Origin of the sequence: Frigidibacter sp. MR17.14 (assembly GCF_037095735.1) — a bacterium.
In the GTDB taxonomy this organism is placed as follows: Bacteria; Pseudomonadota; Alphaproteobacteria; order Rhodobacterales; family Rhodobacteraceae; genus Frigidibacter.
Genome location: NZ_JBAWKD010000011.1, coordinates 1 through 92,633, shown reverse-complemented (window position 1 = coordinate 92,633; position 92,633 = coordinate 1). Strand labels below are relative to the sequence as shown.

Genomic DNA, 92,633 nt, shown 5'->3' with positions numbered 1-92,633 from the left:
CCACAGTGGTAATCTCCGACATGACCGCCTCCCCAAATGGATTGTTGCGATCCCACCTTGGCACGTCGATGCCGTCGGGGGGCGGTTACATCATCAACGCCCGCGAATAGAAGGCTCTCTGAGCCGCAGGGACCGGGGCGAGCTGACAGGATGGCAGCGACAGGATCAGCCCAGACCTTCAGGATCCGAATGCGTGGACGGCGGTCAGCCGGCCCAGCCGCCGTCCTGAAGCCGGCCCGCCAGTGACAGCAGGCCCCGGCGCAGGTCCTCGCGGCCGATGGCACCACCAAGGCAGACACGCATCCGCTCTTCGGGCGCGCCCTCGACTGTGAATGCGTCAGAGGGCATCAGCCCGACATGCCGCCCCGCCATCCGCCCCATCAGCTCGGCCCGGCCCGCGCCCTCGGGCAACTTCAGCCAGATATTGAAGGCATGGCGATCGGCGGCGAAGTCAAACCCCTGCAGCACCTCAGCCGCGATCTCCTGCCGCGCCGCGGCCTCTGCCCGCACGAAGCGGCGGATGCTGTCGGCGGTGCCGTCCTCGATCCAGCGGGTGGCCAGCGCCATCGAAAGCGGTGCAGGCATCACCGCAATCGCACGCAGGGCCTGACCGAGCGCCAGCGCGGCGCGGGCGTCGGGGGCGACCGTGTAGGCCAGCCGCAGCCCCGCCCCGATGCATTTCGCGAGGCCGCCGATGTGCCAGGTCAGCTCGGGCGCGAGCGTGGCGAAGGGCGTGGGCGCGTTCGGCGGGATGAAGCCATAGGCGTCATCCTCGACCAGCGGCAGGCGATGGGCGATCACGACGTCGGCGATCGCCATGCGCCGCTCCTGCGGAATGGTCAGCGTCGTCGGATTGTGCAGCGTCGGGTTGAGATAGAGCGCCTTCGGCTTGTGCCGGGCGATGGCCTCGTCCAACGCCCCGGGCAGAATCCCCGCGCCATCCGAGGGCAGCCCGACCAGCACCAGCCCCAGCCCCGCCGCGATCCCGCGCAGACCCGCATAGGTCACCGCCTCGCACAGCACCCGGTCGCCGGGCTTCGCCAGTGTTGAGAAGATCGCCGTCATCGTCACATGCGCGCCCGGCGTCACCGCCACCCGGTCGAGCCGGGGCACCATGCCGCGCATCGACAGCCAGGACGAGGCCGCCTCGCGGTCCTGCTCGCCGCCCGTGGCCGACTGGTAGCGCAAGAGCGCCACGAGGTTCGACGACACCGCCTGCAACCCCTCGCGCATGCGCGCGATCAGTTCGGGATCCTCTGGCTCGGGCGGCATGTTCATCGACAGGTCTTCCTCGCGGGCGCGGCGCGGGTCGGGCGCGTCCTGCGGCATGGCGGCCGCCTTCACGAATGTGCCTCGCCCGACATGGCTGTCTACCAGGCCGCGCGCCTGCGCCTCGGCATAGGCGCGGCTGACGGTGGTGAAGTCGATCCCCAGCCGCTCGGCCATCCGCCGCTGCGGCGGCAGCCGGTCGCCGGTGGCGAATTCGCCGGCGCGGATCGCGGTCTCGATCGCGTCGGCGATTTCCAGGTAGCGGGGCTTGCCCGAGGTTCCGAGCGAGGGCGTCCAGGTCAGCATCTGCATCCGTCCGTTCATTGTTTCCGATTGTATGGATGCACCCGGCGCGTGGCAACCGATGACGGAAACTTTGATCGGCGCGCCGACGATTCGCATGTATCATGGGACAGTGATCGCAAAACATGCTCACGCATCGGGCACAAAATCCGGCCACTTGCCCGTTATTTCCGCAAGGCGACTCTCAATTGAAGCATTTATTGTATGGATATTGCACTGCCGATTGATCCTATCAATACTCCGATCATCCTGATCCTGCACCCCACGGACAGGAGAGACCGATGCCCGCAGTCACCCACCCCGCCCACAAGGACGGCGATTACTTCGTCGACTACGAGTCGAAGGTCTTCGAGGATGTGAAGGCCGATCCCGGCGAGAAGGCGCTCGTCACCTTCCACACCGTCGCCTTCGAGGGCTCGATCGGCCTCGTCAACATCCTCAACGCGATCCGGCTGCAGCGGAAGGGCTACGAGACCTCGATCCTGCTCTACGGGCCGGGCGTCACGCTGGGCATCCAGCGCGGCTTCCCGACGCTGGGCGACGAGGCCTTCCCGGGCCATCTGAACTTCAACAAGAACCTCGAGCGCTTCATGTCCGAGGGCGGCAAGGTCTATGCCTGCCGCTTCGCGCTGCAGGCGCTTTACGGGCACGGCGAGCCCTCGCTGATCCCCGGGATCACCCCGATCCAGCCGCAGGACGTGCTCGACTGCATCCTGCTGCACAAGAAGGCCAACGCCGTCATCGTCGACACCTGGACGCTCTGAGCCAGCNGGCGAGCCCTCGCTGATCCCCGGGATCACCCCGATCCAGCCGCAGGACGTGCTCGACTGCATCCTGCTGCACAAGAAGGCCAACGCCGTCATCGTCGACACCTGGACGCTCTGAGCCAGCCCCCCCCGGGCGCCCGTCCGCGGGCGCCCCTTCCTTGAAGGGAGAGCCACATGTCCCGCACCGTCCGCGCCGCCGCCGTCCAGATCGCGCCCGACCTCGCCTCGCGCGCGGGCACGGTCGAGCGGGTCCTGAACGCCATCGCCGAGGCCGCCGACAAGGGGGCCGAGCTGATCGTCTTCCCCGAGACCTTCGTGCCCTGGTATCCCTATTTCAGCTTCGTGCTGCCGCCCGTGCAGCAGGGGCTGGAACACCTGCGGCTTTACGAGGAGGCGGTCACCGTGCCCTCGCCCGAGACCCATGCCGTAGCCGAGGCGGCGCGCAAGCGCGGTGCGGTGGTGGTGCTGGGTGTAAACGAGCGCGATCACGGCTCGCTCTACAACACGCAGCTGATCTTCGATGCCGACGGCACGCTGAAGCTGAAGCGGCGCAAGATCACGCCGACCTATCATGAGCGGATGATCTGGGGCCAGGGCGACGGCGCGGGGCTGAAAGTGGTCGAGACGAAAGTGGGCCGCATGGGCGCGCTGGCCTGCTGGGAGCATTACAACCCGCTGGCCCGCTACGCGCTGATGGCCCAGCACGAAGAGATCCACGCGTCGCATTTCCCCGGCAGCCTCGTCGGCCCGATCTTCGGCGAGCAGATCGAGGTGACGATGCGCCACCACGCGCTGGAATCCGGCTGCTTCGTCGTCAACGCCACCGGCTGGCTGACCGAGGAACAGATCGCCTCGATCCACCCCGACCCCAAGCTGCAGAAGGGCCTGCGCGACGGCTGCATGACCTGCATCATTACCCCCGAGGGCCGGCATGCCGCGCCGCCGCTGACCGCGGGCGAGGGCATGGTCATCGCCGATCTCGACATGGCGCTGATCACCAAGCGCAAGCGGATGATGGACTCGGTCGGCCATTACGCCCGGCCAGAGCTGCTGCGTCTCGTGCAGGACGCACGGCCACAGCGCCCGCTGGAACAGATCCTTCCCGAAGCGACCCCCGAAGCGAGCGAGGCCCAGGATGCGTGACCTTTCCCAGCCCCCCGACGCGGCGCTGATCAACGAGCTGCAAACGCGCGGCATGCGGCTGGTCGATCCGCGCGTCGGCCACGAAAGCCGCCGCGGCGGCGCCGGCCCCTCGGACCACAAGGCGGTGAGCTTCGGCGACACCACGGTGATGGTCCCGGTCCACACCGCGCCCGCCTTCGACAGCCCCTATGTCGTCGAGGCGCCGGACCCGGGCGGCGAGGCCGTCGTGCGCCGCGACGGCGCCGAGATCGCGCGCGTGCGCTTCCCGAACCGTCCCCGCTTCTACGACCTGAAGACCGCCGAGGGCGTGCCCTACAACCACATCGCGGTGCTGCATTCGCGCGACGTGCTGGCGACGACGATCCTGCAGACCTGCATCCGCTACGAGAGCCGCAAGAAGACCTGCCAGTTCTGCGCCATCGGCCAGAGCCTCGCCGCCGGGCGCACCGTCGCGCACAAGACGCCCGCGCAGCTGGCCGAGGTCGCGAAGGCGGCGGTGGCGCTCGACGGCGTGAAGCACATGGTGATGACCACCGGCACCCCGCCCGGCAAGGACCGCGGCGCCGCGGTGCTCGCCGAAAGTGCTGCCGCGGTGAAGGCCGCCGTCGACCTGCCGATCCAGGTGCAATGCGAGCCGCCCGAGGACGACGCCTGGCACCAGCGGATGAAGGACGCCGGCGCCGATGCGCTGGGCATGCATCTGGAGGCGGTGACGCCCGAAGTCCGCGAGCGGATCATGCCGGGCAAGGCCTCGGTGCCGCTGTCGAAGTATTACTCGAGCTTCGAGGCGGCGGTGAAGGTCTTCGGCAGGGGGCAGGTCTCGACCTACATCCTGGCCGGCCTCGGCGACACCGCCGAGGCGATCCTCGCGATGTCCGAGCGGCTGGTCGGGATCGGCGTCTACCCCTTCGTCGTGCCCTTCGTGCCGATCTCGGGCACGCCGCTCGAAAGCCACCCCGCCCCCGACGCGGCCTTCATGGCCTCGGTGCTGGAGCCTCTGTCGCGCATGGTGACCGGTGCCGGGATGAGTGCGGCCGACATCAAGGCGGGCTGCGGCAAATGCGGCGCCTGCTCGGCCCTGTCGGTCTACGAGAAGCTGAAGGTGCGCGCATGATCTGGTTGCCCCCCTCGGCCTTCGTCAGCCCCGAATTCCTGATCCGCGCGGCGACCGAGCGGTGGGAGCTGACCGGCGCCGCCCGCCTGCGCCGGCGCGTCTTCGTCGACGAGCAGCGGCTGTTCACCGGCCACGACCGCGACGGTATCGACCAGCTGGCCCTGCCGCTGGTCGCGATCTCGACGCTCGCCGCCGAACCGGCCGAGGTCGTCGGCACCGTGCGCATCCACGAGCCCGCGCCCGGGATCTGGTGGGGCTCGCGCCTTGCCGTGGCCGAAGACCACCGCCGGGTCGGGCGGCTGGGGGCCGAGCTGATCCGCCTCGCGGTCTCGACCGCCACCGGGCGCGGCGCGCGGGAATTCCATGCCCATGTGCAGATCCAGAACGTGCCTCTGTTCCGCCGCCTGCACTGGCAGGTGATCGACGAGGTGATGCTGCACGGTGTGCCGCATGCCCACATGCTGGCGAGCCTGCCGCACTACCCGCCCATCCCCGACCCGGCCATCGGCTGGTCGGCGCGCGCCTCTGCGCGGAGGCGGTGATGGATCCCGCAGCCCTCGCCGCGCATCTCACGGCCCATCCCTCGATCACCGGCAAGCGCGACATCGCCTCGGCGGCGCGCGCGCTGAATCTGACCGGCTCGGCCCCCGGCGCGCCCGGCGACGACGCCGCGGCCCTCCCGCGGCCCGAGGGCGGCTGGGACCTGCTGGCGGGCGAAGGCTTCATCCCCGGCTTCGTCGCCCATGATCCCTGGTTCGCGGGCTGGTGCGGGGTGATGGTCAACCTGTCGGACATCGCCGCGATGGGCGGTCGCGCGACCGCACTTCTCGATGCCGTCTGGGCCCCTGATGCCGACAGCGCCGCGCCACTGCTGAAGGGCCTGTCGGACGCCGCCAGCGCTTATGGCGTGCCGATCGTCGGCGGCCATACCAACCTGCGTGCACCCGCGCTCGGCCTGTCGGTCAGCGTCACCGGCCGGGCGGAGCGGCTGATATCTTCCTTCGCCGCGCAGCCCGGCGAGCAGCTTATCGCCGCCATCGACCACCGCGGCACCTATCGCAGCTTCGACAACTTCTGCGCCGCGCTTGAGGCACCCCACGACCGGCTGCGCGGCGATCTTTCGCTTCTGCCCGCGCTGGCTGAAGAGGGACTCACCGCCGCCGGCAAGGACATCAGCCAGGGCGGCATCGCCGGCACCGCGCTGATGCTGGCCGAATGCTCGGACACCGGCATCGAGATCGACCTCGACGCCATCCCCCTGCCCGCGGGCGTGCCGCTCGCGCGCTGGCTCGTCAGCTTCCCGAGCTTCGGCTTCCTGCTCACCGCCTCCGACGCCGCCGCGCCCGGGATACTCGCCCGCTTCGCCGCCCGCGACATCACCGCCGCCCTCATCGGCCGCGTCACCGACGGCACCTGCGTCACGCTCACCCGCGACGGCGTGCGCGCCCCGTTCTGGGACCATGCCGCCGCCCCCTACCTGTCGCTCGCCCCGGAGTCCGCCGATGCCTGAGGTTCGTTTCACCATCCGCTGGCCCGATGGGGCCGAGGAAGTCTGCTATTCGCCTTCGACCGTGATCCACCAGCACCTGAGCGCCGGCACCAGCTATCCGCTGCCCGACTTCCTCGCCCGCGCCCGCGCCGCGCTGACCGAGGCCTCGGACCGGGTCGCCGCGAAATACGGCTTCGCCTGCTCGGCCGCGATGGACCAGCTCTCCCGGATCGAGACCCAAGCCGCGATGCAAGCCCCCGGGGGCGAGGTCGCCTGCCTCCGCCTCAGCTGAAAGGTCCCCGCATGACCCCCGCCCGCGATCCGCATGTCCCCGTCATCATCATCGGCGGCGGCCAGGCCGGCCTGTCCGTCAGCTGGTATCTCTGCGCCGCCGGTATCGAGCACCTGGTGCTCGAACGCGCGAAACGCTTCGAGAGCTGGCGGCATAACCGCTGGGACAGCTTCTGCCTCGTCACCCCGAACTGGCAGTGCCGCCTGCCCGGCTGGCCCTATCGCGGAGGCGACCCCGACGGCTTCATGCTGAAGGACGAGATCGTCGACTACCTCGACGGCTTCGCCGACAGCTTCGATCCGCCGCTGCGCGAGGGGGTCGAGGTCACGCGAGTCGCCCGGCTCGACGATGGCTATGTCGTCGAGACCCGCACCGGCCGCTTCACCGCCGGCCAGGTGGTGATCGCGACCGGCGGCTACGACACGCCGATCGAGCCCGCCTTCGCCCGCGATCTCGACCCCGCCATCGTGCAGATGCATTCGCGCGACTACCGCCGCCCGTCGCAGCTGCCGGATGGCGGCACGCTGATCGTCGGCACCGGCCAGTCCGGCGTGCAGCTGATGGACGATTTCCACCTTGCGGGCCGTCCCGTCCACCTCGCCGTCGGTCCCGCCCCGCGCAGCCCGCGCCGCTACCGCGGCCGCGACGCGACCGACTGGCTGCACGAGGCCGGCCATTACGCGGTGACCATCGACCGCCATCCCGACCCGCAGAAGGCGCTGAGCCAGACCAACCACTACATGTCGGGCCGCGACGGCGGAAAGGAGATCGACCTGCGCCGCTACGCGCTCGAAGGCGTGAAACTTTACGGCTCGGTCTCGGGCGGCGCGGGCACGCGGCTCGAATTCCTGCCGGACCTGGAGAAGAACCTCGACGACGCCGACCGAAGCTACATGGGCATCCGCACCCAGATCGACGCCTACATCGCCGCCAGCGGCATCGACGCGCTCGAGGAGCCGCCGTTCGAGAAGCTCTGGCGCCCCGCGCGCGAGACGACCGAAATCGACATGGCGGCCGAGGGCATCACCTCGATCCTCTGGGCGATCGGCTTCCGCCCCGACTATTCCTGGATCGAGGCGCCCTGCTTCGATGAACGCGGCAAGCCCATGTTCCACCGCGGCGTGACCGAGGTGCCCGGGCTCTACTTCATCGGCCTCGGCTGGCTGAACACCTGGGGATCGGGGCGCTTCCTCGCGATCGACGAGGACAGCCGCTACCTCGCCGCACGCATCACCGACCGCGCCCGCGCCGGGCTTGCCGCATGAGCCGGGCCGAACGGGTCGCGGCGGCGGAACCCGCCCTGTGGGAGGATCACCGCCTCGGCATGCCCGAGATGGGCTATCGCGGCCTGTCCGAGCAATGGCTGATGCGCCGTGCGGGCGATCTGCACTGGCGGCTGATCGCCGCGGCGATGGGCCAGGACCGGGCGCAGTTCGACTGCGCCGACGGCCGGCCGCTCTATGCCGCGTTCTGCGCCACCCGGCTCAGGCTGTTCCAGCCCGGGCGGCCCCGGCTCGGCGACCGCCTGCGCCTTGCGGGCGAGCTGTCGCGCATCGGCGCAAGCCGGCTCGCCTCGCGCCAGTCGCTGCGGCTCGGCGATGACGAGATCGGCCGGATCGAGCTCGTCTCGGTCTTCGTCGGCCATGACAATGCCGCGCGCAACCGCAGCGTCGTGCGCCGTGCGCCGCGCGTGATGGCGGTGCCGCCCGCCGCCCCCACCACGCTGGCGCTTCTGGCGCGGCAGGCAGCGCGCATCGCCGCGGCGCCGCCCCGGATCGAACCGTCCCACCACCTGCTGCCCTGCCCAGCGACCGAGTTCAACGCCGCGGGCCTTCTGTATTTCCCGAGCTTCGCGGCCCTCGTCGAGCGCGCGGATTTCACGCGCGGCGCCAGTGCCCAACGGCTGCTCGCGGAGCGAAGCTCCGTCTACATGGGCAATGTCGATCCGGGCGAGACGGTGGGCATCGGCTTCCGCCCGGCGCTTGGCGGCCATCTCGCGCAGCTCGCGGCACCGGACGGCCGGCCGCTCGCCCTCATGCGCAGCCGCTTTCATGCCGTCTGAGTTCTTCTCGTCCTTGCGCCCACGGGCCCGCGGGTGGTCGGAGGCGAGTAGCCAAGGGGATCTCTACTCCCTCGGCCCCTCTCTCGCCCGACCGGCAGGGTCGAGCGATGCCGTGCCGCTGCCCGGCTATCGCGTCAGCGCCGCCATCCCGGCTTCGGCGATCGCCTGGTCATGATCGGGCGTATCGGCCGAGACCCCGATGGCGCCGACGATCCGACCGTCGATGCGCAGCGGCAGACCGCCCTTCATCATCACGAAATCCCCCGCCGTCACCACGGCCGGCCGCGGACCGTTGATCGCGGCCTCCAGATCCGCGGTCGGGCGCGCGAACAGCGCCGCCGTCCGTGCCTTGCCGGGCGCCAGCGTGACGCCCGCCGGCACCGCGGCATCATCCATCCGCAGGAAGGCGACAAGCGCACCGCCGGCATCGGTCACCGCCACGACACCTGGCCACCCTTCGGCATCGGCCTTGGCGACAGCGGCCTGCAAGACCTCCTGCGCCGCCGTCAACGTCAGGACGGGCTGCGGCGCGGCATCGGCAAGGGCCGGAAGACCCCGCAACGACAGGAGCGTGAAAGCGATTGCGGCGTGTTTGAAAGACATCATCGGGACCTTTTTGACCTGTGCCCCTCACCTAATCTTCGACTGGTCTCCGGTCATTCGCCAAGCCTGCCTCGATCGTTAGGCTCTGAATAACGATCATGGAACTCCGACATTACCGATATCTCTCCGCGGTTCGGCAGCATCTGAGCTTCGCGCAGGCGGCGCGCAGTCTTGGCGTGTCGGTGCCGACGCTCTCGGTGCAGATCCGTTACGTCGAGGACCGCCTTGGACTGCGGATCTTCGAACGCACCAGCCGACGGGTCGCCGTCACCCGCGAAGGCGAAGCCTACCTGCAGGCGGCCGAGGCCGTGCTGCGGGCTGCGGATACGGCCGAGGCGACCGGCCGCAATCTGGCGCGCGGAACTGCCGGCGAAGTCCGTATCGGCTACGTGGGCTCCGCCGTCTATGCGGGCGTCCTGCAGCGGGTCATGGCAAGGTTCGAGCACGCCTGCCCCGACGCGACGCTGATGGCACAAGAGCATGTCATGGGAGAGCTGCCCCGGCTGGTTGCGGAGAACGTGGTCGATCTGGCGCTTGTCCGCGGCCCCGTCGTCACGGCCCCGGGCCTGCGCCAGAAAGACGTCACGCGCGATCATTTCGTCGCGGCAGTGTCATCGCGCCATCGCCTGCCGGCGCGTGACAGCGTGCTCAAGGCGGCGGATCTGACCGACCTACCCTTCATCCTGCCCGAGCAGCGGTTCGGGACCGAGGAGGTCGGGCGCCGCGGAGGCTTCACGCCGCGGGTCATAGCGGTGCCCGGATCGCTGGTCGCGGTCCTGACGCAAGTCGCCGTCGCCTCTGCCGCAGCCATCGTGCCCGACCTGCTGCGCGACGCGCTTCAGGTCGAAGGGGTCGAATTCTACGAGATCGACGGCCCGCAGATCCCCTCTGGCATCGTCGCGATCTGGCGCCGGGATGAACGCTCACCGGTCGTCCGCAGCCTCATCGGCCAGCTGGACGATGCCTTGCCGCCCCGGCTCCGGACCATCGAAGCGTGATAGGGAGTTTGGTCCCCGTCGTCCTCCGCCCCCGACCGGCAGTGCAATTTCGGCGCTCACAGCCTTGGCTGACTCTCTCCGGCCCGCTCGCGACCCTATGCGCGATCAGTCGCGGGCCGCCGGGGCGATCCGGCCTTCGAGATGCGAGGTGCCCGGCCGCAGAAGCCGGACCTGCGTCACGACGCCCTCGTCGCTCCGGGTCCTGCGCGTGGTTTCGAGACAGACGGCTCCCGGCTCCAGCCCCAGCACCGCGGCCTCCTCGTCACTCGCCGTGCAGGCCCGGATCCGCTCGTCCCCCGCCCGGAACGGCCGGCGCGCCATCAGCAGGCCGAACAGGGTCTCGCGCGTCAGGTCCACGCTCATGCACTCGGGCAGCAGCGCCGGGTTGAGCCAGCGGTCCTCGATCTCGACCGGAACCCCCCCTGACAGGTGCAGCACCACCGCATGGAACAGCGGCGCGTCGGCGCCCAGACCGAAGCCCTGCGCAAGCGGTGGCGCGGCCAGCTCCAGCGCCTGCACCAGCACCCGCGCACGGTGCACGCCGCCCGCGGCCTCGATCTCGGCGCGGATGTCGAGATGCGGATAGATCGCGACATAGGGCCGGGCAGGCGCGACGTAACTGCCGCTGCCCTTGCGCCGCTCGAGAAACCCGCGCGCCTCCAGCTCGCGCATCGCGTGGTGGACCGTCATGCGGCTGACGCCGAACTCGGCCATCAGCTCGGATTCCGAGCCGAGCCGCTCGCCGGGTTTCAACCGGCCGGAATTGATGCGCTCCGACAGGCTGCCGATGATCTGCTGCCGCTTGCTGTCCATCGCCGCACCCCTCTTCCCGACCGAAGGCGACCATAGGGCGCGCCGACGGATGCGGTCAATCTGTATATACAGAACCGAATCAAATCTGTATATACAAGATGGAATCATCTTCCGGAGGCCCCATGGACACCGCTGCCACGAAGACGAAGACCCTCGACCTCGCTGCCATCGAAGCCGCCGCCGAGCGCATCCGCGGCGCGGCGGTTCGCACGCCGCTGTTGCGCAACCACACTCTCGATGACCTCGCCGGCGTCCCGGTGCTGCTGAAGGCCGAGACGCTGCAGCGCACTGGCTCCTTCAAGTTCCGCGGTGCCTACAACCGCCTGTCGCAGGTGCCCGCGCCCCAACGCTCGCGCGGCGTCGTCGCCTGGTCCTCGGGCAACCATGCGCAGGGCGTGGCAGAGGCCGCGCGGCTGTTGGGCATCCCGGCGACGATCGTGATGCCGTCCGACGCGCCGGCGCTGAAGATCGAGAACACGCGCGCCGCCGGGGCCGAGATCCGCTTCTACGACCGGGCGACGGAATCGCGCGAGGACATCGCCCGCGCCCTTGTCGCCGCGCGCGGATCGATCCTGGTCCCCTCCTACGACGACGTCGACATCATGGCCGGACAGGGCACCGTCGGGCTCGAGATCGCCGAACAGGCAAAGGCGCTCGGCCTGACGCCCGAACGGGTGCTGATCTGCTGCGGCGGCGGCGGGCTGACCGCAGGCACAGCCACGGCGCTGCGTGCCAGGCTGCCCGATGCCAAGCTGCACACGGTCGAGCCGGAGGGCTTCGACGACACGGCCCGCTCGCTCGCAGCCGGCGAACGGCTGGCGGCGACGGCAGGCGCGCGGTCGATCTGCGACGCTCTCCTCGCGCCCGAGCCCGGCGCGCTCACCTGGCGGGTGAACCGCCGGCTGATCGACAGTGGGCTCAGCGTCACCGACGACGAGGTGCGCCACGCCATGCGCGTCGCCTTCCGCGTTCTGAAGCTTGTGGTCGAGCCGGGCGGCGCGGTGACGCTCGCCGCGCTCCTTGCCGGGAAGCTGCCCCCGAGCCGCGGGCCGGTCGTCCTCGTGCTGTCCGGCGGCAACGTCGATCCCCTGACATTCGCCGACATCCTGTCGGCCTGAGGAGCGCCCCATGCACTTCATTTCCGAAGAGACCTCGGCCCATCTCGTCACCCGGGCCCTCGCCTTCGACGCCGCACGCGCGGCGCTGGTCGCGGCAGCCTCGCAGGCCGTGTCGACTTTCCCGGTCGTCCTCGGTCACGGCACCGCAGCCGAGAACCGTTTCAGCATCAAATCCGCCTCGGACGGAACGCTCGCGGGGGTCAAGATCGGCTCTTACTGGCCAGGCAACAGCGCGCGAGGCCTGCCCCGGCACAATTCGGTCATCCTGTTCTTCGACCAAGAGCGCGGCCGTATCGACACCGTGATCGAGGCGGGGCTGGTGAATGCCTATCGCACCGCCGCCGCAGATGCCGTGGCGGTGGATCACCTGGCCCGGCCGGACGCGGGCACTCTCGCGGTCTTCGGAACCGGCAACCAGGCGTTCCACGAAGTCGCGGCGCTGGCCGAGGTGCGGCAGATCCGGCGGGTGCTTGTGGTCGGGCGTTCGCCCGAGGCCACCGCCGCCTTCTGCGCCCGGCTTGCCCGCGCCGGCCTGCCTGCGGGCCAGCCCGCCGCGGCCCGCGAGGCCTGCGCGGCGGCCGAGATCATCGTCACGGCCACGCCCTCGCGCGCGCCGCTGTTCGACGCGGACTGGGTGCGGCCCGGAACCCATGTCTCGGCGATGGGGGCGGACGGACCCGGCAAGCAGGAGCTGCCACCGGCACTGCTGGCCCGGGCCCGGCTTTATTGTGACGACCCGGAGCAGTCGCGACGCATCGGCGAGATGCAGCATGCGCCCGCGGAGGCTCCGCTGCGCGCCATCGGCGCGGCACTCGACGATCCGGGCGCGCGCGGGTGGGCTGCGGATACCGTCACCGTCTTCGACAGTTCCGGCCTTTCGATCCAGGACCTCTACATCGCCCGCGCGCTGATGGCGGCAGAGCGCTCCGCCGCGGCCTGACGGCGCAGGAACTCGGCGAAGGCGCGCAGCGTGACCGAGCCGTTGCGGTGGCGCGGGCAATAGAGACGCAGGCCCTCGAGCGACGGACACCAATCGTCCAGAACAGTCACCAGCGCCCCCCTTTTATGATCCGCCGCTGCCATGCGCTCGGTGACATAGGCGAAGCCCGCAGACCCACGCGCCGCCTCGAGGGCAAGCGCGGTGTCGCCGAGGGTCACCGGACCCGCCGGGTGCACCGACACCGCCTTTTCGCGCGGCGCGAACTCCCACGCGATGATCCTGCCCGACGGCAATCGCGCGCCAAGGCATCGCCCCGGATCGAGATCCGAGGGATGCGATGGCCGGCCCGCCTCTGCCACCAGCGCGGGCGTGGCCACCACGATGAACCGTTGCGGCCCGCCGACCGGTGCCGCGATCATGTCGGCCGGAACGTCCTCGGCCAGCCGCAGCCCCGCGTCGAAGCCCTGTCCGACGATGTCCGACAGTTGCCCGTCCTCGACCAGGTCGAAACGGACCGAGGGATGAAGCCTGCGGAACGCCAGCACCAGCGGCAGCAGGATCGCGAGGCCACCGGCCGAACCGTTGATCCGCAAGAGACCGCCGGGCGCCGCGCGCCGGCCCGAGGCCTCGGTCAGCGCCGCCTCCAGCTCGGCCAGCGCCGGCAGCGCCCGATCGAGGAAGGCCCGCCCCTCATCGGTCAGCGCAAGGCTTCGCGTCGTGCGGTTGAAAAGCCGCAGGTCCAGCCGCGCCTCCAGCGTCGCCACCCTCCGGCTGATGGTCGAGGGCGGGACATCGAGCCGGATCGAAGCCGCTCGGAAGCTGCCGCCCTCAACGATCTCCGCGACAAGCCGCAGTTCCGACAGCGAAAGGTCGGGCATTGGTGCACTCCTTGCATCAGCTCAATCAGCATTGTGCGACTGCACGGGATTGTCACGCCTCCCCATCTTGCCGGTCATCACACAGGAGAGACACATGAAGACCGTTCTCATCACCGGCTGCTCCTCGGGCTTCGGCGCGGCCGCGGTTCACCGCTTCGCAGGCGACGGCTGGAATGTCGTCGCGACCCTGCGCCACCCCGAGACGGCACCCGCCTTCCCTGACGGCGTGACCGTGCTGCCGCTCGACGTGCAGGACCCTGCCTCGATCGAGGCGGCCGTCGCCGAGACCTCCGACCGCTTCGGTCGCATCGATGCGCTCGTCAACAATGCGGGCTTCGGCCTGCACGGCTTCTTCGAGACGATCCCCCGCGAACGGATCGCCGAGCAGTTTGCGGTCAACCTCTTCGGACTGATGGACCTGACGCGCGCCGTCCTGCCCATCATGCGCCGGCAGCGCAGCGGGGTCATCGTCAACGTCACCTCCGGCGCCGGCGTCTTCGGCCTGCCGATGGTGTCGTGCTACGCGGCATCGAAATTCGCGGTCGAGGGCTTTTCGGAATCGCTGATGCACGAGGTCGCCCCCTTCGGCATCGCCGTGAAACTGGTCGAACCGGGCGGCGTCACCACGACTGGTTTCGGGGATCGGGCCCGGGCAGAGGCCGGATTGACGCTGGACGTGCCGGACTACGCCCCCCTGTCGAGCCGCGCCGCGGAGCTCTTCGCCCGGATCGCCGCAAGCCGCAGCCATGGCACCGTCGAGGAGGTCGCCGACGCGATCCTGAGTGCCGCCTCGAACGAGAGCGACCGCCTGCGCCTCGTCGCCACCGAGGGGATCAAGCCCTGGGTCGCGGCCCGGCGCGAAGCCGGCGAAGACAGCTACATCGCGACGATGCGGACCGAGGTCGGCCTCGGCGCGCTGTAGGCCCGGCTGAAAAAACTTCGCCCCCCATGTCACACCCGGCTTGGCCGCCTCGTCATCACGGTATCAGATGCAAAGGAGATCCTGATGACCACCCGCATGACCGACCACATGAAACGCGCCGATGCCGGGTTCCGGCCCCTCTACGCGGTGGAATCCGCGATCCGGGCCAGCAGCCTCGAGCCGCTGCTGGTCCACCTCGTCAAGCTGCGCGCCAGCCAGATCAACGGCTGCGCCTTCTGCATCCAGATGCACGTGGCCGAGGCCCTGAAGGATGGCGAGACGCCGCTGCGGCTGCACATGCTGCCCGCCTGGCGCGAAAGCCCGCTCTATTCCCCGCGCGAACGCGCGGCGCTGGCCTGGACGGAAGCGCTGACCCTCCTGCCAGAGACCGGCGCGCCCGATGCCGACTGGGACGCGGTCGAGGCCGCCTTCGATGCCAACGAGCGGGCCTGGCTGACGCTGGCGATCGGCGCGATCAACCTGTGGAACCGGGTGCAGGCCGGCCTGCGCGTGCCCCATGCCACCACCCTGCCGGGACCGCGGGCCGATGCGGCCTGATCCGGCGGCCACCTTCGAGACGGAGCGGCCCCGGCTGCTCCGCCTCGCCTACCGGATGCTCGGCAGCCATGCCGAGGCCGAGGATGCGGTGCAGGACGCCTACCTGCGCTGGCATGGCACGATGGAGACGGGCGCCGAAATCGCCTCGGCCCCCGCCTGGCTCACCCGCACGGTGTCGCGGCTCTGCCTCGATCGGATGAAATCCGCCCGGTCGCGGCGCGAGACCTATCCCGGAACCTGGCTGCCCGAGCCGCTGATCGAGGCCGAGGACGATGCCCTGCGCCCCGACAACCTGACGCTGTCGCTGATGCTGGCGCTCGAGCGGCTCTCGCCGCTCGAACGCGCGGCCTTCCTGCTGCACGACGTCTTCGGCCAGCCGCTGGACGACGTTGCCGAAACTGTAGGGCGCAGCCCGGCGGCGACGCGCCAGCTCGCCTCGCGCGCTCGGGCCCATGTCCGGCTCGACCAGCCGCGCTACGAGGTCCCGCGCGAGACCGGCGACGAGATCGCGCGCGCCTTCTTCGCCGCCTGCAGCAGCGGCGACGCCACCGCACTCGGCGCGCTGCTGGCCGAGGGCGCGACGCTGCATTCGGACGGCGGCGGCAAGGTGCAGTCCTATCCGAACGTGATCGAGGGCGCACCGAACCTCGTGCGGCTGTTCCTGGGCCTGCACCGCAAGTTCGGCGATGCGATGGAGTTTCTCGAGGCCACGGTGATCGACGGCCTGCCGGGCTTCGTCGCCCGGTTCGACGGCCACCTGCAGACCACCGCGCTCGAGATCGTAGGCGGCCGGATCGTCGCGATCTACGTCACACGCAACCCGGACAAGCTGACGGGCGTGCTCCGCCACTGACACCTGCTTCCGCTCCCACCCCGATGACCGGGTCCGGCACTCCCGGCGCCCGCCCCGAACCCCTGCGAGGTTTCCCATGACATCCGTCCTGTTCCTGTCGGCCAGCCCCTTGGGGGCCGATGCCCGAAGCCATGCCACCGCACTGGCTGCAGTTCGTCGCCTCCGTGGCAGCGATCCCAACTTGCGGCTGATCGAACGCGACCTAACACGGCTCGCGCTTGGCGACATCAGCCGCGCCTATGCCGATGCGATCGTCGGGCGCGCGCCGCCGGATCACCCGGCCTTCGCCCTCTCCGAGACACTTATCCGCGAGATCGAGGCGGCGCAGGCCATCATCCTCGCGACGCCCATGCACAATTTCACCGTGCCGGCCGCGCTCAAGGTCTGGATCGACCTCGTGCTGCGGGCCGGGCGCAGCTTCGGCATCCGCGATGGTCGCAAGGTCGGATTGCTGGCCGACAGGCCGGTGACGGTCGTCGCCGCCTCGGGCAGCCTGCTCGGCCCCGAGGCGCGGCAGCCCGACCACCTGACAGGCTACCTGACCGATGTCTTCGCGACGATGGGGATCCGGGACCTGTCCTTCACCTATCTCGACGGCCTCGCCGATCCCGAGCGCGCCGCCGCACGCCTGGCCCGCGCCCGGGACCGGATCGCGCAGGATGCGCGCTTCGGCGCAGCGCGCGCGATCTAGGTGCGGCGATGCGTGCCGGCCTCGGACCGTGCACGCTCGCCGCCCGCCGTTCGGGCGGTGCGGTCACGCACCAGCCGAACGGCTTCGTCAGCTGGCTCAGGCTGCCATGCCGGATAGGGTGATGCCGTGCCGCGCCATCGCCGCGCCCAGCCGGGCAAGATCGGGCACCGCCTGCGGCTCGGGCGTCCCTGCCTCGCGGAAGAAGGCGACCATCGACGGCGCGAGCAGGACGAGCATCTTCACCGGCCCGTCGCTGTCGTTGCTGTAGTTGTGCCAAAGGCCCGGGGCGATCCGGATTGCATCCCCGGCCGTGGCCGTCACCTCTGCGAGCCGCCCCCCAGCTTCGGGAAAGCTGCGCAGCGTCAGCGTGCCCGAGAGGATGTAGAACATCTCGGCCGAGGCGTGGCTGTGCGGCGGCGTGCCCGAGCCCGGCGGCACATCGACCTCGACCAGCTCGGCATCCGATGCCGACAGCCCGCCAAGAAACCGGATCCTGTCGCCCACGACCCAGAGGGTGTCGGCGGCGTTGGAAGCATTCACGTCAAGCGTCATCGCGGTCATCCTTTCGCTGCGATGTAACATCCGCCGAAGCCTCGCCCGTGGGGACCGCGGACAGGATCACCCCAAGCGCCCAAGAGGCGGCCTCTCCGGCCTGGGCACCGGACAGACCGCCGTAATCCTTCATCACCTCCCAAGCGGAGGCCGAGTAGAGCAGATGCGCCAGCGCCGTGACCCGGCGGGCCTCGTCCGGCGCCAGCGCGGCGCAGACAGGCGCAAGCGCGGCCGCGAAATGCTGGCGCCGCGCCTCGACCGTGCCATTGCGCATCTCGCGCCCGCTGCGCGAATGCAGCGCGGCGCGCATGGCGGGCTCGTGCTCTTCGAACAGCGGGAAGGCCCGGCGCGGGCCCTCCACGATATCGCGCGTCGTGGCCGGAGACACCGAGGCACCGATCCGGGCATTCAGCCAGGGCCAGAAGGCGGCGAAAAGCTCCTCCTTGGTCGAGAAGTGGCGGAAGATCGTCCGCTTCTGAACCCCGGCCCGCAGCGCGATCGCCTCCATCCCGATCTCGCCCTCGGCATCGGCCATGAGGTCGTAGAGCGCCTGCAGGATCGCCTCGCGCGTGGCGCGCACCTTCTCGTCGCGCAGCGGGCTGGTGTAGGATCTGGTCGTCGTCACGCCGTGCCCCCTATTTGGCGGCACTCATTGTGTCACCAATTTTGACCAAGGTCAATCATGTCACCTCGGGTGACGCGGTAAGCCTGTCGCATCGGGCCCCTCCCCTGCGACAGCGCGGGGGACAGACCTCACCGGCCGGCGCGGTCAGTGGCGCAGCGCGGCGACGGCGCGGATCTCGATCTTGAGTTCCGGTCGGCTGAGGCCCGAGATCCCGATCATCGACCAGGCTGGGAAAGGCGCGGCGATGAAGCCGCGCTTCGCCTCGAGAAACGCCGGCAGCGTGGTTTCGATATCCACGTGATAGCTGGTGACATCGACGAGATCGGTCATCTTCAACCCGGCGATCCGCAAGAGCTCTTCGATGCGCTTCAGCGCCCAGATGGTCTGGTCTCCGACGCCTTCGGCCGCGCGGCCATCAGGGCGGACACCGATCTGACCGGAGATGAACAGAAAACCCTTCGACTTCACCGCCGGCGAGAAGCCATAGCGTTCGAAAGCCGTGCGGTAGCCGTCGAACATCTCGTTCCCAGCTGGGATCTCAAGCACTTCCGTTGCCACCTGTCTCTCTCCCCTGCCCCTTCCGCACATTCGAATAGGGGGTGAAGCGGCACGCTAAGGATCGCGACGGCCCGGCGCAACGCAGTGCCGCCGCCGGCCATCCCGGTCGGCACACGGCAGGAATGGGGCCGGACAGCCGGCCCCATTCCCCTTTTGTCTCAGGCCTGCACGAAGGCCAGAAGATCCGCGTTCAGAACATCGGCGTTGATCGTCAGCATGCCGTGGCCAAGGCCGGGATAGGTCTTCAGCGTGCCGTTCGGCAGCAGCCCGATCGACTTCAGTGCCGCATCGGCGATCGGCACGATCTGGTCGTCCTCGCCATGCAGCACCAGCGTCGGCACCGTGATCGCCTTCAGATCCTCGGTCTGGTCGGTTTCCGAGAAGGCCTTGATCCCCTCGTAATGCGCCTTGGCCGAGCCCATCATGCCCTGACGCCACCAGTTCAGGATGACGCCCTCGAAGACCTCGGCCCCTTCGCGGTTGAAGCCGTAGAATGGCCCCGCCGGCACGTCGCGGTAGAACTGCGCCCGGTTCGCGGCGAGCGCGGCGCGGAAGCCGTCGAAGACCTCGATCGGCAGGCCCTCGGGATTGGCCGCGGTCTTGACCATCAGCGGCGGCACGGCCGAGACCAGCACGGCCTTCGCGACGCGGCCCGCGGGCTGGCCGTGCCGCGCGACGTAGCGCGCGACCTCGCCGCCGCCGGTGGAATGGCCGATGTGGATCGCATTGCGCAGGTCCAGCGCCTCGGCCAGCGCCGCGACATCCGCGGCGTAATGGTCCATGTCATGGCCCTCCGAGACCTGGGCCGAACGGCCATGGCCGCGGCGGTCATGGGCGATGACCCGGTAGCCGTGGGACAGGAAGAACAGCATCTGCCCGTCCCAATCGTCGGCCGAGAGCGGCCAGCCGTGGTGGAAGACGATGGGCTGCGCGTCGCGCGGGCCCCAGTCCTTGTAGAAGATCTCGACGCCGTCCTTGGTGGTGATGGTGGACATGATGATGTCTCCTTGTGCTTGCAGGGTTTGAAGGCTTTGGGCGGTGGAAAGGCGCGGGGCCGTGCCGATCGCGGCGGCAGCGGCCGCGGTGATCAGCATCGCGCGCCGGGTCAGATCGGTGTGCATCGCGTGTCCTCTCGGTTTCGACATGGACAAAGCTAGGCCTTTGCCCCGAGGATGAGGCGTGGCAGATCTGACAATGAACGAGGCAAAACCGCCAATGACAGCGCCCGCCGCGCCGGTGGCCGAGATCGGCCTTCTGATCTATCCCGACTGCCAGCTTTCGGCGGTCTACGGGCTGACGGACCTGTTCCGCATCGCCGGCGAATGGTCGGGCACGCCCGCGCGCGAGATCCGCGTCTCGCACTGGCGCGTCGGGGGCGCGGGCATCCGCGCCGACTGGGACAGCCACCCGTCCGACGACCACCGCCTGTCCCACGTGATCCTGCCGCCAAGCCTGGTGATGCCCGAGCGCATGCCCGCGCAGCCCGACACCGCCCAATGGCTGCGCGACCGCCACGCCGAGGGGGCGACACTCTGCTCGGTCTGCGCCGGCGCCTTCGTGCTGGCCGAAACCGGGCTGATGGAGGGCCGCCGCGCCACCACCCACTGGGCCTTCGCCGAGGCGCTCGCCCGCCGCCATCCCGGCATCCGGCTGGCCGAGGAGCACATGGTGCTCGACGACGGCGACATCGTCACCGCGGGCGGCATCCTCGCCTGGACCGATCTTGGCCTCACGCTGGTCGAGCGGCTGCTCGGCCCCTCGACCATGCTCGCCACCGCGCGTTTCCTGCTGATCGAGCCGCCACGGTCGAGCCAGCGGCCCTTCGCGCCCTTCCTCCCCCGCTTCGACCATGGCGACGAGCCGATCCGGCGCGCGCAGCATCACCTGCATGCCCATTCGGCCGAGCCGCTCGCGGTCGGCGACCTGCAGGCGGTGGCGGGAATGACCGAACGCACCTTTCTGCGCCGCTTTACCGCCGCGACGGGGCACCGTCCGAACGACTACCTGCAGCAGGTGCGCATCGCCCGGGCGCGCGAGGCGCTGGAAAGCACCCATGCCCCGGTCGACCGCATCGCCTGGGATGTCGGCTACGGCGACGTCGCGGCCTTCCGGAAAAGCTTCCAGAAACTCACCGGCATGGCCCCCGCAAGCTACCGCCAGTCCTTCGGCATTGGCCCCGCACGGCAGGCGGCCGCGGATTAGACGGCGCTCATCCCGCCATCGACGCGCAGTTCTATACCATTGACGAAACTGGATGCGTCCGAGGCAAGAAACAGCGCCACCTGCGCGATCTCCTCGGGGCGACCAAGCCGTCCCGCCGGGATCGCGGCCGCCATCGCCGCTTCGAACCCCGGCCGGTCGGCCTCGGCCAGCCCCAGCTTCTCAAGGATCGCAGTGTCGACGGGACCGGGGCTCAGCAGGTTCACCCGGATCCGACGCTCGCGAAGCTCCGCCACCCAGGCGGCGACGAAGGCCGCCAGCGCCGCCTTCGACGCCGCGTAGACGGCGTGGCCGTGGAGGCGCCTGCCCGCCGCGATCGACCCGGTCACGATGACCGAGGCGCCGTCGCGCAGCACCGGCCGCATCGCCTGCAGGCCGAAGAACGTGCCGCGCGTGTTCACGTCGAACTGAGCATCATACTCCGCCGGCGACACGCGGTCCGACGGCGTGATCGTGTTGACGCCGGCATTCGCCATGAAGATGTCGCAACCGCCGAACCGCTCCCGGACGCGATCGGCCAGGGCGCGGGCCTGAGCGGGATCGGCACTGTCGCACGCCACCGCCATAGCGAGCGGCCCGAGACCCTCCAGAGCGCGGTCGAGCGCCGCCTGCCGCCGCCCGGTGATGACGACCTCGGCACCGGCCGCGATGAAGGCGCCCGCCGTGGCCAGGCCGATCCCGCTCGATCCACCAGTGACGACCGCAACCTTGTTTCTCAAATCCATCGTCTCGCTCCTGCAAAGATGCAGGGCCGATTTGAGCGTGCACAAAGCTCATTGAAATGGCACCATCAGGCAGAGAACCGTTGACCTGAGATCACAGATGACCAAGGCTCCGGCGTCTTTCGCCGCCCTCGACACTTTCATTGCCGTCGCCGAAACCGGCGGCTTCAGTGCAGCGGCGCTGCGCCTCGGGGTGAGTGCCTCGGCGGTGTCGCGCACGATCGCGCGGCTGGAACAGGGTCTCGACCAACGGCTTTTCAAGCGATCGAGCCGGTTTGTCAGCATCACCGACGACGGGCAGCAGCTTTACGAGCAGGTCTTGCCGCTCCTGCGGGATCTGGGCGCGGTCCTCACTCAGCAACCCGCGAATGAAGGTATCGCCGGCACGCTGAAAGTCAGCCTGCCTGGCGAGTTATTGCGTCTCCTGCTTCCGCACCTGGGCCCGGCGCTCCTGGTGCCCAACCCCAGGCTCCGGCTCGATCTCAGCGCCACGGATCGACAGGTCGACCTCATTCGGGAAGGGTTCGACCTGGCTATCAGGATCGGGCCCGTGCGGGATTCCGAGCTTCGGATCCGCCAACTTGGCCAAGCGCCGCTACGGCTGGTCGCCGCACCGAGTCTGGTCGCGACGGCCGAGCCTATCACAGACATCGCGCAGTTGGATGCACTGCCGTTCATCGGCTACCGTCGACGCGGCCGACTGCAACCCGTCGACTTCGCTGGCGGTGACCGCCTCGAGCCTGTGCCGGCGCTCCAGTTCGACACCGGCGCGGCGATCCGCTCGGCGGCGCTTGCGGGCCTTGGCGTAGCTCAGCTTCTGGAACCGTTCATCGCCGAGGATCTTCGGGACGGACGCCTTCGGGTGCTGCTTGCGGACCGTTCACTGCCCATACTGCCGATCTCCGCATTACATGCCTACTCCGGGACTGTTCCTCGACGCGTGGCGATGTTCTGCAGCTTCTGCCAGTCCATCCTGTCATCAAAACCGGGCTGAAAGTCAGCTCCCCGTCCCTCCGTCCGAAGCATGCAGGGACAAGCCCATATTCGAGCCGGAAGCAAATGGCAGCTATGCGGACGAAGCGGACATTCGCGACGAAGCAAGCGCCAAATTTGTGCTCACAGGGAGACGTCGGCGATGTTGGGCAATGCGCCCCTTCCCTTGGGGTAGGCCTTCCATTGGGGCGGGCGTGCGACCTGGGACGCAGGAGCCAGATCGGAAGCAGCGGTGAGCGTCGGACAGCCTTGCAGCTCGTGACGCGGTTGTCGATCGCATCCGGCGGACAGTCTGCTCAGTTTCGCGTGTCTCCGGATCTCCTGCCCCAGGGCGATCATCCTGATCGGATCGCGTTCAACGGCGGCTGCGCAACCTCTCTTCGATCCTCTGCAGGACCGCGAAGGTCGCGGGGACGGTGAAGACCGAGAGCACGGTCGACAGCGCCATGCCCGAGACGACAGCGATGCCGATCGAGCGGCTGGCCGAGGCACCGGCCCCGCTGGCCAGCACGAGCGGCATCATCCCGAGGATGAAGGCGAGCGAGGTCATCACGATCGGGCGCAGCCGCAGCCGCGCCGCCTCGACCGCCGCATCGAGCACGGAGTGACCCTCGGCCCGCATCTCGCGCGCGAATTCCACGATCAGGATCGCGTTCTTTGCCGCCAGCGCCACCAGCAGGATGATCCCGATCTGGGTGTAGAGGGTGTTCTGCAACCCCAGCAGCAGCAGCGCCGCCACCGTGCCCGCCAGCGCCAGCGGCACCGACAGGATCACGGCAAGCGGGCTGATCCAGCTTTCGTATTGCGCCGCGAGCAGCAGGTAGACCATCAGCAGCGCCAGTCCGAACGCCCAGTAGATCTGCCCGCCCGCCATCGCCTCCTGATAGCTCAGCGCCGTCCAGTCCGTCGCGCTGACGCCGGGGGTGAGGCTTGCCTGAGCCGCCGCCTCGACCGTCCGCATCGCGCCGCCCGAGCTTTGTCCGGCAAGCTGGGCGCTCAAGGCCGCGGCCGGGTCGCCGTTGTAGAGGGTGACAATCGGCGGCGCCATCGTCTCGGTCACCGACACCACCGCGGACAGCGGCACCGCGCCGCCCGAGGCGTTGGGCACGGTCAGGCGCCCGATGTCCGCGGCCAAGGCGCGGTGGCTGTCCTCGGCCTGGGCATAGACCTGATAGCTTTGCCCGAACCAGGTGAACTGGTTGACATAGGCCGAGCCGAGATAGCCCGAGAGCGTGTCGAAGACCCGGTCCACATCGACCCCCATCCGCGCCGCCTGCGCCCGGTCGACCGAAACGTCGAGCCGCGGGGCCGCGAAGGAGGTCGTGCTGCGCAGGGATCCAAGCCCGCGCTCGCGCGCTGCGGAAATCAGGTCCTGCGTCGCCTGCGAGAGCCGCGCGAAGTCGCCGCTGCCATCCTGGAGGGTGACCATGGCCGACAATCCGCCGGTGTTGCCGATGCCTTGAATCGAGGGCGGCGGGATCAGCTGCACGAGCCCGTCCGGCAGGTCGGAAAGCCTCGCGCTCAGGTCGCGGTAGACCGGGAGCAGCGACAGATCCTTGCCGCGTTCGTCCCAGGGTTTCAGCACTATGTAGGCAAGGCCCGAGGAGCTGAGCGGTGCGTTGTTGTCGGTGAGCGACACGCCCGCGACCGTCACCACGTCGGCCACCGCCGGGTGATCCTTGAGCCGCGCCTGAACTTCGCCCAGCGCGGCGTCGCTGCGCTCGAGCGAGGCGCCGGGCGCGAGCGAGACCGAGGCCAGAAGATAGCCCTGATCCTCGGGCGGCAGGAAGCCGCCGGGCACCCGCGCGAGGCCCAGGAAGGACAGGGCCGCGACCGTCACCCCGGCGATCGCGAGCGCCGTGGCCCGGCGAAGAAGACGGCGCAGGAGGCGGGCATAGGCGGCCTCGAGCCATGAAAAGCCGCGCTCGAAGCCGCGGAACAGGATGTTGCGCGCGGCCACCGGCTTCGGCGCCCGCATCCAGAGTGCGGCCTGCACCGGTTTCAGCGTGATGGCGTTGATGGCCGAGATCACCGCTGTCGCCGCGATCACCAGCGCGAACTGCTGATACATCCGTCCGGTGAGGCCGGGCAGGAAGGCCGCGGGCAGGAACACCGCGATCAGGACCAGCGTGATGCCGATCACCGGTCCGAACAGATCCTTCATCGCCGCCTCGGCCGCCTTCGGGCCCGGCAGACCCTTTTCCAGATGCCGCGCCGTGCCCTCGACGATGATGATCGCGTCATCGACGACGATGCCGATCGCCAGCACCAGCGCGAAGAGCGTCGACATGTTGACGGTGAAGCCCAGACCCGCCATCGCCACCATCGCGCCGATCAGGGTGACCGGAACGGTCGTCGCGGGGACCAGCACCGCCCGCCAGTCCTGCAGGAACAGCAGGATGACGGCCAGCACGATAGCGCAGGCCTCGATCAGGGTCTTCCAGACGGTATGCGCCGCCGCCTCGACGAACATGGTCGTGTCGAAGGGGACGCGGTACTCCAGCCCCTCGGGGAAGGCCTGCGCCAGATCGGTCATCCGCGCCTCGACCGCCTTGGCGACGTCGAGCGCATTGGCCTCGGGCAGCTGGCTGATGGCCATCGCCGCCGCCGGTTCGCCGTTCAGCCGGAACACCTGCGCATAGCGCTGCGCGCCAAGTTCCACCCGGCCCAGGTCCGACAGCCGCGTCACCCGCCCGGTCTCGGGATCGGCGCGGACCACGAGGTCCGCCATGGCCTGCACCTCGTCGAGCCGCCCGGTGACCGTGATCGGCGTCTGCGCCCCGGTGCCCTGCGCCATCGGCGGCTGGCCGAGCGCGCCGCCCGCGACCGGCTGGCTCTGCGCCGAGATCGCCGCGGCGACATCGCCGAAGGCGAGACCGCGCGCGCGCATCCGGTCCGGGTCGAGCCAGACCCGCATCGCGTATTCCCCGGCCCCGAAGATCGTCACGTCGCCGACGCCCTCGACCCGCGCCAGTTCGTCGGCGAGGTTGATCGTGGCGTAGTTCGACAGGAACAGGCTGTCATAGCGCCGGTCGGGCGAGGTCAGGGCGATGAACTGCAGAATGGCGCTCGACTTCTGGCGCACCTCGATGCCCTGCGACTGCGCGGGCTGCGGCAGGCGCGCCTCGACCGCCGCGACCTGGTTCTGCACGTCGACCTGCGCCAGTGCCGGGTCGGTGCCGATGTCGAAGGTGACGTTGAGCGTGTAGATCCCGTCGTTGGTCGAGGTCGACTGCATGTAGATCATGCCCGGCGTGCCGTTCACCGCCTGCTCGATCGGCTGGGCGACGGTGTCCATCAGCACCTCCGCACTGGCACCGGGATAGGTCACCTGCACCTGCACCACCGGGGGCACGACATCGGGATATTGCGCGACCGGCAGGCGCAGGTAGGCGACGATGCCCAGCACGACGGTCGCGATGGCGATGACATTGGCCAGCACCGGGCGGCGGATGAAGAAGGCGGAGAACATCGGCGGGCCTCAGGGCTTGGCGGTGGCGGCACTGCCGACGGGGGGCGCGGCCGCGACATTCGCGACCACTACGGCGTCGGAGCGCAGGTCGCCGGTGACTGGCAGGAGACCGTCGATCATGCCGCCTGCGACCTGCACGGGGCGTCGGCGCAGGTGGCCCTCCTCGATCGTGAGGACGTGGCGCCCTTCGAGATCCGTTCCGATCGCGGCGGGCGGCAGCATCAGCCGGCGTTGCGGCGCGCCGAGTGCGAGGCGCAGCCGCAGGGTGACGCCGGGCGTGATCATGACCCCTGCATTCGGCAGCGTCGCCCGCAGCGCGAGGGTGCCGAGATCGGTGGCCAATGTCGGGGCGATATAGTCGAGCCGGGCCCGCAACGGGTAGAAGTCCGTCCCGGTCTGCCCGAGCTCGATCTCGGCCCCGGCCGGGCCAGACGCGCGGATCGTGTCGAGAACCGCGGAGAGATCCGCCTCGGACACCGAGAACTCGACGTGCAGAGGGTCGGTGGCGTAGAGGCTGGCCAGAACCTCGGCACCGCTTGCACCGACATAGGCGCCGGGATCCGCCGTCCGGGCGGAGAGGATGCCGTCGAATGGCGCCGTGATCTGCGTGTAGCCGAGCGTGATGTCGGCCGTGCGTCGCTGGGCGCGTGCGGCGTCGAGATCGGCACGCGCGCCGTCCCGCGCAGCCTCGGCCGCGTCGAGTTGCGACATCGGGGTCACCTGCCGTTCGGCCAGCTCCTGCTGCCGCAGGTAGTCGGCCTCGCTGCGGCGAAGCTGCGCCTCGGCGCCGGCGACCGCAGCCTGAGCGGCGGCGACATCGGCCTCATAGGGGTCGGGTTCGATGCGGAACAGCCGGTCGCCCGCGCGGACGGGCGCACCATCGCGCACCGGGGCCTCGATCAGGACGCCCGGCACCCGGGCGACCAGATCGACCTGACGGCTCGCGGCGACGGTGCCCGTCGTCTCGAGGTAGCCCGGCACCATCGCGGCCCGCGGTGCGACCGTCCGCAGCTGCGCAGGCGCATCCGCGGCGAAGGCCGGGCTGCAGAGCCCGGCAAAGACTGCCAGGCACAGGCTATGGAGGCGCGCCATGAAGACCCCTTTCTGTGGAGGATGACGGAGGCCCCGCCGATGCCACGGCGGAGCCTCTTTCGGTCGCGACGACCGGACGGGGGAAGCGGAAACCGGCACCCGACCGTCGGACCGAATGCCGGTCAGTCGAGGTCGATCCAGCGTTCGCGGGTGACCTCGCGGCCGTGAGGCCCCTCGCGGGTGACGGTCCGGTGGCCTTCGCCATCCTCGAAGTCGCGACTGACCTCGCGGTCGACCTCGCCGTCGTCGCCCGACAGGGTCACCTCGCGGTCGCACGAGATGCCATCGCCGCCGTCGCAGTCGCGCTCGACCTCGCGGGTGTAGGTTTCCCCGTTGTCGGTGGTGATCGTCGCGCTGCGGTCGTCATCCGCGCGCGCGGTGGCGACACCTGCGAGGGTCGCCGCGCACAGGCACATGGCCAGGGTCGTCATCTGACGAGACATGGTTGTCTCCTTCGTCCGTTGATCCGATGGGCGGCGCGGCTTACAGGGCGCCGGCAGCCGCCCTGAGCTCGCCGCGCTCGAGCTTGCCGTCGCGGTCGCGATCCGCCGCCGCGAAGGCGGCCTGGCGCGGCGCCGCGAATTCCTCGGGCGAAATCGCGCCGTCGCCGTCACGGTCGAGGCGTGCGAAGCGCGCCTTCGCCATCGCCTCCGCCTCGCTGCGCGAGACGGCACCGTCGCCGTCGGTGTCGATCTGGGCCAGCGCCGTGCCGGGCCGCGACTGCGCCTGCGCCGCGACCGGAGGCAGCGACATCGCGAGGATCAGAAGTGCGGTTCCTCCGCCGATCGCGTGAAGCCTGTCGTTGCTGCGTGCCTTGGTCATCGCGAAGTCCTTTCGTTGTCTTGTGCGATGACCCGAAGATGCGGACCCGCCGTAAGCCGCGGATGTGCGCCGTGTCAGGGACGGTGAAGTTTTGTAATCCCGGATCGCAGGGGAATTTGGTCCGCCGCGGCGATCCGCTATCTTGCGGGGCAAGCCGGAGGGACCACCCGATGCCGAACACCGCCACCGCTCCGCAGATCGCCCTGGTCGAGGATGATGCCGAGCTGCGCGGCCTGACCGCGGCCATGCTTGAGGAGGAGGGCTTTGCCGTGACGCCGCTCGCCGATGGCGCGGCGCTCGACCGCCACCTCGCGCGGGCCACGCCCGACGTGCTGCTTCTGGACCTGATGCTGCCGGGCGAGGACGGGCTGTCGATCTGCCGCCGCCTCGCGCCGCAGGGACGGATGCGGATCCTGATGCTGACCGCGCGCGGCACCGAGATCGACCGCATCGTCGGGCTCGAGCTCGGCGCGGACGACTATCTGCCGAAGCCCTTCCATCCGCGCGAGCTGGTCGCACGGCTGCGGGCGATCCTGCGGCGCGGGATCGACAGCCCGGCCGGGCCGCGCGACTTCGCCGACTTCCTCGAGTTCCGGCTCGACATCGCCGGGCGGCGGCTGACCCATCGCCCGAGCGGCGTCGAGATCGCGATCTCCTCGGGCGAGTTCGACCTGCTGGCCTGCCTCGTGGGCGCGGTCGGCCGGGTGCTGAGCCGCGACCACCTGCTCGACGCGACGCGCGGGCGCGCCGGCGGCCCCTTCGACCGGGCGATCGACGTGCAGATCTCGAAGCTCAGGCGCAAGCTGGGCGACGACGCGGCGAGCCCGCAGATCATCAAGACCGTGCGCGGCGGCGGCTACATGTTCGCGCCGCGCGTCGAGCGGGGCACGGCATGAGGGGGCCCGGGCTTGCCGGACGGCTGATCCTGTCGCTGGCGCTGGGTCTTTGCGTGCTGCAGCTGCTGATGCTGTCGGTCTATCTCGCCGACCGGCGCGAGACGGCGCCCGATGCGCGGCTGCTGCCGTTTCCGGCGCAACTTGCCGACATCGTCACGCTGTTCGACCGGGCGACGCCGGAAGAGCGCAGGATGATAGTGCACGGCTTCTCGGACGGGCTGATCGACCTGCAGACCGCGGCCGAGCTTCCCCCGGCGGTCGAGAGCGACGCGGGCCTCGTCGCGCGGCTGCTCGGCCGGGCCGAAGGCGAGGTGCCGCTGCCCTGGGCGCGCGAGCTGATCGCGGGCGCCTCCGACGTGCTGAGGGACCGCCCGCTTCGCCTCGCCATCCCCGCTGCGGCGGCGGATGCGCCCCTGCCGAAGCTTCGTGCGGCGCTGTCGCCCGGACGGGCGCGGATCGCGGTGGGGCTGGCCGACGGCAGCTGGCTGATCGTGCAGCGTCGCCAACAGGCGCCGTTCACGGTGCTGGGCATTCCCGCCGGCATCCTTTCGGCGCTGCTGAGCGCCGGGTTCGCGGTCTTCGCCATCGCGCTGGTCTGGCGCGAGACCCGGCCGCTGAAGCCCCTGTCGCTGGCCGCGCGGCGCTTCGGCGCGACGCTGCAGCCGCGGCCCCAGCCGGAGACAGGCGCCCCGGACCTGCGCGACCTGATCCGCGCCTTCAACGCGATGCAGCACCAGATCGCCGAAGCCGACCGCGCACGCACGGACATGATCGCGGCACTCTCGCATGACGTCCGCACACCGCTCGCGCGGCTGTCGATGCGTCTGCGCAAGGCGGATGCCACGCTTCAAGAGGCGGCATTCCGCGATATCGGCGAGATCTCGCATCTGGCGGATGCCGCGCACGATTATGCCGCCACGGACTTCGCCAAGCTGACCGAACGCATCACGATCGACAGCCTCTGCACCGATCTCGCCCGGTTGCACGGCCAGACCCCGGCCGTCACCATAGTTCCGATGGCAGACCGCCACGTCTCCGTCTTTGGCAACCGCCAACTCCTCCTGCGCGCACTCGGCAATCTCGTCGACAACGCCATCAAATACGGCGGGAGTGCCCGCGTCGCGGCAACGAGCACAGAGGGCGAGGTGGCGATAGAGGTGTCGGATCGTGGCCCGGGCATCGACGTCACCGAGCGTCGCCGGTTGCTGGAGCCCTTCCAGCGCGGCGACGTGGCACGCCAGCGTAGCGCGATTGGCGGCAGTGAAGGTCTGGGCATGGGGCTTGCGCTGGTCCAGCGGGTGGCCTCGCGCCACCACGGCAGGTTTTCCTTGAACGATGGTCGCGAGGGAGGCCTCTGTGCCCGCCTGACGCTCCCGATCGCGGGAGCCGCGCCCCTACAGACGGAATAACAAAGCAGACCCCGCTCAGAGCCGATATTTTACCCTGTGCGCAGCATCATCTTGGCCGCGACTGTCAGAAAGGCGGACAAACCTGCCATTGGTGATGACGAGGCGAAACGCCGGGCGGTCAGCTTGAACCACTGGTCTGACGCCGTGTCGCTTGGGACAAACCTTCAAGATTGGGGTGTCGCTGCGCGACAGGTTCAGTCCCAGTGGTTCCACGCATGAGCGATTGCCGCCTTGCGCCGCTATTGAGAGGTGACCGATGTCGGACGAGACAATCCAGATCACATATGAAGATGGCGAAACGAAGGGCCGCTACGTGGCGCGGATCGCGAGCGTGCAGGGCGAGGGAGAATTGACGATCTCGAAGGTCTCGGACGTGCTGATCATCGCGGACCATACCCATGTGCCAGACAGCATGCGGGGCCGGGGCATCGCGGCGGCGCTGGCAGAGCGGCTTGTCGCCGAGGCGCGGGCGAAGGGGCAGCGGATCGTCCCTCTCTGCCCCTTCGTGCGGTCGCAGGCGCTGCGCCATCCCGAATGGGCCGACGTCATTCAGAAGTGAGATTGCGGGTCGGCGGCGGCGACCCTTGGGGGGCGCCTGCGGCCGATCCGCCGTCAATCCCAGGCGGGAGCGAGGCCCCCGGGATCGACGATCCGCCCATCGGTCGCCGTGAGGCCGTGGATCTCCGCCATCTCTTCGGGGGCAAGGGCGAAGTCGAAGATCGTAAGGTTTTCGGCCAGCCGCGCGACCCGCGCGGTCTTCTACAGGACGATCACGCCCTGCTGGATCTGCCAGCGCAATGCCACTTGCGCTGCGGACTTGCCATGACGCGCTCCGATGCGTGCGAGCAGCGGGTCGTTCGCCGCCAGCCCGTCGGCCATCGCGTAGTAGCCGGTCAGCTTCATACCGAGGGCACTGGCCTCAGCCAGAACCGGGGCCTGTGACAGCCAAGGGTGATACTCGACCTGATTGGTGACCAGCGGCACCGCGCTCAGCGCCGCGGCCTCGCGCATCTGCGACGCGCTGTAGTTGCTGACCCCGATGTGGCGCGCGAGGCCTACGTCGCGCACGCGGTTCAGCTCGCCGATCTGCACCTCGCGCGGGCCGTCGCTGCCGCCCGGCCAGTGCAGGAGCAGCAGGCCGACATGGTCGGTTCCAAGCTTGCGCAGGCTGTCGTGAACCGACGGCAGGAACTCCTCGGGCGCATATTTATCGACCCAGACCTTGGTGGTCAGGAAGATCTCGGTGCGCGGCACGCCCGAGGCGGCGATGGCGGCGCCGACGGCCTCCTCGTTGCCGTAGATCTGCGCGGTGTCGACATGGCGGAAGCCGCGCCGCAGTGCCTCGGGCAGGACCGCGGCGACCTCGCGCGCGTCCATGCGGAAGGTGCCGAAGCCGAGCGCGGGAATGCCCGCGCCGTTGGCGGTGATGGTCTGCATGGTCATCCTTTCAGGTCAGGCGGAGAGGGGGGCCGCTGCGCGCGGGCCATCGAGCGTGGCACTGCGCAGGGTGGCGAGGAAGGCCGCCGCGACGAGGACCGCGCCGATAAGCGGTGTCGCGCCAAGGCCCAGCGGGCTGTCGACGACGATCCCGCCGACCCAGGCCCCAACCGCAATGCCAAGGTTGAAGGCCGCGATGTTCAGCGCCGAGGCAACATCGACCGAGGCCGGGCGCTCGGCCTGCGCCAGCTGCACCACGTAAAGCTGCAGGCCCGGCACGTTGGCGAAGGACAGGAAGCCCATCGCGGCCAGGGTGATCAGCGCCGCGACGGGGTGCGCGGCGGTCAGGCTGAACACGGCCAGCACCAGCGCCTGCGCCGCGAAGAGGCCAATCAGCGCCTTCGCCGGGTTGCGATTGGCGATGCGCCCGCCCGCGAGGTTCCCGGCCGCGATCGCAAGGCCATAGAGCACGAGGATCAGGCTGACGGTGCCGCTGGCGAAGCCGGATATCCCTTCAAGAATCGGCACGAGGAAGGTGAAGGTGACGAAGGTGCCGCCATATCCCAGCGCGGTCATCGCGTAGACCAGCAGCAGCCGGCCACTGGTCAGCACCCGCAGCTGATCGCGCAGCCGCGCCGGAGCGGGGCGTTCGAGGCTCGCGGGCAGCAGCGCCGCGATGCCGACAAGCGCCACGGCGCCCAGCGCGCTCACGCCCCAGAAGGTCGCGCGCCAGCCGAACTGCTGGCCGATCAGCGTGCCGAGCGGCACGCCGCTGACGATGGCGAGCGTCAGCCCCATGAACATCAGCGCGATGGCCGAGGCCCGGCGGTCGGGCGCGACGAGGCTGGCCGCGATCGTGGCGCCGACCGAGAAGAACACGCCATGGGCGAAGGCCGAGAGCACCCGGCCCGCCAGCAGCACCGGGTAGGAGGGCGCGAGTGCGGCCAGCAGGTTGCCGGCGATGAACAGCGCCATCAGTCCCAGCAGCAGCGCCTTGCGCGGCATCCGACCGGTCAGCGCGGTCAGCACCGGCGCGCCGAAGGTGACGCCCAGCGCATAGACGCTGACGATCAGCCCGGCGAGCGGCAGGGTGATGCCAAGATCGCTGGCCACGGTGGGCAGCAGGCCCACGATGACGAATTCGGTGGTGCCGATCGCATAGGCCGCGATCGTCAGGGCTATTAGAGCGGGGGGCATGGGTGGGCTCCTGTTTCGGGTCCCCCCGATTTGCCCTTGTGGATCACCGCGGATAATCCCCTCAATCGGACCATCAACTGTTCCGTGAAATCAAAGGTGCCGCATGGATAACCGCTTCGGCGAGATGGAGACTTTCGTGCGTGCGGTCACCGAGGGCAGCTTCTCGGCCGCGGGGCGCGCGCTGGGGATGACGCCCTCGGCGGTGAGCCGCGTGGTCTCTCGGCTCGAGGACCGGCTTCAGACGCGGCTTCTGGTGCGCTCGACCCGCGCGCTGACGCCGACGCCCGAGGGCGAAGCCTATGTTGCTGAGGCGCGCGGCATCCTCGACCGGTTGGCCGAGATGGAGGCGCGGCTGGCGCAGGGCGCGGCGCCGAGCGGCCTTTTGCGGGTCAGCGCGACGGTCGGCTTCGGGGCGCAGGCGGTGCTGCCGCTGGTGCCGAGGTTCCTCGCGGCCCATCCGGGGATCGAACTGGACCTGACGCTGACCGACGGGGTCATCGACCTGTGGCAGGAGCGGGTGGATCTGGCGATCCGCTCGGGCGCGCTGCGCGATTCCGCGCTGAAGGCGCGTCGGGTGGCGCGGATGCGCCGGGTGGTGGTGGCCTCGCCCGACTACCTCGCGCTGCGCGGGGTGCCACGGGTGCCGGGCGAGCTGACCACGCATGACTGCCTGCGCTACAACTTTCGGCCCGGCGACTGGCCATTCCGCGATCCGGCGACGGGGGCGCGGGTGCTGCAGCCGGTGCGGGGACCATTCTCGGCCAGCGACGGCACGATCCTGCGGCAGGTCTGCCTTGCGGGGGCGGGGCTCATGTGGACCGGCGACGCGGTGGTGGCCGCGGATCTGGCGACGGGGCGACTGGTCGAGGTGCTGGCCGACTGGCAGCCCTCCGAGCCCGAGGAGATCCATGCGGTTTTCGCGGGCCATCCGCATCTTGCCAGCCGGATCCGCACCTTCGTCGATTTCCTGGTGGCCGAGCTCGGGGACGGCTGAGGCCGCCCCGTTCCTGAGGCCTCATCGGGCGGGCGCGGGCGCGCCCCGTCGCGCGGGCCCGAGCGACAGCGCCAGGGCGGCCAGCGCACTGGCTGCGCCGAAGCCGCAGATGCCGGCCCAGCCGAAGACCGGCCAGAGTGCCGCCGCGAGGGCAGAGCCGGCCGCGCCGCCCAGGAACATCGTGCCCATGAAGATCGTGTTGATCCGGCTGCGCGCCTCGGGCCTCAGACCGAAGACCACGTGTTGGTTCGACACCAGCGCGCCCTGCACCCCGAGATCGATCGCGACCACCCCGACCGCCAGCCCCGCCAGTCCGGGCGCGGCCGCGAAGACCGCCCAGGCGAGCAGCACCAGCGCCGCGCCGCCCGCGACCGCCAGCCGCGGCCCCCGCGCATCCGCCAGCCGCCCGACGATCGGCGCGGCAAGGATCCCCGTCAGCCCGAGGATCCCGAAGATCCCGGCCGCGTCCGCGCCAAGGCCGAAGCGGTCGTGCAGCCGGAACACCAGCACCGTCCAGAAGCCCGAGAAGCCGGCAAAGAGCAGCGCCTGCACCAGCGCCGCGCGGCGCAGCCCGGGCAGCCCGCGCCAGAGCGTGCCCATCGAGCGCAGGAGCCGGCCATAGGTCTCGCGGCCGTCCGGGCGGTTTTCGGGCAGGCGTATCCGCATCCACAGCGCCATGGCCAGCGCGACGGGGGCCGCCAGCCAGAAGATCGTGCGCCAGCCGCCGTGGCCGCCGGCAAGGCCGGCCAGCGTCCGGCTGAGCAGGATGCCGGCCAGGAGCCCCGACATCACCAGACCGACGACCTGGCCCCGGCGGGCGGGCGGGGCGAGATGCGCGGCCATCGGCACGATCTGCTGCGCCGCCGTCGCGGCAAGGCCCAGCAGCAGCGAGGCGGCCAGCAGCGCCGGCCCCCCGCTGGCCGCGGCGGTGAGCGCGAGCGCCGCCGCGAGCGCCGCGAACTGGCCCGCGATGAGCCGCCGCCGCTCGACCGCGTCGCCAAGCGGCACCAGCAGGAACAGCCCCGCCGCGTAGCCGAGCTGCGTCAGCACCGGCATCAGCCGGGCCGGCCCCGCGCCGACATCGGCCTCTATCAGCCCCAGAAGCGGCTGGTTGTAGTAGATGCTCGCCACGGCCGTTCCCGCCGCGATCGCCATTGGCATCGTGTGTCTCATCGATCCGATCCAGTTCGTTGTGTTGCCGGGAAACTGGCATACGCACGAAATCCGGTGTAGTTGGGGAAATCGATAGGCCTGTGTAACGGAAGTCGTTGCAATGGAGCTGCGCAACCTCGCGATCTTCGCCGAGATCGCCACGGCGGGAAGCCTCGCCGCCGCCGGTCGGCGGCTTGGGCTGTCGCCGATGGCGGCCTCGCGCGGTCTCGCCGCGCTCGAGACCGAGGCCGGGGCCCGGCTCGTGCATCGCTCGACCCGGTCGCTGTCGCTGACGCCCGAGGGCGAGGCGCTGCTGCCGCATGCCCGCACGATCCTCGACGAGGCCGCGGCGGCGCTGGCCGCGATCCGGCCGGCGGCGCGCGGGGTGGCGGGCCTGTTGCGGGTCGGCTGTTCGGCCGCCTTCGCGCATCGGGTGCTGCTGCCGCTGGTGCCCCGGCTGCTGGCGGCGCATCCCGACCTTCGGATCGAGGTGCTGGCGGGCGAGGGGCTCGTCGATCTGACGGCCGAGGGGCTCGACATCGCGATCCGCCATGCCGACCTGCCGGATTCGAGCCTGATCGCGCGGCGGCTGGCGCGCAGCCGCCGGCTGCTCTGCGCAGCGCCTGACTACCTCGCGCGCTGCGGTCGGCCGACGACACGCGCGGATCTGGCCGGGCACGAGTGCCTGCGGCTGTCGGGCGTGACGCATTGGGGCTTCGCGGACGGCTTGCGCGTGCCGGTCGCGGGACGGTTCGCCGCCAACACCTTCCCGTCGCTGCACGACGCCTGCCTTGCGGGGCTGGGGATCGCCGTTCTGGCCGACTGGAACGTCGCGCCGGACCTGCAGGCGGGACGGCTCGAGGCGCTGGATCTTGTCGATGCCGCGCCCGAGCCGCGCGACGTCTGGGCGGTCTACCCGTCGCGGCGCGGGCTCACGCCGCGGGTGCGGCTGCTGATCGACACGTTGGCGGCGCGGATGCCGGGGGGCGTGGAAAGTTGACCGCAGCGCCTTCGGCCGCGGCGCGGAGTGACGCGCCGCGGCCGGGGACCCGGATCCGCCTGGGGTGAAGGGTCCGGGTCCGGTCGGGCCGCGGGATGCGGCCCGATGCGGATCAGGCCTGGATGAAGGCCAGAAGATCGGCGTTCAGCGTGTCGGCATTCACCGTCAGCATGCCGTGCGAGAAGCCCGGGTAGGTCTTCAGCGTGCCGTTCGGCAAGAGTTTGATCGCCTTCAGCGCCGCATCGGCGATCGGCACGATCTGGTCATCCTCGCCATGCAGCACCAGCGTCGGCACCCGGATCGCCTTCAGATCCTCGGTCTGGTCGGTTTCCGAGAAGGCCTTGATCCCCTCGTAATGCGCCTTGGCCGAGCCCATCATGCCCTGCCGCCACCAGTTCTGGATCACGCCTTCGAAGACCTCGGCCCCCTCGCGGTTGAAGCCGTAGAAGGGCCCGGCCGGCACGTCGCGGAAGAACTGCGCGCGGTTCGCTGCAAGCGCGGCGCGGAAGCCGTCGAAGACTTCCATCGGCAGGCCTTCGGGGTTGGCCTCGGTCTTCAGCATCAGGGGCGGCACGGCCGAGACGAGGACGGCCTTGGCGACCCGGCCCGCGGGCTGGCCGAACTTCGCGACATAGCGCGCGACCTCGCCGCCGCCGGTCGAATGGCCGATATGGACGGCATTGGTCAGGTCCAACGCCTCGGCCACCGCGAAGGCGTCGGCGGCGTAATGGTCCATGTCGTGGCCGTCGGAGACCTGCGAGGACCGTCCGTGGCCGCGCCGGTCATGGGCGACGACGCGGTAGCCCTTCGAGACGAAGAACAGCATCTGCGCGTCCCAGTCGTCGGAGGACAGCGGCCAGCCGTGGTGGAAGACGATCGGCTGGGCGGTCTTCGGACCCCAGTCCTTGTAGAAGATCTCGACGCCGTCTTTCGTGGTGACGTAACCCATGGTGATGGCTCCTGCCTGTTCGAGTGTGGCCGCTTCGGCCGGAGAGAGGGTGAGGGGGTAAAGGGCGGTGAGGGCCGCCGCCGCGAGCAGAACCTCGCGGCGGGTGATTCCGGCGGGGAGACCGGACATGGCGTTCAGGCCGGGATCGGGGCGAGGGTCTCGCCGGTGTGGCTGCTGCGCGAGGCCGCGCCGTGGACCATGGTGTAGGCATAGTCGACGCCCATGCCGTAGGCGCCCGAATGCTCGCGCACGATCGCCATGACGTCGTTGTAGGTGTCGCGTTTCGCCCAGTCGCGCTGCCATTCCAGCATCACCTGCTGCCAGGTGACCGGGATCACGCCGGCCTGCACCATGCGCATCATCGCCATGTCATGGGCTTCCTTGCTGGTGCCGCCCGAGGCGTCGGCGACCATGTAGATCTCGTAATCCGTGTCGGCCATCGCCGAGAGGGCGAAGGAGTTGTTGCAGACCTCGGTCCAGAGGCCCGAGACCACGACCTTCTTGCGGCCCTCGGCGGCGGCCTTCGCCAGCGCATCGCGCACCTTCTGGTCGTCCCAGGAGTTCATCGAGGTGCGCTCCAGGAGCGGCGCCTCGGGGAAGACGTCCAGCAGTTCCGGGTAGGTCTTGCCCGAGAAGCTTTCCGTCTCGACTGTGGTGATGGTTGTCGGGATGCCGAAGACCTTGGCGGCCTTTGCCAGCGCCACGGTGTTGTTCTTCAGCACCTGGCGGTCGATCGACTGCACGCCGAAGGCCATCTGCGGCTGGTGGTCGATGAAGATGATCTGGCTGTTCGCGGGGGTCAGAAGCTCGAGCTTGCCGGTCATGTCTATGGTCCTCGGTGGGGTGTTGCGGTGTCTGTGAGAGGACTATGCCGTCGCTGCGGACTGGCGATAATCGCAATAATGTCGAGTTCACAATTGCATATTGGGCAATTGTCCGGCGCCCGTGGACCGGTCGTTCGGGCCGGGGCATCATCGCCGGAGCGGGCCGCGGAAGATTGAACGTTCGCCCCGGCCGAGACACCGCCGCGGCAGGGGGCGCTGTGCGGATCTGCGAGGATGGGCGAGGACGATCGTTCAATATCGGCCGCGCGTGCACAGGCATGATGACCCGGACCTTCCCGCCCTCCGGAGCCCTCCCCGATGAAGATCTACCTCGTGTCGCTTGGCGCCGGCCTATTGGTCGGCGTGATCTACAGCCTTCTGCATGTCCGCTCGCCCGCACCGCCGGTGGTGGCGCTGGTCGGGCTTCTGGGCATACTGGTCGGCGAGCAGGCATTGCCGATCTGGCACTGGCTGACCGGCAACCGCGCGATCACCCAGTCCGCCAACCACCTGTTCGGCGAGATGCCGAGCGCCCATGCGCCCACCGACGGGGCCACCGACCGGAAGACCAGCTGATGCATCCCGACCTGATCCTGCACAACGCCACCGTAACCACGCTCGACCCGGCCGCGCCGGTGGCGCAGGCGGTGGCGATCCGTGACGGGCACATCACAGAGGTGGGCGACGATGCCCGGATCCTCGCGCTCGCCGGTCCCGGCACGCGGCTCGTGGGGATGGGCAAGCGGCGGCTGGTCCCGGGGCTGATCGACAACCACACCCACGTGATCCGCGGCGGGCTGAACTACAACATGGAGCTGCGCTGGGACGGGGTGCGCTCGCTCGCCGATGCGATGGCGATGCTGCGCCGGCAGGTCGAGATCACGCCCGCGCCGCAATGGGTGCGCGTGGTCGGCGGATTCACCGAGCATCAGTTCGCCGAAAAGCGCCTGCCGACGCTGGACGAGATCAACGCGGTCGCGCCGGACACGCCGGTGTTCCTGCTGCATCTCTACGATCGGGCGCTGCTGAACGCGGCCGCGCTGCGCGCCGTGGGCTATGACAAGGACACGCCGAACCCGCCCGGCGGCGAGATCCAGCGCGACGCCAAGGGCAACCCGACGGGGCTGCTGCTGGCCAAGCCCAATGCCGGCATCCTCTACGCGACGCTCGCGCGCGGTCCGAAGCTGCCCTTCGACTACCAGCTCAATTCCACCCGGCATTTCATGCGCGAACTGAACCGGCTGGGCGTCACCGGCGTGATCGACGCGGGCGGCGGCATGCAGAGCTACCCCGAGGATTACGAGATCATCCAGAAGCTGGCCGACGAGGACATGCTGACCGTCCGGCTGGCCTACAACCTCTTCACACAGAAGCCGAAGGACGAGAAGGAAGACTTCCTGCGCTGGACGAAATCCGTCACCTACCGGCAGGGCGACGACTACTTCCGCCACAACGGCGCGGGCGAGATGCTGGTCTTCTCCGCCGCCGATTTCGAGGACTTCCGCGAGCCGCGCCCCGATCTCGATCCCGGGATGGAGGATGATCTGGAGGGCGTGGTGCGCATCCTCGCCGAGAACCGCTGGCCCTGGCGGATGCACGCGACCTATGACGAGACGATCTCTCGCGCACTCGATGTCTTCGAGAAGGTCAACCGCGACATTCCGCTCGACGGGATCAACTGGTTCTTCGACCATGCCGAGACGATCTCAGAGCGCTCGATTGACCGGATCGCCGCGCTTGGCGGCGGCGTCGCGGTGCAGCACCGGATGGCCTATCAGGGCGAATATTTCGTCGAACGCTACGGCCCCTGCGCGGCCGAGGCCACGCCCCCGGTGGCGCGGATGCTGGAGATGGGGGTGAAGACCTCGGCCGGGACCGATGCGACGCGGGTCGCCTCCTACAACCCCTGGGTGGGGCTGTCGTGGCTGATCACCGGGCGCACGGTGGGCGGGCTGCGGGTAACGCCCGAGCGCAACTGCCTCGACCGCGAGACGGCGCTCAGGATGTGGACCGAGAAGGTTGCCTGGTTCTCGAACGACGAGGGGCGGCGGGGCCGGATCGCGCCCGGATACCTCGCCGACATCACCATGCCGGACCGCGACTTCTTCGCCTGCCCCGAGGCCGAGATCGCCGAGATCACCAGCGACATGACCATGGTCGGCGGCCGCGTGGTCTTCGCCAAGGGCGACTATGCCGACCTCGACGAGACCAATATTCCGCCCGCGATGCCCGACTGGTCGCCGGTGCGGCAGTTCGGCGGCTATGCGGGCTGGGGTGCAAGCGATGCGCAGCTCACGGCGCGGGTGGCGCAATCCTGCGGTTGTGCCAGCGCCTGCGGTGTGCATGGTCATGACCACGCCGGGGCCTGGGGGGCGAACCTGCCCGTCTCGGACCTGAAAGGCTTCTGGGGCGCGCTCGGCTGCGCCTGCTGGGCGGTGTAAGGGGGACGGGCCATGGCACTCGACGCGATCGCGGACATCCAGCAGGAGCTGCGCCGGTCGCGCGACAATCTTGGCTGTTCGCTGAAAGGTCTGCGCCACAACCAATCGGCGCGCGCGGGTGAGTTGACGGTGCTGCGCAAGACCGCCGCGGGCCTCGTGCGCTCCGAGATCGGCACCCCGGCGCAGGAGCGGGGCATGATGCTTGGCATGTCGCTGCTGCCCGGCCACCGCCGCCGGATCCGCGAGGGCTCGCGTCGGCTCGACCGGATCTTCGACCGCCATTCGGTCTATGTCCGCGAGTTCGATGTCGACTACGCCGCGACCGCCGAGGGGGCCTTCGACTTCCTGCTGATCGAGTTGCCCCTGCACACCAGCCTGCGGCTGCGCCCGACCAATGACGCGATCGACCCGGTTCTGGGACGGATGGCCGAGGGCATGCTGGGCTGGCTCGCCGCGCCCGAGCTCTACGACCCGCTCGAAGCCGACGAACTGGGCGCGCGGCTGATGCTGCAACTGCAAGCGGCCCATGCGATGGTGCGCCGGCCGCGCGCCCGGGTGCGCCTGTCGCCTGCGCAGGTCGACCGCGCGAAGCAGATGCTGATGTCGATCGAATTCGAGGGGCTGCGGCTCGAGGATGTGGCGCGGGCGGTCGACATGCCCCGCAACACCTTCTTCCGCTGCTTCCGCGAGACCACTGGCATGTCGCCCTACCAATGGCTGCTGGCCGAGAGGATGGAGCAGTGCCGCCTGCTTTTGCGCCTGACCGACCTGCCGCTGGTCGACATCGCCATGGCCTGCGGCTTTTCCGACCAGAGCCATTTCACCCGCATGTTCAAGCGCGCCCAGGGCTTGAGCCCCGGGCGCTGGCGGCGCGGCACCTGAGGTTCAGATGCCGTCGGGCAGCGGGATGAACTCGGCGTCGTCGCCGGGCGGCAGGTGGAAGCGGCCGTGGGTGAAGTCGCCCTGCCGCCACGAGATCTTCGCGGCCTCGATCCGCTCGGGCGAGGAGGCGACGAAGTTCCAAGAGATGTAGCGCGGCCCGTTCATCGTCGCGCCGCCCAGCACCATCAGCCGCGCGCCTTGCGTCCCGGCGGTGACGCTGATCCGGTCGCCGGGGCGGAAGACCATCATCCGGCCCTCCGGAAACGTCTCGCCCGCGACGGTGATCGCGCCTTGCGTCACGTAGATGCCGCGGTCCTCTTGGTCGTCGGGCAGCGGCAGCTTCGCGCCCGGCGCAAGGACCACGTCGGCATAGAAGGTTTCGGTGAAGGTCTTCACTGGCGAACGCAGGCCCCAGGCGTCGCCCAGGATCAGCCGCACCTGCTTGCCACCCTCGTCCAGCGTCGGCAGCGCCTCGCGCCCGTGATGCTCGAACGAGGCGCCGCGGTCCTCGGCCTCTTCGGGAAGCGCGACCCAGGTCTGGATGCCGAAGAGCGAGCCGGGCTTCGTGCGCATCTCCTCGCTGGTGCGTTCGGAATGGGTGACGCCTTCGCCGGCGATCATCCAGTTGACCTCGCCCGGATAGACCATCTGGTCGGCGCCGGTGCTGTCGCGGTGGTGGAACTTGCCCTTGTAGAGGTAGGTGACCGTCGCGAGGCCGATGTGGGGATGCGGGCGCACGTCGATGCCGCCGCCGGTCAGGAACTCGGCCGGGCCCATCTGGTCGAAGAAGATGAAGGGCCCGACCATCTGGCGCTTGGGCGCGGGCAGCGCCCGGCGCACCTCGAAGCCGCCGAGGTCGCGGGTGCGCGGGATGATCAGCGTCTCGATCGCGTCGAGGCTTGCGGGCAGGCCCTCGGGGCAGTCGGGCGATTGCGTGGGGTTCCAGCTCATGGATTCAGCCTTTCCTCGGGGTGATCAGATGATGGACTTCGGGCGGCGCGGTGAGAAGGGCGCGGATCCGTTCCTGCATCGCGGCCTCGGTGCGGGTGACGCGGGCATGGTGGCGCAGATGCGCGAGCCAAGAGGCCTCGTGCCAGCTTTCGATCAGCCGGCCCGGTGTCGCGGCATCCTCGCGCAGCACCCATCCGTAGCCGCCATGCGCCCGCCGGCTCGCGCGCTGCGCGAGCATCAGCGTGAGGAACGCGGCCCGGTTCGCAGCCGGCACGTCATAGGCGATCCAGATCGTGGTGGGTCCGTCCTCGGCCGCGGTCATCGGCACGTCTGCCTCGGGCCAGTGGTTGGCGGGGCTCTGGTCGGTGCCGAGACCTTTCAGCCGGGCAAAGGCGGTAAGCGGGATCGCGAGGATCAGGCCGATGGCGGCGGCAAGCTGCGCGGCACTGATCGAGAATTCCGAGGCGACCGCCCCCCATCCGAGGCTGCCCGCGGCCATGGCGCCCGAGAAGACGGTGAGGAAGATCGCGAGGCCGCGGGCGCGCACCCAGTCCGGCAGCACCGATTGTGCCGCGACATTGAGCGAGGACAGCACCGCGATCCAGGCGGCCCCGGCGAGGAGCCCGGCGAGAAGGCCGGTGGCGGCACTCGGGGCAAGGCTCGTCAGCGCCAGCGCCACGGCCATGCCGAGCGTGCCCAGTTGCACCGTGCGGTCGGGACCGAGCCGCTGACGCAGGCCCGGCAGCACCAGCGCGCCGCCGACCGCGCCGAGGCCGACCGAGGCGAGAAGCGCGCCGTAAAGCCCCGCGCCGCCCTCCAGCACTTCGCGGGCGAAGAGCGGCAGCATCGACCAGAAGGCCGAGGCAAAGAGGAAGAAGCCCGCGGCCCGGATCAGCACCAGCCGCAGGCCGGGGGTGAAAACGGCATAGCGCAGGCCTGCGGCCACCGCGCCCAGGACGTGTTCGGGCGGCAGGGCGCGCTCAGACTCGGCCTCGGGGCGCCACCAGATCAGCGCGGCGATGACGACGAGGGTTGAGACCGCGTTCAGCGCGAAGGGCCAGACGAGGCCCGCGGCGGCGATCAGGAGGCCCGCGACGGCCGGGCCGATGGCGCGCGAGATGTTGATGCCCATGGAATTCAGCGCCACCGCCGCCGTCAGATCCTGCCGCGGCACCAGCTTCGGCACGATCGCCTGCCAGGCCGGCGCGATGAAGGCCGCGCCCGAGCCGAGGAGGAAGGTGAAGATCAGGAGAAGCTCGGGCGTCATGGCGTCGGCCTGCACCACGAGGGCGAGGAGCATGGCGACCACGGCCAGCGCGAGGTTCACCACCAGCAGCAGTTTGCGGCGGTCGACGATGTCGGCCACCGCCCCCGCCAGCACGGCGAACAGGAACACCGGCAGCGTGGTCGCCGCCTGCACGGCGGCGACGATCTGCGGCGAGGGCGCGAGGTCGGTCATCAGCCAGCCCGCGCCGACATCATTCATCCAGGTGCCGATGTTCGACACCACGGTCGCGCCCCAGAGGACGAGGAAGGCGCGCTGGCGGAACGGGCTCCAGGCCCCTCCGGTGGTCACGGTGGCGGTGGTCATGGCTGTGGTTCCTCAGCGTGGCATATCGAAGATCAGGGCGGCACCTTCGCTGTGCCACTGCAGCGCGCCGGGCGTGTCGGTGATCTGCAGCCCGTCTCCGGCGGTGACCCGCTCGCCCTCGATCTCGGCGAAGCCGTCGAGAAGCTGGACGAAGACCAGCCGCCCCGGATCCACCGGCAGCGGGGTGACCTCGCCCTCGGTGGCGCGCAGGTAGCTGACCCGGCTGTCCGAGCCGAGACGCAGCGGGCCGTCCGGTCCTGCCAGCTGCCCGGGCGCAAGCGGCGCCGAGCCATAGCTGGGGGTGCCGCCGCGGCCATCGGGGATGAGCCAGATCTGCAGCACATGTGCCGCTTCGGTGTCGGAGGCATTGACCTCGGAATGGGTGATGCCGTCGCCCGCGCGCATCAGCTGCACTTCGCCGGGGCTGATCTCGGCGCGGTTTCCGAGGCTGTCCTCGTGGCGGATCCGGCCCGACAGGACCAGCGTCAGGATGTCCATGTCGGCGTGGTCATGGGCGGCAAAGCCCGCGCCCGGCACGATCCAGTCCTCGTTCAACACCCGCAGCCGCCCGAAGCCCATCCGGGTCGGGTCGAGGAAATCGCCGAAGGAAAACGTGTGCCGAGCCTCGGCCCAGCCCTTGCGCGTCAGGCCGCGGTTCATGTTCTCGTGGATCATGTTCATCGCATGGACCTCCTTGGGGTCTGGAGTGCAGCTCAGGTGGCGAAGGCGGCCTGCAGCGCGGCGATTTCGCCCTGGCGCAATTCATGCCCGCCGTCGTGGATTTCGGTCGTCACCGCGGCCCCTTGGGCGCGGTAGTAGTCGACAAGGGCTTCGGTCGCAGTCAGCGGCGCGATCGGGTCGCAGGCACCGCCGGTGATTAGCACCTGCCGTCCCGACAGGCCCGGCGCGGGCGGGGGCGCGAAGGGGATCAGCGGATGCAGCAGCGCGATGCGCTCGAAGAGATAGGGCGCGCGAAAGCTGACCAACGCGAGGATGTTCGCGCCGTTCGAATAGCCGAAGGCGAGGGCCGGGACGCCGGGGATACGGGTCTCGCGGATGAAGGCGATCATCTCGTCGGTGCGGGCCGAGAGGTCGGCCATGTCGTAGACCCCTTCCGCCTTGCGGCGGAAGAAGCGGTTGGCACCGAATTCGCTGACTGTGCCGCGGGGCGAAACGAGCCCCGCCCCGGGCCAGAGCCGGGGCACGAGGTCCGCGAACTGATGCTCGTCGCCGCCCGTCCCATGGAAGGCGAAGATCTGCGGCGCGCCTTCGGTGACGATCGCGCGGATGGCGGTTGCGGTGGTCATGTCAGGCCTCGATCGGTTGCAGATGCGCCTCGATCGCCGGGCGCAGGCGTTCGTGCTGGGCGGGAAGCTTCAGCGCCTCGCCCAGATGTTCGGGCGCCTCGTCGCGGGCGAAGCCGGGCTCGTCGGTCGCGACCTCGAAGAGGACGCCGCCCGGGGTGCGGAAGTAGACCGCCCAGAAGTAGTCGCGGTCGATCGGCGGGGTGATCTGGTAGCCGGTGTCGGCGATGGCCTTGCGCACCACGTCCTGCGCCGCCCGGTCGGGCACCGCGAAAGCGATGTGGTGGACCGAGCCCGACCCCTGCCGCGCGGCGGGGGCGCCGGGCAGCACTTCGATGTCGATCACATCGGCACCGTTGCCGTTCGGCACCCGGTAGCGGGTGATATCGCCCTCGGTCGCCTCGGCCTCATAGCCCATGAAGCGCAGAAGCTCGCCCGTGGCGCCGCCGTCGCGCAGACGCAGCGACGCGCCCTTGAAGCCGCGCACCGTCTCGTCGGCGCCCACCGTGCCGGTCCAACCCTGCCGCGCATCACCGCTTTCGACGAGCGAGAAGCGGTCGCCGTCCGGGCCCTGGAAGCGCAGATGCGTCTCGCCGAAGCGGGTCACGCGCTCGGTGGTCCCGAGACGGTTTTCCCAGAAGCCGAGGCTGCCCTCGGGCACGGCGAAGACCGTCTCGCCGACCTCGCCCGCCCCGCTGCGGCCGGGCATCATGTGGGCGAAGGGGAAATAGGTCATCACGCTGCCGGGCGTGCCGGCCGCGTCGCCGTAATAGAGGTGATAGGTGTCGGGCGCGTCGAAGTTCACGGTCTTCTTCACGCGGCGCAGGCCGAGGGTGCGGGTGAAGAAGTCGTTGTTCTGGCGGGCGTCCGAAGCCAGGGAGGTCACGTGGTGCAGGCCGGTGATCGGAAGGGACATGGTCGCGCTCCTGTTGCTGTCCCGGGAAAGATGCGCCCTCCGACCATTCCGGTGAATGCGTATAATTTCATATTCACCATTGCCTGAAGTGTAGGTAATCATGGCGCCATTCTGCCGGTTTCCCCCGGTGGGTCTTGAACGATCGGCACCGGAGGGCGCGCAGCATGGGCGAGATCGAGGAGCTTCGGGTGTTTCTGGCCGTGGCGGGCGAGCAGAGCTTCGTCGGCGCCGCGCGGCTGCTGGGGCTGCCGCCGCCCTCGGTGACGCGATCCATCGCGGCGCTGGAGGACCGGCTGGGGCTGCAGCTCTTCATCCGCACGACGCGCCGCGTGTCGCTGACCCCGGCGGGGGCGGATTATGCCGCGCAGGTCGATCCGCTTCTGGCCTCGCTCGGCCGCGCGACCGAGACCTTGCGCGAGCGCCACGGTGACACGGCGGGACGGATCCGCCTCAACGCGCCGATCGCCTTCGGATCGGAAGCCCTGCCCGGGATCATCGCCCAGTTCCGGATCCTGCATCCGCAGGTCGACTTCTCGGTCGTGCTCAGCGACATCTTCGTCGACAGCGTCGACGACAGTTTCGACATGGCGATCCGCATCAGCCAAGCCCCGCGCGAGGTGTCGAGCATCTGGCGCAAGATCTGCAAGGTCGACCGGGTGCTGGCGGCGGCACCGGGCTATCTTGCGGCGCAAGGGCGGCCCGAGGCGCCGGCCGACCTGGCGGCGCACGTCTGCATCGCCCATGACGGGCTCGCGCGCGCCGAGATCTGGGAGCTGAGCCAAGGCGAGGAGACCCACCGCCACAGGGCGGGCGCATCGCTGGCCGCGAACAACGCCGGCCTGATGGCCGGCCTCGCCCGCGCCGGCCAGGGCATCGTGCTGCTGCCGCGCTTCATGATCGAGGACGACCTGCGCGCCGGGACGTTGGAGCAAGTGCTGCCGGACTGGCAGCCGCCGCAGCTGTGGCTGACGCTCTACTATCCGCCGCTCGAACGCATCCCGGCGCGACTCAACCTGTTTTCCGAGCACGTCGTGCAGAGCGTGACGGCGGCGGACCGGTTCTCCGGCGCCGCCTGACAAGGGCCTACCGCGCCAGCCGCCCCATCGCGATCATCGCGAAGGCGGCGGCGAGGCCGATGTGCTCGAAGAAGCCGTTCATCGCCATGATCCGCGCGGGCGTGCCCGCGGGAAGCTCCCAGAAGCGCAAGGCCAGGAGCGTGGCGGCGCAGGTGAAGAGCGCGAGCGCCGCAGCGGCAGCCCGGCGTCCGACCCCGCAGACGATCATCGCCGAAGCGACGAGTTCGAAGAGGATCACGCCCACGGCCATCGGAGCGGCTGGATGCAGCCCGAAGTGCCGCATCTCGGCGATGGCCCCGCCGAAATCGGCCAGCTTGGTGATCGGCCCCTGCACATAGGCCGCGCAGAGGCCGAGAAGGGCGAGCCGCAGTGCCAGCGGCTCGGCGGTGGCGGGATCGATCGGACGAGACAGGGCGGTGCGCATGGGCATGTCCTTTGACAGGGGCGCGCTGCGCCCGACCCTGTAAGCCATAGTGCGCCCGGCGGCGGCGTTTCTTGAAGGATCGGCCCGATCGGGACAGACGTGCAAGACGCAGGTCCCTTACAGCGGCCCTATGGGATCCTGCTCTCCGCCGAGAAAGGCCGCTGATGGAACACCTGCTGGACGCCGCGCTGCACTGGACCACGCTCGGGATCGAGGTGGCGGGTATCCTCGCCATCGTCATCGGAATCGTCATGTCCCTGGCGCGGTTCGCCGTCGGCGGCCCGGCGCGCTACCAGAGGCTGCGCTCCGAGCTGGGGCGCGCGATCCTGATCGGGCTGGAGCTGCTGGTCGCGGCCGACATCATCGACACGGTCGCGATCGAGCCCAGCCTCGAGAGCGTCGCGCTGCTGGGTGCGATCGTGGTGATCCGCACCTTCCTGAGCCTGTCGCTCGAGGTCGAGATCGACGGAAAGTGGCCATGGGAACCGGAACGCCACCCTGAACGGCGAACTGGAGCGCGCCACTGAGCCCCGGACCGCCGCGACCCTGACCTCACGCCGCGCGCTGCAGCGCGCCGTGTCCGCGCACGGCAAGAACGCTGCCGATCGTCAGTAGCCCGGCGAGCGCGAGCGGCAAGGACGCCCCGAAGGCGCCCAGCAACGCGGCCCCGATGGCGGCGCCGAGGAAGATCGCGGACACCGCCCCGCCGCGCCGGCCGAGGTTCGGGTTCGTGCCGCCGGCGGCCGTGCTGTCGGCAGCAAGGCCGGTGAGGGTGAGGGTCAGGACGGTGGTGGTCATGTCCGCGATCCCCAGACGGCGCACGGTCGCGTTGCGCAGCCCCATCGCCAGCGCCAGCAGCACGATCAGGACCAGGCGCGTCGTGTGGGCGCCCGTGTCGCCAGACACCAGCACCACCACTGCGGCCCCCAGGATCAGAAGGGCCTCGACGCTGGCACAGCGCACAAGCCAGCGATGAACGGGCGAGCCCTTGTGCCAGCTGGCGATCCGCCCCCCGGCGGCGGCGCCGACAAGGAACGCGACGAGCGCACCGATCAGCAGGTCCAGCAGGAAACCGCGCTCGCCAGCGACGCCGAAACCAAGGAAGACCACGTTTCCGGTCATGTTCGCGGTGAAGACATTGCCAAGCCCCAGCACGCTCACCGCATCGATGATTCCGGTCGAGACAGAGAACAGAAGCAGAATGGCAGGCAGTGGGGTGGCGGTGACCGGCTGTGGCGCCGGGCTGGTGCCGGCCGAGGTTCCCGCCGAGGCAGATCGTGGTTGTTCCGGCATGCTGCACTCCTGAAATGGAAAGCCGAGGCCGCGAACCGGGGCTGCGGCAGGAAGTGCAACAATCTGCCTTGAGGGGGCAGACGTCTTGTCGGTTCGTCCTGATCTCGAGCCTCCCAAGCGGCTTCGCCGCAACGAAGAGGAAGGTCCGCTAAGGGCTCGAAGCGGCCATGCGAAGCTAAGACTTCGCTCCGACTGTGCGTGGACCGGCGTGCTTCCACCTTTCCCGCCGAAACTATGGGATACTGCGCGGAAGATAGCCTGCTAGACTTGAACGGGAGAACAGGGAGACACCGTGCTCCAGCAAAGGAGTGATCGGCGGGATGCCAAGGAGATCCAGACGCTCAGCAACGGCAGTCGCCCTGCAGCCGATTTCCTCGCCTATCATAGCTGGGGTAGCGTAACGGGCGCGAAATGCTCGCCAATCCGCCGGCCTGATGCGCATCTCGTTTCGGCTGTGGGGAAGTAGCCCTCCCGAACTTGCCGAGACGAGGAATGCTGCGGCCTGCTCCGTCAGCCCCATCCGTTCGCCGACTTCTTCGAGAGACAGTGACCGCAGCTTATCTGCGCCGAGCAGCTTCGGGACAGCCGACAACTCGAGCCGCAGCGCACCGAACCCAATTTCGCCCTTCAGCCTCGTCACGACACCGGAGCAGGCACCACCGATAGCGATGTCCAAAAGCGTCGGCACTGACTCTCCAGTGATTTTCGCAGCCACGAGAAGGCTGAGCCTGCCCTCTTCCTCATCGAGGGCATCCAACTTCTCGATCAGCGCGAGCAGATCTGAAACCGCACTCTTCGATACACATGGCGGAAAGACTTTGTTCGGGATGCGATGGGTTTCGAGCATTGCGAGGCGGTCATCGACAAGAGCGTCAACGATCTTGACATCCGCATTCAGGATTTTCGCAAGCCTTCCGACAGGCAGCCCGTCTGAGACAAGGGCCGCGACTTGCAGGCTAGCCTCCATTGGCATTTCCAACGCCGAGACGGGCCTACGGGCACCGAAGTCGAATTCATCAATCCCGTCAGCCCAAGAGGGCAATAGGCCAGCAGCAATGAGGGCAGGCATCAACCGGTCCGATGCCACTCCCACCTCCCGCGACAAGCTGTCGATTGTGTGGACAAGCGAAAGTTCTCTTTTCGCAATCATGCGCGCGCGATGCCGCGGCGCTACACTCAGGTCGTCGATGATAGCGTCCACAAAACGCAGGCCATGCCTCTGCCGAACGGCCTCGAAGGAGCCGAATAGCGCCCGGTGCGAATTCTTTGGTCTACGCCGTTCGGTTACTGGCTGCAGTGCGCGTCGAAAGCCGACCGGACCGTCACGAAGGAACATCCAGCCGAGATCCGGGTCATCTTGAGCAACCTCGCTGCCCTCCTCTCTCACCTCCGAGCGCAGGTAGGCCCCTAGACGATCTGCAAGAGCGTAGATCGTTCCCACGGTGCGGACGTCTAGCCACCAGTGTCCTGCTGTCGCCGTGGTAAGCCGGGCGACCAGATAATCCTGCAGTGGTGAGGGGTCAGCGACCACAGAAGCCTCTGCGAGCAGCTTCAAGCCGTCGGCGTCTTGTTCAACGACCTCGGCTATCCCCTCGATCGATCCCTCACTGGCTGCTGTCCGCTCGATCAACGGCAGCCGATGAAGCGGACAATGCGTCGTGAACCGAAATCTCCAGATGAGTCGCATGCGCCTCGCGGCGTTCGGTGGGAGGTCGCTCTCCATCTCATCCTTGAGCAGGCACGCAGGGCAGAAACGCGATGTCGCACGCGGCAGCACGCAATCTCCGAGTGCGGTGCCGCGAAGCTTCGTCGCTGCCGCTGCCCCTTGGATCGTCTGCGCGAGAACGCGCGTTGGGTCCTCCCCCGCGATTTCGCAAAGCAAGCGAACTTGCTGTTCGTCACCGGATGCAAACAGTCGCGGCGTCAGTCCCAGGTCTTGGAGAAAAACCGCTGCTGTGGTCGAGGCATGAAATGCGGCAAGGCGGGAGACCCAGGAAAGATGAGTTTCGTCACCCTGAAGCGGCAGAAAGGGATGTAGCTTGTCCATCGGTGGTCGTGCGAAAATGGGTATTCTCTCACCATCACTCTAACTGCTGCATGATCGTGACGGGAGCGGGTGACCTGCCCCGATCGAGTGATCCGGTCTCAAAGTTTGTGCATCGTCGGCATTCGGTCGACTGGAACGATGCTTTCGGGTGCCGGCGGCTTGTAGCCGAGGGCTGAATGGGGGCGCTTGGTGTTGTAGTGCCGCCTCCATTGCTCGATCAGGATCTGGGCTTCGCGGAGCGAATGGAAGACCTCGCCATCGAGCAGTTCGTCGCGAAGCCGGGCATTGAAGCTCTCCACATAACCATTCTCCCAAGGTGAGCCCGGTTTGATATAGGCGGTCCGGGCACCGACCGCCGCGATCCAGTCGCGGACCTTGCCGGCTATGAACTCCGGGCCATTGTCCGAGCGGACGAAGGCGGGTGGGCCGCGAAGGATGAAGAGGTCGGTCAGCACGTCGACCACGTCGGTCGAATTGAGACTGCGCGCGACGCGGATCGCCAAAACCTCCCGTGTGAACTCGTCGATGACATTGAGCATGCGATACGCCCTTCCGTCAGCTGTGCGGTCCTGAACGAAGTCATAGGACCAGACGTGGTTTGCCCGCTCCGGCCTGAGCCGGACGCAGGAGCCATCCGCCAGCCAGAGCCGGCCGCGCTTTCTCTGCTTCCGTGGCACCTTGAGCCCCTCCCGCCGCCATATCCGCTCGACCCGCTTCACGTTGACCTGCCACCCGCTGTCGTTCAGCAGGCCGGCGATCTGACGGTAGCCGTAGCGGCCATACTGCCGTGCCAGCTCGATGATGTCCGCGGTCAGCCGCGCCTCGTCCGCCCGGCCGACAGGCAGCTTGCGTTGCGTCGAGCGGTGCTGGCCCAGAACCTGGCACGCCCGGCGCTCGGACACGCCGGTGACGTCGCGAACATGGTCGATGCAGCGGCGGCGGCGCGAGGGGCTCAGTAGTTTCCCCGTGCCGCCTCCGACAGGATCAGCTTGTCCAAGGTCAGATCCGACACCGCTCGCCGCAGTCGAGCATTCTCCGTCTCGAGTTCTTTCAGGCGCTTCAACTGGTCCCGGCTCATCCCGCCATACTCGCGCCGCCAACGGTAGTAGGTCTGCTGGGTCACGCCGATCTGGCGCACCGCATCTACGATCTTCGCGCCCTGCGCCTGCAGAACCTCCACCTGGCGCAACTTCGTGACAATGTCTTCGGGCTTCTCGCGCTTACCTGCCATCTCTCAGATCCTCCTTCTAAGGGACAAATCCTATCCCAGTTGGTGGATCACTTCAGTGGGGGCAGACCACCAGGCACTTGGACCGGCGATTGATCCGGACGCCGACCTCGTAGGGCACCGACGGCTTGTCGACGATGTCGTGCAGGGACACGGAGGCGGGTTTGCCGTTCGGATCGGTCGCCTGAGGTTGCGGCTTCTTCCGCGTCTCCAGCTGCACCGCGAACGCGCGGAAGCGGTTGCGCAACGCGAACTCGTTGTAGCGCGGATCGGGGTAACGGGAGTGGACGAAGGGAATGCGGGTCATGGGAATCCTCAGAGAAGCGCCGCTGGCTGCTTGCGGAGCTGGCCCCCCACACAGGCTGGAGAGGCGGTTAAAGGAGGACCCGGGTCGGTAAACCTGATCTGCGCCGGGCGCAGGGGAACGGTAAAGAGGGGGGCAGCGCCTCGGACTGACCGCAGAAACGCGGCCAAGCGAAAACTTCTAACCATTTGAAACTATTACAACTAGACAAACGGTGGCGGTTTATCTCTGGGATTCAGTGGCGGAAAAAGCTGGTAATGGCGGCTTTCCACTAGGTCCCTTCAACAACCACGCCCCTCACCGTCTGCCCTTGCGTTTATGTTTCTCTATCACTAATTAGACGCCTAACAATTACTCTGCTATCAGGTTGACCGGCCATGTCGGACCCGTCGCTCAATGCCGCCTTCTTCGACACGATGATCGTAATGAACCGCAAGCTGCGGACGCTCTACGATGCCCATGTCCGCACGCGGGGTCTCACCCTGTCGCGGGCGCGGCTGCTCATCATGCTCGCGGACGATGGCGGCAAGACCCAGACCGAAATCGCGGCAACGCTCGAGATCGAGCAGCCCTCGGTCGTCAGCCTGCTGGACGGGGTCGAACGCAAGGGGCTCGTGGCCCGCCACCAGGTCGAAGGCGACCGGCGCCTGAAGCGCGTCGAACTGACCGAAGCGGGGCGCGCCGAGGCGCTCATCCTCAAGAACTTCGCCCGGGACCTGCGCGAGACGATCCTCGACGGGATCGACAATGCCCAGCTGATCGCCGCGACCCGCGTGCTCGACCACGTGCTGGGCGGCATCACCAGCGAGCTCGAGCGGGTCTCGGGCGCGGGCGGGCAGCCCTCGTCACGTCGGCAGGCCGCGGCATCATGACCGACAACCCTGCCCTTCCCCGGCGTCCCGCACCAGAGGCGGCGGCGCCCGTCGCTCCGTCGGAGCCCGTGGCCGATGCCGCCCCAGCTCCGCCCCCGCCGATGCGCCTGCCGCGCAAGATGACCTACATGACCGCCTCGACCGTGCTGGCCCTGGCGCGTGGTCTGGGCCTGTCGCTGATCTCGGCCAACATCCCGCAATTGCAGGGCAGCTTCGGCGCGACGTCGACCGAGGCGACCTGGCTGGTGGCCGCCTACATGGCGCCGCAGGCCTCGCTCACCATCCTGCTGGTGAAACTGCGCACCCAGGTCGGGCTGCGCCGCTTCGCCGAGGTCTCGATCGTCGTCTTCGCGCTGGTCTGCCTGCTGAGCTTCATTGCGACCGACCTGCGTTCGGGGATGCTCGTCCGCTTCTTCTGGGGCGTAGCCGCGGCGCCGATCTCGACCCTAGCCTTCTTCTACATGCTCGAGGCCTTCCCCCCCGCGCAGAAGATGACGGTGGCACTGCCTCTGGCGATCACCAACCTGTCCATCGCGACGCCGGTCGCGCGTCTGATCTCCCCCGAACTGATGGACAACGGCGGGTGGACCCATATCGCCGCGCTCGAGCTGGGGCTGGCGCTGATCGGGCTGGGGTTCGTCTATCGCCTGCCGCTGACGCCGATACCGCGGGCCAAGGTCATCCACTGGCGCGACCTGCTGAGCTATGCGCTGCTGGCCACGGGCCTTGGCGCGGCCACCGTGGCGCTGACCATGGGACGGCTCTACTGGTGGTTCGACGCGCCCTGGATCGGCTGGACCTTCGCCCTTTCCGCGGTGACGCTGACGGCGGCCGTCGCGCTTGAGCTGAACCGCGCGACACCCCTGATCGACATCCGCTGGCTCGCCAGCCCGGCCATCGTTCATTTCGCGGGCGCGCTTCTGGTGTTCCGGATCGTGCTGGCCGAACAGAGTTCGGGTGCGCCGGGCATGTTCCAGGCGCTGGGACTGCTGAATGAGCAGACGCGCCTGCTGTATCTGGTGATCCTTGCCGCGACCTTCGCCGGGGGCTTCACCTGCGCGACGGTGATGAAGGCGGGACGCGAACCCGCGATCCACGCGGTCGCGCTGGTGCTGCTGGTGATCGGGGCGCTGATGGACAGCCAGGTGACCAGCCAGACCAGGCCGAACGACATGCTGCTGAGCCAGGCACTGATCGCGATGGCCACCGGTCTGTTCCTGCCGCCGGCGATGTCCGCCGGGCTGGGCTCGGCACTGGCCAAGGGCCCGGTCTACATCCTGTCGTTCATCGCCGTGTTCCTCTCGACACAGATCGTGGGCGCGATGGCGGGATCGGCGATCTTCTCGACCTTCATCCAGAACCGCATCGCCTTCCACGCCCGCGTCCTCTACGAAACACTGCCCGCCACCGATCCGCTGGTCACCGCCCGCGTCGCCCAATACGCCGGAGCCTATGCGCAGGTGCTGCCCTCGGCGGGGGCGCGCCAGTCGGTCGGCCTTTCGTCGCTGAACAGCGTCGTCACCCGCGAGGCGACGGTGCTGGCCTATGGCGATGCCTTCTTCACCATCGCCCTGATCGCCGCCGCGGCGCTCGCGGCACTGCTCGTCCACATCACCATCCTCGCGATCCTTGCCCGGCGCAGCGCCGCGGCCGGGGCCGCGACCGCAAGCTGACCCCTCCCAGGTGCTTCCATGGCAAACCCGCTGAAATCCCCCGCCACCCTCGCCGCCCTCGCCTCGGGGGCCATCGGCCTTGGCCTGATCCTCTGGGCTTGGGACTTGCCGCCGTTCCACACCGCGGTCGAAACCACCAACAACGCCTATGTGCGCGGCAAGGTCACCTTCCTTGCCCCGCAGCTGGCCGGTCATGTCGCCGAGGTCACCGTGCATGACTTCCAGACGGTGAAGACCGGCGACGTGCTGGTGAAGATCGATGACCGCATCTATCGCCAGAACCTCGCGCAGGCGCAGGCGCAGCTCGAGGTGCAGCAGGCGGCCCTGCAGAACTGGGAGCAGTCCAAGGCCTCAGCCGAGGCCTCGATCCGCGCGTCACAAGCGAACGTCGAATCCGCCAAGGCCTCGCAACATGCCGCCGAGGCGAACTGGCAGCGCGTGGCGCCGCTGCGCGAGCGCGGCGTGGTAAACCAGGTGGACACCGACGAGGCCCGCGCAACGCTCGACAGCGCCAATGCCGCGCTCAACCAGGCGAATGCCAATCTCGACATCTCGCGGCAGGACCTGCAGACGGTGGTGGCCAACCGTGCCTCGCTGGTGGCCAACGTGCATTCCGCGGAAGCCTCTGTGGCCCTGGCGCAGATCGACCTGGACAACACGATCATCACCGCGCCCGAAGACGGCCGGGTGGGCGAGGTCGCGGCCCGGGTCGGCCAGTATGTCTCGGCCGGGACGCAGCTCATGGGGCTTGTGCCGGACCGGGTCTGGGTCGTCGCGAACTACAAGGAAACGCAGGTCGCGAACATGAAGATCGGCCAGGCCGCCGAGATCCGCATCGATGCGCTGGGCGCCGCCCGGCTGACCGGTCACATCGCGTCTTTCTCGCCGGCGACGGGCTCCGAGTTCAGCGTCATCAAGACCGACAACGCTACGGGCAACTTCACCAAGGTTGCGCAGCGCCTGCCGGTGCGCATCGCCTTCGACGAGGGCCAGCCCGAGGCCGAACGGCTGGTGCCCGGCCTCTCGGTCGAGGTGCGGATCGATACCGCCTCGGCGCCGGACGCACAGTAGGGGCAGGCGCCGGGCCTGGGGTTCAGACCCGCGTCAAACCTGCCGCGGCCGTCAGCCGGGCGATGTCGGGCTTCGACATCGTCATCATCTCCTCCATCAGCGCCTTGACCCGGGCAGGCGGGCCCGAGGCCCAGCCCTGCAGGGCGGCCGGCGTGATCTGCCAGTGGACCCCCCAGCGGTCGGTCAGCCAGCCGCACTGCCCACCCTGCCCGCCCGCGTCGATGAAGACGGCCCAGAGCCGGTCGATCTCGGCCTGATCGGCGCAGGGGATCACGGTGGACTGGCTGTAGTGATAGGGCTGCTTCATCCCGCCGTTCAGCGCCAGGAAGGCCCGGCCCGCGATGCGGAAGCTGACCACCATCGGGTCGCCGGCCGAGACCGCACCTTCGGGCAGCGCAATGTCGGGATAGCGGGTGACCGTGCCGATGCCGCTGTCGGGCAAGAGCCCCGTGTAGAAGCGCGCGGCGGCCATCGCCTCGGTGCCGTTCTCGAACCACAGGCAGGTCGCAAGATCAGGTGTCATCTGATCCTCCTCTCTCGTGTCCTCGAGAGGATGGGGCAGCGGATGCCCCCGGCAAGGCATCACCTTGAGATTATTATCAATGCGGCAATTTCACCCAGAAGTTGCGCAGCCCCCAGAACGTCGCCGGTGACACCGCCGATCTGCCTGCGGGCGATCAGCGCAACGCCCGCCTGCGCGATCGCCAGCGCAAGCAATGCCGCGAGACCGCCGGGACAGATGACGAGCGCGCCGCAGCCCAGACCGGCCGCGACCGCCGCGCCACCCTGCCCGACCGCGGCCGCGCCGGCCCCCAGGCCCTCGGCCCGGGCCTGTGGCATCAGCTGCTGCAGCGCGGGCAGCAGCGCCCGGCTTGCCGCCCCGGTGGCGATCAGCACGAGCGTGTCGTCCAGCGCGCCGATCAGCGCGACCTTGGCCAGCAGCGCAAGGCAAAGCGCCGCCGCGCCGTAGCTGCCCAGACGGCTGTCGCGCATGATCTCGAGCTTGCGCGCCCGGTCGCGACCGCCGCCGAAACCGTCTGCGCAGTCGGCCAGCCCGTCTTCATGCATGGCCCCCGTCACCAGCAGCCCCGCGGCCACGGCCAGCACGCCGGTGACCAGCGGGGGCAGATCGCCCGCCCCCCAAGCCACGGCGGCGATGATCGCGCCCACGAGCGCGCCGATCAGCGGCCAGGCCCAAGCGGTCTCGCCCATCGGCACGACCCGCGCGACCCGGCCCATCGGCAGCCGGGTCAGCAGCATCCCCGCGACGCGCAGCTCGTCGAGCCGCCTCATGCGCCGGAGACGCCCGCTTCCGCGAAGGTGGCCATGCCGTCATGCGCGGCCACCGCCGCGCGCAGCAGCATCAGCGCCACCGCCGCGCCCGAGCCCTCGCCCAGCCGCATGTCCAGATCCAGCAGCGCCCGCTTGCCCATCGCCGCCAGCAGCCGGGCATGTCCCGGCTCGGCGCTGGAATGGCCGACGATGCAATGGTCGAGAAGCCCCGGCACCGCAGCCAGCGGCGCGACCGAGGCGGTGCAGATGAACCCGTCAAGGATGACCGGCACCCGCGCCAGCCGCGCCGCGATCACCGCACCGGCAATGGCCGCCTGCTCGCGCCCGCCGAAGGCGAGATAGGGGCCGAAGGGCGCCGCGATCAGGTCGCGATGCAGCGCGATCCCCTCTTCGATGACCCGCGCCTTCAGGCTCATCCCGCCGGCGTCCGAGCCGGTGCCGGGCCCGACCCAATCCGTCGCCGTCCCGCCGAAGACCGCCCGCGCCAAGGCCGCCGCGATGGTCGAATTGCCGATCCCCATCTCGCCCAGCATCAGCACCGAGGCCTCGGGATCGACCGCCGCCGCGCCGGCGGCCATCGCCGCCAGCACCTCGGCCTCGTCCATCGCGGGGCCGGCGGTGAAATTGCGGGTCGGGCGGTCGAGCTCGAGCGCGACCACTGACAGATCGGCACCGGCGGCCCGGCTCAGCTGGTTGATCGCGGCGCCGCCGGCGCGGAAGTTCGCAACCATCTGCGCCGTCACCGCCTGCGGGAAGGGATTCACGCCCCGGTCGCAGATGCCGTGATTGCCGGCGAAGACCACCGCCTGCGCCTTGGCGATCGCGGGTCGCTCGCGCCCCTGCCAGCCGGCGAGGAACACCGCCAGCTCCTCGAGCCGGCCAAGGCTGCCCGGCGGCTTGGTCAGCTGGCCCTGCCGCGCCTCGGCCGCCGCCCGCGCCGCGGCATCGGGCGCTGGCAGGTCGGCCAGAAGATCAGCCAGCGCGCCAAGCGAGGCAATGTTGGATAGTCCGGTCATTTCACCCTCATCGGCAGCCCGGCGACGACGAAATCCACCTCGTCCGCCACCCGGGCGATCATCTGGTTCAGCGTGCCCTGCGCATCGCGGAACGCCCGCGACAGGGCGTTGTCGGGCACGATCCCCAGCCCCACCTCGTTGGTCACCAGCACCACCGGGGCCGCCTGCGCGGCCAGCACGGGCAGAAGCGCCTCGGCCTCGGCCCGCCAGTCGCGATGCCCGAACATCAGGTTCGACAGCCACAGCGTCAGGCAATCGACCAGCCGCGGCCCCGCGCCGTCGCTCGCCTGCAATGCCGCGGCCAGCGCCAGCGGTTCCTCGACCAGCCGCCACTCTGGCCCGCGCCGGTCGCGGTGAAGCGCGATGCGGACCGCCATCTCGGCATCCTCGCCCGCAGGCGGACAGGTGGCGATATAGACCGGCGCGCCCGCGAAGGCGGTCGCCCGCGCCTCGGCATGCCGGCTCTTGCCCGACCGCGCTCCGCCTGTGATGAGTATGACCGTCATGCGTCCCCCGCTGACCTCGCGAGAAACCACGGAACGCCCGCCCTTGCAACGCCCGGAACCGACAGACCCCACCCCGGTGGCGACCGACCTCTGGCTTATCCGCCATGCCCCCGCCGCGACCGGGGGCCGGCTTGCAGGGCGTCGTGACGTGCCCCTAGCCCCTTGCGATACAGGCGCGATGGCGCGCGCGGGCACTGCGCTCGGCCTGCCGCGAAGGGTGATCTGCAGCCCGGCGCAACGCTGCCGCGACACCGCGTCGCGGCTGTTCCCGGGGCTGGCGGCCGAGACCGACCCGCGCCTGTGGGAGCAGGACTTCGGCGACTGGGACGGGGCCGAGCCTGCCGACCTGCCCGATCTGGGGCCCCTGCCCCGCGCCGCGCTCGCCCGCCACGCCCCGCCGCGCGGCGAAAGCTTCGCGGATCTGGTGACGCGCTGCGCGCCGGCGCTTCTCGCGCTCGGCGGCGCGCCCGGCCCGGTGGCCATCGTCGCCCATGCCGGGACCGTCCGTGCAGCCCTGTCACTGGCGATGGGCTGCACGGACGCGGGGCTGGCCTTCGCGGTCGCGCCGCTGTCGCTCACCCGCCTCACCCTGTTGCCCGGCGGCCTCTGGTCGGTCGGCGCGGTGAACCTGCCGCTTTAGAGGCCGCGCCCGCTCTTGCGCCAGCGCAGGATTTGCCGGATCAGGGGCGCCGGATTTCGAAGGCGGTGGAAACATGTTCGCGGGAATGATGCTGGTCGGGATGGCGATCGAGGGGGCGCTCGGCTGGCCGGCCGGGCTACACCGGCTGATCGGGCATCCCGTCAGCTGGCTCGGCCGGCTCATCGCCGGGCTGGACGCGCGGCTGAACCGCCCCGACCGCAGCCCGGCGCAGCGACGCGCGCGCGGACTGTTCACCGCGCTGGCGGTGATCCTTGTCGCAACGCTGGTTGGCCTCGTGCTGCAGTCGGCCCTGCCGGGCGGGATCTCCGGTCAGCTGATCGGCGGACTGCTGGCCTTCCCGCTGATCGCGACCCGCTCGCTTTACGACCATGTCGACGCAGTCGCCCGCCCGCTGAACGCCGGCGACCTGACGGGGGCCCGCCGCGCGGTCGCACAGATCGTCGGCCGCGATCCGAACGCGCTGGACGAAGGCGGCGTCGTGCGTGCGGCGGTCGAGAGCCTCGCCGAGAACACCTCTGACGGGGTGATCGCGCCGCTGTTCTGGGGGGCGCTGCTGGGTCTGCCGGGGCTCTGCGCCTACAAAGCGATCAACACGCTGGATTCGATGATCGCCCACCGCACGCCGCGGCACGAGGATTTCGGCCGCGCCGCGGCGCATATCGACGACTGGGCCAATCTCGTGCCCGCCCGCCTGTCCGCCGCCCTGTTCGCGCTGGCCTCGGGCCGGCCGCGCGCGTCCTGGGCGGTGGTCCGCGCCGATGCGCGCCGGCACCGCTCGCCCAACGCGGGCTGGCCGGAAGCGGCGACGGCCGGGGCGCTCGGCATCCGGATCTCTGGTCCCCGGGCCTACAACGGGCGGATGTCGCAGGAACCTTGGGTCAATGCGCCGGGACGCAATGCCCGCGCCGCCGATCTGCGCGCGGCCCTCGGGCTTTACCTGCGGGCGATGCTGCTGACGGCGCTTCTCTTGGGCTTCCTGCACGTCCTCTAGACGCAAGGTGCCCAAGATGCGCGAGCCACACGATCAGGACAGGAAGTCGCGCACCTTCCGGGTCAGTTCGGCAAGATCGACCGGCTTCGTCAGGATCTCGGTCCGCTCGGTCGCGCTGCGGTTGCCCGAAACCGCCGTCTCGTCATAGCCGGTCACGAAGATCACCGGCAGGTCCGGACGCAGCGTGCGGGCGGCATCGACCAGCTGGTGGCCGTTCATCCCCCTCGGCAGGCCGACATCGGTCAGCAGCAGGTCGACGGCCGGCGTCGTCTGAAGAATCCGCAGCGCGTCCGGGCCGTTGCCGGCCTCGAGCACGGTCAGCCCAAGATCCTGCACCACCTCGACCAGCAGCATGCGCACCAGCACCTCGTCATCGACCACCAGCACTGTCCGGCCGGCGACCGACACCGGTCCCGCCTCGACCCGGCGCGGCTCGGCCACCGGCAGCGCCGCGCCGCTGCGGGGGAAACGCAGCGCGACGGTGGTGCCGCGCCCCGGTTCGGAGCGGATCACCAGATGCCCGCCCGACTGCTGGACGAAGCCATAGACCATCGACAGACCCAGCCCCGTGCCCTGACCCATCGGCTTGGTGGTGAAGAAGGGCTCGAGCACCCGTTCGAGCAGGTCGGGCGCGATGCCCGAGCCGGTGTCCTCGACCGCGATCTCGACGAAGTCGCCGGGGGCCACGCCCAGCTCCTCGGCCTCGGGCGGGGCGACGGTGCAGTCGGTGACCCGGATCGCGAGCCGCCCGCCGCCGGGCATCGCATCCCGCGCGTTGACGCACAGATTCAGCACCGCGCTTTCCAGCTGGTTCTGGTCGATCAGGATCGAGGCGGCCTGCGCCCCGCCCTGCACCGTGATGTCGATATGCGGGCCGACGGTGCGGCACAGCAGATCTTCAAGGTCGCGCACCAGCGCCAGCGGGTCGGTGACCTTCGGCTCCAGCGTCTGGCGTCGGGCGAAGGCCAGCAGGCGATGGGTGAGGGCGGCCGCGCGCTGCGTGGCGCCGCGCGCCACCTCGACATAGTGATCCAGCCGGTCGTGGCGCCCTTCGTCGATCCGGGTCTGCAGCAATTCGAGCGAGCCAGAGATCGCCGCCAGCAGGTTGTTGAAGTCATGCGCGAGGCCGCCGGTCAACTGGCCCACGGCCTCCATCTTCTGGGCCTGCCGCAGCGCGTCCTCGCGGTCAAGAAGCGCCGCCGTCTGCTCGCTCACCCGCTCTTCCAGCGTTTCGTTGAGGCGCCGCAGCTCCTCGTTCGCGCGGTCGCGCTCTTCTTCAAGCGCGCGTTTCTGGCTGATGTCGACCAGCACGCCCGAGAACAGGAACGGCGCCCCCGTCGCGTCGAGATCGACCCGCCCATTCGCCTCGAGCCAGTGATAGGCGCCGTCGGCCCGCAATGTCCGGTACTGGTTGACGTAGTCGCCGCCCTCCACCAGCACCTTCCCGACCGCCGCCCGCAGCTTCGGCCGATCCTCGGGATGCACGGTCTCGAGCGCCTTTTCGAAGCTGATGCGCTCGTGCACCGCGGCGGCATCCATGCCGAAGGCCTTGGCGAAGGCCTCGTCGATGGTGATGTCGTCCTCGGGGATGTTCCAGAACCAGGTGCCGATGATCGCGCCCGCTGCAAGCGCCAGGCTGACGCGCAGGTTGTTGTCGCGGGCCTTCGCCTCGCTCGCCCGCAAGGCGATCTCGGCGGTCTTGCGGGCGGTGATATCCCGGAACAGCACCGAAACCTGATTGAGCGACGCAGGCTCGACGCGCGCGGCAGAAACCTCGATGAAACGGCCGGCATCGACGAACTCGCGCTCGAAGCGCAGGGGCTGGCCGCTGTCGAGGATCTGGCGGTAGAGCCGGACCCAGGCCGGGGCTTCGGTCGGCGCGATGTCGTAGACCGACTTGCCGACGATGTCGGAGATGCCGGTGTGCCGGGCATAGCCGCTGTTGGCCTCGATATGGATGTAGTCGCTGAGCGGGCCCTCTGGCCCCTCGACGAACTCGATGATGCAGAAACCGTCGTCGATCGCCTCGAAAAGCGCGCGATACCTGGTTTCATAGCCGTCCTGCGCGGGCGCGCCAGGTTCCGCAGGCACCGTCCGGTCTCGCCATTCAGCCACGGCTTCACTCCTTCGCCTCGCGGGAAGCGAGTCACTGTGTCCTTCTTCGCAGAAAGCCGCGGCGCTTGAAATGGGGGGGGCCGGCCCGGTCGGACCGGGCGTGATCGCCCAGCGCGTCGTCTGGGTCGGCGGCGGGCGGTCGAGGTGTCCCTCCACGGGCCGCGGTCGATCGCGGTCACGATCGGACCCGCGGGGGTCAGTTCTGCCGCCATGAGCGATCCCCCCCAGCCGAGACCGACGATCACCACGTCGGCTTTTGGATTGGCTGCCATATGCAGCTGCCTTGTTTCGTTCGGGAACGCGCGCGTCAGTCGCGCGGGATCAGGCTGCCGGGTTCGAGGTCGAGCACCTCGCCCAACAAGTCGGGGCAAGCCCGGTGGTCGCAGCGGGCATCGAGGAAGCCGATCAGCTTCCTAGCCACCGTGTCGCGGTTGCCGCTATGGACCGGGTCGGCGACGTAGACTTAGCGGAGTTTCTGCGGCATCAGCTCGGAGGGCGCCCGCATGGTCACGTCCTCGGACAGGCTGATCAATGCGTCCTTCATGCCGCGCAGGATCTCGTCTTGCCGGTTCGGCTGCGGTTCGGTTGAAGCGGCGCCGTCATGATCCTGAACCCAAGCCTCGGGCGCCTTAAACCCGATGTCGTAGCGTTCGCGCGGGATGGCGATGAACTGCGGGGGCTGCGTCAACGCAACTTCGCCTGCGGCCTTCGGACCCTCGCGATAGAGGCCCGCCCCTTGACCGAAGCGGTCCGTCAACGGCGCGTCGAGGACGTCGATGCGGCCCGCCGCGCTGGCCGAAGGGCCCGGGTCGTCGGCCAGGCTCAACCGGTCGAAGACTGTGGTGACGGTGCGCCGCGCGGTGTCGTCGGTTAGCCCCCGGAAGCCGCCTCCTTGGCGCAGGGTGCAGGGCAGAACCTCCTCGGCCAGCGCCATGTCGGTCGGAGCACCGCGCATCGCGACCGCGCCGGCGCGTCCGACCGCGCTGCCGGCCGTAGCACCGCCGCCGCCAGCGCGCTGAGCGAACGCAGCACCTCTCGTCTGTTCATCGTCCACAGTCCTTCGCCTTCCCGCGAACGCCCGGGATCGCCCGCGCGCAGGGTCGGCGGCCGCACGCGCGGCGCGTGGCTGTTAGGGGACGCGGGCGTCTTGCACCGGTCGGGGATCGGGTTGTCAGTCTGACGCCGCAGGGTCGTGGCTGGGCCGCGGCCCCAAGCGTCGCAGCGAACCATCGGTCCTGCCGGAAGGCGAGACGCTCGGGCCGGGGCGCGCGCGGAACCCGTCATTTTGACGAGTCCAACCGCCCCGCCGGCGGTCTGTGGCACCTGCGGCCGGACAGCGGCCGCCTGTCGTGCCGAGCGCCAACGGCCCCGCACGCGGCAGGGCAAAGCCGCAACGCCGCAGGACGGGTTTCCCCGAAACAGGGGCGGGGGAGCGGTTTTCGCCTCTGGCCGGGGCCGAATAGGGAATCGCTCCCAAGCGGAAATCCTGCTTAGTTAAAGACGATAGAGTTGATCGTGTAATTCCACCCCAGAACCCGCCGAAGGGGTGGTCGGATCGTCACAGAAGGCTGACCAGATGACCCTTGACCTGACCCAGCGGCGCGGTCTGTCCCCCTCGGCGACCCCGATGCCGGCAGCCCCGAAACTGGCGGCGCCGCAGCTTGCGCTGATCTCGTGGATCGCCCCGCTTGGCGTGCTGCTGCTCTGGGAGGCCGCCTCGCGCGCCGGGCTGATCTCGGCGCAGGTGCTGCCCGCCCCCAGCAAGGTCGCGCTCACCGGCTGGGCGCTTCTGACCAATGGCAGCCTTCTTGCACATCTCGGGGCCAGCCTCGCCCGCGCCGCGGCCGGCTTCGCGATCGGCGGCGGCATCGGCTTCGCGCTGGGGATCCTCGTCGGCTTCTCGCGGCTGGCCGAGGCGCTGCTCGACCGCTCGATCCAGATGATCCGCGCCATCCCCTTCCTTGCGCTGCTGCCGCTGGTGATCGTCTGGTTCGGCGTCGACGAGGCCGGCAAGATCTTCATGGTCTCGCTCGCGGTGCTGTTCCCGATCTACATCAACACCGTGCTGGGCATCCGCCAAGTCGATCCGAAGCTTCTGGAACTGGCCCGTGTCAGCGGCCTCGGCCGGGCGCAGACGATCCGCCGGATCGTGCTGCCCGGCGCGATGCCCTCGATCCTGACCGGGGTGCGCTATGCGCTGGCCACGGCCTGGCTCGCGCTGGTCATCGCCGAAACCGTCGCCACCACCCGCGGCATCGGCTTCCTGGCAATGGATGCGCGCGAGTTCCTGCAGACCAACGTCATCGTGCTGACGATCTTGATCTATGCCGGGATCGGCACCGGGGCCGACAGCCTTGCCCGCGCGCTTGAACGGCGGCTGCTGGCATGGCACCCGAACTACGCGAAAGGAGCCCGCGCATGAGCCGCGCCCCCCACTTCCGCCCCGCCGTCACCGTCCGCAACCTTACCCGCCGCTATGGCGAGCGCACGGTGATCAAGGCGCTCGATCTCACCATCGGCGAAGGGGAATTCGTCGCCCTCCTGGGCGAAAGCGGCTGCGGCAAGACCACGCTGCTGCGCGCGCTGGCCGGTCTCGACCCGATCGAGGGCGGGCGGATCGAGGCGCCGGGCCGTCCGGCGATGGTGTTCCAGGAACATCGCCTGCTGCCCTGGGCCCCCCTCTGGCAGAACGTGGCGCTTGGCAACGAGACCGCCGCAGGCCGCCTGGCCGCCGAGGCGGCGCTGACCGAGGTCGGCCTTGCCGGGCGCGAGACCGACTGGCCGCGCAACCTGTCGGGCGGGCAGGCGCAGCGGGTGGCGCTGGCGCGCGCCCTCGTGCGAGAGCCGCGGCTGCTGCTGCTCGACGAGCCCTTCGCCGCGCTCGACGCGCTGACCCGGATCAAGATGCATGTCCTGATCCGCGAGCTGGTCGCCCGCCACCGCCCCGGCGTGCTGCTGGTGACCCATGACGTGGACGAGGCCGTGGCCATCGCCGACCGGATCCTGATCATGCGCCAGGGCCGGATCGCCGCCAGCTACGACACCGCCGACACCGCCGGTCTGCGCGACCGCCTTCTGGCCGAACTTGGGGTCGAGACCGACACCCGCGCCGCCTGACCGCAACCCATGAACCGACCGAAGCAAGACCGGGCCGGCCCGCAGGGCGGAGCCTTGCCCGAAGGAGACCAGACATGACCCTGACCAGACGTTCGCTGATCCAGGCCACCGGCGCCACCGCCGCCCTTCTTGCCATGCCCCATGTCGCCCGCGCCGCGGGGACCGAGACCGCGCGTCTCGGCTGGGGCCGCGGCGGCCTGCCGCTGATCGCCAAGCAGCGCGGCGCCTTCGAGAAGCAGCTGGCCGAGCAGGACATCAAGGTGGAATGGGTCGGCCCCTTCCCCAACCACGCGCCGTCCCTGCAGGCCGTGGTCGGCGGCAGCGCGGACTTCGGCTTCTGGGGTTCGACCACGCCGGCGCTGGCCGCGATCCTCGCAGGCCAGGACCTCGTCTTCACCCAGTTCAACGTCTATTCCCCGCGCTCGACCGCGATCATCGTCAAGAAGGACAGCGGCATCGACAGCGTGGCGGACCTGAAGGGCCGCAAGATCGCCGTCAACCGCTCGGGCCTGGGCGAGTTCCTGCTGATCGCGGCGCTCGAGAAAAACGGGCTGACCCGTGACGACGTCACCGTCGTCTACCTGAACCCGCCCGATGCCGCCCCCGCCTTCGGCCAGGGCAAGGTCGATGCCTGGTCGATGTGGACCCCGGCCGTCGACATCGCGCGCGAGCAGTTCGACGCCAAGGACATCTTCTTCGAGGGCACCGACCTCGACTTCCTGATCGACTATTCCTCGCTGGTCACCACGCGGGCCTTCGCGACCGAGAAGGGTCGCGTCGTGCGGGCCGTGATCGACGCCTATCGCACCGAGGGCGATTGGATCAGCGCCAACCCGGTCGAGGCCGAGACCATCGCCCAGGCCGAGGGCCAGTATCCCGACGCCGTGCGCGACCACCTCGTGTCGCTCAACCGCCAGAACACGTTCTTCGAGGCCGACGACGCCCAGTTCCTGACCGAGTTCCAGCGCGCCGCCGACTGGCTGTCCGAGCGTGCGATCCTGCCCGACCGCATCACCGTCGCGGACCACGTCCTGCGCCCGCAAGGAGCCTGACCATGACGACCCATGTCCGTCTCGGCGTGAACGTGCTGGCCTCGGGCCGTCATGACGCCGCCTGGAAAACCCTGCCCGATGCCGCGACCCTGTCGACCGACATCGACGCCTTCACCCGCATCGCCAGGGTGGCCGAGCGGGGCCGGATCGACGCGCTGTTCCTTGCCGACGGCCCCGGCGGCCTTGTCGAGGAAAGCCACACCCGGCCCTGGCGCGCGCTCGACCCGGTGACGTTGCTGGCCGCGCTCAGCCAGTCGACCGACCACATCGGGCTGGTGGCCACGACCTCGACGATCTTCGGCCATCCCTACACGGTCGCGCGGCAGATCGCCTCGCTCGACCACATCTCGAAGGGCCGCGCGGCCTGGAACATCATCACCAGCCAGACGCCGGTGGCGCTGGCGGCCTATGGGCTCGACCACGGGTTCAGCCAGGAGGACCGCTATCAGCGCGCCCGCGAATTCGCGGAAATCGTCACCGGCCTGTGGGACTCGGTTCCGCAAGAGGCCGTGGTCGCCGATGCCGCGCGCAACGTCTTCGTCGATCCCGCGCGCCTGCGCCCGATCGACGTGCGCGGCCGCCACTTCACCGCGAAGGGCGCGCTTTCGGCTACCGTGCCGCCGCAGGGCCGGCCGGTGATCTTCCAGGCCGGGCAGTCCGAGGACAGCAAGGCCTTCGGCGCCGCCTATGCCGATGCGCTGTTCACCGGGCAGCGCACGCTGGCCGGCGGACAGAAGTTCTTCGCCGACGTGAAGGCACTGGCCCGCGCCAACGGCCGCGACCCGTCGCAGCTTCTGGTCATGCCGGGTCTGTTCCCGATCCTCGGCGGCACGGAAGCCGAGGCACTGAAGCGCAAGGCCGAGCTGGACGAGGGCCTCGACATCGCCTTCCTGCACGGCGAGCTGGCGCGCCACTTCGGGCTCGACCCCGACGATCTGCCGCTGGACGAGGTGCTGCCCTTCGACCGCATCGACGCGGCAGAGTCGGGCGTGCCCATCGCCTCGCGCTGGCCGCGTGCGCAGATCCTGTCCGAGGCCCGGCCGCGGGGCTGGACCGCGCGGCAGGCGGCGCTGTCGAACATCATCGGCGGCCACCGCATGGTCGTGGGCACGCCCGATAAAGTGGCCGACGACATCCTGCACTGGGTCGACACCGGGGCCGCCGACGGCTTCAACCTGAACATCGACGTGCAGACCTCGGGGCTCGAGGACATCGTCGACCACCTGATCCCGATCCTGCAGGCGCGCGGCCGGTTCCGGCGCGACTACGAGGGCACGACGCTGCGCGACCACCTCGGGCTCGACCATTTCCAGGCGGGTGCGACGCGCGGCCATCTGAGTGTGCCGCTGCAGCCCGCCCTGCGCACCGGCACCGGAGACTGACATGCGACACGACCAGTTCATCGCCGGGACCAGCGCCCCGGACTGGGCGCCGGTGACCCGCAGGCTTGGCCTGCACACCCTGTTCCAGGTCTTCGCCGAGGGCGCGGCCGCGCGCGACACCAGCCGGACGCTGGCCCGCGATGAGATTCAGGAGCTTAAGCGGCGCGGCTTCGGCGCCCTGCGGCTGCACGGCATCACCCTGCCCGAGCTTTTCGCACTGGCCCGCGACCTGGCCTCGGCGGACCCGAACATCGCCCATGTCTTCCGCAACCATTTCTTCGCGGTCGAAAGCCATCTGCGCACGCCCGGCGCCCCCTTTTCGGCCAAGGTGCTGAAGCTGGCCGATGCCGGCGCGATGTTCGGCGTCGCCTTTTCCGAGGCCGCGGGCGGGCCCGCCGGCAGCCGCGACCAGACACCGGGGGCGGAACTCGTTCCCGACGGCACCGGCTTCCGCGTCTCGGGCACGAAGATCTATTCCACCGGCAATCTCTATGCCGACCACCTCTTCGCCTCGGCCCGCACCCCGGATGGCGTCACCCGCCAGTTCTTCATCTCGACCGCGGCCGAGGGCGTGGGGCTGGACGACGACTGGGACGGATTCGGCCAGCGGCTCACCGGCTCGGGCAAGACCGTGTTCGACCGGGTGCGGATCGAGGCTGCGGACCTCTACGACCTGCCGAAACCCGACCCCGAGGCGCCGTTCCTCTATGCCTTCACCTTCCATCAGGTCTACCTGACCACGGTGATCTCGGGGATCGTCACCCGGATCCTCACCGACGCCATCGCGCTGGTGCGGGCCCGCGGACGCAACTTCTATCACGCTTTGGCCGAGCGCCCTGCCGACGAACCCGAGATCCAGTCGGTGATCGGCCGCATCGCTGCCCATCGCGCCGCGATCCTCGGCGTCACCGACCGGGCGATCGCCGCGCTCGACCACTCCTGGTCCCGGGCCGAGGGCCCTGACGCGCACCGCCTGTCCATCGAGGCCAGCATCGCCGCCGCCGAGGCGAAGGTCGTCACTGACGAGACGGCGGCGACGCTCGCCTCGCTGCTGATCGACGTGGCCTCGGGCAGCGGCGTGTCGCACTCCCGCGCGCTGGACCGGCACTGGCGCAACATCAAGGTCATCGCCGCGCACAACCCCCGGATCTACAAGGAACGGGTGATCGGCGACCATCTGCTGAACGGCGCGCTGCCGCCGACCGGCGCCTTCTTCTGACAGGAGTTCACATGACCCGCACCCTTTCCCCGCGCGACCTGCGCGCCGCATGGGCCGCGAACCGCGAGATCGCGCTGATCGACCTGCGCCCCGAAGGCCCCTATGCCGACGGGCACCCGCTTTTCGCGCTGTCGGTGCCGGTGAGCGAGCTCGAGGTGACGCTGCCCCGGCTGGTGCCCCGGCTCTCGACCCCGGTCGTCGTCTATGACGCCGGCGAAGGCTATGCCGCCGCCGCCCTGCCCCGGCTGGCCGCGCTGGGCTACACCGATGTCGCCGTCCTCGACGGCGGCCTGGCCGGCTATGCCGCAGAGGGCGAGATCTACATCGACGTCAACGTGCCCTCGAAGGCCTTCGGCGAACTGGTCGAGTCGATCCGCCACACGCCCTCGCTGCCGGCGGCAGAGGTGAAGCGCCTGCTCGACAGCGAAGACGACCTCGTCGTGCTCGACGCGCGGCGCTACGAGGAGTTCAGCACGATGAGCATCCCGCGCGGCCAGTCGGTGCCGGGCGGTGAGCTTGTCTATCGCATCGCCGAGATCGCGCCCTCGCCCGAGACGCTGGTGATCGTCAACTGCGCCGGGCGCACGCGCAGCATCATCGGCACCCAGAGCCTGATCAACGCCGGCATCCCGAACCGGGTCGTCGCGCTGCGCAACGGCACCATCGGCTGGACACTGGCCGGGCTCTCGGTCGAGACCGCGGCACGGGCCCGCGGCGCCGATCCGTCAGAGGACGCCCGGGCGCGGGCGCGACAGCGCGCCCACGACTGGACCGCGCATGTCGGCGTGCCGGTGATCGACGCCGCGACCCTGACCGACTGGGCGGCCGAGGGCGACCGCACGCTCTACCTTCTCGACGTGCGCACGCCCGCCGAACATGCGCTGAGCCATCCGCCGGGCTTCGTCTCGGCCCCCGGCGGACAGCTGGTGCAGGCGACCGACGAATGGCTGGGCACCCGTGGCGCCCGCGTCGTGCTCTACGATGACGACGGCACCCGCGCGCGGATGGCGGCAAGCTGGCTGGTGCAGATGGGCTGGGACGCCGCGGTGATCGACGACCCGCGCGGCTTCGTGCCGCCCGCCCCCGCCCCCGGCTGGGCGCCCGAGGTCGACACCGTGCCCCACGCGCCCGAAGGCGCGACCATCGCCGATCTCGCCCGCCATGCAGAGCACGCGCGCGGACATGTGCCCGGGGCGCACTGGGTTTCCGGCCCCGATCTGGCCCGCGATCTCGCGGCGCTGCCGGGCGAGGGGCCGATCGTGCTGACCTCGCCCGACGGGCGCGTCGCGGCGGCCAACCTTGTGCAGGCGCGGGGGGCGACGCCACGCCCGGTGCATGTGCTGGCCGGCGGCACCGCGGGCTGGCACGGGCCGCTCGAAACCGGCAGCCGGGCGGTTTCGGTCCCGAACGACGCCTACAAGCGCCCCTACGAGGGCACCGACAACGCGGCCGAGAAGATGCAGGCCTATATCGACTGGGAACTGGGGCTGGTCGCGCAGCTGGCCAATGACGGCGTCTCGCGCTTCCGCGTCATCCGCGCCGCGCCCCAGGCCAGCGACGGCTGACCGAGGCTGACCGGCGGCCCACCGGCGGCGCAGACATGCGCTGCGCGCGATGGCCCGCTTGCGGCTGCCGGCGGGCCGGGCGAAGGTGCCGCGTCTGCGGAGACTCCGCCCGCGCCCCTCAGAGAGGACCCGATGAAGCTTGCCATGTATCAGGGCCATCCGACGGATGGCGACATCGAGGGGGCCTTCGCGCGGATCGCGGCGCTGCTGGCCTCGGCCGCCGCAGCCGGGGCGCGGATGCTGGTGCTGCCGGAGCTGTTCCTGCCCGGCTACAACCGGCCCGACCTGCATGGCACGCTGGCGCAGCCGCTCGACGGGCCGTGGATGACGCGGGTCGCGGCGCTGGCGCGCGCCGCTGGCTGCGGCGTGACGCTGGGCTGGGCCGAGCGCGAGGGCGACAACGTCTTCAACGCCGCGACCAGCTTCGACGCCACGGGCCGGCGCATCGGCCATCACCGCAAGATCCAGCTGTTCGGCGCGATGGAGCGCGACAGCTTCACGCCCGCGCCCTGCGCCTATCCGGTGTTCGAGGTCGAGGGCGTGCCGACCGGGATGCTGATCTGCTACGACGTCGAATTCCCCGGCCATGCCGCGGCTCTGGCCGCCGCGGGGGCGCGGATGATCCTGGTGCCGACGGCGAACGGCATCGAATTCGAGCTGGTGCAAAGGGTGCTGGTCTCGGCCCGCGCCTATGAGAACCGGCTGGTCATCGCCTATGCGAACTGGTGCGGTTCGGAACGCGGGCTTGCGTTCAGCGGCCAGTCCTTCGTCGTTGGCCCCGATGCCCGGCCGCTTGCCACGGCCGGTGACGGCGAGGCGCTGCTGATCGTCGATCTCGACAGCATCGCCCGGATCCCCGAGGCCGTGCTGTCGACCCAGGCGCGCGACTGGCGCGGCGCCTGAGGCCGATGCCTGCGCAGGCGGCCCCGCGGTGGCGAACCGCCGCGGGACCGCATGGCGTCAGCGAAGGTATTTCTCGACCAACCGCGCCCAGAGCGCCGCCCCGGTGGTGAGGCTTTCGTCCGCGAAGTCATAGGTCGGGCTGTGCAGGATGGCCGAGCCCATGCCGTTGCCCAGTCGCAGGAAGGCGCCCGGCTTGTGCGCGAGGTAGTGCGAGAAATCCTCTGACCCCGGGATCAGCGGGCAGACCGCGACCTTGTCGGCGCCGATCAGCTCGCGCGCGACCTCGGTCGCGAATTCGTTCTCGGCCTCGGAATTGCACACGACCGGATAGCCCGCGTCATACTCGATTTCGGCGACCGCACCGAAGCCCTGCGCGACCGCGGTGGTCAGGGCGGTGATGCGCTCTTTCAGCACCGCGCGAACGTCGGGCTCGAAGCTGCGGATCGAAATCGCGAACTCGGCGTGCGAGGGGATGACGTTCACCGCCTCGCCGGCCTTGATCGTGCCGACGGTGACGACCGCGGCCTTGGTCGGGTCGACGCTGCGCGACACCACCGTCTGCAGAGCGACGACGATCTGGCAGGCGACGACCAGCGGGTCGATGGTCAGATGCGGGCGCGAGGCATGGCCGCCCTTGCCGTTCACCCGGATGAAGGCGGTGTCGGCGGCGGCCATCAGCGGGCCGTTGCGGGTCAGGATCGTGCCCTCGGGCGCGCCGGGGTGGTTGTGCAACCCGTAGATCACGTCGAAGGGGAAGCGCTCGAAGAGCCCATCCGCGATCATGCGCAGCGCGCCCGAGTCCTTCGAGGATTCCTCGGCCGGCTGGAAGATCAGCGTGACCGTGCCGTCGAAGCGGCGGGTCGCGGCCAGGTATTCGGCCGCACCCAGCAGCACCGTGGTGTGCCCGTCATGGCCGCAGGCATGCATCACGCCCGCCACCTTCGAGGCATGGGCCGCGCCCGTCGCCTCGGTGATCGGCAGCGCGTCCATGTCGGCGCGGATCGCGATGCCCTTGGTGCCGGTGCCGGCGCTCAGCCGCGCCACGACGCCGTGGCCGCCGACGCCGCGGGTGACCTCGTAGCCCCAGCCTTCCAGCTTGTCGGCGACGAAGCGGGCGGTTTCGGCCTCTTGGTGCGACAACTCGGGGTTTTCGTGCAGGTGACGGCGGATCGCGATCAGCTCGTCCTTCTTCGCCTCGAAGTCCGCGACCCGGGCGAAGGCATTGTCGTCAAGCATTGGTCAGTCCTGAATGTCGAAGGCCACCCCGGCAAGGGGCGGCCCGGAGGGTCAGATGAAGCGCGCAAGGAAGCTTTGCGTGCGCGGATGCTGGGGATTGACCAGCACATCCTCGGGCTTGCCCTGTTCGACGATCACGCCGCCGTCCATGAACACGACCCGGTCCGCGGCCTCGCGGGCGAAGCCGATCTCGTGGGTGACGACGATCATCGTCAGGCCTTGCCTGGCCAGATCCTTCATCGTGGCCAGCACCTCGCCCACAAGTTCCGGGTCCAGCGCCGAGGTCGGCTCGTCGAAGAGCATCACCTTCGGGCGCACGGCCAGAGCGCGGGCGATGGCCACGCGCTGCTGCTGGCCGCCGGACAGCTGGCGGGGATAGGAATTCTCCTTGTCCGCCAGCCCCACGCGCTTCAGCAGTTCCCGCGCATAGGCCACCGCCTGCGCCTTCGGCTCCTTGTGGATGCCGACCGGCGCCTCGATGATGTTCTGCAGCACGGTCATGTGCGGGTAGAGGTTGAAGCTCTGGAACACCATGCCGATGCCGCGGCGCTGCCTGGCCACGCCATTGGCCGACAGCTTCACCAGCCGGTCGCCGCGGATCTCGTAGCCCATCTGCTGGCCGTCGACGAGGATCGCGCCCTTCTGGATCTCTTCCAGATGGTTGATGCAGCGCAGGAAGGTGGACTTTCCCGAGCCCGAGGGGCCAAGGATCACCACCACCTCGCCCGGGGTGACATCAAGGTCGATGCCCTTGAGAACCTGCAGGTCGTCATAGGCCTTGTGCACGTTGCGTGCCTGGACGATGGCTTCCATCAGACCTCTCCCGCCGGCTGGACGACCCGGTTGCGCCGGTCGCTGCGGCCGTAATAGCGCTCGATCCAGCCCTGGCCCACGTTGAGGATCGAGGTGATGATCAGGTACCAGATCACCGCCACCAGCAGCATCGGCACGATCTCGAACGTGCGGTTGTAGATCGACTGCACGGCATAGAGCAGATCCGACATCGCGATGACCGAGACGAGCGAGGTCGCCTTGACCATCGAGATCAGCTGGTTGCCCGTCGGCGGCACGATCGAGCGCATCGCCTGCGGGATCACGATCCGGCGCAGAGCACGACCACGGGTCATGCCGAAGGCCGAGGCGGTTTCAGCCTGCCCGCGATCGACCGACAGCAGGCCCCCGCGGATGATCTCGGCCATGTAGGCGGCCTCGTTCAGCGCAAGGCCCAGAACCGCGGCGGTCAGCGGCGTGATGACGCTGTTCGTGTCCCAGCCGCCGAAGGACGGGCCGAAAGGCAGCCCGATCGACAGCGTCGGGAACAGCGTCGACATGTTGTACCAGAAGATCAGCTGCACCAGCAGCGGCGTGCCGCGGAAGAACCAGACGTAAAGCCCGGCCAGCACCTGCGCCAGCCGGTTGTCCGACATCTTCATCACCGCGACGATCAGGCCGATGATCGTGCCCAGCACCATGCCGACGACGGTCAGGCCAAGCGAGGTGCCAAGTCCGCGGATGACTTCCGGGTTGAAGAAATATTCGCCGATGACCGGCCAGCCGAAGTTCGGGTTGTTGGCACAGATCCAGGCGAAATCGGCCGCGATCAGCAGCACCAGTGCCCAGAGCACCAGCTTGGTGACGGGGAACGGCACATGCGCGCTCGCCACGTCACGGAACTCCCCGCCGCCCGAAGGCGACGGGGTTTGGCGCGGGGCCTCGCTCATTTCGGGATCACCCCGCCAAGGTTGATGCCCGGTTCCGCGAGCATGTTGTTCTCGAGACCCCATTTCTTCATGATCACGGCATAGGTGCCGTTGGCCTGCAGTTCCTTGACCGCGTCAAGCAGGACCGGGCCGAGTTCGGAGCCCTTCGGAACGACTGCGCCCTGATAGAGGTTGTCGAAGCCGTTCTTCTCGCCGACGCCGGTCAGTTCCAGCTGGCCGTTGGCCTGCGCCACGAAATAGGTCAGCGGCGCCTGCGACGAGAAGAAGGCATCGGCGCGGTTCGAGCGCACCGCGAGCACCGACGAGGGCTGGTCGGTGTAGGACTGGACCGTCACCGCGTCCTTGCCGTCGGCCACGCATTTGTCGCTTTGCGCCTTGATCACGCGCTCGGCCGAGCCGCCGGCCATGACCGAGATCCGGGTGCCGCAGGCGGTGTCGAGCGAAACGATCCCCTTCGGGTTGCCGGTCTTGACGGCGAAGACCACGAATTCCTGCACCCAGTCCACGAAGTCGTTGGCTTCCTCGCGCGACTTGAAGTCGCCGATCGGGCCGAAGGCGAACTGGTAGCGGCCCGAGTTGACGCCGGTCAGCAGCGCCGGCAGGCCGCCCACCGTCTCATGCTCGATCTCGACGCCCAGCAGCTTTTCCAGCGCGTCGGTCAGGTCGGCCGAAGCGCCGGTCATGTGGTCGCCCTCGACGATCTCGTAGGGAGGGAACGACCCGTTGTTGACCGAGATCATCTTGCCGGCGGTCTTCACCGCCTCGGGCAGGCGGTCGTGCAGCGCCTGGTCCATCTTGATCTCGGGCGCCGCGTCCTGCGCGACGGCGCCGGTCGCCAGAACGGTGCCGGCCAGCAGAAGGGATGCGAAGGTCTTCATGAGATATGTCCTGTCAGAAAGGGTCAGACGAAGCGCGGGAACAGCTCGGCCACGCTCAGCTGCCGGGGGGCGATGCCCTGAACGTGCAGTTCACGGGCAAAATCATTGATCATCTTCTCGTTGGCGGCGATGCCGCTGTCCGTCCAACCTGCCGGCAGGTCCTGCTTGCACCGGCGCAACTCGTCGAACATCCACGGAGTGGTCTCCGCGTATTTCTGCCGCTTCTCGTCCCAGATCGCCTGCGAGCGGTCGATCATCGTCGAAAGCTCCTCCATCACCCAGGGATGGGCCGCGACGATCTCGGACTTGATGCCGATCAGGTGCATCCCCGGGACATAGCCCACCTCGTCGAGATAGGCCTTTTCGGCGGCGCGGAAGTCCTGCTGGACCTGGCGCATGCCGCTGTTCGGGGCGAAGAAGCCGGCGGGCATGAACGGGGTGAAGACCGCGTCGAGGAAGCCTTCCTTCAGCAGCTCGACCATCGGGCGCTCGCCGGGGCAGGCCTCGATCCGGCCGGGGCGGCCGAAGCCGTCGAGCCGGTCGGTGACGGGATGCGCCTCGGTCAGGCGGCCGGCATACCAGAAGGCGTCCTCGACCCCCACCCCGTCGCGGGCGACCACGGCGCGCGTCCAGGTGTTGCCGGAATCGCGCCAGCCGGTGACGCCGATCCGGGCGCCCTTCAGCGCGGCGAACGAGGTCGGGCCGTCGGTGCGGGTGATGACGCAGCGGTTGCGGAAGCCGCGCATGATGAAGTTCGGGATGCCGGTGACGCTGTCGTCGCTGTCGAGCCGCATCTGCGTGTAACGGCTGAACGACATCTCGGCGGCGTCGTGATCGGGGTCGCGGCCGATGTGGCCGACCAGCGTGCCCACGCGATCGACCTCGACCTTCAGCCGGTCCGAGGTCACTTCGCCCAGAACCAGCGGCGTCATGTAATCCCAGTCGCGAAGCGCGAGGCGCAGGGTAAGGGTCACGGCATCCGTCCTTCGGTGAACATTCCGGATGCTGTGGTAGAATGATCAGAATTGACGATCCAAATGTTATTATGATACTGAACATTTAAAGTCCCGGAGAGCCCATGTCCGACCCGATCACTGCCGCCTGGTTTGCTGAAAAAATAGGCGACACCTCGGCCAACGGCCTGTCACTCGAGACGCGGGCGCTGATTCGAGCCGGCGCGCTGCCGGTCGGCACCCGCCTGCCGCCGGTGCGGGATCTGGCGCTGGAACTGGGGATCAGCCCGGCGACCATCTCCGCCGCCTGGAGCGACCTGCGCCGGCTTGGGATCCTGTCGGGGCGCGGGCGCGGCGGCATGTGGGTGACGGGCGAGCGCACGATGACCGCGCCCACGCGCTTCGGCAACATCGGCAACTTCGGCCCCTCGGCACTGGACCTGACGCTGGCAGTGCCGGACCGCAGCCTGCTGCCGCCGCTTGGCGCGGCAATGGCGCATGGCGTCGCCGTGGACGGGCTGAACAGCTATGCGCGCGAGCCGATCCTGCCGGAACTGGCCGAGGCGCTCGCCCCGATCTGGCCCTATGAGCCCGAGGCAATGCTGGCCACGAACGGCGGCTACAGCGCGGTCTACACCGTGCTGCAGGCCCTGTCGCTGGCCGGTGCCCGGGTCGCGGTCGAGGATCCGACGGCGATCCGCCACCTCGACATCCTCGAGAACATCGGCGCGATCATCCTGCCCGTGCAATGCGATGCCGAGGGGCCGCGGCCGGACTCGCTGGCCCAGGTACTGGCGCAGAAGCCGGTGCTGTTCCTCTACCAGCCGCGGCTGAACGCGGTGACGGGGCGCTGCGTCTCGCCGGCGCGGCTGGCGGTGCTCGGCGATCTCTTGGCGGCGAGCGATGCGCTGATCCTGGAAGACGACGGGCTTGGCGATCTGGCGGCGGTGCCGCCGCAATCGCTGGGCGGGCGCTTCCCCGACCGGGTGATCCACGTCCTGTCCTTCGCCAAGACGCTGGCGCCGGACCTGCGGCTTGCGGTGCTGTCGGGGACGCGCGGACTGGTGGCGCAGGTGAAGGCCTATCGCAGCTTCTCGTCGGGCTGGACCAGCCGGATCCTGCAGGGTGCGGCCGCCTGGCTGCTGCGCGATGCCGCCACGCAGGCGCAGGTCGCCGCCGCGCGCGCCGCCTATGGCGAGCGCAACGCGAGGCTCGAGGCGGCGGCGCGCAACCACGGGCTCGAGCACGATTTCGGCCGGGGGCTGTCGACCTGGCTGCCGGTCGCCTCGGAGTCCTTCGCCATCGTCACCCTGGCCGCACGCAATATCGCCGTGAGCCCGGGCCAGCGCCACAGCGTGCGCCGCGTCTCGCACATCCGCTTCGCCAGCGGCATGGTCGCGCAGGATCACGAGCGGATCGCCGAGGCGCTGGCCCTGGCGGCTGCGGACAGCTGAACGGGGGGCCGAGGCCCCCCGTTCCGTCGCAGCGGGGAGGAGGAGCGTAAGGCGTCAGCTGCCCTGCTTGAGGGTGAAGGGGCCGGTGTAGGCATCGACGTTCGAGCTGTCGATGAGCATGCAGTCGAAGAGCTGCTTTTCATCCGCCACCGAAAGTTCGCCCTTGGTGATGAAGTGGTCGGCCTGCTTGACCGCCTCGGCCGAGAAGATCGCGACCGGCTGCAGCACGGTGTAGGTCAGCTCGCCCGCCTTCACCGCCGCCACCGCGTCGGGCGAGCCGTCGAAGCCGCCGACCACCATGTCCTTCAGCTTGCCCGCCTCTTTCAGCGCCGCGATCGCGCCAAGCGCCATCTCGTCGTTGCCGGAGATCACGCCCTTGATGTCAGGGTTAGCCTGCAGCATCGACTGCATCTTGGTGTAACCCTTGGTGCGGTCCCAGTCCGCGACCTCCTTGGCGGCCTTGGTCAGGTCCGGGTACTGGGTCAGCACCGTCTCGTAGCCGTTCGAGCGGGTCTGGGCGTTGTTGTCAGAAGGTGCGCCGAACAGCTCGACATAGGAGCCCGAGCCGCCGATCGCCTCGACCCAGGCCTGCGCGCCGAGGGCCGCACCCTGCGCGTTGTTCGACACGAGCTGCGCCTTGGCGAGACCCGACTGGTTGATCTCGGCATTGACGATGAAGACCGGGATCCCGGCGGCGACGGCCTTCTTCACCGCGCCGACCGAGCCGTCGGCATTGGCCGGGTCGAGGATGATCGCCTTGGCCTTGTTGGTGATCGCCGTGTCGACGAGGTTCGATTCCGCATTGGTGTCGCCCTTGTGGGCGCCGACATTGGCGGTGTAGCCCAGCTCTTCCGCGGTCTTCTTCGCGACCTCGCCTTCGGTGAACCAGTAGGGGTTCGACGGGTCGTTGACGATGATCGAGATCAGGCCATCGGCCAGCGCGGTGGTCGCCATCAGCGGCATCGCGAAGGGCATCAGGGCGGCAGCGGCGATCAGGGCGCGCTTGGTCAGCATCATGGTTGGTCTCCCTTGGGTGTCTTTGTGCCGGCGGACCGGCGGGTAACTCGCGCCCCGGCGCCTCCTCGCGCCGGGATCGCGAAATTCTGGATCAGGGCCCGATCAGCGCTCGCTCCGGCCGTATTGCAGGCTGTTCAGCAGCACGGCGAGGACGATGACGGCGCCGGTGAAGACGGTCTGCCAGTAGGCAGAGACGCCGATGATTACGAGCCCGTCGCTGAGGAAGCCGATGACGAAGGCCCCCAGCATCGTGCCGCGGACATTGCCCCGCCCGCCGGTCAGCGCCGCGCCGCCGATGACGACCGCGGCGATGGCGGTCAGCTCATAGGTGGTGCCTGCGGTGGGCCCGGCCGAGGTCAGCTGCGAGCTGAGCACCAGCCCCGCGATCGCCGCGCAGATCCCCGACAGCATGTAGACCGCGATCTGCACGCGCCGCGTCGGCACGCCCGACAGTTCCGCCGCGCGGGCGTTGCCGCCCGAGGCATAGAGCCAGCGTCCGAAGGCGGTGCGCGCCAGCATCAGCCCGGCGGCCAGCGCCACCGCGGCCAGCACGATCACCCCGATCGGCACGCCGCCGATACGGTTGAAGCCCAGCCAGTCGAAGCCGGTGTTGCCGAGGGCCTCGCTGCCCGAAAGGTTGTTGTAGGTCAGCCCGTTGGTCATCAGCAGCGCCACGCCGCGCGCGACATAGAGCATGCCCAGAGTCGCCACGAAGGCCGGCACCCGGAACACCGCGATCAGGATCCCGTTGACGGCGCCGACCGCGGCGCCAAGCGCCAGCGTCAGCACGACCACCGCCCAGACCGGCGGGTAAAGGATGACGCCCGCGGCCGGCACCTCGACCCCCTGCATCAGGAAGCCTGCGACGACCCCGCAGAGCCCGAGGGTCGAGCCGACCGACAGGTCGATCCCGCCGTTCAGGATCACCAGCAGCATGCCGATGGCGAGAAGCCCGAAGATCGCCACATGCGACGACATGATCAGGAAGTTCGACAGGCTGAAGTAGACCGGCGACAGGACCGAGAAGGTCGCGATGATCGCCACCAGTGCGAAGAAGGCGCGGCCTTCCAGCAGCATGTGGCCGATGTTCATCCGGGGCCTGCGGGTCGCGGCGTTGGAATTGGTGATGTCCGCCATAATGGCCTCCCTCAGTGATGCACGGCTTCGCCAGAGGCGGCCATGATCGCTTCCTTCGTGACGGTGTGGTCGAACTGGGCCGAGATCCGGCCCCGGCGCATGACGATGATCCGGTGGGCGACCGACAGGCATTCGCCGACCTCGGAGGTCGAATAGACCACGGCCAGTCCGCGGTCCTTCGCGGCATGGGCGAGCAGGCGGAACACCTCGGCCTTGGCGCCGACATCGATCCCGCGCGAGGGCTCGTCGAGCAGGATCACCTGCGGATGGGTGGCCAGCATCTTGCCGATCACCACCTTCTGCTGGTTCCCGCCCGACAGCGAGCCGATCATCGCCCCGCCGCCGGCGGTCTTGACCGTGACCTCGCGGATCGCGTCGGCGACGACCTGCGCCTCGGCCCGGCGCGAGGTGAAGAGCCCGCGGGTGAAGCTGCCGATCGAGGCGAGCGACAGGTTCTGGCCCACGCTCATCGTCTGCACGAGCCCGTCGCGCTGGCGATCTTCGGGCACCAGCACAAGCCCGGCCGCGATCCGCTGCGCGATGGTAAGGCCCGCAAGATCGCGCCCGTTCAGCCGCACGGTGCCGCCGTTTGCGCGCAGGCGGCCGGCGACGGTTTCCATCATCTCGGTCCGGCCCGCGCCCATCAGCCCGTAGATGCAGACGATCTCTCCCGCCCGCACCTCGAGGTCGAGGTGATCGACGGCAAGGCCACGGCCCGAGGCATCGGGCACGCAGAGCCCCTCGACCGCCAGCGCCGGCGCGCCAAGGCGGCTGTCGGGGGGCGAGCCCAGGTCGAAGTTCTCGCCGACCATGTTGCGCACGATCCATTCGAGGTCGATTTCGGCCCGCGGCGCATAGGCCGTCATCTCGCCGTCGCGCAGCACCACCGCGTGATGGGTGACGGTCAGCGCTTCCTCGAGGTGATGCGAGATGTAGACGATGCTGACGCCCTTCGCGGTCAGGTCGCGGATCACCTTGAACAGCACCTCGACCTCCGAGGCGGACAGCGCCGAGGTCGGCTCGTCCATGATCAGGATGCGGCTTCGCGCCTGCAATGCGCGGGCGATCTCGACGATCTGCTGCTGTCCGAGACGAAGGTTTTCCAAGGGCGTGAGCGGGTCGATGTCCTCTTCCAGCTCGGCCATCAGCGCGCGGGTGATGCGCTCTTCCGCGGCGAAGTCGACGCCGCCACGCGGCCCGATGATCTCGCGCCCCATGAAGATGTTGTCCCGCACGTTCAGGTTTGGCGCCAGCGCCAGTTCCTGATGGATGATCGAGATGCCGCGGGACAGGGCATCGGTCGCGTTCTCGAAGGTGACCGGCGCGCCATCGAGTAGGATTTCGCCCGAGGACGGGCGGATGACGCCCGACAGGATCTTCATCAGCGTCGACTTGCCCGCGCCGTTCTCGCCGAAAAGCGTGGTCACCTGCCCGCGGCGGATGTCGAAGTTCACGCCCTTCAGCGCCTTCACCGCGCCGTAGTGCTTGGCGATGTCGCGGGCCTGCATCACCACCTCGCCGGGGGCGGCATCACGGGGCTGCGGGGGAATGGCCTGATGCGCGGTCATTTCACATCGACCTCGACCGGGGTGATCAGCCACATCTTCGGATTGATCAGCTTGAAGGCGCCCGCGAGCGTGATCTGGCGGCCGCTGAGCGACGCGCTGTCGAGCCCGTCCAGCACCGCGGCCTTCATCGCCCGGTTCAGCCCTGCGCCTGCGTTCTGGTATTCGATCTGGTTCTTGAACTGGCCAAAGGCGATGTCGCCGGGCACGTCGCGCAGGTCGGTGCCGTTGATCGCGGGGCCGGTCTGCACGCGGATGCGCACGTCCGGAACGCCCTCGACCGCGATGTCGTAGATGCCCGCCTTGCCCTCGCCCAGCGTGCCCGTCAGGCGCACCGGCAGGGTCGGCATCGCCTCGGCGGTGCCATTGCCGTATTTCGCGAGAGCGGCCTTCTTGTCCGCGGCCAGCGCCTGGGCCAGCTCGGCGGCCTCGGGCGCCTTGCCGGTCACGTAGTCGCGCACCCGCGGGAATTCCTTGGTGCCGAAGCTGTCGGGATCGAAGCCCGCGACGCGGGCGTCCTGTTCGGACCCGATGCGCACCACCGTCGTGTCCAGCGCCATCGCCGCCAGCACCACCACCACGGCCGCGCCAAGAATCAGCATCCGCCGACGCCCGCCCGCCGCCTTGCTCGGGGCCGAGGCCCGGGGCTTCATAGACATCTCCGTGGCGCTCATCGCCAAGCTCCTCCCTCGGGCCACCCTCGGGGCGGCCGGTTTGCGTTCAGGGAGGGACATCGGCGCCTTGGGCCCGCAGGCCTGCGTCGACCGCCGAAGCGCCGGTGGTCGCCTGACCGCGACGTCGTCGCCAATGGCGAGTCGGTCGGATCTGGCGGTGACCGGCTGTCCTTGCGCCGCGCAGACGGTTCCGCCCGCTGCCCGGCATCCTCCCTTAACCCTCTGACCAATCGACACTTCCGACTGGCCACAACCTCCCGGGATCCCCTTGCTGGCGGGGCCGATTCCTCCGTCGGCACCGCCGGATCACCCGATCCGTTGCTGTCACCTTAGCTGAAATAAATTTCGACAAAAGGAAAAAATTACACTCGACAGAGGCGGTGTGCGGCGTATGCTTCTGGCAAGCGTCGGGGGCATCCCCGCCGCGAACAGGCCCCATCGGCTGGAGGAGCTGGGGCCCGGAAGGGAGGAGGTCGCATGGGCAATCCGCCTTGCGCGGCGCAACTGTCGGCTGCCCACGGGGGCCGGCATGTCTGACGGCGACATCATCATCGGCATCGACGCCGGCACTTCGGTGATCAAGGCGGTGGCCTTCACCTTGTCGGGCGCGCAGATCGCCGCGGCGGCAGTGCCCAACCGCTATGCCACCACGGCGGAGGGCGCGGCGACGCAGGACCTGCGCCAGACCTGGGACGATTGCGCCCGCGCCCTGCGCGGCCTGGGCGATCGCATCAAAGACCTTGCCGCGCGCACCGCGGCGCTGGCAGTGACCGCGCAGGGCGACGGCACCTGGCTGGTCGGCGCGGACAACGCGCCGGTGGGCGATGCCTGGCTCTGGCTCGATGCCCGCGCGGCCGGCACGACGCGGCAGCTGTCCGCCAGCCCGCAGATCCGCGCGCATTTCCACGCGACCGGCACCGCGATCAACACCTGCCAGATGAGCGCGCAGATGGCCCATATGGACCGTCACTGCCCCGCGCGCCTGGACCGGGCCGAGGTGGCGCTGCATTGCAAGGACTGGCTCTACCTCAATCTCACCGGCATCCGCGCGACCGACCCCAGCGAAGCGAGCTTCACCTTCGGCGACTTCCGCACGCGGACCTATTCCGAGATCGCGATCGAGGCGATCGGCCTGACCCATCGCCGCCGCCTGATGCCCGAGATCCTCGAGGGCACCGAGCGGACGCACCCCCTGACCGCCGCGGCGGCTGAGGCGACCGGGCTGCGCACCGGCACACCCGTCTGCCTCGGCTATGTGGACATGGTGATGACCGCGCTGGGCGCGGGGGTGCACACCGGCACGCCGGGGGCAGCCTGCTCGACCATCGGTTCGACCGGCGTGCACATGCGCGCGGTGCGCGACACGGCGGTGCGGCTCGACCGCAGCTCCGGCTATGTCATCTGCCTGCCGGCACCGGGCATGGTCACGCAGGTGCAGACGAACATGGCCGCGACGCTCAACATCGACTGGGCGCTGCGCGTGGCCGCCGACCTGATGGCGGACCTCGGCCAGCCGCAGGACACCGCGGACCTCGTCGCGCGCATCGACGGCTGGATGGCGCGGTCGGCGCCCGGCCAGATCCTCTACCAGCCCTATATCTCAGAAGCCGGCGAGCGTGGCCCGATGGTCAACCCCGACGCCCGCGCAGGCTTCATCGGGCTTTCCGCCCATCACCGCTTCCCCGACCTGATCCGGGCGGTGGTCGAGGGGCTGGGGCTGGCCGCGCGCGACTGCTACGGCGCGATGGGCGAGCTGCCGCAAGAGCTGCGGCTGACCGGCGGCGCCGCCCGCAGCCAGGCCCTGCGCCAGGTGCTGGCCGCCGCCGTCGGCGCGCCGGTCCGGGTGTCGGCCCGCGAAGAGGCCGGGGCGGCGGGCGCCGCGATGATGGCCGCAGTGGCCATCGGCGCCTATCCCGACATGGACGCCTGCATCGCCGAGTGGGTCACCCCGCTTCTGGGCACGGCCGAGGCCCCGGACCCCGCCCTGACCCGCACCTACGGCGCACTCTTCCCAGCCTTCGCGCAGGCGCGCGACAGGCTCGAACCGGTCTGGGAGCAGCTCGCGCAGGCCCGCGCCGCGGCGCGCGATCCCGATCCTGCCACCGATGACACGACCCCCGCCGCGGCCGGCCCGCGCGCGGCGCAAGGAGGACACTGACATGGCCATCGAAGAGGTCGACCTGTTCGTCGTCGGCGGCGGCATCAATGGCGCGGGCGTCGCCCGCGACGCCGCCGGGCGCGGTCTGAAGGTGGTGCTCTGCGAGAAGGACGACCTGGCCGAGGGCACCTCGTCCCGCTCGGGCAAGCTGGTGCACGGCGGCCTGCGCTATCTCGAGTATTACGAGTTCCGCCTGGTGCGCGAGGCGCTGATCGAGCGCGAGGTGCTGATGCGCGCCGCCCCGCACATCATCTGGCCGCTGCGTTTCGTGCTGCCGCATTCGCCGCAGGACCGCCCCGCATGGCTGGTGCGGCTGGGCCTGTTCCTCTACGACCACCTTGGCGGGCGGCGGAAGCTGCCGGGCACGCGGATGCTGAACCTGCGCCGCGACCCCGAGGGCGCGCCGCTTCTCGACAGCTACACCCGCGGCTTCGAATATTCCGACTGCTGGGTCGACGACGCCCGCCTTGTGGTGCTGAACGCGCTCGACGCGGCAGAGCGCGGCGCGCTGGTCCTGACCCGCTCGCCCGCGGTCTCGGCCCGGCGCGAGGGCGGGCGCTGGCGCGTCACCGTGCAGAACCGGCTGACCGGCGCCACCCGCGACTTCTCGGCCCGATGCCTCGTGAATGCGGCGGGCCCCTGGGTCACAGACGTGCTGACCCGCGTCGCCGGCGCGAATTCCACCCGCAACGTGCGGCTGGTGAAGGGCAGCCACATCATCGTCCCGAAATTCTGGGAGGGCCCGCACAGCTATCTGGTCCAGAACCACGACAAGCGGGTGATCTTCATCAACGCCTACGAGGGCGACAAAGCGCTGATCGGCACCACCGACATCGCCCACGAGGGGCGGGCCGAGGACGTGGCGATCGAGCCGCGCGAGATCGACTACCTGCTCGACTGCGTGAACCGCTACTTCAAGGAGAAGCTGCGCCGCGAGGACATCCTCGAGACCTTCTCGGGCGTGCGCCCGCTCTTCGACGATGGCGCGGGCAACCCCTCGGCGGTGACGCGCGACTATGTTTTCGATCTGGACGAGACCGGGGGCGCGCCGCTTCTGAACATCTTCGGCGGCAAGATCACCACCTTCCGCGAGCTGGCGGAACGCGGGATGCACCGGCTGGACAAGGTCTTCCCGCAGATGGGCCCGGACTGGACGGCCGACGCCCCCCTGCCCGGCGGCGACATGCCCGGCGCGGATTACGAAAGCTGGCGCGAGACGCTGAAGGCCGCCCATCCCTGGATGCCGCGAACCTTGCGCGAATATTACGGCCGGCGCTACGGCACGCTGACCGGCCGCATCATCGGCGACGCGACCTCGCTCGCCGGACTCGGGCGGCATTTCGGCGCGCATCTCTACGAGGCGGAGGTCGCCTGGCTGGTACGCCACGAGTGGGCGCGCACACCCGAGGACATCCTGTGGCGGCGCACCAAGAACCGTCTCGACATGACCGAGGCCGAGATCGCCGCCTTCACCGAATGGTTCGAGGCAAGGGCCGAGGGGATCGCGGCATGAGCGCGAACATGAACCTGACCCTGTCGCTGAACACCAACCCGCTGGTGAACCGCTTCGCGGAACCCGGAGACCTGATCGACTGCGTGGCCCGCGACCTCAGGATCCGCGACCTGCAGCTGACCCATGAATTCGTGAACCCTTCGTGGCCCGCGGCCACGATCCGCAGGCTGACGCGGCAGATGCGTGCCGCGATGGACCGCACGGGCGTGCGCGTCACCTCGGGCATGACCGGGCCCTACGGGCGGCTCAACCACTTCGGCCATCCCGACCGAGACGTGCGCCGCTATTACGTCGACTGGTTCAAGACCTTCGCCGATGTGACCGCCGACCTTGGCGGCAGCTCGGTCGGCACCCAGTTCGCGATCCTCACCTACCGCGAGCAGGATGACCCCGCCCGGCGCGAGGAGATGATCCGCATCGCCATCGACTGCTGGGCAGAGGTCGCCGAACACGGCCACGCTGCCGGGCTCGACTTCGTGTTCTGGGAACCGATGAGCATCGCCCGCGAATTCGGCGAGACGATCGCGGAATGCCTCGCGCTGCAGGACCGGCTGACCGCGGCCGGGCTTGCGATCCCGATGTGGATGATGGCTGACATCGACCACGGCGACGTGACCTCGGACGACCCCGACGACTACGACCCCTACGCCTGGGCCCGGGCCGTGCCGAAGGTGAGCCCGATCATCCACATCAAGCAGTCGCTGATGGACAAGGGCGGGCACCGCCCCTTCACCGCGGCGTTCAACGCCAAGGGCAGGATCCAGCCCGAGCCGCTGCTGGCGGCCTTTGCCGAGGGTGGCGCGCGGGGCAATGAGATCTGCCTTGAACTGTCGTTCAAGGAACGCGAGCCCAATGACCGCGAGGTGATCCCGCAGATCGCCGAAAGCATCGCCTTCTGGGCCCCGCATATCGACACCGGCCAGCAGCACCTGCATCTCTAGGCCGGCGGGCCGGCGCCGGGGCCGGGCGCGTCGGGGCTTTTCCCCCACCCGCCAGCGGTTTACGCTGTCCTGCCCGCAATCGGGCGGCAGGCCCCCGGGGACGACAGATGAACGACAGCGACCACAGCCTCGCGATCCGGGCCGCCTGGATGCATTATGTGGGCGGCCTGACCCAGGCCAAGGTCGCCAAGCGGCTGGGCCTGCCCTCGGTCAAGGCCCACCGGCTGATCGCCCGCGCGGTGGCCGAGGGCAACGTCAAGGTGACGATCGAGGGCGACATCGTCGAATGCGTGGCGCTCGAGGCGCGGCTTTACGACCGCTACGGGCTCGAGATGTGCGAGGTCGCGCCAGATCTCGGCGAAGAGGGGCTGCCGCTGCGCGCGCTGTCGCTGGCGGGGGCGGCCTATCTGCGCCGCCAGCTGGAAAGCGGCGAGCATTCGACCATCGGTCTTGGCCACGGGCGGACGCTGGCCGAGGTGACGCGGCAGCTGCCGCGCTTCGATGCGCCCGACCTGCGTTTCGTCTCGCTTCTGGGCGGGCTCACCCGCAATTTCGCGGCGAACCCGCATGACGTGATGCACAGGCTGGCCGAGAAGACCGGCGCGCGCGCCTATGTCATGCCGGTGCCCTTCTTCGCCAACACCGTCGAGGACCGCGAGGTGCTGCTGGCACAACGCGGCGTCGACGAGGTGTTCCGCATGGCGCAGGCGGCCCCCTTGAAGATCGTCGGCATCGGGACTGTCGACATCGACGCGCAGCTTGTGACATCGCGGATGATCGAACCGGGCGAGATCGCCGAGATCGCCGCCGCCGGTGCGCGGGGCGAGATGCTGGGCGATTTCTACGACGCCTCGGGCAGCGTGATCGAAACCGCGCTTTCTGCCCGCACCCTCGCCGTCGGTCACGACCCCGAACGGCAGGAAGAGATCGTGGCGATCGCCGGCGGACCCGAGAAGGTCGAGGCGATCCGCGCCGTGCTGCGCTCGGGCCGGCTGTCGGGCCTGATCACCGACGAGTTGACCGCGCGGGCGCTGCTCGACTGATCCGCGGTCCCGGCCGCCGGGACGCGGACCGGACCCGGCCGGCCCGACTGCTGCCGCGCCGGATCGGGTCTCAGCCGCCGAAGGTCGGTCGCGCGCCGGCGGTCGCGCCGAAGCCGCCGCGCGAGGCGACGGTGGCCTTCGTCATCGCAGGCTTGCCCGCCGTCGCCGCAGGGCGGGCGAACTGGCTGCTGGCCATCTGCCCCTTGCCCGAATTGGAATTGTAGGCGGTGGTTCCGGCGGCGTTGGTGAAGCGGCCGTCCGAGGTGCGGTAGAGCGGCTGCGACGCCGCCATCCCGCGATTTCCGCCCAGCATCGAGCCGATCAGGTAGCCCGCGATCATCGGCATGAAGATCGAGCCGGCCCCGCCGCCTGTCGCCTGAACCTCGGACCCGCAGGCGCCTTCGCCATGCTCCTGCTCGCAGAGTTCCTGGCTGTCGTAGCGCGGCGCGGATTCGGCGTGCAGCGCCTGCGCCTCGGCAAAGGCTGTTTCGCAGTCCGAGGACGAAATGACGCCCCCTGCGGCAGCCGCAGCCTTGCACGAGGCGAGGTCCGGGAAGGCCTCGGCCTCGACGGTGTCGTCGCGGCAGCCGGCCAGCGCGAAGGCGGTCGCGCCAAGGATCGACAGCGCGACGGCGCGGGACCGCTTGCGCCGGGGGGCCCGGATCTGATCCGGGGTCTGTGCAGGGATCGGGGCGGGGATCGGGGCGGTCTCGGTCATGTCTTTCCTCCCGGGGATCAGCGGATGTAATGCGGCTTGAACCGCGACAGGTCCTGAGTGATGCGGCCGCGATCCTCGCGCAGACCAAGACCCACGCAGGCCTCGCCCACCACCCAAGCCCCCAGAACGGGGCGGAACCCGTCGAAGACCGGCAGCGGGTGATAGGCCTGCACGATGCGAGGGTGATGTCCATAGCCGCCCTCGGCCGAGGCCTCGGTCTCCTGCCCGTTCTCGACGATGCGGATCCCGGCGCCTTCGCGCGAGAAGAGCGGTTTCTCGACCATGCCGCGCGCCAGCGCCGCCTCGGCCCGCTTCACCGCCGGCGTGCGCAGCACGATCTCGTCGGCGAAGAAGGCGGGCAGCAGGTTGTCGTGCCCCTCGAACATCTTCCACAGCACCGGCAGCAGGCCCTTGTTGGACACCACGGCCTTCCACGCCGGTTCCAGCATCCGGCATCCCGACCCCGCCAGATGCGCGGCATAGTCGTCGCGCAGCAGGTCTTCCCACGGGTAGAGCTTGAAGAGCGTGCCAATCACCCGGTCCTGATCGTCGAGGAACTGACCCTCGTCCGACAGGGCGATCTTCTCCAGATCGCAGTAATGCGCGCCCAGGCCCGCCTCGCGCGCGGCCCAGCCCATGCATTCGACCGTTGCGTAATCCTCGGGATTGCCGCCGACGGCGGTGAAGTGCAGGTCGCTGTCCTTCGCGAAGAGGCTGCGGAACCGTTCGACCAGCGCCTCGTGCAGGCCGTTGAACTGGTCGGCGCCCTCGGGCAGCACCCCGGCGGCAATCTGGTCTTCGAGCCAGCTCCACTGGAACGAGGCGCTTTCATACAGGGATGTCGGCGTGTCAGCGTTGTATTCCAGCAGCTTGGCCGGGCCGGTGCCGTCCCAGGCCAGGTCGAAGCGGCCATAGATCTCGGGCTCGCCCTGCCGCCAGCTGTCGGCAACCAGATCGCGATGCGCCTCGGGAATGCCCAGCCGGGCCATCAGCTTGTCGTCGGCCACGATCTCGGCCACCGCCTCGCGCACCATCGCGTGCAGGGCGGTCGCGGGATCCTCAATCCCGCCCTCGATCTCGTCCAGCGTGAACTCGTAGGCGGAGCTTTCGTCCCAGTAGGGCTCGCCATGCATGTCCGCGAAGGTGAACCCCAGCTCTTTCGCCCGCGCCCGCCAGCCCGCGCGCTCGGGCAACTCGATCTTCCGCATCCGTCCTCCTGCCGGTTCTGCGGCCGAGGTAGGCGACGCGGGTGCCACATACCAGTGGCAGGGCGGAATTTGCCGCCGCCGCGGCCCCAGGGCCTCACCCTTCGGGTGACAGCCCCGCGACCAGCCAGTCGATCAGCGCCGACAGCAGCGGCCGTGGCGTGCGGCCCGGCGCGGTCACCAGCCGATAGGGATGCCCCATCGCCATCCCCTCCGGTGCCAGCGCCAGCAGCCGCCCCGCCGCGAGATCCGCACCGGCGAGCATCCGCTGGCCAAGCGCCACGCCAAGTCCCGCGCTGGCCATGTCCAGCGCCAGCGCCGAGGTTCCGACCACCGTGCCGCTGCCCGGGCGCGGCCGTGGACGGGCGCCTGTCGCGAACCACCGCTCCCATCCCGGGTTCGAGCCGAAGACCGGCCCCCAGTCGGTGTGGATCAGATCGGCGTCCCCCGCGGCGGCAAGATCGGCCAGCGCCGCCGGATGCGCCGCGGCCCAGTCCGGGCTGCACATCGGCACCACCGCATCCGTCGCCAGCACCCTCCCGGGCAAGTCGGGATAGAGCGCCGCGCCATAGCAAAGTCGCAGGTCGATGCCCGCCCCCGCGAAGTCGACCGGGTCCTCCTCGACCCGCAGGGTGAAGGCGAAGCCGGGTCGCGCGCGGGCGAAGGCCGCGAGCCGCGGCGCAAGCCAGCGCTCGGCGACCGAGGGCAGCGCGCTGATCACCAGCCGGTTGCGCATCCGCCCGCCAAGGCCGCGGCTGCCCAGTTCCGACAGGGCGCGGAAGGCCTCGGCCGCGCCGGCGAACACCTCGCGCCCGGCGTCGGTCAGTTCGACCCCGTTGTTGCGCCGGCGGAACAGGGTCAGGCCCAGATGCACCTCGAGATTGCGCACCTGCTGGCTGATCGCGGCGGCCGAGACGCCAAGCTCGCGCGCGGCGCCGACAAAGCCCCCGGCGCGGGCGGCGGCCTCGAAGGCGCGCAGGGCATTCAGCGGCGGCAGCGGGCCTGGCATGGCCTAGTTTTCCTGAGGCAGGGACAGATTTTCTGTTATTGAGCGACGCCTTGGCTTGGTCAACCCTGTCGTCACAGGCCGTCAGGAGCATGCCATGGACCAGATCATCGACCTCGACCGCTATCCGCTGGACCGCCCGGGATCGCCGGACTGGCTGGCGCTTGTCGACAATGCACGCGCCGAGATCGCGGCGAGCGGGATGGCGAACCTGCCGGGCTTCCTGCGCCCCGCGGCACTGGCGCAGGCGCTGGCCGAGATCGTGCCGGTGATGGACCGGCTGGCCTTCGTCCACCGCCGCGCCCACAACGTCTACTTCACCGACAGCGTCGCCGGCCTGTCGCCCGACCACCCGGCGCTCGCCAAGGTCGAGACCATCAACCACACCGTCTGCTGGGACCAGATCCCGACCTCGGTCCCGGCCTGGGTCTACGACTGGCCGCCACTGGCAGTGTTCCTGGCGGCGGTGCTGGGCAAGAGCGCGCTCTTCCCGATGCGCGACGCACTCGCGCGGATGAACGTGATGAAATACGGGCATGGCGAGGCGCTGAACTGGCATTTCGACCGTTCGGAATTCACCACCACGCTGCTGCTGCAGGAGCCGAGCGGCGGCGGACGCAACGAGTATCGCGCCAACCTGCGCAGCGCCGCGGATCCGAACCACGACGGGGTTGCCGCGGCGCTGGAAGGGCGCGATCCGGAAGTGAAATCCTTCGCAATGGCTGCCGGCACGCTGAACATCTTCCTGGGGCGCGACACGCTGCACCGGGTCACGCGCTGCGAGGGCGAGCGGGCGCGCTACATCGCCGTCTTCTCCTATTACGACCGCCCGGCGGTCTGCTTCACGAAGGAGGAGCAGGTGGGCTTCTACGGGCGCGCCGCCTGAGGACCACCATCGGCGCAGGGAACCGGCGAGAGGGCCTGCGGGTTTGATTGCAGAAGCGTGGCCACCCGGTGTGCCGGGGCCGCCGCGAGGGGGGAAATTCAGGATCGTCACGTCGCGCCCGGGCCGGGCGCATCGCCGGGTTGTGCGCCCGGCGGCGGGACGCGCCTTGCCTGCCCGCGCGGTCGCCTTGACGGCCCACCACGTGGCGCGTGCAGCAGTCGAGGTAATCCGATGACCGACCACATGCCCCCGCAGGGCCGCCCCGCGCAGGGCGGCGCCAGCCAGCCCGGAACCAGCCAGCCCGGCACCCAGGGCCTGCGCCCGGTGACCACCCCATCCACGCAAGCCAGCCCCGCAACCGGCACTGGCGCCACGGCTCCCGCGGCACCGAAGCCGGCAACGCCCGACGCCCGGCGGCTGGCCGAGGAGGCGCGCGAGGCCGTGCAGGGCACCGCCTCCGACCTGCGCGCTGCCGCCAGCGCCCGGTTGGGCGAGGCGGTCGAAGGCGCGAAGGCGCAGGCCGAGGCGGCCCGCGGCAGCGTCGCCGACGACATGGCCGAGGCCGCCTCGGCCCTGCGGCGCGCGGCGCAGGACATGCAGGGCGGCTCTGCCTCGGAACGCTCGATCGCCTTCCTCGCGCGCGGCCTGGCCGATGTCTCTGACGGCATCCGCGACCGCGACCTTGGCCAGATGATCGGCGAGGCGAACGCCCTTGCCCGGCGCAACCCGGCCCTGTTCCTTGGGGGTGCTGCGCTGCTGGGCTTCGCGGCCGTGCGCTTCGCCAAGGCCGGCAGCCCGGCGCCCGCCCCCATGCGCCTGCACCCCTCGGACCGGGTGTGACCATGCGCGACCAGCAGACCCGCTCTACCGCCGCGCTGCTGACCGACACGCTGACCAGCGTGAGTTCG

Annotated in this window: 92 protein-coding genes; 46 read left to right on the top strand and 46 right to left on the bottom strand. The window is 69.6% G+C overall.

Going from position 1 to position 92,633, the window contains the following annotated elements; all coding sequences use genetic code 11:
• Nucleotides 1-204: 204 nt before the first annotated feature.
• Nucleotides 205-1,575: an aminotransferase-like domain-containing protein gene (locus V8J36_RS19400; RefSeq protein WP_336468975.1), complete on the bottom strand. Its 1,371-nt coding sequence runs from the start codon at nucleotides 1,573-1,575 to the stop codon at nucleotides 205-207.
• Between the two features lie 278 nt (nucleotides 1,576-1,853).
• Between V8J36_RS19400 and V8J36_RS19395 the strand changes: the two genes are divergently transcribed.
• The 8 genes from V8J36_RS19395 (at nucleotide 1,854) to V8J36_RS19360 (ending at nucleotide 8,439) form a co-directional block, all read left to right on the top strand.
• The gene (locus tag V8J36_RS19395; protein ID WP_336463214.1) at nucleotides 1,854-2,336 is read left to right on the top strand and encodes an MSMEG_0572/Sll0783 family nitrogen starvation response protein; all 483 of its coding nucleotides are present in this window, start codon (nucleotides 1,854-1,856) and stop codon (nucleotides 2,334-2,336) included.
• A 177-nt stretch (nucleotides 2,337-2,513) separates the two neighbouring features.
• Entirely contained in the window at nucleotides 2,514-3,482 is a 969-nt protein-coding gene (locus V8J36_RS19390; protein ID WP_336468972.1) for a Nit6803 family nitrilase, read from the top strand.
• Nucleotides 3,475-4,596, top strand: a complete 1,122-nt coding sequence (locus V8J36_RS19385) for an MSMEG_0568 family radical SAM protein (RefSeq protein WP_336468971.1) — start codon at nucleotides 3,475-3,477, stop codon at nucleotides 4,594-4,596. Before V8J36_RS19390 ends, V8J36_RS19385 begins: the two co-directional genes overlap by 8 nt.
• Nucleotides 4,593-5,138: an MSMEG_0567/Sll0786 family nitrogen starvation N-acetyltransferase gene (locus V8J36_RS19380; RefSeq protein WP_336468970.1), complete on the top strand. Its 546-nt coding sequence runs from the start codon at nucleotides 4,593-4,595 to the stop codon at nucleotides 5,136-5,138. Before V8J36_RS19385 ends, V8J36_RS19380 begins: the two co-directional genes overlap by 4 nt.
• The gene (locus V8J36_RS19375) at nucleotides 5,138-6,106 is read left to right on the top strand and encodes a sll0787 family AIR synthase-like protein (protein WP_336468969.1); all 969 of its coding nucleotides are present in this window, start codon (nucleotides 5,138-5,140) and stop codon (nucleotides 6,104-6,106) included. The genes V8J36_RS19380 and V8J36_RS19375 overlap by 1 nt, the downstream gene beginning before the upstream one ends.
• Complete coding sequence (locus tag V8J36_RS19370; RefSeq protein ID WP_336468968.1) at nucleotides 6,099-6,377, top strand: MSMEG_0570 family nitrogen starvation response protein; 279 nt, start codon at nucleotides 6,099-6,101, stop codon at nucleotides 6,375-6,377. The genes V8J36_RS19375 and V8J36_RS19370 overlap by 8 nt, the downstream gene beginning before the upstream one ends.
• A gap of 11 nt (nucleotides 6,378-6,388) precedes the next feature.
• Complete coding sequence (locus tag V8J36_RS19365; RefSeq protein WP_336468967.1) at nucleotides 6,389-7,642, top strand: MSMEG_0569 family flavin-dependent oxidoreductase; 1,254 nt, start codon at nucleotides 6,389-6,391, stop codon at nucleotides 7,640-7,642.
• A complete protein-coding gene (locus V8J36_RS19360) occupies nucleotides 7,639-8,439 on the top strand; it encodes a Pnap_2097 family protein (protein WP_336468966.1) in 801 nt (266 codons plus the stop codon). The genes V8J36_RS19365 and V8J36_RS19360 overlap by 4 nt, the downstream gene beginning before the upstream one ends.
• Nucleotides 8,440-8,565: 126 nt before the next feature.
• On the opposite strand, the gene V8J36_RS19355 is transcribed toward V8J36_RS19360, so the two are convergent.
• On the bottom strand, nucleotides 8,566-9,042 hold the full coding sequence (locus V8J36_RS19355; protein WP_336468965.1) for a GlcG/HbpS family heme-binding protein: 477 nt from the start codon (nucleotides 9,040-9,042) through the stop codon (nucleotides 8,566-8,568).
• A 98-nt stretch (nucleotides 9,043-9,140) separates the two neighbouring features.
• On the opposite strand from V8J36_RS19355, the gene V8J36_RS19350 reads away from it, so the two are divergent.
• Nucleotides 9,141-10,040: a LysR family transcriptional regulator gene (locus tag V8J36_RS19350; protein WP_336468964.1), complete on the top strand. Its 900-nt coding sequence runs from the start codon at nucleotides 9,141-9,143 to the stop codon at nucleotides 10,038-10,040.
• Between the two features lie 105 nt (nucleotides 10,041-10,145).
• Here the strand turns inward: V8J36_RS19350 and V8J36_RS19345 are convergent, their stop codons facing one another.
• A complete protein-coding gene (locus V8J36_RS19345; protein WP_336468963.1) occupies nucleotides 10,146-10,853 on the bottom strand; it encodes a GntR family transcriptional regulator in 708 nt (235 codons plus the stop codon).
• A 122-nt stretch (nucleotides 10,854-10,975) separates the two neighbouring features.
• On the opposite strand from V8J36_RS19345, the gene V8J36_RS19340 reads away from it, so the two are divergent.
• Both V8J36_RS19340 and V8J36_RS19335 read left to right on the top strand, forming a co-directional pair.
• Nucleotides 10,976-11,971, top strand: coding sequence for a threonine ammonia-lyase (locus tag V8J36_RS19340; RefSeq protein WP_336468962.1), 996 nt, complete (start codon nucleotides 10,976-10,978; stop codon nucleotides 11,969-11,971).
• A 10-nt stretch (nucleotides 11,972-11,981) separates the two neighbouring features.
• Nucleotides 11,982-12,911, top strand: a complete 930-nt coding sequence (locus V8J36_RS19335; protein WP_336468961.1) for an ornithine cyclodeaminase family protein — start codon at nucleotides 11,982-11,984, stop codon at nucleotides 12,909-12,911.
• Here V8J36_RS19335 and V8J36_RS19330 read toward each other — a convergent pair.
• Complete coding sequence (locus tag V8J36_RS19330; RefSeq protein WP_336468960.1) at nucleotides 12,863-13,789, bottom strand: LysR family transcriptional regulator; 927 nt, start codon at nucleotides 13,787-13,789, stop codon at nucleotides 12,863-12,865. The genes V8J36_RS19335 and V8J36_RS19330 overlap by 49 nt on opposite strands.
• Before the next feature lie 94 nt (nucleotides 13,790-13,883).
• Here V8J36_RS19330 and V8J36_RS19325 point away from each other — a divergent pair, with 94 nt between their 5' ends.
• The 4 genes from V8J36_RS19325 to V8J36_RS19310 all read left to right on the top strand — a co-directional run bounded on the left by V8J36_RS19325 (nucleotide 13,884) and on the right by V8J36_RS19310 (nucleotide 16,813).
• Nucleotides 13,884-14,711, top strand: a complete 828-nt coding sequence (locus tag V8J36_RS19325; RefSeq protein WP_336468959.1) for an SDR family oxidoreductase — start codon at nucleotides 13,884-13,886, stop codon at nucleotides 14,709-14,711.
• 84 nt (nucleotides 14,712-14,795) lie between these two features.
• The gene (locus V8J36_RS19320; RefSeq protein WP_336468958.1) at nucleotides 14,796-15,269 is read left to right on the top strand and encodes a carboxymuconolactone decarboxylase family protein; all 474 of its coding nucleotides are present in this window, start codon (nucleotides 14,796-14,798) and stop codon (nucleotides 15,267-15,269) included.
• The gene (locus V8J36_RS19315; RefSeq protein WP_336468957.1) at nucleotides 15,259-16,122 is read left to right on the top strand and encodes a sigma-70 family RNA polymerase sigma factor; all 864 of its coding nucleotides are present in this window, start codon (nucleotides 15,259-15,261) and stop codon (nucleotides 16,120-16,122) included. The genes V8J36_RS19320 and V8J36_RS19315 overlap by 11 nt, the downstream gene beginning before the upstream one ends.
• A gap of 76 nt (nucleotides 16,123-16,198) precedes the next feature.
• On the top strand, nucleotides 16,199-16,813 hold the full coding sequence (locus tag V8J36_RS19310) for an FMN-dependent NADH-azoreductase (RefSeq protein WP_336468956.1): 615 nt from the start codon (nucleotides 16,199-16,201) through the stop codon (nucleotides 16,811-16,813).
• A 96-nt stretch (nucleotides 16,814-16,909) separates the two neighbouring features.
• Here the strand turns inward: V8J36_RS19310 and V8J36_RS19305 are convergent, their stop codons facing one another.
• From V8J36_RS19305 to V8J36_RS19290, 4 genes are all read right to left on the bottom strand, one after another.
• Nucleotides 16,910-17,365 (bottom strand): cupin domain-containing protein, encoded by a 456-nt coding sequence (locus V8J36_RS19305; RefSeq protein WP_336468955.1) that lies wholly within the window; start codon nucleotides 17,363-17,365, stop codon nucleotides 16,910-16,912.
• A complete protein-coding gene (locus V8J36_RS19300) occupies nucleotides 17,355-17,990 on the bottom strand; it encodes a TetR/AcrR family transcriptional regulator (protein ID WP_336468954.1) in 636 nt (211 codons plus the stop codon). Before V8J36_RS19300 ends, V8J36_RS19305 begins: the two co-directional genes overlap by 11 nt.
• Nucleotides 17,991-18,134: 144 nt before the next feature.
• Nucleotides 18,135-18,548 (bottom strand): Rid family hydrolase, encoded by a 414-nt coding sequence (locus V8J36_RS19295; protein ID WP_336468953.1) that lies wholly within the window; start codon nucleotides 18,546-18,548, stop codon nucleotides 18,135-18,137.
• A 158-nt stretch (nucleotides 18,549-18,706) separates the two neighbouring features.
• Nucleotides 18,707-19,543 (bottom strand): alpha/beta fold hydrolase, encoded by an 837-nt coding sequence (locus V8J36_RS19290; protein WP_336468952.1) that lies wholly within the window; start codon nucleotides 19,541-19,543, stop codon nucleotides 18,707-18,709.
• Nucleotides 19,544-19,727: 184 nt separating this feature from the next.
• Between V8J36_RS19290 and V8J36_RS19285 the strand changes: the two genes are divergently transcribed.
• Nucleotides 19,728-20,750 carry a GlxA family transcriptional regulator gene (locus tag V8J36_RS19285; protein ID WP_336468951.1) on the top strand — a complete coding sequence of 341 codons (1,023 nt, stop codon included), beginning with the start codon at nucleotides 19,728-19,730 and terminating at the stop codon, nucleotides 20,748-20,750.
• Here the strand turns inward: V8J36_RS19285 and V8J36_RS19280 are convergent.
• Complete coding sequence (locus tag V8J36_RS19280; protein ID WP_336468950.1) at nucleotides 20,747-21,538, bottom strand: SDR family oxidoreductase; 792 nt, start codon at nucleotides 21,536-21,538, stop codon at nucleotides 20,747-20,749. The genes V8J36_RS19285 and V8J36_RS19280 overlap by 4 nt on opposite strands.
• A 52-nt stretch (nucleotides 21,539-21,590) precedes the next feature.
• On the opposite strand from V8J36_RS19280, the gene V8J36_RS19275 reads away from it, so the two are divergent.
• On the top strand, nucleotides 21,591-22,484 hold the full coding sequence (locus V8J36_RS19275; RefSeq protein ID WP_336468949.1) for a LysR family transcriptional regulator: 894 nt from the start codon (nucleotides 21,591-21,593) through the stop codon (nucleotides 22,482-22,484).
• A 354-nt stretch (nucleotides 22,485-22,838) separates the two neighbouring features.
• Here V8J36_RS19275 and V8J36_RS19270 read toward each other — a convergent pair whose 3' ends face one another.
• The 4 genes from V8J36_RS19270 to V8J36_RS19255 form a co-directional block, all read right to left on the bottom strand.
• Complete coding sequence (locus V8J36_RS19270; RefSeq protein WP_336468948.1) at nucleotides 22,839-25,955, bottom strand: efflux RND transporter permease subunit; 3,117 nt, start codon at nucleotides 25,953-25,955, stop codon at nucleotides 22,839-22,841.
• 9 nt (nucleotides 25,956-25,964) lie between these two features.
• Nucleotides 25,965-27,047 carry an efflux RND transporter periplasmic adaptor subunit gene (locus V8J36_RS19265; RefSeq protein WP_336468947.1) on the bottom strand — a complete coding sequence of 361 codons (1,083 nt, stop codon included), beginning with the start codon at nucleotides 27,045-27,047 and terminating at the stop codon, nucleotides 25,965-25,967.
• Between the two features lie 122 nt (nucleotides 27,048-27,169).
• Nucleotides 27,170-27,490 (bottom strand): hypothetical protein, encoded by a 321-nt coding sequence (locus V8J36_RS19260; RefSeq protein WP_336461897.1) that lies wholly within the window; start codon nucleotides 27,488-27,490, stop codon nucleotides 27,170-27,172.
• Nucleotides 27,491-27,530: 40 nt separating this feature from the next.
• Nucleotides 27,531-27,869 (bottom strand): hypothetical protein, encoded by a 339-nt coding sequence (locus tag V8J36_RS19255; protein WP_336468946.1) that lies wholly within the window; start codon nucleotides 27,867-27,869, stop codon nucleotides 27,531-27,533.
• 170 nt (nucleotides 27,870-28,039) lie between these two features.
• On the opposite strand from V8J36_RS19255, the gene V8J36_RS19250 reads away from it, so the two are divergent.
• From V8J36_RS19250 to V8J36_RS19240, 3 genes are all read left to right on the top strand, one after another.
• The gene (locus V8J36_RS19250) at nucleotides 28,040-28,765 is read left to right on the top strand and encodes a response regulator (RefSeq protein WP_336468945.1); all 726 of its coding nucleotides are present in this window, start codon (nucleotides 28,040-28,042) and stop codon (nucleotides 28,763-28,765) included.
• A gap of 53 nt (nucleotides 28,766-28,818) precedes the next feature.
• Nucleotides 28,819-30,174, top strand: coding sequence for an ATP-binding protein (locus V8J36_RS19245; protein WP_336468944.1), 1,356 nt, complete (start codon nucleotides 28,819-28,821; stop codon nucleotides 30,172-30,174).
• A gap of 256 nt (nucleotides 30,175-30,430) precedes the next feature.
• Complete coding sequence (locus V8J36_RS19240) at nucleotides 30,431-30,733, top strand: GNAT family N-acetyltransferase (protein WP_336468943.1); 303 nt, start codon at nucleotides 30,431-30,433, stop codon at nucleotides 30,731-30,733.
• A 200-nt stretch (nucleotides 30,734-30,933) separates the two neighbouring features.
• Here V8J36_RS19240 and V8J36_RS19235 read toward each other — a convergent pair whose 3' ends face one another.
• Together V8J36_RS19235 and V8J36_RS19230 are read right to left on the bottom strand one after the other, a co-directional pair.
• Nucleotides 30,934-31,611 carry an aldo/keto reductase gene (locus V8J36_RS19235; protein ID WP_336468942.1) on the bottom strand — a complete coding sequence of 226 codons (678 nt, stop codon included), beginning with the start codon at nucleotides 31,609-31,611 and terminating at the stop codon, nucleotides 30,934-30,936.
• Between the two features lie 15 nt (nucleotides 31,612-31,626).
• Nucleotides 31,627-32,808: an MFS transporter gene (locus V8J36_RS19230; protein WP_336468941.1), complete on the bottom strand. Its 1,182-nt coding sequence runs from the start codon at nucleotides 32,806-32,808 to the stop codon at nucleotides 31,627-31,629.
• Between the two features lie 103 nt (nucleotides 32,809-32,911).
• Between V8J36_RS19230 and V8J36_RS19225 the strand changes: the two genes are divergently transcribed.
• On the top strand, nucleotides 32,912-33,802 hold the full coding sequence (locus V8J36_RS19225; protein ID WP_336468940.1) for a LysR family transcriptional regulator: 891 nt from the start codon (nucleotides 32,912-32,914) through the stop codon (nucleotides 33,800-33,802).
• Between the two features lie 21 nt (nucleotides 33,803-33,823).
• On the opposite strand, the gene V8J36_RS19220 is transcribed toward V8J36_RS19225, so the two are convergent.
• Nucleotides 33,824-34,975: an MFS transporter gene (locus tag V8J36_RS19220; protein WP_336468939.1), complete on the bottom strand. Its 1,152-nt coding sequence runs from the start codon at nucleotides 34,973-34,975 to the stop codon at nucleotides 33,824-33,826.
• A 100-nt stretch (nucleotides 34,976-35,075) separates the two neighbouring features.
• On the opposite strand from V8J36_RS19220, the gene V8J36_RS19215 reads away from it, so the two are divergent.
• Nucleotides 35,076-35,954: a LysR family transcriptional regulator gene (locus V8J36_RS19215; protein ID WP_336468938.1), complete on the top strand. Its 879-nt coding sequence runs from the start codon at nucleotides 35,076-35,078 to the stop codon at nucleotides 35,952-35,954.
• A 112-nt stretch (nucleotides 35,955-36,066) separates the two neighbouring features.
• Here the strand turns inward: V8J36_RS19215 and V8J36_RS19210 are convergent, their stop codons facing one another.
• Complete coding sequence (locus V8J36_RS19210) at nucleotides 36,067-36,903, bottom strand: alpha/beta fold hydrolase (protein ID WP_336468937.1); 837 nt, start codon at nucleotides 36,901-36,903, stop codon at nucleotides 36,067-36,069.
• Between the two features lie 134 nt (nucleotides 36,904-37,037).
• Nucleotides 37,038-37,727: a hydrolase gene (locus V8J36_RS19205; RefSeq protein ID WP_336468936.1), complete on the bottom strand. Its 690-nt coding sequence runs from the start codon at nucleotides 37,725-37,727 to the stop codon at nucleotides 37,038-37,040.
• Nucleotides 37,728-38,045: 318 nt separating this feature from the next.
• Here V8J36_RS19205 and V8J36_RS19200 point away from each other — a divergent pair, with 318 nt between their 5' ends.
• From V8J36_RS19200 to V8J36_RS19190, 3 genes are read left to right on the top strand one after another with little or no spacing between them, the layout of a single operon-like run.
• Nucleotides 38,046-38,303: a XapX domain-containing protein gene (locus V8J36_RS19200; protein WP_336468935.1), complete on the top strand. Its 258-nt coding sequence runs from the start codon at nucleotides 38,046-38,048 to the stop codon at nucleotides 38,301-38,303.
• On the top strand, nucleotides 38,303-40,168 hold the full coding sequence (locus tag V8J36_RS19195) for an amidohydrolase (RefSeq protein WP_336468934.1): 1,866 nt from the start codon (nucleotides 38,303-38,305) through the stop codon (nucleotides 40,166-40,168). Before V8J36_RS19200 ends, V8J36_RS19195 begins: the two co-directional genes overlap by 1 nt.
• A 12-nt stretch (nucleotides 40,169-40,180) precedes the next feature.
• Nucleotides 40,181-41,050 carry a helix-turn-helix transcriptional regulator gene (locus tag V8J36_RS19190; protein WP_336468933.1) on the top strand — a complete coding sequence of 290 codons (870 nt, stop codon included), beginning with the start codon at nucleotides 40,181-40,183 and terminating at the stop codon, nucleotides 41,048-41,050.
• A gap of 3 nt (nucleotides 41,051-41,053) precedes the next feature.
• Here the strand turns inward: V8J36_RS19190 and V8J36_RS19185 are convergent, their stop codons facing one another.
• The 5 genes from V8J36_RS19185 to V8J36_RS19165 are packed head-to-tail and all read right to left on the bottom strand — an operon-like array spanning nucleotide 41,054 to nucleotide 45,812.
• On the bottom strand, nucleotides 41,054-42,001 hold the full coding sequence (locus V8J36_RS19185; RefSeq protein WP_336468932.1) for a pirin family protein: 948 nt from the start codon (nucleotides 41,999-42,001) through the stop codon (nucleotides 41,054-41,056).
• Between the two features lie 4 nt (nucleotides 42,002-42,005).
• A complete protein-coding gene (locus V8J36_RS19180) occupies nucleotides 42,006-43,592 on the bottom strand; it encodes an MFS transporter (protein WP_336468931.1) in 1,587 nt (528 codons plus the stop codon).
• A gap of 12 nt (nucleotides 43,593-43,604) precedes the next feature.
• Nucleotides 43,605-44,273 (bottom strand): pirin family protein, encoded by a 669-nt coding sequence (locus tag V8J36_RS19175; RefSeq protein ID WP_336468930.1) that lies wholly within the window; start codon nucleotides 44,271-44,273, stop codon nucleotides 43,605-43,607.
• 32 nt (nucleotides 44,274-44,305) lie between these two features.
• The gene (locus V8J36_RS19170; RefSeq protein WP_336468929.1) at nucleotides 44,306-44,899 is read right to left on the bottom strand and encodes an alpha/beta hydrolase; all 594 of its coding nucleotides are present in this window, start codon (nucleotides 44,897-44,899) and stop codon (nucleotides 44,306-44,308) included.
• 1 nt (nucleotide 44,900) lies between these two features.
• Nucleotides 44,901-45,812 carry a VOC family protein gene (locus V8J36_RS19165; protein ID WP_336468928.1) on the bottom strand — a complete coding sequence of 304 codons (912 nt, stop codon included), beginning with the start codon at nucleotides 45,810-45,812 and terminating at the stop codon, nucleotides 44,901-44,903.
• 164 nt (nucleotides 45,813-45,976) lie between these two features.
• Here V8J36_RS19165 and V8J36_RS19160 point away from each other — a divergent pair, with 164 nt between their 5' ends.
• Nucleotides 45,977-46,888 carry a LysR family transcriptional regulator gene (locus V8J36_RS19160; RefSeq protein WP_336468927.1) on the top strand — a complete coding sequence of 304 codons (912 nt, stop codon included), beginning with the start codon at nucleotides 45,977-45,979 and terminating at the stop codon, nucleotides 46,886-46,888.
• 7 nt (nucleotides 46,889-46,895) lie between these two features.
• On the opposite strand, the gene V8J36_RS19155 is transcribed toward V8J36_RS19160, so the two are convergent.
• Complete coding sequence (locus tag V8J36_RS19155) at nucleotides 46,896-47,312, bottom strand: DoxX family protein (protein WP_336468926.1); 417 nt, start codon at nucleotides 47,310-47,312, stop codon at nucleotides 46,896-46,898.
• A 164-nt stretch (nucleotides 47,313-47,476) separates the two neighbouring features.
• Between V8J36_RS19155 and V8J36_RS19150 the strand changes: the two genes are divergently transcribed.
• The gene (locus tag V8J36_RS19150; protein WP_336468925.1) at nucleotides 47,477-47,839 is read left to right on the top strand and encodes a DUF1622 domain-containing protein; all 363 of its coding nucleotides are present in this window, start codon (nucleotides 47,477-47,479) and stop codon (nucleotides 47,837-47,839) included.
• Nucleotides 47,840-47,864: 25 nt separating this feature from the next.
• On the opposite strand, the gene V8J36_RS19145 is transcribed toward V8J36_RS19150, so the two are convergent.
• From V8J36_RS19145 to V8J36_RS19130, 4 genes are all read right to left on the bottom strand, one after another.
• Entirely contained in the window at nucleotides 47,865-48,605 is a 741-nt protein-coding gene (locus V8J36_RS19145) for a YoaK family protein (RefSeq protein WP_336468924.1), read from the bottom strand.
• 232 nt (nucleotides 48,606-48,837) lie between these two features.
• Nucleotides 48,838-50,652 (bottom strand): TniQ family protein, encoded by a 1,815-nt coding sequence (locus V8J36_RS19140; protein WP_336468923.1) that lies wholly within the window; start codon nucleotides 50,650-50,652, stop codon nucleotides 48,838-48,840.
• Nucleotides 50,653-50,750: 98 nt separating this feature from the next.
• A protein-coding gene (locus V8J36_RS19135; RefSeq protein ID WP_336468922.1) for an IS3 family transposase occupies nucleotides 50,751-51,883 on the bottom strand; the annotation gives its coding sequence in 2 pieces (ribosomal slippage) (nucleotides 50,751-51,619 and nucleotides 51,619-51,883; 1,134 coding nt in all).
• A 52-nt stretch (nucleotides 51,884-51,935) separates the two neighbouring features.
• A complete protein-coding gene (locus V8J36_RS19130) occupies nucleotides 51,936-52,187 on the bottom strand; it encodes a hypothetical protein (RefSeq protein WP_336468921.1) in 252 nt (83 codons plus the stop codon).
• 374 nt (nucleotides 52,188-52,561) lie between these two features.
• On the opposite strand from V8J36_RS19130, the gene V8J36_RS19125 reads away from it, so the two are divergent.
• The 3 genes from V8J36_RS19125 (at nucleotide 52,562) to V8J36_RS19115 (ending at nucleotide 55,800) form a co-directional block, all read left to right on the top strand.
• Nucleotides 52,562-53,056, top strand: coding sequence for a MarR family winged helix-turn-helix transcriptional regulator (locus V8J36_RS19125; RefSeq protein WP_336468920.1), 495 nt, complete (start codon nucleotides 52,562-52,564; stop codon nucleotides 53,054-53,056).
• A 128-nt stretch (nucleotides 53,057-53,184) separates the two neighbouring features.
• Nucleotides 53,185-54,729 (top strand): MFS transporter, encoded by a 1,545-nt coding sequence (locus V8J36_RS19120; RefSeq protein ID WP_336468919.1) that lies wholly within the window; start codon nucleotides 53,185-53,187, stop codon nucleotides 54,727-54,729.
• A gap of 18 nt (nucleotides 54,730-54,747) precedes the next feature.
• Complete coding sequence (locus tag V8J36_RS19115; RefSeq protein ID WP_336468918.1) at nucleotides 54,748-55,800, top strand: HlyD family secretion protein; 1,053 nt, start codon at nucleotides 54,748-54,750, stop codon at nucleotides 55,798-55,800.
• A 22-nt stretch (nucleotides 55,801-55,822) separates the two neighbouring features.
• Here the strand turns inward: V8J36_RS19115 and V8J36_RS19110 are convergent, their stop codons facing one another.
• The 4 genes from V8J36_RS19110 to cobU are packed head-to-tail and all read right to left on the bottom strand — an operon-like array spanning nucleotide 55,823 to nucleotide 58,615.
• On the bottom strand, nucleotides 55,823-56,323 hold the full coding sequence (locus V8J36_RS19110) for a VOC family protein (protein WP_336468917.1): 501 nt from the start codon (nucleotides 56,321-56,323) through the stop codon (nucleotides 55,823-55,825).
• Nucleotides 56,324-56,382: 59 nt separating this feature from the next.
• On the bottom strand, nucleotides 56,383-57,093 hold the full coding sequence (gene cobS, locus V8J36_RS19105; protein WP_336468916.1) for an adenosylcobinamide-GDP ribazoletransferase: 711 nt from the start codon (nucleotides 57,091-57,093) through the stop codon (nucleotides 56,383-56,385).
• A complete protein-coding gene (gene cobT / locus V8J36_RS19100; protein WP_336468915.1) occupies nucleotides 57,090-58,109 on the bottom strand; it encodes a nicotinate-nucleotide--dimethylbenzimidazole phosphoribosyltransferase in 1,020 nt (339 codons plus the stop codon). Before cobT ends, cobS begins: the two co-directional genes overlap by 4 nt.
• On the bottom strand, nucleotides 58,106-58,615 hold the full coding sequence (gene cobU / locus V8J36_RS19095; protein ID WP_336468914.1) for a bifunctional adenosylcobinamide kinase/adenosylcobinamide-phosphate guanylyltransferase: 510 nt from the start codon (nucleotides 58,613-58,615) through the stop codon (nucleotides 58,106-58,108). The genes cobT and cobU overlap by 4 nt, the downstream gene beginning before the upstream one ends.
• Before the next feature lie 76 nt (nucleotides 58,616-58,691).
• Here cobU and V8J36_RS19090 point away from each other — a divergent pair, with 76 nt between their 5' ends.
• Together V8J36_RS19090 and cbiB are read left to right on the top strand one after the other, a co-directional pair.
• Entirely contained in the window at nucleotides 58,692-59,255 is a 564-nt protein-coding gene (locus V8J36_RS19090) for a histidine phosphatase family protein (RefSeq protein WP_336468913.1), read from the top strand.
• 73 nt (nucleotides 59,256-59,328) lie between these two features.
• Nucleotides 59,329-60,267, top strand: coding sequence for an adenosylcobinamide-phosphate synthase CbiB (gene cbiB / locus V8J36_RS19085; RefSeq protein WP_336468912.1), 939 nt, complete (start codon nucleotides 59,329-59,331; stop codon nucleotides 60,265-60,267).
• Nucleotides 60,268-60,300: 33 nt separating this feature from the next.
• On the opposite strand, the gene V8J36_RS19080 is transcribed toward cbiB, so the two are convergent.
• Both V8J36_RS19080 and V8J36_RS19075 read right to left on the bottom strand, forming a co-directional pair.
• A complete protein-coding gene (locus V8J36_RS19080) occupies nucleotides 60,301-62,382 on the bottom strand; it encodes an ATP-binding protein (protein WP_336468911.1) in 2,082 nt (693 codons plus the stop codon).
• A 463-nt stretch (nucleotides 62,383-62,845) separates the two neighbouring features.
• Nucleotides 62,846-63,436 (bottom strand): gluconate 2-dehydrogenase subunit 3 family protein, encoded by a 591-nt coding sequence (locus tag V8J36_RS19075; protein ID WP_336468910.1) that lies wholly within the window; start codon nucleotides 63,434-63,436, stop codon nucleotides 62,846-62,848.
• 522 nt (nucleotides 63,437-63,958) lie between these two features.
• Here V8J36_RS19075 and V8J36_RS19070 point away from each other — a divergent pair.
• From V8J36_RS19070 to V8J36_RS19040, 7 genes are all read left to right on the top strand, one after another.
• Nucleotides 63,959-64,804, top strand: a complete 846-nt coding sequence (locus V8J36_RS19070) for an ABC transporter permease subunit (protein ID WP_336468909.1) — start codon at nucleotides 63,959-63,961, stop codon at nucleotides 64,802-64,804.
• Nucleotides 64,801-65,499 (top strand): ABC transporter ATP-binding protein, encoded by a 699-nt coding sequence (locus V8J36_RS19065; RefSeq protein ID WP_336468908.1) that lies wholly within the window; start codon nucleotides 64,801-64,803, stop codon nucleotides 65,497-65,499. The genes V8J36_RS19070 and V8J36_RS19065 overlap by 4 nt, the downstream gene beginning before the upstream one ends.
• 74 nt (nucleotides 65,500-65,573) lie before the next feature.
• A complete protein-coding gene (locus V8J36_RS19060; protein ID WP_336468907.1) occupies nucleotides 65,574-66,551 on the top strand; it encodes an NrtA/SsuA/CpmA family ABC transporter substrate-binding protein in 978 nt (325 codons plus the stop codon).
• Nucleotides 66,552-66,553: 2 nt separating this feature from the next.
• A complete protein-coding gene (locus tag V8J36_RS19055) occupies nucleotides 66,554-67,933 on the top strand; it encodes an NtaA/DmoA family FMN-dependent monooxygenase (RefSeq protein ID WP_336468906.1) in 1,380 nt (459 codons plus the stop codon).
• A 1-nt stretch (nucleotide 67,934) separates the two neighbouring features.
• The gene (locus V8J36_RS19050) at nucleotides 67,935-69,152 is read left to right on the top strand and encodes an acyl-CoA dehydrogenase family protein (protein ID WP_336468905.1); all 1,218 of its coding nucleotides are present in this window, start codon (nucleotides 67,935-67,937) and stop codon (nucleotides 69,150-69,152) included.
• Between the two features lie 11 nt (nucleotides 69,153-69,163).
• Entirely contained in the window at nucleotides 69,164-70,717 is a 1,554-nt protein-coding gene (locus V8J36_RS19045) for a rhodanese-like domain-containing protein (RefSeq protein ID WP_336468904.1), read from the top strand.
• A 132-nt stretch (nucleotides 70,718-70,849) separates the two neighbouring features.
• The gene (locus V8J36_RS19040; RefSeq protein ID WP_336468903.1) at nucleotides 70,850-71,620 is read left to right on the top strand and encodes a carbon-nitrogen hydrolase family protein; all 771 of its coding nucleotides are present in this window, start codon (nucleotides 70,850-70,852) and stop codon (nucleotides 71,618-71,620) included.
• A 57-nt stretch (nucleotides 71,621-71,677) separates the two neighbouring features.
• Here the strand turns inward: V8J36_RS19040 and V8J36_RS19035 are convergent, their stop codons facing one another.
• From V8J36_RS19035 to V8J36_RS19015, 5 genes are read right to left on the bottom strand one after another with little or no spacing between them, the layout of a single operon-like run.
• The gene (locus tag V8J36_RS19035) at nucleotides 71,678-72,856 is read right to left on the bottom strand and encodes a M20 aminoacylase family protein (protein ID WP_336468902.1); all 1,179 of its coding nucleotides are present in this window, start codon (nucleotides 72,854-72,856) and stop codon (nucleotides 71,678-71,680) included.
• 51 nt (nucleotides 72,857-72,907) lie between these two features.
• Nucleotides 72,908-73,669 (bottom strand): amino acid ABC transporter ATP-binding protein, encoded by a 762-nt coding sequence (locus V8J36_RS19030; RefSeq protein ID WP_442902511.1) that lies wholly within the window; start codon nucleotides 73,667-73,669, stop codon nucleotides 72,908-72,910.
• Nucleotides 73,669-74,520: an amino acid ABC transporter permease gene (locus tag V8J36_RS19025; protein ID WP_336468901.1), complete on the bottom strand. Its 852-nt coding sequence runs from the start codon at nucleotides 74,518-74,520 to the stop codon at nucleotides 73,669-73,671. Before V8J36_RS19025 ends, V8J36_RS19030 begins: the two co-directional genes overlap by 1 nt.
• Nucleotides 74,521-74,573: 53 nt before the next feature.
• A complete protein-coding gene (locus V8J36_RS19020) occupies nucleotides 74,574-75,455 on the bottom strand; it encodes an ABC transporter substrate-binding protein (RefSeq protein WP_336468900.1) in 882 nt (293 codons plus the stop codon).
• A 23-nt stretch (nucleotides 75,456-75,478) separates the two neighbouring features.
• Complete coding sequence (locus V8J36_RS19015; protein WP_336468899.1) at nucleotides 75,479-76,429, bottom strand: nitrate ABC transporter substrate-binding protein; 951 nt, start codon at nucleotides 76,427-76,429, stop codon at nucleotides 75,479-75,481.
• Nucleotides 76,430-76,533: 104 nt separating this feature from the next.
• Between V8J36_RS19015 and V8J36_RS19010 the strand changes: the two genes are divergently transcribed.
• Nucleotides 76,534-77,862 carry a PLP-dependent aminotransferase family protein gene (locus V8J36_RS19010; RefSeq protein WP_336468898.1) on the top strand — a complete coding sequence of 443 codons (1,329 nt, stop codon included), beginning with the start codon at nucleotides 76,534-76,536 and terminating at the stop codon, nucleotides 77,860-77,862.
• Between the two features lie 54 nt (nucleotides 77,863-77,916).
• Here V8J36_RS19010 and V8J36_RS19005 read toward each other — a convergent pair whose 3' ends face one another.
• The 4 genes from V8J36_RS19005 to V8J36_RS18990 all read right to left on the bottom strand — a co-directional run bounded on the left by V8J36_RS19005 (nucleotide 77,917) and on the right by V8J36_RS18990 (nucleotide 82,255).
• On the bottom strand, nucleotides 77,917-78,879 hold the full coding sequence (locus V8J36_RS19005; RefSeq protein WP_336468897.1) for a D-ribose ABC transporter substrate-binding protein: 963 nt from the start codon (nucleotides 78,877-78,879) through the stop codon (nucleotides 77,917-77,919).
• A gap of 102 nt (nucleotides 78,880-78,981) precedes the next feature.
• Nucleotides 78,982-80,016 carry an ABC transporter permease gene (locus tag V8J36_RS19000; protein ID WP_336468896.1) on the bottom strand — a complete coding sequence of 345 codons (1,035 nt, stop codon included), beginning with the start codon at nucleotides 80,014-80,016 and terminating at the stop codon, nucleotides 78,982-78,984.
• Nucleotides 80,017-80,027: 11 nt separating this feature from the next.
• Nucleotides 80,028-81,584 carry a sugar ABC transporter ATP-binding protein gene (locus V8J36_RS18995; RefSeq protein WP_336468895.1) on the bottom strand — a complete coding sequence of 519 codons (1,557 nt, stop codon included), beginning with the start codon at nucleotides 81,582-81,584 and terminating at the stop codon, nucleotides 80,028-80,030.
• Nucleotides 81,581-82,255, bottom strand: coding sequence for a DUF2291 family protein (locus tag V8J36_RS18990; protein WP_336468894.1), 675 nt, complete (start codon nucleotides 82,253-82,255; stop codon nucleotides 81,581-81,583). The genes V8J36_RS18995 and V8J36_RS18990 overlap by 4 nt, the downstream gene beginning before the upstream one ends.
• A gap of 529 nt (nucleotides 82,256-82,784) precedes the next feature.
• Between V8J36_RS18990 and V8J36_RS18985 the strand changes: the two genes are divergently transcribed.
• From V8J36_RS18985 to V8J36_RS18970, 4 genes are all read left to right on the top strand, one after another.
• Nucleotides 82,785-84,413 (top strand): FGGY-family carbohydrate kinase, encoded by a 1,629-nt coding sequence (locus tag V8J36_RS18985; RefSeq protein WP_336468893.1) that lies wholly within the window; start codon nucleotides 82,785-82,787, stop codon nucleotides 84,411-84,413.
• Nucleotide 84,414: 1 nt separating this feature from the next.
• Nucleotides 84,415-85,926, top strand: coding sequence for a glycerol-3-phosphate dehydrogenase (locus V8J36_RS18980; RefSeq protein ID WP_336468892.1), 1,512 nt, complete (start codon nucleotides 84,415-84,417; stop codon nucleotides 85,924-85,926).
• Nucleotides 85,927-85,934: 8 nt separating this feature from the next.
• On the top strand, nucleotides 85,935-86,867 hold the full coding sequence (locus V8J36_RS18975) for a TIM barrel protein (protein ID WP_336468973.1): 933 nt from the start codon (nucleotides 85,935-85,937) through the stop codon (nucleotides 86,865-86,867).
• Nucleotides 86,868-86,974: 107 nt separating this feature from the next.
• Nucleotides 86,975-87,910, top strand: coding sequence for a sugar-binding transcriptional regulator (locus V8J36_RS18970; protein ID WP_336468891.1), 936 nt, complete (start codon nucleotides 86,975-86,977; stop codon nucleotides 87,908-87,910).
• A gap of 70 nt (nucleotides 87,911-87,980) precedes the next feature.
• Here V8J36_RS18970 and V8J36_RS18965 read toward each other — a convergent pair whose 3' ends face one another.
• From V8J36_RS18965 to V8J36_RS18955, 3 genes are all read right to left on the bottom strand, one after another.
• Complete coding sequence (locus V8J36_RS18965) at nucleotides 87,981-88,628, bottom strand: DUF1190 domain-containing protein (protein WP_336468890.1); 648 nt, start codon at nucleotides 88,626-88,628, stop codon at nucleotides 87,981-87,983.
• Between the two features lie 17 nt (nucleotides 88,629-88,645).
• On the bottom strand, nucleotides 88,646-89,836 hold the full coding sequence (locus V8J36_RS18960) for a glutathionylspermidine synthase family protein (protein ID WP_336468889.1): 1,191 nt from the start codon (nucleotides 89,834-89,836) through the stop codon (nucleotides 88,646-88,648).
• Between the two features lie 94 nt (nucleotides 89,837-89,930).
• Nucleotides 89,931-90,842 (bottom strand): LysR substrate-binding domain-containing protein, encoded by a 912-nt coding sequence (locus tag V8J36_RS18955; RefSeq protein ID WP_336468888.1) that lies wholly within the window; start codon nucleotides 90,840-90,842, stop codon nucleotides 89,931-89,933.
• 94 nt (nucleotides 90,843-90,936) lie between these two features.
• Between V8J36_RS18955 and V8J36_RS18950 the strand changes: the two genes are divergently transcribed.
• Nucleotides 90,937-91,725, top strand: coding sequence for a HalD/BesD family halogenase (locus tag V8J36_RS18950; protein ID WP_336468887.1), 789 nt, complete (start codon nucleotides 90,937-90,939; stop codon nucleotides 91,723-91,725).
• A 231-nt stretch (nucleotides 91,726-91,956) separates the two neighbouring features.
• On the top strand, nucleotides 91,957-92,565 hold the full coding sequence (locus V8J36_RS18945; RefSeq protein ID WP_336468886.1) for a hypothetical protein: 609 nt from the start codon (nucleotides 91,957-91,959) through the stop codon (nucleotides 92,563-92,565).
• Nucleotides 92,566-92,633 lie beyond the last annotated feature (68 nt).

Bases quoted from the DNA above. Each gene is read 5' to 3' on its own strand.
- V8J36_RS19400 (WP_336468975.1), bottom strand. From the start codon at position 1,575: ATGCTGACCTGGACGCCCTCGCTCGGAACCTCGGGCAAGCCCCGCTAC.
- V8J36_RS19395 (WP_336463214.1), top strand. From the start codon at position 1,854: ATGCCCGCAGTCACCCACCCCGCCCACAAGGACGGCGATTACTTCGTC.
- V8J36_RS19390 (WP_336468972.1), top strand. From the start codon at position 2,514: ATGTCCCGCACCGTCCGCGCCGCCGCCGTCCAGATCGCGCCCGACCTC.
- V8J36_RS19385 (WP_336468971.1), top strand. From the start codon at position 3,475: ATGCGTGACCTTTCCCAGCCCCCCGACGCGGCGCTGATCAACGAGCTG.
- V8J36_RS19380 (WP_336468970.1), top strand. From the start codon at position 4,593: ATGATCTGGTTGCCCCCCTCGGCCTTCGTCAGCCCCGAATTCCTGATC.
- V8J36_RS19375 (WP_336468969.1), top strand. From the start codon at position 5,138: ATGGATCCCGCAGCCCTCGCCGCGCATCTCACGGCCCATCCCTCGATC.
- V8J36_RS19370 (WP_336468968.1), top strand. From the start codon at position 6,099: ATGCCTGAGGTTCGTTTCACCATCCGCTGGCCCGATGGGGCCGAGGAA.
- V8J36_RS19365 (WP_336468967.1), top strand. From the start codon at position 6,389: ATGACCCCCGCCCGCGATCCGCATGTCCCCGTCATCATCATCGGCGGC.
- V8J36_RS19360 (WP_336468966.1), top strand. From the start codon at position 7,639: ATGAGCCGGGCCGAACGGGTCGCGGCGGCGGAACCCGCCCTGTGGGAG.
- V8J36_RS19355 (WP_336468965.1), bottom strand. From the start codon at position 9,042: ATGTCTTTCAAACACGCCGCAATCGCTTTCACGCTCCTGTCGTTGCGG.
- V8J36_RS19350 (WP_336468964.1), top strand. From the start codon at position 9,141: ATGGAACTCCGACATTACCGATATCTCTCCGCGGTTCGGCAGCATCTG.
- V8J36_RS19345 (WP_336468963.1), bottom strand. From the start codon at position 10,853: ATGGACAGCAAGCGGCAGCAGATCATCGGCAGCCTGTCGGAGCGCATC.
- V8J36_RS19340 (WP_336468962.1), top strand. From the start codon at position 10,976: ATGGACACCGCTGCCACGAAGACGAAGACCCTCGACCTCGCTGCCATC.
- V8J36_RS19335 (WP_336468961.1), top strand. From the start codon at position 11,982: ATGCACTTCATTTCCGAAGAGACCTCGGCCCATCTCGTCACCCGGGCC.
- V8J36_RS19330 (WP_336468960.1), bottom strand. From the start codon at position 13,789: ATGCCCGACCTTTCGCTGTCGGAACTGCGGCTTGTCGCGGAGATCGTT.
- V8J36_RS19325 (WP_336468959.1), top strand. From the start codon at position 13,884: ATGAAGACCGTTCTCATCACCGGCTGCTCCTCGGGCTTCGGCGCGGCC.
- V8J36_RS19320 (WP_336468958.1), top strand. From the start codon at position 14,796: ATGACCACCCGCATGACCGACCACATGAAACGCGCCGATGCCGGGTTC.
- V8J36_RS19315 (WP_336468957.1), top strand. From the start codon at position 15,259: ATGCGGCCTGATCCGGCGGCCACCTTCGAGACGGAGCGGCCCCGGCTG.
- V8J36_RS19310 (WP_336468956.1), top strand. From the start codon at position 16,199: ATGACATCCGTCCTGTTCCTGTCGGCCAGCCCCTTGGGGGCCGATGCC.
- V8J36_RS19305 (WP_336468955.1), bottom strand. From the start codon at position 17,365: ATGACGCTTGACGTGAATGCTTCCAACGCCGCCGACACCCTCTGGGTC.
- V8J36_RS19290 (WP_336468952.1), bottom strand. From the start codon at position 19,543: ATGTCCACCATCACCACCAAGGACGGCGTCGAGATCTTCTACAAGGAC.
- V8J36_RS19275 (WP_336468949.1), top strand. From the start codon at position 21,591: ATGACCAAGGCTCCGGCGTCTTTCGCCGCCCTCGACACTTTCATTGCC.
- V8J36_RS19270 (WP_336468948.1), bottom strand. From the start codon at position 25,955: ATGTTCTCCGCCTTCTTCATCCGCCGCCCGGTGCTGGCCAATGTCATC.
- V8J36_RS19265 (WP_336468947.1), bottom strand. From the start codon at position 27,047: ATGGCGCGCCTCCATAGCCTGTGCCTGGCAGTCTTTGCCGGGCTCTGC.
- V8J36_RS19260 (WP_336461897.1), bottom strand. From the start codon at position 27,490: ATGTCTCGTCAGATGACGACCCTGGCCATGTGCCTGTGCGCGGCGACC.
- V8J36_RS19255 (WP_336468946.1), bottom strand. From the start codon at position 27,869: ATGACCAAGGCACGCAGCAACGACAGGCTTCACGCGATCGGCGGAGGA.
- V8J36_RS19250 (WP_336468945.1), top strand. From the start codon at position 28,040: ATGCCGAACACCGCCACCGCTCCGCAGATCGCCCTGGTCGAGGATGAT.
- V8J36_RS19240 (WP_336468943.1), top strand. From the start codon at position 30,431: ATGTCGGACGAGACAATCCAGATCACATATGAAGATGGCGAAACGAAG.
- V8J36_RS19235 (WP_336468942.1), bottom strand. From the start codon at position 31,611: ATGCAGACCATCACCGCCAACGGCGCGGGCATTCCCGCGCTCGGCTTC.
- V8J36_RS19230 (WP_336468941.1), bottom strand. From the start codon at position 32,808: ATGCCCCCCGCTCTAATAGCCCTGACGATCGCGGCCTATGCGATCGGC.
- V8J36_RS19225 (WP_336468940.1), top strand. From the start codon at position 32,912: ATGGATAACCGCTTCGGCGAGATGGAGACTTTCGTGCGTGCGGTCACC.
- V8J36_RS19220 (WP_336468939.1), bottom strand. From the start codon at position 34,975: ATGAGACACACGATGCCAATGGCGATCGCGGCGGGAACGGCCGTGGCG.
- V8J36_RS19215 (WP_336468938.1), top strand. From the start codon at position 35,076: ATGGAGCTGCGCAACCTCGCGATCTTCGCCGAGATCGCCACGGCGGGA.
- V8J36_RS19210 (WP_336468937.1), bottom strand. From the start codon at position 36,903: ATGGGTTACGTCACCACGAAAGACGGCGTCGAGATCTTCTACAAGGAC.
- V8J36_RS19205 (WP_336468936.1), bottom strand. From the start codon at position 37,727: ATGACCGGCAAGCTCGAGCTTCTGACCCCCGCGAACAGCCAGATCATC.
- V8J36_RS19200 (WP_336468935.1), top strand. From the start codon at position 38,046: ATGAAGATCTACCTCGTGTCGCTTGGCGCCGGCCTATTGGTCGGCGTG.
- V8J36_RS19195 (WP_336468934.1), top strand. From the start codon at position 38,303: ATGCATCCCGACCTGATCCTGCACAACGCCACCGTAACCACGCTCGAC.
- V8J36_RS19190 (WP_336468933.1), top strand. From the start codon at position 40,181: ATGGCACTCGACGCGATCGCGGACATCCAGCAGGAGCTGCGCCGGTCG.
- V8J36_RS19185 (WP_336468932.1), bottom strand. From the start codon at position 42,001: ATGAGCTGGAACCCCACGCAATCGCCCGACTGCCCCGAGGGCCTGCCC.
- V8J36_RS19180 (WP_336468931.1), bottom strand. From the start codon at position 43,592: ATGACCACCGCCACCGTGACCACCGGAGGGGCCTGGAGCCCGTTCCGC.
- V8J36_RS19175 (WP_336468930.1), bottom strand. From the start codon at position 44,273: ATGAACATGATCCACGAGAACATGAACCGCGGCCTGACGCGCAAGGGC.
- V8J36_RS19170 (WP_336468929.1), bottom strand. From the start codon at position 44,899: ATGACCACCGCAACCGCCATCCGCGCGATCGTCACCGAAGGCGCGCCG.
- V8J36_RS19165 (WP_336468928.1), bottom strand. From the start codon at position 45,812: ATGTCCCTTCCGATCACCGGCCTGCACCACGTGACCTCCCTGGCTTCG.
- V8J36_RS19160 (WP_336468927.1), top strand. From the start codon at position 45,977: ATGGGCGAGATCGAGGAGCTTCGGGTGTTTCTGGCCGTGGCGGGCGAG.
- V8J36_RS19155 (WP_336468926.1), bottom strand. From the start codon at position 47,312: ATGCGCACCGCCCTGTCTCGTCCGATCGATCCCGCCACCGCCGAGCCG.
- V8J36_RS19150 (WP_336468925.1), top strand. From the start codon at position 47,477: ATGGAACACCTGCTGGACGCCGCGCTGCACTGGACCACGCTCGGGATC.
- V8J36_RS19145 (WP_336468924.1), bottom strand. From the start codon at position 48,605: ATGCCGGAACAACCACGATCTGCCTCGGCGGGAACCTCGGCCGGCACC.
- V8J36_RS19140 (WP_336468923.1), bottom strand. From the start codon at position 50,652: ATGGACAAGCTACATCCCTTTCTGCCGCTTCAGGGTGACGAAACTCAT.
- V8J36_RS19130 (WP_336468921.1), bottom strand. From the start codon at position 52,187: ATGACCCGCATTCCCTTCGTCCACTCCCGTTACCCCGATCCGCGCTAC.
- V8J36_RS19125 (WP_336468920.1), top strand. From the start codon at position 52,562: ATGTCGGACCCGTCGCTCAATGCCGCCTTCTTCGACACGATGATCGTA.
- V8J36_RS19120 (WP_336468919.1), top strand. From the start codon at position 53,185: ATGACCGCCTCGACCGTGCTGGCCCTGGCGCGTGGTCTGGGCCTGTCG.
- V8J36_RS19115 (WP_336468918.1), top strand. From the start codon at position 54,748: ATGGCAAACCCGCTGAAATCCCCCGCCACCCTCGCCGCCCTCGCCTCG.
- V8J36_RS19110 (WP_336468917.1), bottom strand. From the start codon at position 56,323: ATGACACCTGATCTTGCGACCTGCCTGTGGTTCGAGAACGGCACCGAG.
- cobS (WP_336468916.1), bottom strand. From the start codon at position 57,093: ATGAGGCGGCTCGACGAGCTGCGCGTCGCGGGGATGCTGCTGACCCGG.
- cobT (WP_336468915.1), bottom strand. From the start codon at position 58,109: ATGACCGGACTATCCAACATTGCCTCGCTTGGCGCGCTGGCTGATCTT.
- cobU (WP_336468914.1), bottom strand. From the start codon at position 58,615: ATGACGGTCATACTCATCACAGGCGGAGCGCGGTCGGGCAAGAGCCGG.
- cbiB (WP_336468912.1), top strand. From the start codon at position 59,329: ATGTTCGCGGGAATGATGCTGGTCGGGATGGCGATCGAGGGGGCGCTC.
- V8J36_RS19070 (WP_336468909.1), top strand. From the start codon at position 63,959: ATGACCCTTGACCTGACCCAGCGGCGCGGTCTGTCCCCCTCGGCGACC.
- V8J36_RS19065 (WP_336468908.1), top strand. From the start codon at position 64,801: ATGAGCCGCGCCCCCCACTTCCGCCCCGCCGTCACCGTCCGCAACCTT.
- V8J36_RS19060 (WP_336468907.1), top strand. From the start codon at position 65,574: ATGACCCTGACCAGACGTTCGCTGATCCAGGCCACCGGCGCCACCGCC.
- V8J36_RS19055 (WP_336468906.1), top strand. From the start codon at position 66,554: ATGACGACCCATGTCCGTCTCGGCGTGAACGTGCTGGCCTCGGGCCGT.
- V8J36_RS19050 (WP_336468905.1), top strand. From the start codon at position 67,935: ATGCGACACGACCAGTTCATCGCCGGGACCAGCGCCCCGGACTGGGCG.
- V8J36_RS19045 (WP_336468904.1), top strand. From the start codon at position 69,164: ATGACCCGCACCCTTTCCCCGCGCGACCTGCGCGCCGCATGGGCCGCG.
- V8J36_RS19040 (WP_336468903.1), top strand. From the start codon at position 70,850: ATGAAGCTTGCCATGTATCAGGGCCATCCGACGGATGGCGACATCGAG.
- V8J36_RS19035 (WP_336468902.1), bottom strand. From the start codon at position 72,856: ATGCTTGACGACAATGCCTTCGCCCGGGTCGCGGACTTCGAGGCGAAG.
- V8J36_RS19030 (WP_442902511.1), bottom strand. From the start codon at position 73,669: ATGGAAGCCATCGTCCAGGCACGCAACGTGCACAAGGCCTATGACGAC.
- V8J36_RS19020 (WP_336468900.1), bottom strand. From the start codon at position 75,455: ATGAAGACCTTCGCATCCCTTCTGCTGGCCGGCACCGTTCTGGCGACC.
- V8J36_RS19010 (WP_336468898.1), top strand. From the start codon at position 76,534: ATGTCCGACCCGATCACTGCCGCCTGGTTTGCTGAAAAAATAGGCGAC.
- V8J36_RS19005 (WP_336468897.1), bottom strand. From the start codon at position 78,879: ATGATGCTGACCAAGCGCGCCCTGATCGCCGCTGCCGCCCTGATGCCC.
- V8J36_RS19000 (WP_336468896.1), bottom strand. From the start codon at position 80,016: ATGGCGGACATCACCAATTCCAACGCCGCGACCCGCAGGCCCCGGATG.
- V8J36_RS18995 (WP_336468895.1), bottom strand. From the start codon at position 81,584: ATGACCGCGCATCAGGCCATTCCCCCGCAGCCCCGTGATGCCGCCCCC.
- V8J36_RS18990 (WP_336468894.1), bottom strand. From the start codon at position 82,255: ATGAGCGCCACGGAGATGTCTATGAAGCCCCGGGCCTCGGCCCCGAGC.
- V8J36_RS18985 (WP_336468893.1), top strand. From the start codon at position 82,785: ATGTCTGACGGCGACATCATCATCGGCATCGACGCCGGCACTTCGGTG.
- V8J36_RS18980 (WP_336468892.1), top strand. From the start codon at position 84,415: ATGGCCATCGAAGAGGTCGACCTGTTCGTCGTCGGCGGCGGCATCAAT.
- V8J36_RS18975 (WP_336468973.1), top strand. From the start codon at position 85,935: ATGAACCTGACCCTGTCGCTGAACACCAACCCGCTGGTGAACCGCTTC.
- V8J36_RS18970 (WP_336468891.1), top strand. From the start codon at position 86,975: ATGAACGACAGCGACCACAGCCTCGCGATCCGGGCCGCCTGGATGCAT.
- V8J36_RS18965 (WP_336468890.1), bottom strand. From the start codon at position 88,628: ATGACCGAGACCGCCCCGATCCCCGCCCCGATCCCTGCACAGACCCCG.
- V8J36_RS18960 (WP_336468889.1), bottom strand. From the start codon at position 89,836: ATGCGGAAGATCGAGTTGCCCGAGCGCGCGGGCTGGCGGGCGCGGGCG.
- V8J36_RS18955 (WP_336468888.1), bottom strand. From the start codon at position 90,842: ATGCCAGGCCCGCTGCCGCCGCTGAATGCCCTGCGCGCCTTCGAGGCC.
- V8J36_RS18950 (WP_336468887.1), top strand. From the start codon at position 90,937: ATGGACCAGATCATCGACCTCGACCGCTATCCGCTGGACCGCCCGGGA.
- V8J36_RS18945 (WP_336468886.1), top strand. From the start codon at position 91,957: ATGACCGACCACATGCCCCCGCAGGGCCGCCCCGCGCAGGGCGGCGCC.